This is a genomic window from Bacillus sp. G402 (genome assembly GCF_051172515.1).
Classification (GTDB): domain Bacteria; phylum Bacillota; class Bacilli; order Bacillales; family Bacillaceae; genus Bacillus; species Bacillus altitudinis.
On sequence record NZ_JBPIZC010000002.1, the window covers coordinates 631,275 to 746,617 of the forward strand.

Genomic DNA, 115,343 nt, shown 5'->3' on the forward strand with positions numbered 1-115,343 from the left:
ACACGTTCTAAGCGTTTTTTCATGTCTTTTTGAAATTCTTCTTTTTTGCCAAGACGAATATACGCCGCTCGTGTTCGAATGAGATAAATAAACAAATACACAGCGTAAGCGGTCACTGCCGCAAATGCAATCAAGTTAACAATTAAAAGGCTATTCATCTTGCTCCCCCTTTCATTCCCCAAGACCCACTTTGTTCCGTTTCCATGTTGTACCTCTATCATAAATAATGAATGAGTATTCAGTCAATATTTTTTGCCCATTTGGGTACACTATCGTCATATGTAAAAAAGGAGGAACCTTCATGATCGCATGGATCATTTTACTCGTCGTCTTCGTCATTGTTCTACTCGTCAGGCTAGATCTTTATATAGGGAGAAAATATTTTTCTACCCATGCTTTTGAACGGTCTTTTGACCAAACAAGCGGCGATGCAGCCTTTTATCATGATGGCGAACCACTGTTTGATCAGCTTCTTACGGATATACAGCAAGCCTCTTCTTCTATTCATATGATGTTCTTTATTGTAAAGAACGACAAGATTGGGCAAAGGATTCTGCAAGCACTTAAAGCGAAAGCAGAGCAAGGTGTTTCGGTTTTTTTGCTCACTGATCGGTTAGGCTCCTATTCATTTGATCAAACATCCATTCAGATGCTAGAAAAAAGCGGCATTCAATTTTACTTTTTAAATAAACCACGTTTTCCTTTTTTCATTTATCGTTTGAACATGAGAAATCACCGGAAGATCACGGTCATCGATGGGAAGATCGGCTACATTGGCGGGTTTAATATCGGCGATGAATATGTAGGGAAAAACGGTAGGTTTGGCATTTGGAAGGACTATCACCTGCGCATGACAGGACAGGTTGTCGCAGACCTCCAGCATGTGTTTCTGAATGATTTGTACCGCTCATCTGGTATTCAACAGCTGCAATACGAGGTTTTTCCTACACTGGAACCGGGAACATTACAGTGCACAACACGTGCGACGGCAGGTTTTTCTTTAGAAGCCTTATTTCTTCACGATATTCAACAGGCGAAAAAGCAAATCACCATCTGCACGCCCTATTTTATTCCATCTGCTCCTCTTCTAAGCGCCCTTCTTGACGCACGGAAGCGAGGCGTGACTGTCGACATCATCATCCCAATGAAGGCGGATCACCCGCTTGTGAAAGAAGCTGGATTTCATTATTTGAAGGATCTGATCGCTGCTGGATGTCTTGTGTATCGTTTTTATAAAGGGTTTTATCATGCGAAAGCCATTCTCATCGATCATAGCCGTTGTATGATCAGTACGGCGAACTTTGATAAACGAAGTTTGTTTTTCAACGAAGAAGTGGATGTGGCCATTGATGATCCCGCCTTCACCTCACATGTAGAGGAAAAGATTCGTGAACACATGGAAGTGTCAGAACTGATGACTGAAGAAAAATACAAACAGCGCCCACTTCTCACGCGTCCAATTGAGTGGATAGGCGCCCTGTTCTCGTATTTTTTATAAAGGAGTTGACCTATGCGTTATCGATTTGGTTATGTATCCAACGCCGTCACTTTATGGGAAGCTTCACCTGCCAAGTCGCTGACCTTTGCAAGATACAGTAAACTCTCAAAGAAAGAGAGGACAGAGGCTCTATTGCGAACGACGAAAGCCAACCTCGTCAATACATTAAGAACACTTTATTTTGCGATTGCCCATGATATTCCGCTTTACCGTTTTTCAAGCTCGATTGTCCCGCTCGCCACCCATCCTGAGGTGCGGTGGGACTTTGTGACACCCTTTCGCAAAGAATTTCTAGAGATTGGTCAACTCGTAAAGCGGCACGGATTACGAGTGAGCTTTCACCCCAATCAATTTACTTTGTTCACAAGTCCAAAGCCATCTATTACAGAAAACGCCGTCATTGATATGACCTATCATTATGAAATGCTTGAGGCCATGAAGCTTGAAAAGGAAGGCTATATGAACATTCATGTCGGAGGTGCATATGGCGACAAAGCATCCGCTTTACAGCGTTTTGATGACAATATAAAGCAGCTGCCTGCACATATCAAAGCGAGAATGACGCTTGAAAATGATGACAAAACCTATACGTCATTAGAAACGCTTAATGTTTGTGAAAAGCATGGCATCCCGTTTGTATTTGATTACCACCATCACATGGCAAACAAAGATGATGATGCGGCACTTGATGACATTCTGCCAAGAGTGTTTGACACGTGGGCAAACACTGGCATACCGCCTAAAATTCACTTATCCTCACCAAAATCAGAAAAGGCGATACGAAGCCATGCGGATGGAGTGGAGATGTCCTTTGTATTGCCACTTTTTCAAGCTTTAAAGCCGTATGGTCGTGATGTGGATTTTATGATTGAGGCAAAGAAAAAGGATCAGGCTTTGCTCCGTCTTGTTGAGGAGCTGTCAGCGATCAGAGGCAATCGGCGGACGGGCGGAGGCACCATTGAGTGGAAATCGTAGAGAAAGGTTTACCTCTATCACAACGGGGGTAACAAAGCTATTGTGAGAAAGTATTTAACAGGAGGATATGAAGATGTCACAAATCTATTCAATCCGAATTGCTGCGAAAGCATTGAATTTACATAAGCTTATTTCTCTATACGAAAAGTGCCAGCACGCTCAGCATCGTTTATATGTATATTCTAAAAAAACAATGTGCAACATTAAGAACATCGTAGAGCTAGAAACCTTTAGGCTCACTCATTTAGAATCAGACTATTTAATCGTGGTAGAAGGAAAAGAGGCACAAGACCTTCTACAGCCATTTGAAAAAGAACATGCTTCGTAAAGAAGAGCAGCATTAGGGCTGCTCTTTTTTCTATATCCACGCTTCTGTCAGCCAAACCTCTCCTGACGTTGCATTCATTTTTACTTGTGTACCGATTGGCATCGTGAGCATCGGATGCGTATGGGCACTGTCAAATTCTGCAATGAGCGGCCTCTTTGTATCTCCCAGTACTTCAAGTAAGAGATCGTGCGGCCTTTTGCCCGTCCCTTCATCATCAAACAGCTCATGTTTCCCTAAGAGGATACCAGATACCCGTTCAAACACACCATTTATCTTTAACAGAGAGAAGTTCTTTTCGACGGTGGAGGCGGTTTTCATACAATCTTCAATGAGAAGGATATCGCCTTTTTGGATTTGAGGCATGAATTCACTTCCCCATATGCCATACATGGCATTTAGGTTCCCGCCGATCAGTCTACCTTCTGCCTGCCCTTCAATGACGCACATCCACTCGTTTGGACGTTTTTCTTTGTCTCTTATTTTCTCTTCCCAGTTGATCCGTTCGTCCGTCCAGAAGGGCGGTTTTTTCACCTGATATGGGATGGGCTGCGGATGAATGAGAATATCCTCGAAAGATTGATATGTATGATCGACAAATGGTTCAAACTCTCCAAAAGACGGCACAAGTGCAGGCCCGTAAAAAACAGGCAGGCCCGTTTTTTCATAAGCCGCTAAAAGAATTGCCGTCGCATCTGAATAACCAATCATGATTTTCGGATGCTTTATCAGCAGCTCAAAATCAAGATAAGGCAGCAAACTATTCGAGTTCGTCCCCCCAATCATCGACATGATACAGGACAAATCTTCTCTCGCCATCAGCTCATTCAGCTCAGCTGCTCGTTCTTGAATCGTTCCCGAACGATAGTGATCCTCTTTCCCTGTTAATGATCCTGGTACCACAATGAATTCTTTTTTTTCAAGCCATTCCTTCGCCCGCTCATACCTAAGAGGCGAGGTGGAAGATGCTGGACTTGAGGGAGAATAAATACCTATTTTATCGCCCTTCTGTAAACGCCGAAGCCCCTTCATTCCATCAGATCCTTCCTACACGAGTTTTTACTATCCTAGCAAAAAAAGCCCTTTTTCAAAAGGGCTCAGATTTAATATAAGAGCTTAAACAGCCCAAACAATATGACAGCAAAACTGATGGCCAGCATCACAAATATCTTTTTTCTGCTCAGAGAACTATCTATGACGTTCACTCCAGTATTGATGCCAAACAAAATCATTCCCACATAAAAAAAGACTGGATTGAGTCCAGCGGGAATGATTAAGATAAATAAGCCAACGAGCGTCACGTAGTGAATGCTTTTGATCATGACTGTTTTTGCCGTTTCACTCAAGCCATCCTCTCCTTTTGAATCCAATTGCCTTATAGTATATCAACATTCCATTTAAATGGAAAAGAAGATTTTATCCTATCAAAAAGAGCCCAGCTTAATAACTGGACTCATTCAATCACTTCTCTTCAATGACCAAACTGCGCTTCGTGCAGTCTGCTGTATACACCGCCCATTTGAATTAAATCTTGGTGACGGCCTTGTTCTTGGGTGCCTTCCTCTGTCACGACGATGATTCGGTCTGCATGTTTAATTGTCGCAAGGCGGTGAGCAATGACGAGTGTCGTCCGGCCGACTGCCAGTTCGCTTAGTGCGTCTTGGATTGCTTTTTCTGTTTCTGTATCAAGTGCTGACGTCGCTTCATCCAAAATAAGAATAGATGGGTTTTTCAAAAACATCCGTGCAATTGACAGACGTTGCTTTTGACCGCCGGATAGCTTAACACCGCGTTCACCAATGACCGTATTCAACCCTTCTGGGAAACGCTGAACGAGCTCCTCTAAATGGGCACGTCGCACCGCCTCCCAAATGTCTGCATCACTCGCTTCTAGGTTACCGTACGCAATGTTTTCACGAATGGTGCCTGAGAATAAAAAGACATCCTGCTGCACAATGCCAATCTGCTGTCTTAAAGAGGACAAGGTCATCGATTTTGTGCTCACACCATCTATGGTGATGTCTCCTTCGTCCACATCATAAAAACGAGGCAGCAGACTACAAATGGTCGATTTCCCCGCTCCTGATGGCCCGACAAACGCAACAGTTTCCCCTTGTTTGATCTTCAAGTTGATATCCTTCAATACATGACTGTGCTCATCGTAGCCAAATGTCACGTTTCGATACTCAATTTCACCTTTCAAGCCGTAAATATCACGTGCTCCTTCTGTATCCTTCACATCTGGCTCTGTTTCAAGCAAATCGACATAGCTTTTAAAACCGGCAATGCCTTTTGGATACATTTCAATCACCGTGTTGATCTTATCAATTGGTCTGAATAACACATTTGTGATCAAGACAAAGGCGATAAATCCGCCTGCCGTTAATTGACCTTGAAGGACAAACCATGTACCTGCCAGAAGGACAAACAACGTCACAAGCCTTGTGAGAATATAGCTGATTGATCCGTTAACCGACATAATTTTATAGGAAAGAAGTTTCGCTTTTCGAAAGCGGTTGTTGTTTTCAGCAAAGCGCTTTTTCTCAAAATGTTCATTTGCAAAGGCTTGAACAAGACGAATACCGCCAATATTGTTCTCAACCCTTGCATGAAAATCTCCAATGTCATTGTTGAGTTGTGTAATTGCCTGTGTCATTTTTTTATTAAAATGAAGGGCTAACCAGATGATGACTGGCATAATCAAGAAGGTTAAAATGGCAAGCTGCCAGTTAATCATGAGCATGACGGCAAAGGCGCCAAGAATGGTCATAATCGCAATAAACAAATCCTCAGGTCCGTGATGCGCCACCTCACCAATATACATGAGGTCATTTGTCATCCGTGACATGAGTTTGCCTGTTTTGTTATTATCGAAAAATTTGAAGGACAGACGCTGAAAATGATCAAACAGCTTTTTTCTCATATCTGTCTCAATATTAATGCCAAGCATGTGCCCCCAATACGACACGATAAATTGCATCACTGAACTGAGCGCATAAATAAAAAACAACGCAAGTGCGGTCCAGGCAATGACCGCCCAGTTCCCTGTCGGCAGTAATGTATCAATGAAGTAATTCACGATGAGCGGGAAGCCCAGTTCCATGAGTCCAACGGCAACAGCGCAAAAGAAATCTAAAAAGAACAGACCGCGATAGGGCCTGTAATAGGCAAAAAAGCGTTTTAGCATATGTAAAAGAACCTCACTTCCTCTATAATTGATAATCATTTTCAATTATAGAGGAATCGTCATAGAAATACTAGATCAGGAAATGATTTCTTTCCCTGGAAACCCTCATAATACACCTGAAAACAATCGCGCAAACGATTCCTTTAAACGTTCCTTTAAGCCCCTTTTATAAAAATGAACCGGCCCCATTTGCTCACATTCTTTCATATCTTCCTCATAATGAGCCATCAATTGCTCGATCGGTTTCTTTGCCGCTGTAAAGACATTGACCTCAAAATTGAGTTGGAAGCTTCTCATATCAACATTGGCCGTTCCGACAGAGGCAAGCTCTCCGTCTGCAATCATGACCTTTTGATGCATGAACCCTTTTTGATAGTGATACACCTTGATGCCCTCTTTCAAAAGCTCAGAAAAATAAGATCGTGTGGCGTATTGCGTGAGAAATCCATCATTAATCTCAGGTACCATCACCCGCACATCCACCCCTCTTGTCGCCGCAATTTTTAACGCTGTGCGAATGGATTCATTTGGGACAAAATAAGGCGTCGCAATCCAAACAAATTGCTGTGCATTCGAAATGAGTGCGTCATATAAATCACTCATACTTTCCTTCATATCAGGTCCAGTCGGCACGACCTGAATGACATCTTCTCCTGTCACAGGATGCGGGGTGTGATACTTCGGATCATCAATTAACACTTCATCTGATACATACTCCCAGTCCAGCATAAAAATGGAGTGAAGTGTCTGAACGGCTTCACCCTTTAACATCGCATGTGTATCACGCCAAAAGCCGATGTTTTCATCGCGTCCTACATATTCCTTCCCGACATTGAGCCCGCCAACAAATCCTGTTTCACCATCAATAATCACGATTTTTCGGTGATTTCGGAAATTGAACTTTTGATTAAAGAATCCGTATTTTAATGGCAGAAAAGGAGCGACCTTTATCCCCGCCTGCTTCAATCGTTTAATATCTTTTCGTGAGAAGCGAATGCTGCCAGCCGCATCATAGATGAATCGAACCTCTACTCCTTCTTTCACTTTTTCAATCAAGATCTCCATCATCCGGTGACCGAGAAAATCAGATTTGAACATGTAATATTCTATATGGATGAACGTTTTTGCCTTTTTTAATTCTTCAAAAATACGTGGAAAGGTTTCCTCTCCATTCTTTAAAATCTCCATATCACTATTTGTATTTACATGCATCCCTGTCGCTTTTTCTGTGTAATGAAAAAAAGCACGCTGATTATCGGTTAAACGCGTCTCATCCGGCTTACTCTCAAGCTCTGATATTCTGCGTAATTTTTCTCGGTTATACATTCTCTTTGATTTAAACAAATGTCCTTTGACATAAAGCTGCCCCGAGAACAAATAAAACATATAGCCGATGATCGGGAAAAAGATCAGTACATACATCCATAACAGCGTGTGCTGTGATGTCCGGTTCTCTAGCATAAGCGAAATAATACTAAATAAAATGATGGCGATATAACTAGCTGCGTAAAGCTGAAAACCCCACGCCGGCACTGGCCACCAAAACACCACATATGCCCCGAATATCATGAAATATAAAAATAGAAATTCCAGTCTCCTCTTTTTCACATTCTCCGCCCTCATTCTGTCTTTTTCTCTTCCATACCCTTTGCACAGCTCGTCTGAAACGCACGGTTTGCTGCTTTCTTTTAGCTTTTACAGACTGCAGCGTTTTGATCCGATATAATGGAAAATATGTGAAGGAAGGGACGAATGACTTATGCGTACACCACCTGCTTTAACAAAGGGAAGCCACATTCGGGTAATTGCCCCAAGCCGAAGTGCCAGCATTTTATCAGAAGAAGGAATGGCTCAGGCCAAAAAACGTTTAGAGGCATTAGGATTTACTATTTCTTTCGGACAACACGTGTTTGAATGTGATCTGCATTCCTCTTCTTCTATTGAACACCGTTTAACTGATCTACATGAGGCATTCTCAGATGATGAAGTCGATGGCATTTTGACAGCAATCGGCGGCTTTAACTGCAATGAGCTTTTGCCTTATATAGATTATGATTTGATTCGTCAGCACCCAAAAGTTCTTTGCGGCTACAGTGATGTTACCGCACTTGCAAACGCCATTACCGCCAAATGTGACATGGTGACGTACTCAGGTCCTCATTTCTCCAGTTTTCAAATGGAACAGGGACAAGAAGAGCAGACAGCCATGTTTCAAGCGTGCGTGATGAGCAGCGAGCCATTTGATTTTACCCCTTCTACAAAGTGGAGTGATGATGCGTGGTACCTTGATCAAGCAAATAGGCAGTTTCATCCGACAACATGGGGAATTTATCAGGAAGGAACAGCTAAAGGCACCTTGTATGGCGGAAATCTTTGTACACTGAACCTATTGCAAGGGACATCCTTTATGCCTCACATCAAGGATGCCATCTTATTTGTGGAGGATGATGACTTGGTCTTTCCTGAAATGTTCGCCAGAGACCTTGCCTCGCTCTTGCAGCATGCCGACTCCATTAAAGGGTTAATCATCGGACGTTTTCAAAAGAAATCCAAGATGACAGAGGAACATTTGAGGTTCATTCTAGATAAACATCCAATGCTCAAACACATCCCGGTGATCTATGATGTAGACATAGGACATACACAGCCAGTCTTCACCTTACCGATTGGCGGGAGTGCCGAGCTATCCTGCTACGGCGGACAAATTCAATGGCGTGTTCATGCATAAATAAAACCTAAAAAGCACCCTCATATGTGGGTGCTTTTTCTATGCCATCGATTCTTTTTTTAAAATTTTTTAGAAAAAGTGATCCAACCCTTCATCCCCTTCGTTAAGTAGATGTAAAAAGAAAAGAGAGGAGGCAAAAACATGTTCTCTGATGTACTTAGCCAATTATTTGATTCTATTTCTAACATCATTAACACACTTGGGTAATTCCAATGACACGCACATACTACATGCTTTCTGAAAGGAGGATACGCTCATGTTCTCTGATGTACTTAGTCAATTATTCGATTCTATTTCTAACATTATTAATACGCTTGGTTAATTTTCAAAACCCGCTATCTCTCGAGAATAGCGGGTTTTTTTATATAAAGAAGCCCCGCTCATAAAATAGAGCGGGGCTTTTTGCATTACATTTTTTCCGGTGCAGATACGCCAATGAGTTTTAATGCGTTGGCTAGTGTAATTTGTGTCGCCTTCATCAGTGATAGGCGTGCTGTTGTTTTTGTTTCATTTTCAACATCAATGACCTTTTCGGCGTTGTAGAAGCTGTGAAGGGCTGATGCTAGATCATAGATATAGTTTGTGACGCGGTGCGGAATACGTTTTTCTGCTGCTTCTGCTACAACTTCTGGGAAGCTGCCGATGATTTTCAGAAGATCGTATTCTTTATCGGACTGAATGTGAGAGAAATCAGCTTTTTCAAGGTTTGGCTCGTAGCCTTTTTCTTCCCCTTGACGGAGCATGCTGCAAATTCTCGCATGTGCATATTGCGCATAGTACACAGGGTTTTCGTTAGACGTAGAAATCGCTAAGTCTAGGTCAAAGTCCATATGTGTCGCCGCACTTCTCATCGCAAAGAAATAACGAGTAGCATCTAAGCCTACTTCTTCAATCAAGTCACGCATTGTGACGGCTTTACCTGTACGTTTACTCATTTTCATCTTTTCACCGTTTTTGTAAAGGTGAACGAGCTGAATGATTTCGACTTCCAGTTTGTCCGCTGGATATCCGAGTGCTTGGATCGCCGCTTTCATTCGAGGAATGTAGCCGTGATGGTCCGCTCCCCAAATGTTGATGAGCTGGTCAAAACCTCTGTCCAATTTGTCCTTGTGATATGCGATATCTGGAAGCAAGTACGTGAAGCTGCCGTCTTTTTTAATCAGGACACGGTCCTTGTCATCACCAAAATCAGTTGAACGTAACCATGTTGCGCCGTCCTCTTCAAAGACATAGCCTTTAGCGCGAAGTGTTTCTAGCGCTGGTTCGATTTTTCCGTTTTCATATAAAGACGTTTCAGAATACCACACATCAAATGGGACACGGAAATTCTCTAGGTCGACACGTAGTTTTTCTAGTTCATATTTTAAACCGTACTCACGGAAGAATTTCATACGCTCTTCTTCTGATTCATGCACGAAACGGTCACCAAATTCATCCGCAAGTTTCTGCCCGATGCCTTTGATGTCTTCTCCTCTGTAACCGTCCTCTGGCATTTCTTTTTCAAGACCGAGCGCCTCAAAGTAACGTACTTCTACAGATAGAGCAAGGTTATTGATCTGATTGCCTGCATCGTTGATATAGTATTCACGGCTCACGTCGAAGCCTGCTTTATCAAGGATGTTGCAAAGAGAATCTCCTACAGCTGCGCCGCGGGCATGTCCAAGGTGTAAATCCCCTGTTGGGTTTGCCGATACGAACTCAACTTGAACCTTTTGGCCTTTGCCTGTATTTGTTTCTCCATATGCCTCTTTTGCTTCAAGGACTGCGGGAATCAGTTTTGTTAAGTATTGATTGTTCATATAAAAGTTGATGAATCCTGGACCTGCAATATCCAGTTTTTCAATTGAAGCTTTGCCTTTGTCAAAAGCTTTCACAATGTCCTCGGCGATTTGACGAGGTGCTTTTTTCGCAATGCGAGCAAGCTGCATCGCCATATTGGTGGAATAATCACCGTGAGTTTTGTCTTTTGGCACTTCCAAAAGAACATCCGGCACCTGGCTTTCATCAGCAAGTCCTGCTTTGACGACTGCCGCAATGATTTCTTCTTTTAACGCATCTTTGACCTGTTCTGCGATATTCATGAACGTAAATCCTCCTTATATGAAATCGATAATGTATGTAAATGCTTTTGATCTTCACCTGTCAGCATATCGTACGTAATGTGTAGAAGCCCATTGTCTACATCAAGATCAATACCATGTGTGTGCACATCGAGCTGAAGTGTGCCAAATGGCATCGTGTAATGTGTCACGGTCGTTTCTCCAATGAGAAAGCGCTGCTTCATTTGAATCGCACCTGATCTCATGACAAAAATTTCTTTTTCACTTATTTTGACAACAGTTTTTACTTGACCCATTTCATGTTCTTCATGGTAAGTGAGATACGTTTTGTCATTCTTCTCTTGATACGTTCCAGTTGTTCGGAATTCGATCGTTTCAGCCGGTTCCGTCTCTGGTTTCATCACTGACTTTACATGAATTGAAATTTGGTTTTGTGTCATTTTGCACTTCCTTTGCTAAGACCCGTTTAACTAAAATAGTATACCATAATCCCGATTGCCTATCATCCCATCATTTCTCTTCTTCGTGTGGATGAAACCCCATTTTTGATCTTCACATGTCTCTTTAGAAAAAAAGAAAAATGAAGCTCACCCCTATCACGAATCCAGTCTTGAGCCCTGCGCTTTTTCGATTGATGAGATAAAACAGTGCTTGGATACCTGAACTTGCCAAAAATGCCTGAAACAAATCAAATGGGAGAAGGTGCCCTTGCTTATAAACAAACTGCATCAACAGCGCGATGCCAGTGAGATAGAAAAAGCCTCGATCCTGAAACAGATGAACCATCTCATCCTTTGCCTCTTTTTTCGAGGTGAACGTCGGCGGACTCGCTGCAAGCTCTCTTTTCAGCGTAAGAAAGCCTGCCGCTAACACACATAAAGCGAGTAATACCATCAATACAGAAGAAAACATACCTGCCTCCTTTATCATGTCACCGATGTAAAAAAAAGAGCTTGTCCATATGAGATGACAAGCTCCTCTATCAAGATGTTATTTCACAAAACCAAGCAGCATTTCTCGTAAAAGTTTGCTTGCTGTGTTCGCTGTTTGATCGGAATGATCGTATACAGGCGCTACTTCCACAAGGTCTGCACCGACGACATGCACATCAGAACCAGCAATAGCATGAATAGATGCCAGCAGTTCTTTTGACGTAATACCGCCAGCATCCACCGTTCCAGTACCAGGCGCATGTGCCGGGTCAAGTACATCAATGTCAATTGTCACATAAACTGGGCGGCCTTTCAGCTTTGGTAATACTTGTTTCAATGGCTCCAGCACTTCAAATTTAGAAATGTGCATACCTGCTTCTTTTGCCCATTCAAATTCTTCTTTCATCCCTGAACGGATGCCGAAAGAGTATACATTTTCAGGTCCAATAAGTCCTGCCACTTTACGAATCGGTGTCGAATGTGAAAGCGGCTCACCCTCATATTCCTCACGAAGATCTGTATGTGCGTCCATATGGATGATGGCCAAATCAGGGTATTTCTTATACATCGCACGGAAAACCGGCCAAGACACAAGATGCTCGCCGCCCATTCCTAATGGAAACTTCCCTTTTTCTAAAATGCTGTCAACATACTCTTCAATTAAATCTAAGCTTTTCTGTGCATTACCAAATGGAAGCGGGATGTCGCCAGCATCAAAGAATGGCACCTCGTGCAGTTCACGATCTAAATAAGGGCTGTATTCCTCTAATCCAATGGATACTTCACGAATACGGTTCGGGCCAAAACGTGAGCCTGGACGGTAACTGACGGTCCAATCCATCGGCATCCCGTATAAAATGACTTTCGCATCTTCCCATGTTGGATGACTTCCAATAAACACTTTTCCTGAATAAGCCTCGTCGAATCTCATACAAGATTCCTCCTTTTACGCTTCAAAAAATGCGCAAACTTTCATTTGCGCATTTCCATTTCGCTTGATTTATTTGATTAAGTCGCTCACAAATTTCGGCAGAACGAATGCCGCTTTGTGCAATTCTTTTGTGTAATATTTCGTATCAATATCAAAGAAACGGCTGTCTTCTACAGCAAGTGGATCATACTTCTTAGAACCGATAGTAAATGTCCAAAGACCGCTTGGATATGTTGGGATATTCGCTGTGTAAAGCTTGGTAATCGGGAAAATTTCTTTCACATCACGCTGTACATTTGTAATTAACTCAGGTGTGAACCAAGGGTTGTCCGTCTGTGCAACGAAAATACCGTCTTCTTTGAGTGCTTTTGAGATTCCTGCATAGAAACCTTTAGAGAACAAGTTCACAGCTGGTCCAACTGGCTCAGTTGAGTCAACCATGATCACGTCATATTCGTTGTCGGCTTCCGCAATGTGCATAAAGCCGTCTCCCACTTTCACCTCTACACGAGGATCGTCTAGTTTCCCAGCAATTGAAGGAAGGAACTTCTTCGAGTATTCAATGACCTTGCCATCAATATCAACAAGTGTTGCTTTTTTCACACTTGGATGCTTCAGGATTTCACGAATGACACCACCGTCTCCTCCGCCTACAACAAGAACATTTTCCGGGTTTGGATGAGTGAAAAGAGGAACATGTGCCACCATTTCGTGGTATACAAACTCATCTTTCTCTGATGTCATCACCATACCGTCTAAAAACAGCATATTGCCAAACTCTTCTGTTTCCACCATTTCTAAATGCTGAAAATCTGTTTGTTCTGTGTGAAGGGTTTTGTTCACCTTCAATGTAATGCCAAAATTCTTCGTTTGCTTCTCTGTATACCAAAGTTCGCTCATCGTTCATCTTCCTCTCATCCAATAATAAACAAGCATCTATTGTTAGCGCCTTTTATCGGCTATGACTATATCGATTGTCCAAGAAAAAAGTATAGTGGATTCGTATCAAATTGTAAAGAACCGCATGAGATAACTTCATTTTTAAAGCGCACCCTTGCAGTCGCCTGTTTAAAACGGTTTTCTTTGTCCCATACTGATAAAAAACCGTCAAAATGGGGGCTTTGCATGGACACAATCATGAGTAATAAAAAAATCCGCATGACCGTGAAAACGATTCGGGCCTGTTTTTTTATCGGCTTGCTCGCTTTTCTATTTGCAGGCACAGTCTTTTTGACGATTCTTTTACTTGCTAAGTGGCAAGGCGCTCCCTCTGTTCAAGTTCCCCAATCTACGACCATTTATGCAGCCGATGGGTCTAAACTTGGCGAATCAAGCTTTGGAGAAAAGAGATACTGGGTTCCGTTAAAGGACATGTCCCCTCATATACAGCAGGCGGTGGTCGCAGTTGAGGATAAAACCTTTTATCAGCATCACGGCTTTGACGTGAAACGAATGGCAGGTGCTGCGGTGGCAGATATTCGTGCAATGGCAAAGGTACAAGGCGCCAGCACGATCACCCAGCAATACGCACGAAATTTATATTTAGATCATGATAAAACATGGAAGCGAAAGTGGAATGAAGCCTTTTACACCATCCGCTTAGAACAAAACTATACAAAAGATGAGATATTAGAAGGATACTTGAACACCATTTATTATGGCCACGGCGCATACGGCGTGGAAGCGGCATCCCGCCTTTACTTTGGGAAAAAAGCGAAGAACTTAACTTTAGCTGAGTCTGCCTTGCTTGCCGGTATTCCAAAGGGGCCTTCTCTCTACTCCCCTTATGTGAACGAAGAAAGAGCCGAAGCAAGAAAAAAGATGATCCTACAGCAAATGCAAGAGGATGGCATGATTACGAAAAAAGCGGCTGCTGATGCCAGCAAGGAAAAGCTGTCCTATCGCCCGCTCAAACAAAAGCAGCTACAAGCAAAGCAGGCCCCGTATTTTTATGATGATGTGATTCGCGAACTGAAACAAACGCTGGGTTTAACCGAGGAACAAATTGAAACGTATGGTCTTCATATCGAAACGACCTTACAACCTGAATTACAAAAAATCGCTGAAAAGACTTTAACCAACATCATGGATTCTGAATCAGATATCCAAATCGGCTTTGCTGCCATCCATCCCCAAACAGGGCATGTACTCGCCCTCATAGGCGGGAGAGATTACGAGAAAAGCCCATTCAATCGTGTCACACAAGCAAAAAGACAGCCGGGTTCAACAATGAAACCACTCCTCTATTACATGGCTTTGCAAAATGGGTTTACACCAGCAACCGTGATGCGCAGTGAAGAAACTGTTTTTGAACTGGATGATCAAGGAAGCGGCGCCGCTTATTCACCAAGCAACTATCACGGCTATTACGCCAATGACGGTATTACGATGCTTCAGGCTTTGGCTCTATCTGATAACATTTATGCGGTCAAAACCCATCTATTTTTAGGAATGGAACAGCTTGTACGTGCAGGTAAGACGTTCGGGATTCACGAAAAACTAGATCAAGTGCCTTCACTTGCGCTAGGTACTTCACCTGTCAAACCAATCGAAATGACCAATGCTTACGCGATGCTTGTCAATGGAGGAAAACGCGTCAAGCCAACCTTTATTACGAAAGTAACGGACGCAAAGGGCAACGTGCTCTTTGAGGAGAAACAAAAACGAGAGCAAGTACTAGATGAAAAAGCAGCATTTGTCACCACTGACATGATGTCAGGGATGTTCAATCATCAATTAAATGGCTATACAAGTGTCACAGGTCGTACCATTTCAAAAGATCTTACCAGAACGTATGGAGGGAAATCGGGGACGACAGGCGCTGACAGCTGGATGATCGGCTTCTCTCCCCAGCTCGTCACAGGTGTGTGGACCGGCTACGATAAAGGACGCACCATTGACTCGGTCAAAGAAACCGCCTATGCGAAAAAGATATGGGCTTCCTTTATGGAATCAGCTCTCTCAAACCAGCCAGCCTCCTCCTTCATGCCGCCAGACGGTGTAAAAGGCGTATATATCAATCCAAAAACCGGTGATCTCGCAGGCCCAGGATGCGAATCAAAGGTATTTACCTATTTTATAGAAGGAACGGAGCCGACCGGTGTCTGCTATGGTGCCGAGAACAAAGCTTCTGAGCAAGACAAAGCTCAAGATCAACAGCCTAAAAAATGGTGGGAAAAGTGGCTGAAACGTTAAAAATGGACATGAAAAACCCCGAGATCTGCATCTCGGGATTCTCCATGTCCTAGCTTTAACACCAGTTTACTGAAAAAACGCTTGGAATTGGTATCCATTCATCATTCTTCACAAAAATTTCACAATTACTCAGGAACAGCCAATCCTTCTTTTAATTCATCTGTAGATGCTTCCCATAACGCTTCATTGTGACTCTTCAAGAAATCAGCGAGCACCTTTTTCGAACCATCATCCATATGACTGACAACGATTTTACGCTTCATGGATTTATCCATTAAATTCACATGTTCAGGAAGTGACTTATATCCTCTGCGGATCGAGCGGTCAACTGTCATTTCACAAGCTGTGACTCCTGCATAATATGGCCCCTCTTCTCTGCGGTCAATCGTCACCCATACGAGCCAATACGGTTTTCCGTTAGGTACCTCTTCTTTGGTTTTTAAAAATTTAATTCCTTTTTCGACGGCACTTCTTGCATGCATCGCACCAATATCAATGACGGCTTCCTTTTCCTCCACATCAATGATCACCGGCGAGATATTATCAAGGCTGAGGGCACCTGCCCCAAAACCTCCATGCCCATCCGTTGCATCTGTTTTTTTAATGATATTAAAACCAATTGGTTTCTTCTTTTTACCTTCCATTCATTAGACCTCCTAAAGCAGCGGCTTAAAAATAAGATTGAACCAGTCAATAATTTGATTACGCATTCCGATCAACGGACCAAAAACAAACTGACCTAGCGGTGTGATGACGAAGATGAGGAAAATGATGATCCCATACTGTTCAAATTGCGTCATCTTTGCACGGATGCCGGGACTGACAACATCCTCAATAATACGATATCCGTCCAGCGGCGGAATCGGTAATAAGTTAAATAGGAACAAAATCACGTTCAAGTTAATAAAGATTTGGAAGAAATAATCGACCCCCGGCTCAAAGCGCATCAGCGACTCCCCGCCAAATTTCTGAAGAAGCACGTACACAAAAAAGCCCAGAAACGCCAACACCAAGTTACTTAATGGGCCAGCAATCGAGACGCAGATTCCTGCTAAGCGCGGGTTTTTAAAATGGTACCGATTCACAGGTACAGGCCTCGCCCAGCCAAACCCAGCCACAAAGATCAAGATCGTCCCGAAAATATCAAGGTGCTTCAATGGATTGAGCGTCAGTCTCCCTTGATTTTTAGCTGTCGGATCTCCAAAACGATACGCAACATATGCATGCGCCAGCTCGTGCATCGTAAAAGCCACAACAAGCGTAATGGCGACATATGGAATCAGTTCTAATGGATAAACAAGAAATTGGTCCAAAGGCATGAATCCCTCTTTCTTTCTATACAATGATTTACTTCATTCAGTATACTATAAGAAGTCCCTTAAACTAAAGGGAAGCGTAGCACTACAGGAAAAAGGAGGTTGCCATCATGCCGATTATCACCGTTCAAATGCTTGAAGGAAGAACAGATGAGCAGAAAAGAGCTCTTGTGGAGAAAGTCACAGATGCCGTTGTTGAAACAACAGGCGCAGGTGCAGAAAAAGTCTCTGTCATTATTGAAGAAATGAAAAAAGAACATTATGCTGTAGCAGGAAAGCGAATGAGCGACCTGTAAGCATATAAAAAGGACAAACACTTTTTCGGTGTTTGTCCTTTTGTCTCTTACCTTATCTGTACCAAGCTTTATTACGGTTCACTTGATTTTTATGAGCCGCATCGAAGTAATCGACAGTGTAAGAATAATCATAATTCATTAAGCAGACAATTCCGCTGCCTTGAGGGTCATGCGGCAAACCAAAGTTATGGCCGTATTCATGTGTAGCCGCTTTTGCTGTATTCGCTGTTCCTTGATCAAGGTTGACGCTGAATGCACTTCCGCTCGGTGCACTATTGTAAACATAAGCGATTCCGCCAGCATCAAAGTTTGGATTTGCTGTAAATCCTGTGACAAAATCGTATCCTCTGCCATCAAAGCTGCGCTGAAGGTTAGACAAAATTTGTGATGCATTTGATCCTGAAGACGTCCAAGACCCTACGGCTTGTACGACAAAGTCCACATCATGATCACGGTTAAATGTCACATCCGCTTGCTCAATGATGCTGACAATGCGCGTCTGCCAATCACTATATTTCGCACGATACTGCGCATCAGCTACTGCATAGACGGTCACTTTCTGACTGCCTGTACTAGCTTTTGTTGAAATCGAATCTCCTGTATTTGCTTTAAAGGTTCTAGACCCTACCTGTTTACCAGACTCATCTAAAATCTTTGTTGTCACATCTCTTTCAATAGGAGGTGCCTTTGTCAAATCTTTAAAATCGTTTGCCTTTGGCAACCCTTCACTAATATGTGTTTCAAACGGCGCATGACCATGATCATGCCCATGACCTGCACTTGCAACTGGTGCAGAAGCTGAACTTACCCCCGGTAACAAACTACCTACCAATAAAAATGACAAAAAGACTGAACGCTTTTTCATTCCTATCCCTCCTTTGTTTTTCACAAGGTTATATATTCACTGAAAATTCACCATTTTCCTTCTATTCAGTCAAAAACAGGAAATTGGATATACAGGAAGAAAGTCGAAACATGTCATTTTCACTAATTTTTCGGATATTTTGACACACATTTTATCAAAAAACAGAACTTTTGATCTGGGACATTCGCTTAGCAAACATCCATCTTTTTCTAAAGTGCTGTTATAGACCCAGCCACACCATATAAAGAAGCAAAAATTGATATTAGAAAAGATAAATTCAGACTTTACTGATACGAATTATACTTCTTTGCGATTCTCCCTTATGATGAAGAACATAAAAACAATGCTATTTCAAAACAGAAGGGACGATCCACATGTCTGAAAACAAGCACATACAATTTGGATTGATGTTACATGGTCCAGGAGGTCATATGAATGCATGGAAGGATGAATCCGTTCCAGCAGATGCAAGTGTGAACATTGATTATTATCAAGCAATGACAAAAAAGGCAGAAGCAGCGGGTTTCCGTTTTGTCTTTGTCGCAGATGGCTTATATATTCATGAACATTCAATTCCTCATTTCTTGAACCGATTTGAACCATTAACCATCTTATCCGCTCTTGCAGCGGTCACGAAACAGATTGGACTTGTGGGCACCGTATCCACTTCTTACAGTGAGCCCTTTACCATTGCACGGCAATTCGCATCCCTAGATAAATTAAGTAAAGGCCGGGCCGGATGGAATGTTGTGACTTCCCCACTTGAAGGCTCTGCTGAAAATCACATCATTCGTCCGCATCCAAGCCATTCACTTCGATATGAAATTGCAGAAGAATACTTAAAAGTAGTGAACGGCCTATGGAGCTCATGGGAAGAAGATGCTTTTATAAGAGATCGATCAACAGGGGTTTTCTTCGATCGGGATAAACTGCACACATTAAACCATCATGGCAAACACTTTTCTGTCAAAGGTCCTTTGAATATCGAACGATCTGAACAAGGTCAGCCCGTGATTTTTCAGGCAGGTGCGTCAGAGGCAGGAAAGGATCTAGCCGCAAAAGAAGCGGACGCAGTATTTACGAATGCAGACTCACTTGAGAAGGCGAAAGCATATTACCGCGACGTGAAAAATAGAGCCGCAGCGCTGGGCAGAAATCCAGCTGATATCAAAATTTTCCCTGGCATCCACCCGATTACAGGGAGAACAGTCGAAGAAGCAGAAGAAAAATATGAAGCCATTCAACATCTGGTTTCTATTGAAGAAGCCCTTCATTACCTGGGCAGGTTCTTTGATCACTTGGACTTCAGTCAATTTCCACTTGATGAGCCATTTCCTGATATCGGTGATGCCGGTTCAAACAGCTTTCAATCCACAACAGAATCGATTAAAAAAATGGCGAAAGAACAAAACTTGACCTTAAGAGAAGTCGCTCTACGAGTGACCACTCCCAAAAGTGCTTTTTTCGGAACTTATGAACAAGTGGCAGACCAGCTGATCCAATGGATCGAAGAAGATGCCGCAGATGGATTTATTTTTGGCGCGCCTATTCTAGCAAGCGGTTTATCTGAATGGACGGAACACGTCATTCCGATATTAGTAGAAAGAGGATATTACGACCCGAATTATCCAGCTCATACCCTTCGTGAAAATTTGGGTCTGCCTATTAAGAAAAATCAGTTTCTTAAACAAACCGTGAAATAAACATGAAAAGAGGGGTTAGCTCAAAGGCTACCCCTCTTTTCATGTTGGTTGATGAAGTCGATTTTCGATGAGATCAATGAATTGAAGTACGGCTCTTCCTGGCGAATCATTTGTTTTCCTCAATAGACCAACTGGCGGGGAAACATGAATGCCCTTTATTTCTAATACCTTGGTGCCTGGAAGGGTAAAGGAATGAGCAGTTCGTGTAAAAAGAGAGACACCTAATCCAGCCTGAACATAATGTTTATGGGACATGCTGCTCGTAATCTCTAACTTATTGTAATTGGTCCCAATGACATCGACGATTTGTTGTTCAATTTGAATACGGATGGGGCAATTGTGTGGCGTGAATAAAATGGTCTCATCCTTTAAATCTGTCACCTCCACTACCCCTTTTTCCGCTAATCGATGGGAAGACGGGACGAGCAGCACGATATCATCTTGAAAAAGAGGCTTATAGCTATTCTCCATCGAAGCTTCTGGTGCTCCGCAAATCGCAAAATCAATCTCATCATGAGAAAGTAAGGAACTCAACGTATTCGCATCCGCTACTTGCACAGAAAATTCTACATTAGGAAACCTTTCCTTGAATTCTGCAATAAGTGCAGGAAATTCTAAGCTGGCTGTAGGCTCAGAAACACCGATGCGAATGAACCCCGCAATGCCCACTTCTAAATCTTGGAGTGTTTTCGTCAATTTCTCATATTCATTGAGTAAAGAATTGGCTCTTTCATAAAAAAGCTGTCCTGATGCTGTTAACTTTAAGGTCTTCCCTCTTTCTAGAAGCTTCTCTCCAATTTCCTCTTCTAAATGTTTGATGTGCAAAGTGATGGTTGGCTGAGAATAATTCAGCGCTTCTGCTGCTTTTAAAAAATTTCCGTATTTCACGATCGTGGCAAAGGTGCGTATCGCTCGAATCTCCATGAAAACCCCTCTTCTCCCTATATTTTAAATATCTGAATCGTGTATTTATGATTACTAATTATACTTTTCTATTGGTTTGCCTTATTATAATTTATATTATCAACTATTCCAAGTTGTTTAGAAGGAATTATCAGAAATGGAGGAGACGAATTGGCAAAAGTAACGATTATAGCAGGCGGGCATTCCGTCCAATCTCGGTTAACCGGTGTCCTGCAACATATCCATCATCGTTTGGCGTTACATGGGATTGATGTTCATGTCATTCAAGTCCACCAGCTTCCTAGCGGCGCCTTAATAGGAGCAGATTTTTCAAACGAAGACATTGTGAAAGCCATTGAGCTTGTGAATGAGAGCGACGGTGTCATTGTGTTAACACCTGTCTACAAAGCGTCTTTTTCCGGTATTTTAAAAACTTTTTTAGATCTACTCCCCCAGAAAGCGTTACAAGGGAAACCCGTTCTTCCCTGTGTTTTAGGAGGAACATACGGACATTTACTCGTCATTGAATATGCACTTAAACCTATTATTCATCAACTCGGTGCAACCGTCGTTCAATCTGGCGTGTATGTTGTCGATCAACAGGTCTCAAAGCAGGATTCAGATAGCTATGTGCTTGATCCAGATGCCACAAACAGATTAAACCTCGCACTATCTCAATATCAAAGTCTAATAGGAGGAACAGCCAATGTCGCTCATCCTTAGTATTCTTGATCAAAGCCTCGTCAGTGAAAACGAGAAAGCAGAGACGGGTATTCAGCATACTGTCAGATTGGCTGAAGCAGCAGATCAGCTTGGTTATCACAGGTTTTGGGTGTCTGAACATCACAATAATTCTCAAGTGGCAGGATCATCCCCTGAAGCCCTCGCTGGTTATCTTTTAGCAAAAACGAACCATTTGCGAATTGGGTCTGGCGGTGTCATGCTTCAGCATTACAGCCCGTTTAAGGTGGCTGAAACATTTCATGTACTGGCATCACTAGCGCCTGGCAGAGTCGATTTAGGCGTTGGGAAAGCACCGGGAGGGTTGAACCTCTCGACACAAGCGCTTCAGGAAGATTATCAAGCGTCACGGAAAGACTTTTCTCAAAAATTAGTGGATCTCAAAACGTATCTTACTGAACAAGCAAATGAATTAAATGCTCAGCCGATTCCTAGCGTATCACCCGACATGTTCCTTCTAGGCGGCAGTATTGAGAGCGCGGAATTCGCAGCAAAACTTGGGATATCCTTTGTGTTTGCCTATTTTATTAACGGGGATGACGCATTATTAAAAGAAGCAAGAGAGACTTTTCAAAAATTCAAGACACAGAACACGCACCAGCAATTTCTTCTCGCCATCACCGTATCTGTAGCAGAAGACCACGAACAAGCCCTCTCGTACATCAAGCAAAAGGAAACAGTAAAGGTCTCCTTTTCCGATGGAAGAAAGCTTAATGTGACGTCACTAGAAGATGCTGAAAAGCTGGTGAAAGGAACAAACAAGGAACACTACAACATTCACGTTCAAAAAACCGGTTATACCGCTGGCACAAAAGAAACCGTTCATCACCGGCTGACTGAACTAGCCGAGACATATGAGATCAACGAGTTCATTGTGCTATCTCCGATTGTAGACATTGAGGCAAGAATAGCGTCTATCACATTATTAAAAGAAGCATTTGATCATGAACTAACAGCCAAAAACCAAATAAACCAAGAGGTGAGCGTCTAATGTCAAATAATCAAAAAATCATTTTATGGAGCAAAAATGGATGCAGCTATTGTCAGGACATTCAGTCCTATTTCAACGAACAGCACATTACTTATTCAACCATTGATGTAACAGAACATGATCATTACAGAAATATTTTAGAAGAAAAATACGGCGTCCGTTACGTGCCAGTAGTAGAAATCAGCCGTGATCCCCACGTGTATCAAGCATTGCTGAATCCAGATATCGATGCTTTACGAAAAGCGTTGAGCTGACATTACACACTACCCTTTTGATTGGAGGTTTGTCATGAGTCGAGATATTTTTCGCATCGCTACCGAAGAAGATGCACCGGCTTTTCTAGAATTGCTGTCCAGTGCATTTAAACCGCTTGGAGAAATGGGCATTGATTGGCCATCCACGAACGCCACACTTGAAATGGTCACAGAAAACATCAAACAATCTGTTGCTGTTGTGTTAGAACGAGACGGGCGTCTCATATCAACCATCACCATACGTTTTCCATGGGAGAGCACTCAACCGGTTTCAGGCTATCCATTTGTTTGGTGGTTTGCCACAGCTCCTGATTTAGCCGGTCAAGGGATTGGAAATAAGCTGCTCGATTATGTAGAAAACACCTTGCTCCGGCAGACATTTAAAGCACCAGCATACACACTGGGCACTTCTGGCCGAAAGCACCCCTGGCTTCTAGAGATGTACGAACGAAAAGGCTATACAGCATATATTGAACGTGAAGCCGATAATGGCGACTTAGGTGTATTAATGTATAAAGTCCTCATCCCTGAACGGTTCGATGCCGCCATATTAGGCGCACCGCCCTCAGAAGAAAAAGTCCAAACGACTTCAACATAGGAGGTGATTCAACATGGGGGAGTTTTTCAAATGGGAGTATGTCGTCACACTCTTCCCTAAAGTATTGTCAGCCCTTCCAACAACCTTACTGATCGTTTTATTTGCCACTTTGATTGGCAGTTTTCTTGGATTCATTCTTGCTTATTTTCGAATTGAGCGTATTCCCATCCTGCATCAGCTCAGTGCAATTTATGTCTCATTTATTCGCGGAACACCTATCCTTGTTCAAATGTTTATTGTGTTTTATGGCCTGCCTGGTGTGCTTGCAACAATTGGGCTTGATATCTCCATGTGGAACAAATTGATCTTTCTGTATATTACATATGGACTCAATACAGCTGGGTATTTTTCAGAAATATTCCGATCTGCCCTATCGAGTGTCCCAGCATCTCAATATGAAGCGGCCGCCTCGATTGGACTGACGAAATGGCAGATTTATAGAAGAACGCTTATTCCTCAAGCAGGGAGAATCGCCCTACCTAATATCGGCGTGGCCATTGTCAACTTATTACAAAATACCTCCCTCGCCTTTACATTAGGTGTGATGGACATGATCGGAAAGGTTCAAACATTAGGGGCTTTATACTATCGCGTATTAGAAGGATACTTTATTGCTGCCGTTATATTTATCATTTTAAGTATGGTGTTAGAAAAATCATTTGACCTATTGGAAAAACGGATCAATACACCGAAAACAAAAAAACAGCGTCAGACGGCATTGCTTCCCTTAAAAAGAGCCGAAGCGGCCTTTACTGTAGAAAAACGTGCAAAATAAACTGAGGAGGAATTTACATGAAAAATAACAGAATATTCAGTAATCATTACATCATCGGCCTGCTTCTACTTGGTTCATTGCTCCTTGCCGCCTGCGGAAATAATGAGCAATCGGATGAAATCAAAGCAGAAGCAAACAATAATGACCCGGATGCAAAAGAAATCGTCATTGGGACAGGGAACGCCTATCAACCCTTCGTTTACTTAGATGAAAACGGCAAATTAACAGGCTACGAGAAGGCTGTATTAGATGAAGTGGATCAGCTGCTACCACAATATAAATTTAAATATGAATCCTTTGAGTTTAAAAATATTCTGCCTGCTTTAGATGCCGGTAAAGTTGATCTCGCTGCACACCAATATGAAATCAATGACGAGCGTCAGAAGAAATATCTATTTGGAAAAGTTGGCTATACAGATTATACAAGTTATGTGGTGGTGAATAAAGCATCCGGTCATGACTTTCAAAGCCTGGACGATTTAGCTGGACACAAAGTGCACACCTCTACAGGAAGTAATTTCGCTTATCTGCTAGAGCAATATAACGCAAAGCATGATCGGAAAATTGACATTGTCTACGGGGATGGCGGGAACGAAATTTTAGTCAAAAACCTGCAGAATGGCACGGTCGATGCTGCCTTACTCACAAAGTATGACGTCAATAAGCTAAACAAACAGTTCAATGCTCATCTTGTGACATCCGGAAAGCCTGTAAACGTATCTAAAACGTATTATTTATACCAAAAAAACAATACAAAACTTCAAAAGGACATTGATCAAGCCCTGCAAAAACTGATTGATAACGGCAAGCTCGCTGAATTGTCTAAAAAAATATTGGGCGGAGACTTTACTACATCATAAGAAAGGAGCGATCTGAGTGGATTTTGACGTTGCTTTTATGTTTCAGGCCTTTGTAGCCGCACTTCATTATTTGCCAACGACGCTGCTATTAGGCTTTCTTCCGCTAGTATTCGGCTCCATCTTTGGCTTTGGTATTGCCCTTATCCGTTTTTATCAAGTGCCTGTATTGTCTCCATTGTTCAAATGGTTTGTGGCGATTTTTAAAGCCATTCCTGTTGTATTAATCTTGCTCGTATCTTATCTTATTTTTTCCGATTCGCTCGATCAATTGGCTGCATTTCTTTCGCTGCCCATCCGTTTTAGCGATTTAGATAGACGATGGGTTGCCATTTTCGCCCTTTCTTTATATGCCGTCAGCGGGTTATCAGAGATATTTCGAAGCTCTCTTGCGTCCATCCCAAAGGGTCAATTTGATGCCGCTCTATCCGTTGGTTTCACAGGCAGGCAGGTGTTGCGAAGAGTGATCATTCCACAAGTCTTTCCCATCTCTCTTCCTTTACTGAACAACATGCTCATCAGTTTAATCAAAGCCTCTTCTCTCGTCTCTATGGTGTCTGTGGTCGATATTTTAAACGGCGCTTTAATCAAAGCCAATGTGAATTACCGTTATCTTGAAGCATACATTGCTGTTGCCCTTATTTACTGGGCTTTGTGTGCCTCTATTGAAGCCATCACTGCTGGATATGAGAAATATGTACACAAAAGTAAAAGGGGGCGGTTCGCATGATTCACATCAAACAAGTGCATAAAGCATTCGGTCAAAACCAGATTCTAAAGGGAATTGATTTAACGGTGGAAAAAGGCGAAGTCGTTGTCATTTTAGGTCCGAGCGGCTCTGGGAAATCAACATTTCTCAGATGCTTAAATTTTCTTGAGCGTGCGGATCAAGGTGAAATCAGCATTGATCAGACCACTGTCACATTCAATCAAGCAAAACCGAAAGACATTCTAGCAATTCGCAGAAAAACAGCCATGGTCTTTCAGCAATACGACCTGTTTATTCATAAGACAGCACTTGAGAATGTCATGGAAGGCTTAGTCATTGCCCGTAAACAACCGAAAGACCAAGCCTATGACACAGCACTCCAATTGCTCAAAAAAGTAGGGTTACTAGAGAAAAAAGATGCCTATCCGCATCAATTATCTGGCGGACAGCAGCAGCGAGTAGGTATTGCAAGAGCACTTGCATTGAATCCGGAAGTCATTTTGTTTGATGAGCCGACCTCCGCTTTAGATCCCGAGCTTGTAGGTGAAACACTTGACGTCATTAAACAAGTGGCACAAACCGGGGTCACCATGATCATCGTCACGCATGAGATGAGCTTTGCCTATGATATTGCCGACAGGGTCATTTTCATGGAAGATGGTGTGATTGTCGAATCAGGCACACCAGAAGAAGTCTTTGAACAGACGAAAGAAGAACGGACGAAACAATTTTTAGCAAGATTTTCTTATCATCATTCCTAAAAAACAAGTCGATCCATGAGGTCGACTTGTTTCTGTTTCTATATGCGTGCAAAATAAAAACCAGCCTGTTCTAGCCATTGGCTATCACAAACTGGTTCTTGTCGTTAGTTCAATTCCTTCAACTGATCAATATAAGCAAGGGCTGCCTCAAATTCTTCGTCCGTATAGCGCTGCTTGCTTTTAATGGTGAAGACCTTTTCCTTTACCTCATCTTTTGGCAGATCATCAAAGTATAAAATCGTTGAGACAAGCTCTAGAAAACGAGACGATTGCTCATTCATCTGCTGCGTCAGCACTTTGAGGTCAGGCATGTCCACTTCACACTGATCGAGAAACTCTTTCCCATTGTCCGTCAGCGAATAACGATATTGATAGTATCCGCCCTTTTTTTCCTTCATTTCGTCCAAGAATCCAAGGTTGCACAGCTCTTCAATTCTGAGCGTCAACTCCTCTGAATAGGGGCCATAAAAATGAAAATCGTATTTCTCGTAAAAAGGCAAATCTAGCTTTTTTGCTATGTAAATCATTTTTTGCAGCTTCTTCCGTCCAACGATTTCCCCAGATTCAGAGAACACCTTCATCAACTTTGCATGCTCTTTCAACAAATTCCCGACATCTCCTTTTTCAGTACTTCCTTATCCCAATCCAAGCAGCTTCATGATCGCCTTCTTTTCTTCAGCTTTTTCCGACATATCTACAATTAAGTCCATCGGGAAATAAAGTTTATGATCGGTTCTTCGTTTACCGGAAATGGCGTCAACAATATCTGACTGTCTCGACAGTTCTTTAATATGACCACTTTGCGTCAAAAGGTGGATCGGCAGCCGCTCTTCTTCTTCGCCCGGTCTATAAAAGTCATAAGGCAAATCAGAGGAAGAATCGACCACTAAATAATAGTCAGGATCAATTCCTGCTTCTTTGAACAAAGCAGTCAGCTTGAAATATTTCGTCATTTCTTCGTTAGGATTAAACTCTGTATATTGGAATAAACGGCGGTTCATAAAACGGCGGCACAAATCAGCCAGCACGTGATCTTCTTCATCTTCCCACGCCTGAAAATAAAATAAGACAATGGATTCATCCAGCTTAATATAGTCCTCTGTGGTGACATTTCCTTCAAAAATTGAATAAAAATGAACCGGGGCATGTGTAAAAATGTAGCCAGTTTCATGCAGCTCTTTTGCACGATGGAGGATTTTTGTTAAAATGACCTCCGCGCTGCGGGTCACTGGGTGGAAATACACTTGCCAGTACATTTGATAGCGGCTCATAATATAATCCTCTACGGCATGCATCCCGCTCTGTTTCATCACAATCTGATCTTCTCTTGGACGCATCACGCGTAAAATACGTTCCATATCAAAGTGACCATAGCTGACGCCTGTATAGTAAGCATCACGCTGCAAGTAATCCATTCGGTCGGCATCAATTTGACTTGAAATCAAACTGACCACCTGTTTGTTTTGATACGTTTTGGCAATGACTTCTGCTACATGCTTTGGAAAATCGTCACTGACCCGGCGCAGCACTTCATTTACTTCCGTCTGCCCTAAAATGATATCTCTTGTAAACGATTCATGATCTAAATGAAAGACCTTTTCAAAGGAATGAGAAAACGGACCATGTCCAAGGTCATGAAGCAGGGCGGCACTCAGTACAAGCTCACGCTCCCCTTCATCCCATTCGGGTCTTCCTTTAAACACATCATCCACAATTCGTCTGACAATCTCGTATACACCGAGTGAATGATTAAATCGGCTGTGTTCTGCCCCATGAAACGTTAAATAAGTGGTGCCTAGCTGTTTAATTCGTCTAAGGCGCTGGAACTCTCTCGTTCCGATTAAATCCCATATCAATGCATCCCGTACGTGAACATAGCGGTGCACAGGATCTTTAAATACCTTTTCTTCGGATAATTTCCCTTTTGGATACGCCATCGTTTCGTCCCTCTTTTTTTAAGACGTGTTTCTATTATATCGGGTAACTTTTCCCGAAAACATCCTTGAATTTGCTGGCGAATGTGTTCTCATAGATTGAACGGACGTAAAAAGCCCGACCTGACAGGGACGGACCTCTTTTTAGGTCGACTGAACACATTCAGTGACATTTATTTGACTTTTTTTTGAACCTTTTCGAGTAACTCATCTTCTGTTGGTGCGGATAATGGGCGATTGTTCACAAACGCAAAAGCCTTTTTTCGTCCTGGACCGCAATACGATTGACAGCCAATCTCAATTTTTGCATCAGGGTCAACCGATTTAAGTCGAGGCAATAACGTTTTTAGGTTCGTCGCATCACAATCGTCACATACGCGAAACTCATTAGCCATGTTCTTACGCTTCCTTTCAATGATGAAACTTCATTCTATATGAAACAGTTGGACAACTAAGAGTGAATAATATACCACCCAACATTGTACATCGAAGCGACTGGAGTTGCAAGAAGCATTGTCAGCACAGAGACGTATTCACATAAAAGCTAGTATTTTCCACTATCCTTTTAGCAAACTTGTATAAACCTTCTTCAACTTGGCTAATCTAATACCATCAAATCTTATGGGGGTTTAAACACATGTCAAAACAAAGACAAGATGCTTGGTCAGAGGAAAATGATCTCCTTCTGGCAGAAACCGTCTTACGTCACGTCAGAGAGGGCAGTACACAGCTTAACGCATTTGAAGAAGTTGGAGACAAGCTAAACCGTACCTCAGCGGCATGCGGATTTAGATGGAATGCTGTCGTGAGGCATCAATATGAAAAAGCATTGGCACTTGCCAAAAAACAGCGTAAACAACGCATGCGTGCTCTCGGCAATGGACAGCCTGCGAAAAAACGTTTGCTCTATCAGCCGCAAGTTGAAGAAACGATCACACAGGAAGAGTTCTCTCAAGAACTGGAACCTGCGCAAGAAGAAACGTTTGCACCTGCAGCCGAAACAGCCGACCAGCTTCAGTTTGTGGATCAAAGCTACAATGAAGAGTTAGCTAGTTTATCACATTTATTGTCACAGGCTTCTCAAGTGACAGAGAAAAAGCCAGAAGCCAATCCATTTGGGCAGCGCCAAGAGTTAACCATTGAGGATATCATTGATTTCTTACGCCGCTATGAAGGCGATGGACAGCAATCATCTGCCTTACGGATGGAAAACAGCCGGTTAAAACGAGAAAACAACGAACTTTCACATAAAGTCACGCAGCTAGAAGCTGAAGTGAAAAAGCTTGAAAAGGATCAGCTCACCATTCAAGAAGATTATGAAACACTCGTCAAAATCATGAACCGTGCAAGAAAACTAGTTTTGTTTGAAGAGGACGACAGTGCCGCACCAACCTTTAAAATGGACCGGAACGGCAACCTTGAAAAAATGGCAGAATAAGCAAAAAGTGCTCCCCACCTGCGGGAAGCACTTTTTTAAATATCCAAAAATAGCATCACACTAAAAAGGACATTGATCAAGAAGACGAACATAAAAATATACCTAACTTGCCTCACCTGAAAATCACCAAAGATAAAAATATAAAGCCCTGCGATACCAAGCGTCAGTACAGGTTGAAGAAACGGCACGAAAAGCGAAATGCCGTAACCGGCTCCTATGATGACAGGAAGCCATAGTAAATAGAGGTAACCGCCATTTTTGGATTTCAAGAAACCACTCCCTCTCTTTCTTCTATCTGCTTGATTTCAGGCTGAACAAACTTGAGTCCGGCCATTGTACGTCTACGTTTTTGTGATGTCCAAATCGCAATCGCCGGCTGATCCGTTAGAGATTCTGTGTCAATGGTGAGCAGCACTTTCCCATTTAATTCAATTGAATCTTCAAACTCAATTTTGCACCCAGATAAACTGATATCATGTATGATCACCGGCATCTTCTCTTCTAGTCTGTCCTCATAGGCGATCGTGCCTGTCACACCTTGCAATGGCCTTCTCATCCATTTGCGACGCAGAGCCTTTGGTACCTTCTCCGTTTCTCTTAAAAAGCGGAGAAACGTCCGAACAGCATACGATTTTTTCTCACGATCCGTCATCGCTACATGCTCTCGTGTGAATAAGAAACGGATCAGTGATAAATACTCTGATTTTTGTGTGTCAGTAAAAGCAACACCAACCATCAGCTTGTCTCCCTCTGGATAGCTCCAAACCACATCACACGACACACTTTCATTCTCTGAAAAAAATAATTGCGTTTGTCCTTGATAAAGAGAAGACGCTTGGTCCAATGGAATGGATAGACGCGCACCTGAATCACTCATATCTAGTAGAAAACAAGCAATAGACTGATCTTGATGATCAGAACGAAGATGCCCCTCTTTTTCAATGACAAATCGCTCTGATTTCCGATAACGCGGTCGATCAAACGCCACAAGCAGTGCCATGAATAAGCCTGCACCGTTATAAAGCACCCAAAAAATATTAATCAACATGAGATCAGCGTTCATCGTCCCATTTACCTTCACATCGTAACCTATTTTCACAAGGGCAAGCAATGAGAGCAGCAAGAAGAGCAGATGGGGAATCATCGTTTTCAAATGAAAATGCCTTTTGTCCGTTTGAATTCCCTTCGGTGTCACCAGAAATTCAACACGTTTCTTCAAGAACAGTTCACTGAGTGCCACACCAGCTAAGTGGAATGCCATTGAACTTTCATAAATATGACTCCAAAACATACTTCTTTTTTGATTCGACACAAGTTTAAATGCTAAATACGAGCTAAAGAACGCCGGCAGCCAAAACATGAAAACGGACTGGAAATCTGCCCAGAAACTTTGAATACCAAACAATAAAAACAAAATCGGTGTGAGAATATAAATCATTTTAAACAAACCGTTAAACCAATACACAATGCCATCTAAATAAAGAACACGCTGCATAATCGTTAAGCCGCGCACCTTCAAAGGATTAAACTTACGGGCACACTGAATGTTCCCTCTCGACCAGCGATCTCTCTGCTTTAACAGATCAAGCCAGCTTTCAGGTGCCAGACCGACGGCTAATACTTCTCCGACAGACACAGATTTGAATTTCCCCTGGAGAAGCATTCCTGTTGCCATGTCTTCTGTAATCACTCCAGTAGCAAATCCGCCAATTTCATCTAATGCCGTTCTTCTAAATACCGTATTACTCCCAACATACATGACGGCATTAAACCGATCCTTACCAGCTTGGAGAGTTTGCATGAAGAAGTCCTGCTCATTTGGAATTCGATCTTTCGAGAACATATTATATTGGAAAGGATCTTCGTTATAAAACGCCTGTGGAACTTGAACAAACGCAGTTGCTCCATCATGAAAATAGGGCACTGTTTTTTCTAAAAAGGAAGGAAGAGGGACCATATCTGCATCAAGTGTCAGAATCAGCTCTCCATCCGTTTGAGACATCGCATGATTTAAATTACCTGCCTTAGCAAATCTGTTATCTGTTCTTGTCAGATAATGAACACCAAACTCAGAAGCAAGCTGCTCTACAGCTTCCCTATTGCCATCATCACATAAATAAATTTGAACGCTTTCCTTCGGATAAGAGAGATTCAAACAACCTGCAACAGTGCGTTTCAGCACCTCAATCGGTTCATTATATGTAGCTATGAAAATATCAACTGTTGGCAGCCTTTCAAGATCACTGATCATGACTTGTTTCCGATTTGAAGGCTTCCAAACAAGTGTATAAAACACAAGCAGCTGGATAAACCCAATGCATTCACAGGCAACAAGCAAAATGCCCATGACAATATTAAAAGTACCTTCATGCGGCAATGTAAAGAAGAGACGCCAGCAAATATAGGCAGCATTTGTTAACACACATAGCACAATGATGATTTTTTTCACAGTAGAAGCCATTGGCTGGATACGATATATCATATACAAAAGAGACAAAATACAAAGCATAAACAGCGGGTAATACGTGGTGATGAATGACAAAACATTTTCCTTCTTTCTTATGTCATAAAGGACTATCACATATAAAATGTCATAGCAAAGGAGGGGATTCTTTCATAACATTGCCCCTCCATGTCTATATAAATCATTTCCACAATCGATCTAACTGATTTGAATAAAAATCAATGGCCTTTCGATAACTCAAAATAGCAGGATCGTTTGTCGTCTCAGTTAAACAGTTCAGTAATATTTCCATTGCTTTGCTATGTTCATTTAAATTATACAAAGTCATGGCATAAAACGTTTGAATGGCTTTATTATGCGGATAAGCTTCCATCGCATGGAGGAATATCTGTTTTGACTTTTCATATTCCCCTAAGGTTCTGTATGTACTTCCTAATCCTAAGAAAGCATCTTCTCTTTCTTCTGAAGACAAACCTAGCTCAAGGGCCCTCTCATAAAAAAAGACAGCTTGTTTTTCCTTCCCTAACACATCATAGCTCCAAGCACATTGATAGTGAATGGAGGCATGATCTGGATACTCTTCTACAAGACGGATGAGCATGTCATTGGATTCTTGAAGATGGCCATTTTCTCGAAGTTCAATCGCTTTCAGAAGTTTCGTTTCCATTACATCACCTCTATTTTTAAGATGGCTGGAAAGATATGTTTACGAGAACACTTTCTCATTCCGCTCAATCATCCGTGTCATGTTCTTCTCAAACTCCAGCTGTTCCTCGGTGGTCAGCCCTGAAGCGGTCAGTTGCTCGCTCAGCTTTTGAAGTTCTTCTAGTAAAAGACGCATGAGAAGCGCACAATCAATGGGTTCTCCAGTTAATTCTGATAGGGATGCCATCGTATCAGGCTGTATATCAGGGAATACCGCTTTCACCTCATGCCTTCTATCCTTTAAGGCCGCCTCATAAAAACGGCGAATCAAATCAGCTCGTTCCCGGCCGCTTCCATCTGCACACAAATAGATTTGCACAGCGACTCCTCCGCGTAATCTACGCTGAGAAATGCCGGCAAATTTCTTTCCATTGATGCTCAAATCGTAGCTACCTGGACAGTAAGAGCCGACAATTTCATAGGCTTCAATGTCCACCTCATACATCGACAGCATCCGGCGGATCAATTCCACCATCGCATCATATCCTCGGTCAATATCAATGCCCTTCTTTTGTTCCGCAAAGATTAAAGACACATTCAGTACGCCTTCATCCAGCACAACAGCAAGACCGCCTGAATTGCGCACAATGACGCGATATCCCTCTTCCTCAAGAAGCTTTACACCATCTTGGAGAAATGGAAGTCTTGTATCCTGAATCCCAAGAACGATCGTATTGTGGTGCACCCAAGAACGTGCTGTCGCTGGTGAGAGTCCTTTCCCGACCGACGCACAAAGCGTATCATCCATCGCAAAAGATTGCTTTGGGTCTACATAGAGACCAAGGCTCGATTGATCTATGATTCGCCATGTCGGCTGTGTCAGTAACTCAATAGGTTCATTTTTCATGTCCTGCATATCCTCTCGTTCATAAACTGTGTTTATTATAACATGGGGGGAGAATGAGAGAGAAAAAAGCTCTATGACAAGGAACGTCACAGAGCTTTTCAACTGGATTTGGTTTTCTTGTTCTTCCTTTTCGAAATGAAATAAACAGCTGCAATCAAAACGACAGGACCCCCAACCACGAGGCATGCAGCGATCAATGTGTTCCACGGCAAATCGATCATCTCCTTAATAGACTAAACTTCTATGAAACAGCCGTGACTTACCCAGCTTAACAAGTCTTCAGCCACCAATTCCGCATGCTGAGGGTCCATCACACCAGCATCGACAATCCACACTTTTTTCTCCTCTTCTGCCTGCCGCATAAGAAATACTCGCCCGCCGCCATCATCACCAATGGCTACATAGCCGCTTGCATAATGATGGACTTCCCATGTTTTATTGCGTTCTACTATGTCCTCAGTTCCGTATAGAAGAACATCGCCTTCGACGGAACATCCATTTGTCTGTTTCAGCAATGTCTTATAAGCATGGGGTAGCACTATGTTTAGCTGGGATTCTGCCTTTTTGATATGTATATCACTTGCTGGTTTGTTTATGACCAGGTTGGGAATCTGAGAAAAATGAATCATTTTGAAAGCCTCCTAAAAGGATGTACAAGCGTTTATTCAGCTGATTTTGGCATAATTCTTTTATACACCCGCAGGAGCACTTTTAATAGAAAATAGAAAATGATGACATCGAGTATAAAACCAAAAAATAGAAATTCAACACCATAATTTGAATGCAGGACTAGCCAATCAATGGGAAAACCCCGATAAACCGAACCGGCATGTGGGACATAAACCCCTCTCATAAAAGCTGTCCCAATGACGAGAAGAACACTGATGCTTAATAGCCAATTGACTGTTTTTTTGTTGATGTGTTTTTTCTGATTCATACGAATTCCTTTCTGTGTTTTTGTATCGCTTTTTAATAAAAAGACTTCTACATATCACTATATAATCAATACAACAATTCTTTTAGTAGACTTTCCGCTTTATGTAATTCATCTAAAAATGGATTTAGATAATCATTATGACTATCCAAGTAAGCCCTAACTCCGCCAATGATAAAGACTTTTTGGAGATCATCATTGGCTTGCATGATTCTTTGGGCATTCTTGTATCTTCTATATATTAATTCAAGTACACCTTGATTGATCTCTTGCGAATATTCTTTTTCTAGGATGTTGATGACCGTTTGGATTTGTTTTGTTAGTTCTTGTTTTTTGTGCATTTAATGCTCCTTAAGACTTTGGCTCATACTAATAAATATCTAACCGTTGACAATTAAAACTTATAAAATCGCCTTCATTTATATCTCCCGGTATATTGTAATCTAATTCTAATAAAAGTCCGCCTACCTTCACTTTTTCATCACGCTTATCAATTAATTGTCCTAAAAAACTATAACTGAAATTATCATCTAATTTTTCAATTCTATACTCTGACAATTCAGCTTTCACTAAGTCTGACACGTCTAAACAATAAATAGGTTCTAATAGTTCATTTTCTTCAAGGTAATTTAATGGTTGAGCAAAACACATTATTTCCAGTTCGCCATCTGTTACAATCACTTCAGCTTCTGAGGCTTCTTGTGAAATCCAGTTTATTTTTTTTATTTTCAATACGGTCACCTTTTCTATCACTTATTCTCATTTTTTTCGAAAAGAACCTGGTCTTTCCCACTCCTATTAGAGGTTCAGTTAACGATACATTCAGGTGAAAATTTCACAAAAACAGAGTTTGTACCATCATCCATCATTCTTTTTAATTCCTTACCTAATGAATAATTAGAATCTGGTTCTGTTTGCAATACACAAACAATATTTCCACCCTCACCTTGAGTAAGACAGGTTAATTGTAAATATTCATTGTTATCATAAATAAAAGAAACGATGTAATCATAGAAATTACCTTCTAGGTTATCCTTATTTAATTCCTCCGTAAAAACTCTAACTACGGTTCCGGCCCATATTTGAGTATCATCTTCAACTTCCTGAACAGTTATCCAATCATTATTCATCATTCTATTACATCCCTACTTTAATCCTACTTTCACTTCACCATCATGAAATATTTCAATAACATAACCAGAAGATGGTGAAAAAATCCATGTATCAAAACTGACTGCAGTAACATCATCTATAGCTTCAAAAACTTTATCTAAAGTAGATTGAATAATTGGTAACGTCCCTTCATCCCAAATGATATAAACAACATCATTATACTCATCCATTTTTTGATTTAAAAAGGATTGTATCTCATCAAACGTATTCACTTCAGCATAAGAAGATAAATTTTTCCATTCAATTTGCCCCCAATCAGAAAATGGAAATGAACTTTCAAAATGGCTTAATATTTTCTCCCTACTATTATCATATAAAACGTGTACATTCTCACCAAGTGCCTCAATACATTCTTCAAATAAACTCATATAAAATCTCCTTATCTATTCAGATGTTTTAATAAAGATTTAAAAGTACCTTCGTTACCTTCAAATGGTATAGCGATTTTCTTTGCATTAGCTCCTTTGCCATTACGAAAATCTTCAATATTTATATGTGGTCCCTTATTAGGATCATAATCTAATCTCCATCTTACTTTTCCGTCAGCAGACTGCCTACCGACAACTTTACCATACCCAGCACTCGACTTAAGCGTACCTGTATATGGTTGTGCATTGGGTCCTAGGTCTCCAACTAAGTCTACTGTCTTATTTCTGGCTTGTTCATAGGTTTTAACTTTATCTAATATTTGTTCTCCTCTTCCAATACCCTTTGCACTCTTCTCAACCCTCTTAGCTACCTTCTCCCCTTTAATAATCTTAAAAACATATTTCCCCACTTTAACAATGTTAGCGCTTGGAACCATGTACACCCCTGATACCAAACGATCCATACCTGCGACTTTATCACCTGTTATTGGATCTCTTCCTGTAATAACCCGAATCGCGTCGTTTATTCCTGTAAATTCAACTGCTGCATTTAAAATATTTTGGAGTTGATCGCCTGTTTTCACATCAGAAATCGGTTTAACGCTCTCAATCGTTACTTTGTTTTTTTCTGATATCCGTAACCGATACAGCATTCCATCTCTCATGACTTCAACCGTCTTTGCATTTTCGAAGTTAATCTTTTTGTACTCATTTAACTTGTATACTTTTCCATTTAAGGTTACGGTGGTTTGATTAATTTTACTAGACGACATTTCTCGAACCACCGTATCCACATTCGCCTGTTCTTTCTCATTCAATTTCTTCAACATGATCATCATCGGGTTTTCTTTCATGTTGTCTATTTTGTCATTCAATCCGCTGATCGTGCTGCTTATTTTTTCTTCTTTTCCATTTTTGAAAATAGACCCTTTTTGATAGCTCGTGATGTCGATTTTTGGACCGGTGAACATGGTGCTTAACGTGTTGATGTATTGCTTCATTGTTTGCAATGCACTTGTTGTTTCATTCATAGCACTTGTTTGTTCTCTGTCAAAGGCATGGAGCAGTCCAATGGTTCTGGATGTCTCAAGCCACGCTTTTTGATAGCTCTGTTGAAAAGCAGACTCGTCTACATGAGGCAAGTGAACGATATGACTGACCCTGCCGATCGCCTGGCTCACATCTGAAACAATGTCAGAAATCGCTCGCTCTGCTTTTTTTAAACCTGAATCAAGTTCGTGTTCGATGAATGTTTGTGAAATAAAACCGTGTTGATTTGATTCAAGGGCATGAAGTGCCTGTTTTGTTTGTTTGAGCGCAGAACTGTATTCCTCAATGACAACCTGAAAGAATTGCAGGAAGGGAATATGGCATTCTGTATAAAAGGAGCGGATGGCTTGTCCTGCCTCTCCCTTTAGTGCGCCATCAAGTGAGATGATCTGTTGGATTTGTTTTTCTATGGAGCTAATCTGTTCTGATTGCTGCTTCAATGTATTCAGCGTTTGGTCAATTCCGTTTATTAGCGCAAAAGCATCAAGGGTTTTCATTGCGTTCTCCTTTATTTTCTTTTACTGCTGGAAGCAAGCGCCTTGTCCGTTTCGATCATGGTGTTCACCGCTTGTTCTGTTTGTACAAGTTGTTTCTGAAGAATGTCTATATAGGATGTACTTAATTCGTTCAGCTGCTGATTGATTTTTTCTAATGTGACTGCCGTCAGGAGCTGATTTCTTCCTTTGATGGTTGTTGGAAGTGTTGCATTCATTTGAGCGCCTGATTGTTTTGCATGCTGCAATACTCGTTTGACCTGACTGGCATCTATTTTAATTTCTCTGCTCATGTGACTACCCTCTTTTTTCTTCCAGTTGTTTCTGCTTTTCTTTCTCTATTTTTCTTTCAACCGAATGAATTTCATGTTCTAATGAATGGATCTCTGATTTTAAGTCGCTGATTTTCTCATCAATTCGGTTCACTAGATTGGTCAGCTGTATACTTTTTATCTCTTGACTGGCGGATGCCATCTCGTCTCGAATGTCATCAAACGTATCTGCGAGATGGCCAAACCATGTATGTGATGTCAGATCTGGATGAGTCATTTTCTTGGTAGCATCTGCCAGAGCAGACTTTGCTTCTTTTATTTCTTTTCGACTCATGCTCAGTTCTGTGATTTGTTCTTTTTTTATGGATATGTCTGCCTTTAACGAATACAAGGCTGTTGTATAACCGATGATAGCTCCAGACATCGTCAAACACCTCTATTCCTCAAATAGTCCTCCGTTATGTTACCATTTACTAGCACAAGAGGCATATGATTGAAAACGAATTCACTAAAAAATGAATCGTATGTATTGGGTTTTTATACCTAATTCACACGCACAAAAAAGCTGAATTCATCAACTGAATCCAGCTTTTCATGCTTATTTGAGCGAATCACCTGCTGATGCTGATGGATGATCGCTAAATGAGGTGTCTTTCTTCTCAGGGATATAATGGAGTGAAAACCCGACAAGGCTAAAAAAGGCACTTAACACCAGTGTTGGGTTTTTAAATAGGTTCGTACTTGCAATGATCATATCTCCCTTTTGCAAGAGAATTCCTAGTATTTGACCGAATACCAACAACGTTCCTGACGTTAGGAATAGGACAAGCAGCACTTTAAATAAGAATTCCATCAATACTCTCATCTGTTTCTCCTTTCTATACGGGAAGTATCTCCATTCCAATGAGCCAGCCAATGCCAACGATCGGAAGCATATAATAGAGGATCAGTGGGATAAAGGTTTTTTCTGGTCTGGCCCCTGCAAGACCAGAAGCGATAAATATGGATCCTGATGCAGGCGGGGAAGCGCCTTCAGTTGATGAAAAAGCAAGAATGGCAACTACAGCCACAACTGGGTCCACTCCAACTGAGATTAAAGCTGAAAATGAGACAAGCCCAACTGCTGTTAATGTCGCTGTTGAAGATAGAGGGCCAGCCACCAGTGTGACAAGAACACCCACAATGAGCACCATGAGCCATTTCGGAATGGCAAGTACTGATGTGATTTGCGTCAAATCATCTGCGAGCCCTAATTCTGCAAGTACTTGACTAGCAGCCACTGCAAACAGCATCAAGGCTCCGATCGTTGTAAACTTAGGAATAGCCGACTTGAAAAACTGAGACCAATCAAGTGCAGACGCCTTTTTTCTTCTAATTGTTAGACTAATTAATATCATGAGAATCGGAATCCACGTAATTAAAGAAATTTGATCCATTGCCTCCGGTCCGATGTTTGGATTACTTTTTAAGTAGCTTGCAAACGGACCAATGGTGATCATGATAGGAATCAAGGCACCGAAAAAAATAAAGATCGACTTCCACCCTTGTTTTACTGCTTCCCAGAAAGGAAGAATATCATCTGGCGGCATGGCCTGAATTTTATTCTTTTTCACCAGAAGATACACCAAAATAAATCGGTATACGACTTGATACAGTCCTCCTATTAGAAGAGCAATATATAAATCTCCCTCAGATACAAGGGCCGCAACCGGGGCAAACCCAAGCATGATAAACATGGAAGAGTTCGGAGGCAGTGCCGCTCCAAGTCCGCCATTCCCTGCTAGAATCGTGGCCGTATGGGTCCGGCTCCACCCGGATTTAATCATCCAAGAGGCGGTGATAGAGCCAGTCGCAGCTGTGTTTGCAGAATTTGAACCTGAAAGAGCGCCTAACACTGCTGAACCTAACGTACTCATATAAGCCGCTCCACCAGGAAGTTTGCCTACAACCGAATTTAGGATTCGTAAGAGTGCATGAATTAATTCCAACTTTTCGATTAAATAGGCCATGAATACAAATGCGACAGCTGCATAAAGCACCTCATATGTGGATGCAAAGATTAAACCATCCCAGAAAAGTCTTAACGCATCCAATCCGCCAAATAATGTGGTTGCAATAAAGCCTAGTAGCATGGCTTCTCCCATATTCCGTTTCACCATAACATTCCATATAATGATGACAGCTATGAACACAATCAACGCAATAAAACCCATATCGTTTCTTCGCCTCCCCTTTATTAAATAAAACGCTTACAATTTATTCCCCTTGCTGCATCACGTCAATGACTTCTTCCCAGCTAGCAGGTTTTACCCCGTCAAATCGTTCAGCAAAGTGAAAGTCTGCTAATCTCTCAAGCTTCTGTTGTGCTGCCCGAGACATGCTGGCATCAATCTCTGCTTCATCTAGCATTTCAATAGAGCCAAGCAGCTCAACCGCCCGTCTTTTTGCATGCAATGCACTCCCTGTCACAAGACGGTTCATGGTCTCTTCAAAACTTTTGCTATCGATTGTATCGCTTAGTGAAGAAATCACTTGATGTTCCACATTATATTTTTTGGAAATTTCCAAAAATTCAATCAAGAGACCGACAATCCCCTTCATATAAATGCTTCTGATTAGCTTTAGTGCCGAAGCATCTCCTGGCTGGTCACTAATTTTTTTGATATTCATGCCATAAGCATTCATCACTTTCATGAATTGGTCAACTCCACTGCCGCTTGCCGTGATCGGAACCTTGTGTTTGTTGATTGGAAGAGGCCCTAGCATGGCGGCATCTACAAATAGCGCTTCTTGCTTTTCAATTTCGTTTGCTACTTGTTTTTTGATGTCTGGTGTTGATGCCGATACATCTACATATAATTGATTCTTTTTCAAACTTCCCGATACGGATTGTGCCACTTCTAAGGTTTTATTCGCTGGCACAGCTGCAATCACAAGATCAGATTTCTCAATGACTTCGCTAATACTGCTCGTTAATTGAACGCCTGTTTGCGATGCTTTTTCTTTCAATGAGCCAGCTAATTTCTCACTTTGTAATAGGACATCATACGCATAAAATTGATTTAATCCTTCTGTTTTCAATCCCGTTGACAGCTCATATGCTGCTTCACCATATCCGATAAAGCCTATTTTCATCACCGATTCCCCTATCCTTGAAATTTTCTCATTCTGCCTTCCAGCCATGCCGGTGCTAAGAGACTGATGTCTTGCTTTCCTTCGTCCACATACTGTTGAATCGTTTTTAATCTCTGATGTTCATACGCTTGTTTCTCTTCCGCTAGTGTCAGCAGGTGTTCCGCCTTTTCCTTTGGAACGATGACGACTCCATCATCGTCAGCAATGACTAGATCACCTGGGGCTACTTTGACACCGCCGCACGAGATGGTTTGATTCAATTCCCCAGGACCATCTTTAAAAGGTCCGTTTGGCATAAATCCCTTACTGTAGATTGGAAAAGCCAGCTCCTCTAAAGAGAGTTTGTCGCGAACAAGCCCGTCAATCACGATTCCTTCTATTCCTACAGCCTTTGCTGAATGTGCCATCAATTCCCCTAAATAGGCATGACCCTTATGGTCTTTCCCATCCACAATCAGTACATCTCCTTCTTTAGCAGAGTAGATCGCTTGATGAAGAAATAAATTATCCCCTGGCCGTAAGCTAACAGTAAAAGCTGTGCCGACTACATTCATGCCTTTCGCAACTGGTTTGATCTGATGATCCATCGCGCCGGTGCATCCCATTACGTCTGACAGCAAGGTCGAGTTAAGCTTTTTTGCCCTAGCGATAAGATCATTTGACACGAAATGAACAGTACTCATTGTTTCCATCATCCCCTTTGAGTTATATTCATTACACTTATTTTTATTAAAGTAATATTTATTACTTTCGTGCTATGATCATACCACCTCATTTTCAATTAGTAAAGCGCTTTCAAAAAATAAAAAAATGAGTTCCACACGACTAATGTGTTGTGTGGTAACTCATTTTCGTTAACATATGATTGATTTGATCTAAACGTGGTTTTGTTCTTTCAGGATCATTCATCGCTAAGGCACTTAAAATGTAATCGACGATAAAGATAGCAGATACGACAGAGTTATGAGAGCCTACACTTGCTGAGGAACATGGTAATACATATTGTGCATATTTGGTTAATGGAGAGCTGTAGCTGTCTGTGATTAAAAGCACTTCCACCCCATAAGACTTCGCTACTTCGAGCAAGTCCTTCATGCGTTTTGCATACCGCGGATAGCTGACCGCTATAATGAAATCATCAGAATGAAAATGAACGAGATCATCCACCCAGTCGCTTTTGTCTGCATCAATGTATTGGCAATTCCCCAATAACCGATTGATTCCGAGTGACAGATACTCACCAACAGGTCTTCCACTTCGAACACTTGTACACAAAACGTGGCGTGCACTGGCTATTTTCCCAACAATCTGCTGAAAAGTTTCTTCCGTGATATTGTCTAGCGCATACTGGATATTTTGAAATTGCAGTTCTACATGGTCATGCAGGAGCTTATTCTTATTTGAATGCTTGAGATTCGCTTCAAGTCTCGTTTGAGGGTCGGCTTTATGCTTCATAGCTGACTGAAGCTCTTTTTGGAACTCAGAAAAACCGGAATACCCCATCGCAGCAGAGAATCGCATGATCGTTGCTGTACTCGTCCCGACTTTTGACGCCAATTTATCGACAGTTAAAAAAGCGACTTCCATTGGATTTTGTACGATATAATCTGCAATTCTCCTCTGCGCATCGGTTAAAAATGCGACCTTATGCTGAAGTTTATATATTAAATCCTCCATTATAGCACCTGCCTATCCTATCGGCTTTATCTACGATTCGTGTTTTCTTTTCACTCTTTATTGTACACATTTGGACAAAATAAAAAAACAGCCAGCACGAATCTATCGTACTGACTGCTCTAGTCGAGATGCTATTTTATAGTGCTTGAGCTGCTGTAATCAGCGCAAGATTGTAAACGTCTTCGGCATTACAGCCTCTTGAAAGATCGTTTACTGGCTGATTTAGACCTTGCAGGATTGGACCTACAGCTTCAAAGTTACCTAAGCGCTGGGCAATTTTGTAGCCAATGTTTCCAGCTTCAAGGCTAGGGAAAACAAATACGCTAGCATCGCCTTTGATGACGGAATCTGGTGCTTTTTTCGCTGCCACTGAAGGAACGAAAGCTGCATCGAATTGGAACTCTCCATCAAGAACAAGCTCAGGTGCTTTTTCTTTTGCAATGCGAACCGCTTCAGATACTTTGTCTGTTTCGTCTGATTTTGCTGAACCTTTTGTAGAGAAGCTAAGCATTGCTACACGTGGTTCGATGTCAAACATTTTTGCTGTGTTTGCACTTTCGATCGCAATTTCAGCAAGATCTTGGCTGTCTGGTGCAATGTTGATCGCACAATCAGCAAACACATATTGCTCTTCGCCGCGAGCCATAATGAAGACACCAGAAGTTTTCTTTACGCCTTCTTTTGTTTTAATGATTTGAAGTGCTGGGCGCACTGTGTCAGCAGTTGAGTGTGCTGCTCCGCTTACAAGGCCGTCTGCAAGACCTTTATAAACAAGCATTGTACCGAAGTAGTTTTCATCCAGTAATGCTTTTCTCGCTTGCTCTTCTGTCGCTTTGCCTTTACGTCTTTCGACGAAAGCTTGTACAAGATCGTCAAAACCTTCATATGTATGAGGATCATACACGTCAACACCATCAAGTGTAAGACCTAATTCTTTTGCTTTTGCTTCTACTTCTTCCTTCTTACCTACAACAATTGGCTGCAATACTTTGCCATCTGCTAGTTTTTGAACGGCTGTTAGAATGCGTTCGTCCATTCCCTCAGGAAAAACGATCTTAACTCCTTTACCTGCAACCTTTTCCTGAACTGTTGAAAAAATATCTGCCACTTCAATACCCTCCTTGATTTTACAAAAAAAGCGTTCTCTTTTAAGCATACTCTTCTTCTACATAAATTCAAACTACCAACTTACATTATAGCGCTTACAATTTAAATTCTTATTTTTCAAACTAATTAAATCAATTTCTAGAAAAGCGTTTTCGTCGTTCAAGTTTTGATCACATCTTCATTTGGACAAACTATGTTATAGTTGGAACAGATGGAAAACTGTAAATAGGAGTGAAAGAAATGAGCGAACAACATACAACAAATGAAGCAGCTCAAACACTAGATGGCTGGTATGCGCTGCATGATTTTAGAACGATCGACTGGACAGCTTGGAAGCTGCTGACAAGCGATGAGCGTCAAGCCATCATTCATGAGTTCACAGGTCTATTAGAAAAATGGAAAACAGCCGAGCACCATCAGGCTGGAAGCCAAACAATCTATAGTATTGTCGGCCAAAAAGCAGATATTATGCTCATGATTTTACGTCCGACCATGGAAGAACTAGGTGAAATTGAACTTGAATTCAACAAGACACGACTAGCCGAGTTTACGATTCCAGCTTATTCTTACGTGTCAGTTGTTGAACTCAGCAACTACTTAGCAGGAGGCGGAGATGGCGGAGACCCTTACGAGAACCCGCACGTACGTGCGCGCCTCTATCCTGAGCTTCCTTCTTCTCAATATGTCTGTTTCTATCCAATGGATAAAAGACGTTCTGGCAATGACAACTGGTACATGCTTTCAATGGATGAACGTAAATCCCTTATGAGAAGCCATGGCTTAATTGGCAGAAGCTATGCTGGGAAAGTAAAACAGATCATTACAGGTTCTGTTGGCTTTGATGATTATGAGTGGGGCGTCACTCTTTTCGCTGACGATGTGCTTCAATTTAAAAAATTGGTTTACGAAATGCGATTTGATGAAGTGAGTGCACGTTACGGCGAGTTTGGTTCCTTCTTTGTTGGAAACCGATTAGCAAACGAGCAGCTAGCGTCTTATTTCCATGTATGATAAACTCTTAAGGCTTCGGATCTCTCCGAAGCCTTTTTATGTATTTGTTTAGAAAGGTGATCTCATCATGAAAAACTTCCCCATCGCTATTTTTGCGTTAACGCTCGGTGCGTTTTCGATTGGCATGACTGAATTTGTGATCATGGGTCTTTTGCCAAATGTCGCAAATGATCTCCATGTATCTATTTCTGCTTCAGGTCAACTGATTACCGGATATGCACTCGGTGTCGCAGTTGGCGGCCCTATTTTAACGTTATCAACTGGAAAAATGTCGAGAAAACGTCTCCTCATCCTATTAATGATTCTTTTCGTGGCGGGAAATGCTGTCGCCGCTGTATCGACTTCTTATGGTCTGTTGATGGCTGCACGTATTTTAACGTCATTTGCTCATGGTACCTTCTTTGGTGTCGGCGCCATTATGGCTGCACGGCTTGTACCTAAGGAGCGAAGCGCAAGTGCGATCAGCTTCATGTTTACAGGACTGACAGTAGCCAATGTACTGGGTGTGCCATTTGGTACCTTTATAGGAAATCAATTCGGCTGGCGCATGTCATTTCTCGTCATTGCCGTCATTGGTCTCATTTCCTTAATCGGTATTATCAGTTTAGTACCAAATCAATCGAAAGAAGAAGTATTAGATATTCGAAATGAAATATCGGTGTTGAAAAAGCCGCAGGTCCTCGTCTCCTTTGCGATGACGATTTTTGGTTTTGCGGGTGTGTTTACCGCCTTTACGTATATCAGCCCGATCCTGCTGCAAGTGACTGGCTTTCAGGAAAACGGGGTCACCCTCATTCTTGTCCTCTTTGGGCTTGGGGTCACCATTGGGAATTTAGTCGGCGGAAAGCTTGCCGACTGGAAGCTGATGCCGAGTATTATCATCACATTGATCTTGCTGATGGCTGTTCTGTTGTTATTCACATATACATCTGCCTTTAAAGTGCCTGCCGTGCTGACGATTTTTGTGTGGGGAATTATTTCATTTATTCTCGTTCCTACCTTGCAATTCCGCACGATGAACATGGCACATGAAGCCCCGACACTCGCATCAACGCTCAGTCATTCTGCCTTTAATATTGGAAATGCCGGCGGTGCAGCGCTTGGCGGTCTTGCTATTGAAATCACACATTTACAGCTTGTCCCGCTCTTTGCGGCAGGTGTGACATTCATTGGATTGATCATTACGATCATGAGCTATCAGTCAGATAAACGAATCAAAAGGACCTGAGGGCAGGTCCTTTTTCTATTTCACCACGGTCATTTCTGGCTCTTCTATTTGTTTCACACGTTCCTGAATGGGATGGGTAAAGGAATGCTCTGATAAGACAATATGGGAGACCGTTTTTGTAAAGCCAGACACATCTTGAATAAACGCTTCAATTTCTTCAAGAGAAGAAACAGACAGCTTAATGAAAAAACAGGACTGTCCTGCCACTCGATAAGCAAAGAATGCACGTGGATGCTGGTTCATAAATGTCACAAAACGCTGATACTCCCCATTTAATACGGTGACTTCCAGTAAACAGTCTATCATCAGACCCAGCTTTTTATAATTGACTTGAACAGAATACCCTTCGATAATCCCTGCATCCTCTAGTTTTCGCACTCTTTCTGCTACCGCAGGCGCCGATAAATTCACTCGTTTGGACAATTCCCTCATTGATAAGCGGGCATCTTCTCTCAATTCGTTTAAAATATGCACATCCACATCGGTGATTTTCATTCGTTACGCTCCTATCCCAAAATCGTTCCATTTGAAAAGTATTTTATGATGATACTTATGATACGAAATGTAAAATAAAACTAAATAATGGTAGAATTTATTTTAACGGAATTGAATGAAAAAGCAAGTATGGAGGGATCACTTGATGAAAGAATCTTTAGACAGCCAGGCTTCTAAAACATTTCCCATCACACTTGCCATTGCACTCACACTTGGCGTTTTTGCGGCGGGATCGGAGGAACTGGTGATTTCACCACTGCTGCCTGATTTATCAAACTCCTTTCAGCACTCTCTTGATGTTCTCGCTCTTTCCATCAGCATTTATGGGTTAGCTGTGCTGGTTGGAGCTCCGCTACTCGTTCCTTTAGGGGACCGATATTCAAGAGAGCTGTGTTTGATAATTGGGCTGTCCTTCTTTTTAATTGGAACAGTGATGTGTGCTGCTGCCCCAAATTTGGCAGTGTTTTTTGCAGGCCGTGCTATTTCAGGGCTGGCGACAGGTGTATTTGTGCCAACAGCCTATGCTCTTGTGGGCGACCGGGTTCCATACGAATACCGCGGCAAAGTGATGGGACTCATTGTATCGAGCTGGTCTCTTTCTCTTGTCCTTGGTGTGCCCATTGGCGCCTTTATCGGCCAGAGTTTAAACTGGCGCTGGACGTTTTGGATCTTCGCTATGATGAGTCTCATTGTCCTGCTGCTCGTCATCCTTGAATCAAGAAAACAAGTCAGAGCAGCTGATCCGAAGGCACCTCAAGCTAGAGAGACAACAGGCTCTTTATGGGGAGCTTTGAAAATTGATCGTGTGCCTGCCTATTTGACTGTGACGTTTTGCAATATGCTTGGATTTTACGGCATGTACTCGTTTTTAGGTGCTTATTTGCAAAGTCTGTTTGATGGCGGACAATCAACAGCTGGACTTCTTATTATGGCTTATGGCGTCGGCTTTTCTATGAGTATGTTTACTGGAAAATTAGCAGACTGGTTCGGTAAAACCCGTTCCCTTGTCTTCGTGCTGGGTGGAATTGCGCTTGTTCTAGCCTTGCTTCCTTATGCGCCATTCTCGTGGATGTTGCTGATTTTCGCCCTATTTATTTGGGGTGCAATGCAAAGCTTATCTGTCACGCTTCTAAGCACCGTTCTAAGCGACTGCTCTCAAACCCATCGCGGGAAAGTGATGGCTTTTTACAGCCTGGCCTCCAACCTTGCTGTTATGCTCGGTTCCGCACTGATGGGACCCGTTTATGTCCATTTCGGATATCATACGGTAGGTCTTGTCTGTGCATTGATCACACTTGTTGGTTTTATCATCAGCTTCGGCAGCTATAAACGAGAACGTGCCTTACAGAAAAAACAGCCAACTACACTTGAAACGTAAGCACATTTCACTGCACATCTCGATATGTGCAGTTTTTTAGATCAATTTTTAATATCATTGTATATTACATTTTTTATAAAATTTGTTGACAATTGCCAATTTTAAATTTTATAATCTAGTAAAAATTTGAAAAAGATTGGATGGTAAACATGATCCTAAAGAATGATGTGTTTCATTTCAAAGAAGAGCCTAGCCCTTCACCCAAGATGTTTACAGTCAACACACTAGGTCCTAAGGGGACAAGCAGTGAATACGCAGCAAAACATTTCATCTCTCAATCCACCACTACACTCGGCACTCATACGAAACTATCCCTTTATGACACATTCGAAACTTGCATTGAACATACTCTCTCTCAACCACTTCAATTTACTCTCGTTCCACACGCATATGAAGGCATCAAACACTTCTACATGAGACCAGATCTACAGCTTTTACAAATTTTCAGATGTGACACGCCCATGTATGGTTTGGCTGTCAGACCTGATTTCCCATTCAATGAACAAATGCTCCACCATTTAAAAATTGTCTCACATCCTGCACCTGTCAATTTAATTCAATATTTCATTCACCAAAATGCTGAATTTGAACTTGTTAATTCTACAAGTACTGCCGCGCAGAAAGTAAGGGACGGCGAATTTGATTTTGCTTTAACGAATGAGGTGGCAAGAGCCACATATGGCCTCATCTTCATTCGAACGTTTAAAAGTATACCCATGAGTTGGTCCATATTCGGAAAAGGAGAGATATAAGATGCAAACTGAACAAAAGACGCAAGAACGATATTTTCCTCAAGCGAAAAAATTAGAATGGGATAATGGCGTTATCCAATATTCCACTGTAAGAGGCGGTACGGAAGTGTTAATTTCATACGTCCCTCCCCACACAATCATTGAACCTCACGAACATCCCGAAGCACAAATCGGCATTGTATTAAAAGGCGAGCTTCAAATGACTGTCGGCCAATCGACTCAACTGCTCACCCCATTAGAATCAGCCTATATCGCACCACCGTTTGTCCCTCACGGCGCTTCAAATCTGACAGATGAAGAAGTGATCGCCATTGATATTAAGAGATTAAAGGATGACGAAGAATATACAGCTCCCCCCACTTATTTCTTAGACATTTTCAAAACACGGGATTTACTCCCTGGCATGGAAGTGACTTTTTTTGTGGAGGATTGGATGGAGCTGATGATTGCCAATATCCCTGGAAACGGTGGAGAAATGCCTTTTCATAAACATAGAAATGAACAAATCGGTATTTGCATCAGCGGAGGGTATGATATGACAATCGAAGGCTTTACAGAAAAGATGGAATTTGGCACCACCTATTTCTGTGACCCACGGGAAGATCACGGGGCCATCAATCCAAAGCCAGAAGCTTCAAAGTCTATTAATCTCTTCTTCCCTCCCCGCTATAATCGCTTAAAACCAAAAGCATCTAAGGTGAAGAAATGAAGTTAGACGGAAAAGTTGTCCTTATTACAGGAGGTGCGTCGGGGATTGGGCTTGCTGCTGTCAAGCTCTTCCTCGAGCATGGAGCAAAAGTAGCTGTCGCTGACATCAATGAAAGCAGCGGCAACCAACTCATTGAATCATTGCCGCATGAGCACCTTGCATTTTTTAAAACAGATATTACGAAGGAGTCTGACTGTCACCAAACCGTTCAGAGCGTGCTGAGCCGATTCGGTGCCATTGATGTCCTCATTAACAATGCAGGCATCGAAATTGTCTCACCTATTCATGAGATGGCACTGGAGGATTGGCATCGTATTCTTCAGGTCAACCTGACCGGCGTCTTTCTCATGAGTAAGCATACATTGCCGCATATGCTTGAAAAGAAGAGTGGAAGTATTATCAATACCGGATCTGTCGGAGGTCTTGTGGGTTGGCCTGACATTCCTGCATACAACGCAACAAAAGGCGGTGTCATTCAGCTCACCAAATCAATGGCCATCGACTATGCCGCTCATCAAATCAGGGTGAATTGTATTGCCCCTGGCATCATTGATACACCATTAAACGAGAAGTCCTTTTTAGACAATCACACAGAAAGTCTCGAGATCGTCAAAAAGGAAAAAGCAAAGGTGAATCCTATGCTACGGCTTGGAAAACCTGAAGAAATTGCTGGCGTGATGCTGTTTCTCGCCTCTGACCTATCCAGCTATATGACTGGAAGTGTCGTCACTGCAGATGGTGGTTACACCGCTAGATAAAAAGGAGTGCTTTCATTGAGTAAAAAAACTGTACTTGTCATTGCTGACTTAGGAGGATGCCCGCCTCATATGTTTTATGAAAGCGTGGCGGCATCATACCATATCGTTTCTTATATCCCAAGACCCTTTGCGATTACAAAGGGACATGCCGAGCTAATCGAAAAATACTCCATTGCCGTCATCAAAGACCGTGATTATTTTGAGACACACCCTTCTTTTGAACACCCTGATTCTATTTACTGGGCACATGATGATTATCCAAAATCAGAAGAAGAAGTTGTGGAAGACTTCATTCGAGTAGCTTCCTTTTTCAAAGCAGATGCAATCACGACCAATAATGAATTATTCATTGCACCGATGGCAAAGGCCGCTGAACGTCTTGGGCTACGAGGTGCCGGTGTCAAGGCAGCCGAAATGGCGCGTGATAAAAGCCAAATGAGGGCTGCATTCAATGCCTCTGGCGTCAAAGCGGTGAAAACTCAGCCTGTCACGACTTTATCTGATTTCCAAAAAGCCATTGAGTCTATCGGAACACCGCTCATTTTAAAGCCTACATATTTAGCCAGTTCTATTGGCGTCACCTTGTTTCATGACAAGGCTGGAAGTGATGATCTGTTTTTACAAGTACAATCGTATTTGGAAACCATACCAGTCCCAGACGCTGTCACGTATGAAACACCGTTTGTCGCTGAAACGTATTTAGAGGGTGCTTACGAAGATTGGTATGAAGATGATGGATATGCTGATTATGTCAGTGTAGAAGGGCTGGTCGTAGAGGGCGAATATCTCCCTTTTGTCATACATGATAAAACCCCTCAAATCGGCTTTACAGAAACGGCTCATATCACTCCGACGATCTTAGACAATGAAGCCAAGCAAATCATCATTGAAGCAGCAAGGAAGGCAAATGAAGGGCTAGGTCTTGAACATTGTGCAACCCATACAGAAATCAAACTCATGAAAAATCGAGAAACTGGACTGATCGAATCAGCCGCTCGATTCGCTGGCTGGAATATGATTCCGAATATTAAAAAGGTCTTTGGCGTCGATATGGCCAAGCTATTGATTGATGTATTAGTTGATGGTAAAAAGGCTGTACTGCCAAAACAGCTGCTTTCTGGACATACATTTTATGTAGCGGACTGCCACCTGTACCCTCAGCATTTTAAAGAGAGTGGGCACATACCACCTGAATCCACACATATCACCATTGATCATGTGTCTATTCCGCAGGAAGCATTCGTTGGAGATACTGCGATTGTCAGTCAATCATTCCCTGCCAAAGGGACTATGGTGGATCTTGATTTATTTGAAGCTTTTAATGGAGTCGTATCTCTTGAATTAAAAGGATCATCCTCACAAGATGTTGCCGCGTCCATCCGCAACATTCAGAAACAGGCAACGATTCAGTTAATGGATGAATTAGTGAAGGGATAGAAAGAGAGGCTGCTGTGGTGAAAATGTTAGCATCTAAAATGATTGAACGGCTGCCTGAACAGAAATTCGGCACCGTCTTTGAAAAAATAGCTCAAAAGACAAAAAACGGAGCAAACATCATGAATCTAGGTCAGGGAAACCCTGATCTACCAACTCCTCCCCATATCGTGAGTGCCCTACAGGAGTCAGCGGGTGTTTTGCCATTTCAACAATATGCCCCTTTTAGAGGCTTTGACTTTTTCAAACAAGCCATTGCAGATTTTTATAGATCGGAATTCGGTGCTGAGATTGATCCGCAGAAGGAAATTGCTCTTTTCACTGGCGGAAAAACGGGGCTGTATGTCATGAGTCAGTGTCTGCTTGATCCAGGAGATATCGCACTCGTTCCCGATCCAGGATACCCTGAATATCATTCAGGCATTTTGATGGCGGACGCCAAGCCATACAGTATCAAACTTGAAGAGAAAAATGGCTATTTACCAGATCTCTCCTCAATTGATCCTGACATAGTCAAAAAAGCAAAAGTACTGTTCTTGAATTATCCGAATAACCCCACGGGTGCTGTTGCAAATGAGGCATTCTTTGAAGAGGCTGCTGCCTTTGCGGCCGCTCACGAGCTGTATGTTATTCATGATTTTGCCTATGGTTCATTTCATTATGAACAAACACCCGTGAGCTTCATGAATACTCCTCTCGGGAAAAGTGTAGGAGTCGAATTATATTCTCTATCAAAGACATTTAATATGGCAGGATGGAGAGTCGCTTTTGCTGTTGGAAATGAGGAGATCATCCAAGCCATCAACACCTTCCAAGACCACGTGTTTGTTAGTATGTATGGCGGATTTCAACACGCTGCGACTGCTGCCTTGCAAAGTGATGACTGCCATATTCAATCATTAAAGGCGATATACCTTGAACGAATCAATTTCTTCATCCGGCAAGCGGCGAAAAAGCTTGGCTGGACAATCGAACGTCCACCCGGCGCCTTTTATTTATGGGCTCCGATTCCTGATGACTTTGAACATTCTCATGCCTTTGCTGACTATTTACTCGAACATGCCGATGTTGTTGTCACGCCTGGAGGAGTATTTGGAGCCAATGGAAGCCGTCATGTACGCATTTCAATGGTTGCCCCGATTGAGGAGCTTGCTCTCTTTATCGATCGCCTGTCCATCCTCCCCATTCGATTTCATCAAAAAACCCGCCTATAGCGGGTTTTTTTCAGTTTATATACTTTTCATCGTTCCACCGTCTACGGAGATTTGTTGACCTGTGATATAAGAAGCTTCCTCTGATGCCATAAAAGCTGCCAATGACGCCATCTCACTCGCTGAGCCCACTCTTTGCATTGGGATACCTGATGCGACAGCTTGTACAGCCTGCTCTCGTGACACTCCCTGCTTCGTCATCATATTGCCGATAAATTGTTCATACCGATCGGTTGCAATAAAACCTGGATTTAAACAATTTACCGTAATTCTAGACGACGCAAGCTGTGTGGCTGCATTTTTACTGGCATTAATAATCGCTGCATTCATCATACTATTCGTAAACATTTGTTCACCAGGTTCCTTCCACAGGTTCCCGACAATTTGAATGATCCGTCCATATTCATGTCTTTTCATCAATGCGGCTGCACGCTTCATTGTATCGACGTAAGCGATGGCTTTTTGGGAGAAAGCAGCCAGCATCTGGTCAGTTTCACATGAATCAAATGTATCTGGCTTTCCTCCTGGAATGTTATTGATCAGCACATCGAGTCTGCCAAACTCCTTTTCTATTTGTTCAAAGGCTTCCGACCTCACTGCTTCAAGAGACATATCTCCACAGAATAGAGACAGCGGTTCCTTTGTTTCTGTCATATCTTGAATGTGCTGTTTCGTCTGTTCAAGTGAGGCCATATTTCTAGAGTTGATGATCACCTTCATATCGCTCTGAGCGGCAAGTTTTATTGCGATTGCCTTTCCAATGCCTGTACTTGCCCCTGTTACAAATGCAATTCTTTTCGACAAACTCATCCACATCCCTTTTCATCAATATACATAAAATGACACATATAGAATGTATTTCAACAAAAAAAGACCTTTCTCCTGCGAAAGGCCTCTCTTCTCTATTTAAATGTCGTTTCCCAGTTAAATCCGATCGCCTCATCATTCCACGCAATTCTCTTCTCATCTGGGTTTTTTGGGTCGTACGATTCTGTTGTAAAATAAACAATCTGCAGCGGCGTCTCCCCTAATACGCGGTAGCCATGTGCAACTCCCTTTGGGATGAGGAGCAGCATCGGATTATCTTCTCCCATATAATACACATCGGTTTGATCCTTTGTCGGAGAATCTTCTCTCAAATCGTATAAAACGACCTGTGCATGACCTGCTGGGAAAAACCAAACATCGTCTTGTTTTTCATGATAATGAAAGGCTTTGATCACGCCCGGAAAGCTTTTCGACCACGACGCCTGCCCAAAGCGCTTCAGCATCGGTTCGTCATCTCGAATAAGCTCTGCGAAAAAGCCGCGATCATCACAATGTTTCATGAGTTTTTTCGTTTGTACACCATCAATCATGCTGCTCGAATCTCCCTTCTTTCTGCAAGTATTCGTGAAGTGCATCCTTCCAATGTCTTGGCTTCCAGCCTGTCGCTTCAATCGCTTGCAGATCTAAAACAGAGTAGGCGGGCCGAGGTGTTTGGAAACCATACTCTTCAGTGGAAATGGGTTCAATTGTCGTAGACAGACCGCTTGCTGCCACAATTTCTGTCGCAAAGTCAAACCATGAACAGCTTGCTCGGTTACTGACATGATAAATACCTGCTTTCTGGTCAAACAAGTGAATCAAAGCTTCTGCGGCATCCTTTGTATAAGTAGGAGACCCTAACTGATCATTGACGATGCGCAAATGATCCTTCGTTTCAGCCAGTCGAAGAATGGTATTCACAAAATTATGTCCCTCATGTCCATAGAGCCACGATGTCCGAATGATCTTCACTTCATCTGACACAAGATGAATCAATTCTTCTCCAAGTTTTTTACTCTTTCCATAAATGGTTTGTGGATCTGCTTGTGCGTCGATTTGATAAGGGGTATCCGCTTGCCCATCAAATACATAATCTGTGCTGACATGTAACACATCAGCCCCTACGTTCTTAGCCTCAAGCGCTGTATAGTAGGCGCCAATCCCATTCACAAGATAGGCTTTTTCCGTTTCTATTTCGCATTGATCCACAGACGTATAAGCAGCCGCACTGACAACAATATCCGGTCGGAAATGTCTCATTGCATGTCTGACTGCCTGTTGATCTGCGATATTCAGCATACTCCTTGTTAAAGCAATGACGGTGATGTCTTTTTCTTTCAGCTGTTTCGTCAATTCTTTCCCTAATTGGCCGCCTGCACCGGTGATTAAAACTTTCATCGGTCACCCTTCTTCACTTTGATCATATTTGGCACGATACCAATCGATCGTTTTTTCGATACCTTTTTCGAATGAAGTTGCCTGCATCCAGCCGAGCTCTTCTTTTAGCTTACTGGCATCAATGGCATACCGCCTGTCATGCCCTTTCCGGTCTTGAATAAACTCGATTTGGTCATGAGAGATGCCTAGATGTGTGAGAATGGTTTTGGTTAAATCAAGATTTGTTTTCTCGTTGCCTCCGCCAATATTGTACACCTGACCGGCTGTTCCGTTTTCTACTACTTGTTTTACGGCTCTCGCATGATCCTCTACATAGAGCCAATCGCGAATCTGCTGGCCGTCTCCGTAAATCGGAATCTTTTCACCATTGACCGCTTTTCTAATAATGGTTGGGATTAATTTTTCTTCATGCTGATAAGGTCCGTAGTTGTTGCTGCATCTTGTGATCATGGCGGGTAATTGGTGGGTGTGGATATAAGATTTCACAAGCAGGTCTGAACTTGCCTTGCTTGCTGAATAAGGATTATTCGGTGAGAGTGGTGTTTGTTCTGTGAAAGCAGGATCATCCGGCTCCAAATCTCCATATACTTCATCTGTGGAAATATGAATGAGTTTATTCGCCTTTCCCTTTAAGACCGCTTCAAGCATACGATAGGTACCAAGGACATTTGTTTGGATAAAGGGTTCTGCTGACTCAATACTGCGATCGACATGTGATTCTGCTGCGAAATGAATGATGGCATCATAGGCTTCATCAAATACTTGATCTAGTTCGTCTTGTAGCGTGATATCTCCTTGGACAAAACGGACATGAGGCAGCTTTGATAAATATTCCATCTCCTCTGGATGACTGGCATATGTTAATTTATCAAATACGGTCAGCCGGACATCGGATTCTTGAAGCAGCAGCTTCACAAAATTCAGTCCAATAAACCCTGCTCCACCTGTAATTAAATAAGACTTCGTCATTCGTATCCCTCTTTTTCCTTCATCGTTTCAAACATTTTTGTTGATGCTTCGTGGAGAGATTCATGAGTTCCTGCATCAATCCACCACCCTTTTAACATATCATAGGTCAGCTGGCTATTTGAGATGTAGAGATTATTCACATCAGTAATCTCTAGTTCACCTCGATCTGACGGCGAGATTTCCTCGATATATTGAAAGACGTCTTGATCATAAAAATAGATGCCCGTGACGCAGTAAGATGACGTCGGATGCTCTGGCTTTTCTTCAATTGATAAAATTCGGTGATGAGCAGGATCAATTTCTGCAATGCCAAACCGTTTTGGATCTGCCACCTCTTTCAATAAAACCTTGGCTCCGCTTTCTTGTTGCCTAAAGGCGTCGACAAAAGGGCGTAATGAATCTTCAAATACATTATCACCAAGCATCAGCACAAATTTTTCCCCTTGAGCAAAGGACTTTGCATAGGATAAACCATCGGAAATACCAGACGCTTCTGGCTGTACTTGATACACAATGTTCATCCCAAGTTCACGATCATCTTCCAGTAACTTTTGAAACAGCGGAATTTGTTCTTCCTGTGAAATCAGCATCACATCTACAATTCCTGCTTCTTTCAGTTTGAATAATGACCAATAAATCATCGGGTATGGACCAACTGGCAGCAAGTGTTTGTTGAAAATCTTCGTTAATGGTGCCAGCCGTGATCCCTTTCCTCCTGCTAAAATAACTCCCTTCACATCTACACATCCTTATGTTCTTTTTGGTGTGAATTCATGAGGTGTATAAGAATGTTTTTCACTCGTTCGATTCCTTTTCCATCAATGAGTGAACGTCCATTAAGATGAATGCTTCTGCGGAGAAAATAGCTGTCAGACAGTTTTTGAACAGCTTGCAACAGGTCTTTTTCTTCCACAAGGTCACCTAATCCAAGGTGAAAACAAGCGCCCTTTTGCGCAAACATGCTCGCTGTCACTGCTTGGTGGTCTACTTGCGATAGGACAATGCTGGGCACCCCGATACAAATTACCTCATATAACGTCATACCGCCTGCTACGATAGCCACATCAGCTTCTGATAAAAGAACCGGTAGTTGATCTGTATGTTGAATGAATTGGATATGTTCCGCCTCTACTTGCTCTTTGATGTGAGAGGCTTTTCCTGCGACCGCTAAAATGTCTAGGTGATTTGTTTGAAGAAGCGCCGATACAGCCTTTGATAACAGGCCGCACGGATCACTGCCGCCAAGGCTGATAACCACCTTTTTACATTCTTTCCGAACCTCATATGTGTCTTTGAATCGTTTAAACTCGTGATCTAACAATAAATAGGGCGTTCCATGATAATAAGCCGTGCCATTAAGCTGCTCGTGCTTCCCGTCCAGACCGCCATAAATGCCGTTTATGACCGTGTCTGCAAGTTGACAGGCTTCCTCTCTTTTTTCCTCAAATAAGACCAGCCTCGCACTATCGCAGGAGTCTTTGATCATTTGAAGAAACTGAAGATCACAATCAAGGACATCTATGACTAAAAGGTCAGGCTTTAGCTTTTTGATGTCTTGTTGGACCTGGAGAAGCGCATTCGACTCATACACCATGTGAACGTGCCACACTGGGTGCGAAAGCATTTCTACACAAATCTGATCATTTGTATAGAAATATAAGTCGTTCCCTTCCTGAAGCAGTTCTTTTGCCAAACGTTTCATTCTGACGACATGACCCATTCCTCTTAAAAAACCACCATAAACAACAATCATGATTTTTTTGTTCATTCAGCATCCTTCTGTCTCACAGATTGATTCAAACGAACAATGTCTGGATGTTGTTCACAGATGGAAATGAGCTCAGCTGTCGGCACAGCAATAGAACCACCAGCTTTCTCTAATAAACGGGTAGCAAACACATAATCTTCTTCTGTATCAATCGTGAATCGATAAGCAGGATATGCAAGTTCTTTGGGCGGTGTGAATAATTGAAGGTGAAATTGCTCGGGATGCTTTCTAATATACAGCGTGACATGCTCACGTTCTGAATAAGTGAGGGGAAATTTGTCGATTTCACATAAAATAGATGCCTCAATCATTTCCCCGGAAATACCGAGTGGTGTTCCGTTCGTATATGTGTAATCAGCCTTTTCCTGTCTATGTTTTTCAAGCATTTTCGACAAAAGCGAAGGATCTATAAATGGATTGTCTCCCGTTAAACGCACAACCGTTTTAGGTTCAAATTGGCGAGCAATCTGCGCAAACCGCTCAAGCACATCTGCCTCACTACCTCGAAACACCTTATAACCCTTTGACATACAGTATTGAGCCAAATAGTCATCCTCTGGCTCGACCGTTGTGGCAATCATAAGGTTTTGCATGTTGTGATGGTAATCATCTGATTGCTTCACCCGCTCCACAATCAAATCAATCAGCGCCATGCCGCCGATCGGTTTCATCACTTTTTTGGGCAGTCTTGTTGACCCCATCCTAGCCTGAATGACAAAAAGCACATCATGCATCATCATGAGACTCCTGCGTGAGTACGTCTTTCCACGAAACGCCTGTATGAGCTGGGATGTCTCTCACAGCCTTTGTGCCAAGTAAAATTGGCATATATCGCGGATGCAATCCCTGATTTTTTTGTCCGGGGCGCAGCACGGCTACATTTTCTGACGTGAGGGTCTCACCCTTTGCAATGCCTTTTGTCGTAAAAATTCCTCGATACGCAAATTCTCGAATCTGTCCTTCAATGGCTGTTGTCGTTTTATAAGAACTGCCAAGAAGCTCCTCTGGTAATGAATGAACGTCTATTTCTGCTTGATTCCGCTGCTTTTCTGCCGCTCGAATGTGCTGAACCATTTCCTTTAATTCTTCAGGATCAAGAGCAAAGGAATGATCCGCTCCGGGTAATGTTTTATCTATTGTAAAATGTTTTTCAATCATTGCTGCCCCGAGCTTCACAGCGGCTACTGGCGCTTCCGTCGGGTGTTCACTATGATCTGAGAAGCCAATGACTGCTTCAGGGAAAGCGGATCTTAAGGTTTGAATCACCCGCAGGTTCGTATATGCTCTAGGCGCTGGATACTTTGCCACACAATGCATGATGGCGACTTGCTTATTTTGCTGGCTCGTAATCGTTTCGTATGCTTCATGAACATCTGCAATGGTGGCTCCAGCTGTTGAAAAAATGATCGGCTTTTGAAAAGAAGCCGTATGACGCAAAAGAGGCAAATGGTTGATTTCATAGGATGCCAGTTTAAAAGCAGGCGGATTCGTTTGATTCAATAAATCAGCCGATTCTTCGTCACACACGGTGCTTAAAAACATCAGTCCTTTTTCCTTACAACGTGTCAATAAGACAGGCAGCCATTCTGGCGGCAGCTCCATTTGTTCCACTAAAGAAAAAATAGACACTTCTTCTCCTTTGGCCGTTTCGTATAACCCCGGTTCCTTTTGATACATCCGATCCGCTTGAAACATTTGAAACTTCACCGCATCAGCCCCTGCTTCTTTTGCCACATCAATTAAAGCAAGTGCCTGATCCAGCTTGCCATCATGGTTAATGCCTGCCTCTGCAATGATAAAGACAGGCGCACCATCACCCACTTTGCGATCTCCGATATAGAAATGCGCCATCTTACCTCTCTCCTTTTTTCGGCCACACATGGTAATACAAAAAGGCATTTGTTGTCCTAAACCCCATCTTTTCGTACAGCTGGATGGCTGTCGTATTATGAAGCTGTGTCCCCGCAGAAATGAAGTGATGCCCTCTGTCATGAGACACTTTCATCATCTCAATAAACAGCTTTTTTCCGATCCCTTTTCCTTGAACATCCGGTCTAATCGCAAAAAGCTCAAGCCCCATCTCATGCCCCTTTGTCATACCTTGAATCAAACCAACCACTTCATCATTCACCTTGGCAACGAGGTTGATATCTGCGCGTCCAAGTAGGTTGTTTCTCATCCATTCTTGATAAAAATGCTGAACAACACGCTGGTCTAAATATGGGTCAAGGGCATAACGGCTTTTCACAAAAGCCTGATCACCTAGTAAGACCGCCTCATCGTAATCCTTCTTATCTGGCACACCCATCACCACATCTTGATCTGATAATGGCATCTCCATGAGGGCAGGCGGTGCCTCAAGCCTAGTCAGACCACCGACATAATACACATGTGATAGTTTTTGAACAATGCGGTTTTTTTCAAGATCAGCCGCCTCAAGCCGTAAAAAGAAAAAATCACATTTTTCTGTTCTCATCCAATTGATGAATCTCTCCATCAATTCTTTAAAGAGCAGCGCTGATTCAGCTTCCACAAACTTCACATGAAAAATATGCTTGTCAAAAATGCCGCTCTCCCATTTGGACCATTCGTATAACAGCACTGCTTTGAGCTTAGCGCCGCTGACAAGAGCAAACTGCTTGAATCCTGCCATGCGTTCCGATTCATGACCATATGTTTGCAGCCAAGATGCGAGCACCTGATCGTCTATTGCATGAACGACTTTCATGAAGAGGCCTTCTTGTCTTTTAAAATAGACACGACTGCCGTGATGACATCCTGCACATCTTCATCTGTCATACTTGGATAGAGCGGAAGCGAGAGCGTTCGTTTGTAATAAGTGAGTGCCTCAGGGAAATCCTCTGGTGAATAGTTGTAGGTCTTCTCATAATATGGATGCAAGTGAACGGGAATAAAATGAACACTCGTTCCGATTTTATATTCCTTTTGCAGCTGATCAATCATGTCATCGCGTGTGATCAATGCTTCTTTTGGATCAACTTGTAGCACATATAAATGCCACGCATGTCTTCCCTCATCATGTACAGGCGGCAAGATGAGACCAGCTTCATGTTGAAATGCCTGATTGTATGTCTTCGCAATCTGTTCTCTGCGTGTCTGCATCTCCTTCAATCGGCTTAGCTGAACGAGCCCTAACGATGCTTGCACGTCAAACATGTTCATTTTATAGCCCGGTTCCTCGACCTCGTAATACCATGTTCCCTTTTCTCCATAACGATTCCACGCTCCCTTACTCATGCCATGGAGCGCCAGCCTTCTGATTCTAGCTGCAAGTGCATCATCATTTGTCGTCAGCATGCCGCCTTCACCAGTCGCTATGTTTTTCGTTGCATAAAAGCTAAAAGCGGTCGCATCACCAATTGATCCAATCGGTTGATCGTGATAGGTCGTATAAAGGGCATGAGCGGCATCCTCCAGCACGAACAAATCATACTTTTTGGCAATCGCTAAAATTCGGTCCATATCACACGATTGACCAGCAAAATGTACAGGGACAACCGCTTTTGTATGTGGTGTGATGGCCGCTTCTAATTTCTCCGCATCTAGATTGAGTGTCGCCGGATCAATATCCACGAAAATAGGGGCTGCCCCCGTATGGATGATTGTATTGGCTGTTGCGCAGAACGTCAGAGGCGTTGTGATGACCTCATCACCAGCTCCAATACCTCTCGCCTTTAACGCTAAAAATAGAGCAGCTGTACATGAATTAACTGCTATCGCGTGCTTCACTCCAGTCAGCTGCCTAAACTCTTCTTCAAACTGTCTCACTTTTGGTCCGGTGGACAACCAGCCGGACTTTAATGTTCCAATGACTTCATCAATTTCTTCCTGTTCAATAAAAGGCAGTGCATAAGGAAGAAATTGTGCTCTCTTTTGTCCCATATCGCTTGCACACCCCTATCTTCATCTCTGAAAATCCACGCCTGTTTTTGTTTTGAGCAGAGAAAGCAGAACATCGGTCGATTGTGCATGCGGATAATGTTCTTGAATGAAACGAGCCCCTTGCTGTTTCGCCAGCTTCATTTCTTGTTCATCCGATAAAATACGGATCGCTTTCTCGGCCAGCTCAATAGGGTTTTCCATGTGGCAGCTGCCAAGCGACTCGTAATAAGGGTATCTTCTGCCTTCTGTCATTTTTCCAATCAGTACACTCTTTTTAAAGAGCATTGCTTCCAGACCAACTGTTGATGTGAGCGTAATGACCATATCCATATACGGCAGGAGGTCATACAAGTCGATCTCTTTTTTAATTAATCTCACATGGTTCCCCGCACGCTCAATCGCTGTATAGTCATTTAAACGATTTCGAGCGATTTCCCACGGATGCGGCTTCATAATCAGCTGAATATCTTTCCGTTTTGCAATTGTTTTAAGAACATCACCGTAAAAGGCTTCTGAAAACGGCTGTGTCGCCACGAGCACAGTCTTTTTGGCAGGATTGAAGTTCAATTTACGAAAGACCATTTCCTGTTGAAGCGGTGTTCGCTCCTGCACCAAATCAAATCTCGGGTGACCTGTGATCTCCACCTGCTCAGGCTGACAGCCTTTATCTACATACCAGTCCTTTTCATATTTTCCAAACACCCCGTGGCAGGTGGTGAAAATCGGCAAAAAGGCTTCGTCTCCCATGAGCGCACCGTGCTGAAGACAAATACTTGTGAGATGGCGTTTCACAGTTTGCAAGGCGAGCACACGGCTGTAGGCGTCCTCCGTCGTACCAACAACGACAGCTGTGATCGGCTGCATCTCAAATAGCGTTTCTATTTGGTCAATCACATCAATAAAGTGCACAATGTCCTTCCGAAGCTTTTCTCTAAAAAAGACATTGCCAAAGACAGGATGCTGGGCGTAAGGTTTCAATAGAGCATTTGCTTTTTCAATATATTCAACATGGGCTTCTTTATTAACCTCTCCGGCTAATTCCGGCTTGCTGATCACCGGTAACCCGAAATAATCAGCCTTCTTCCAGCGTGCAAGCACCACTGTTTGGTTCGGATGAAACCGCGTGTAATTTTGTTCAGTAAAACGCAGGTGTTCAAAGTGAAGCAGCACCTTTCCATGACTCGGACGATAAGGGGTACGCTTGATTTGCTGTTTATGCTGATCAAAAAAGGGCTGAATGTCTTGCGGCTTTGGACAAGTCGTTGTCAGCTCTTCACCAAACGCCTCATCTTCCATACGTTCCCTCACTTCAGGACTGATGTATTGATAAAAATTACTGATTAACCCAAGGGGTATGTGGCGATAGGATAAGTCTTTCATCAGATTCACATACTCAAAGTACACTTGCCAATAATGATGAATATAATGCGACACTTAAGGTCACCTCCCATGTCTTTGTTTTAATATATGGCGGAGCTCCCTGCAGGTAGACTGCGGAGGAAGTGCTTGAATAAAATCGCTTTTCTCTTCTTCTGCCAACTGATAATGAATAGACTGTTCTGTGATGTAGTTTGTATCCAATACCTCATCAAAAGGGTAGAACGGATAAAAGTGATTTAATCTAAAAAAGAACCGGGCATCTCCTATTCGATAAAAATGCGGACTCTCGTCCCAGTAGGATCCAAACTCAGCACGAATCTTTGTTAAAATGGATGCACGATGTACAACCGAGCAGTGATCAATGGCACAAGGTGCATTCCACTGCACCGTTTGCGCAGGTCGAATCGTTTCCTTTACTGGCTCTTTTTCGCTATTTAAATAGATAACTTTTGAACTAGAATAGACAATTTCTTCATTCGGACGAGCATCTAAATATTTCGTGAGCTTCTCTAAACGGTCTGGTGCATAGACATTGTCATCTGTGGCATAGGAAATATACTCGCCCTTTGCCTGTTCTAATGCTTGATTAATGAGGACGGCATAGCGGGTTTTCGCCGTTCTTTCCTCCAGCGTTTTCACCCCGCTTTGGATAAAATGGACGCGTGGATCTTTACGGAAAGGCTCAATAGCAGCAAGAGTTTGTTCGTTTGATCCATCATCCATGATAAAAAGTTCAAGGTCTGACAAGGTCTGCTGCAGCACCGCTTCAATTGATCTGCCAACGTAGGCCGCTTTGTTGTAGCTCGTCATAATGACCGTTACTTTCGTCAATGTTTTCACCTCGGTCTCTTTTAAACTATGGTTATCATATGTGTCTCCTCTTAAAGAGACTGTAGAGTGACCTATTTTTTATAAAATTGGATTTTTTTCATGATCTATCTTTGAAAAACGTAAAAATTTTGGTAATATAAGTAATCATTTATGTGTATTAAAGGAGTAAAGAACATTGGAGTATATGAAGAGTGATCTCTCCCAAGAAGAGGAAGCAAAAGGTTTTTTTCGATTCTTTAAAATTTTTGTCGCGACAAAAACGATTATTCGCTCATATGAACATACCTCTATTCCCATGTGGCTGATGATACTCCTTGCAAGTATCGCTGGTACAAGCTGGATGTACGAAGGGTATTTTAGTGAGTATATGGGCAATCATATTCCATATCCTTTTATTCTGTTACACGGAGCAGGTTTTGGTATTTTAGTAGGCAATTTTCTTCTATTTTTCGGTTCATTCATTTTACAGTGGTTAGGACGACTGTTTTTTGGCAGTAAAGCGCCGTATCGAGATGTGCTCAAAGCTTGCACACTGACGGTCATTTTTCCTTCCACCTTATTTGCTCTTACTTGGATTATTACTGTGGGGTTGCTTGGTCCGTATACATTTGTGAAAATCTCACCCTATTTAGACCAGCACTATGAAGTATGGTATTATCTCAGCGTTTTACCACTGGTTGATGCGTATACCAAGGCATGGATATTTGGGATGGCTGTTTTAGGCCTTGTTGCTGTGATGAAGCTGAGAATATGGCAGGCCTTTATCATTGCCATCGCACCGATCGCCTTATTTTTTCTCACGATGACCCTTCTCTATGACGTCCAGCGGGCTATGAATTGGTTGATGTAAACAGGCATTCCTTAGATTGTTGGAAACCTTTGCAGTCTAGGCAGTACGAATACGGGGTTTGTCTGAATACCGAGGAACTGCACAAAGCAGTTCCTTTTTTTCGTTCAATGTACATATTCTCTCTTCCTGTCTCATAGTGTGAAAGAGAAAAAGAATGCTATGGAAACAACAGGCGCTTTTCTGCCTTCTGTTTAGAACACCATGAGGAAAGAGGAGGAACGTTATGAAATTGAAAAATCAATTTGGGCAAGGTTCGGGTTTCGAAGGTCAAGATTTTCGCCAGCAACAATATGGAGCAAATCCGTATCCTGCGCAGCAGATGGGTTATTCAGTCCCTCCCCAAACGCAGGGTCAAATGCAAGGTCAAATGCAGCAGGGGTATTCGCCAATGCCGTCTACTGGTACTTCACAAGGAGGCCAAGGTGGGCAAAGTGGCGGGCAGCCCTATCAAATTCCTTCGGGACCGATTTATCAGCAGAACGTCACCGGTCAGCTGCCGCTTGAGCAGTCCTATATTGAAAATATTTTACGATTAAACCGCGGCAAAGTAGCCACGATCTATATGACGTTTGAGGCAAGTAAAGAATGGAACTCTAAGATTTTTAGAGGGGTCATTGAGGCCGCAGGACGTGATCACATTATCATCAGTGATAACAAAACAGGGACACGATACTTATTGTTAACAATCTACCTTGATTACATTACGTTTGATGGGGAAATTCAATATGACTATCCATACTCGATGTCTACGTATTCTCCGAGATAACCTCAAGTTCATATCAGCAGCAAGGTGCAGACGCCCTTGCTTTTTTCTTTTGTCTAGGTTTTTGACACACCTTCGGGGGAAGGCTCATAAGATGCCTAGTAGTTTTTATTAAACGCCTAGAGGTGACATCAATGACTGTTGAGCTGGATTATACATCGCCGAATGTCAAATATTCATTTGATTTGAATCAAAGCCCCCTTGTGAAATATGACCAACACAACCTGATTAATGTTTTAGGAAAAAAACAATTAAATTCGCTCGATCAAGTATCTCTGCTGGATATATATTTGAGTAAAAGCAAAGTAGTAGAGCCTCATTATCATCAAAATGCTGCCGAGCTTGTTTATTGTATCGCCGGCTCTGCTGCTGTATCCATGCTGAACCCTTTTACAAAAAAGCTGTCCACCTACACCATTACCCCCGGGCAGGTAGCCAATGTGCCACAAGGCTGGTGGCATTACGAAGTCGCCTTACAGGACAAAACCCATTTGTTAGCCATTTTTAACGCATCGACACCAGAAGTCATCTTAGGTTCAGACCTTCTAACCCTCACGCCTTCTCACATCATGGCACATACTTATTGCATGAACGAAACGCAGTGGAAACAGGCGACGCAGCCTGTGAAGCCTGGTGTGTTTATCGGACCTTTCTGCCACCGGGAGGAAGAGGCACAAACTCACCCTGTCCCCCCTTCCCACTATGTACCTTATTATCAAGCACCTCCGAACTATTCTCCTTATTGGAGTTAAGAAAAAAACCGATGCCCCTATGAGAGCATCGGTTTTCCTAGCTTATAAATTTTTTGCTGCTGCAATCACTAGCATGATCCAAGAAGCGATAAATGCCACTCCGCCAATTGGTGTAATGGCACCTAATATCTTCACCTGAGTCAAGGCAAGCACATAAAGGCTTCCTGAGAAGAAAAGAATGCCTGCCAGCATCACCCAGCCAGCGGTCGGCACTAGGGAAACACCTGACAGCTTATCTGCCAGAAAGGCGACAATAAACAGGCCAATGGCATGGAACATCTGATATTGAACCCCTTTATTCCATATCTCAATATACTTTTCAGGAATTTTCCCTTCCAGTCCATGTGCACCGAAGGCTCCAAGACCAACCGCAAGCATGGCGTTAATGGCACCTAATATGAAAAATAGTTTCATTCGTCATTCTCCTTATCTCGTCAATTATGTTTATCATAGCGCGGGTCTTATCCAACATTCAACTTTCCTATGATGCTGACACGAGATTGTCGGATTTCTTCTTCTTTCGCAGCAGCACTTGATCGACCACAATTGCAATCAGCGTGCCAAGCACAAGACCATTGCTCAATAAAGAAATCAGCACAGGATGCATGCCTTTCAATGCCCCCTGCGGCACAAACATTGCGCCCACGCCTGCTAAAACAGCGATGCCAAGCACAAATCGAATGCGCGGGATGTCTTCTTTTTCATACTGATCGAATTCAGACATAGCAATCCCAATCATAGAAGAGAACACCACAAAGTTCACAGCCAGCCCCACAGGTGAAGGCAATGCAGAGAAAAAGCTCATCAATAATGGAAATAAACTAATGAGGACAATGAGCAGACTGCCAAGGAAAAATGGCTTTCTCGATGGAATTTTGGTTGTTTGTATAAAACCCGCTGCCCCTGAAATAGGGACAGGCGCAATCGCACCAATCAGTCCGCTCAGCAAATGACCAAATGCGGCGACAAAACCAGCCGGTCTGGCTCGTTTCCGCTCACGCAGTTCACCAAATGCCTTGACGGAACTTTCCACAATTCGAATACTTGCCAACATATTCACAATGAGTAAGATCGTAATAAAAAAGGACGTGACAAGCAGTCCACTGTCAAAGACCGGCATGCCAAACGGAAACAGTTTTGGAAACTCAATGATCTGCTCAGGAATGCGAACAGGCTTCGCTAGTCCGAGTAAAGCAAATAACAGCCAGCCGCCTGCAAGTGCAAATAACACAGAAAACTGTCTTAAATAATGCCATTTTGAGCGGCTGATCATGAAGGTGATGACAATAATCAAGATCGATAGACAAAAGACAAGCCCATCTACCTGATTTCCCCGATAACCGATCCCCATCAGCCCTTTCATGATTGGCTGACTTAACTGCACAACAAGCAGCAGCAAATAAATACCTGTGACAACCGGCGTAAATAAAGACGCAAGCCAATTAATGATTTTAAAAAGACTAAAAATAAAAAAGAACGCAGCACTAAAAATTAAAGCCCCTTGTAATGCTTGCAAGGTTTCAGGATATGTGGCAAAAATTGTCCCTGTCATGCCTGCATAAAGGGTATATACCCCCCACCACAGTCCTGCTGGACTTTCATTGATTGGCAGCATATGACCGCATAAACACTGCACCATCGCCACAAGTCCAAGTGAAAAGAATGTACTCTGAATCAGTTCCGCCGACTGCACTTGATTTAATTCAAATGCTTGTGCAATCGCAATCGGCACAGCAATAGAAGCTGCGATAAAAAATGCCATCCACTGAATGGCGCCCAAAAATAGTTTCAACCCGATCACCTTCCCTTTGTCGTGACAAGACCATTAAAAATCAAAAATAGAGTCACCGTTGCCATCTTTCTCTTGTTGACCCTCTTCTTTATGCTGAAATTTCTTTGCACCGCTAGTGCCCATCAATTTCTCTAGCATGGCTTGATCCGTAGACACAGCCGGTGCAGATGGTGTCTGTATAGATGGAGGTGGTGAAATAACCGAAGACTGCGGCATTTGCACCTGTGATGATGTGTCGAGAATGACATCACATAGTGAAGAAATGACCGCCGCTTGACGTTTCACCTCTTCATCATTTCCACTTTGTTTTGCTTTTTGAATGGCTTCCTCCATTTTTTGAAGCAGACTTGATATATGAATATTCAAGGGTAGACCCTCCAATCTAAAAAATTCGTTTTCCAACATTATTTTACCAAATGAACAAACCGAATGGGCTCATTTTTTCAAAGCTGTGTGCTTCTGTTCATCTGATTTGACCCTTACCCAAGATTCACACATAATAAAAAAGAAACAATATCGTCTTTGAAAGGACTGAAAGATGAGCAAACTCACTGAACTCATTCACAAACAAAAAAACGTGCAAACACCAGCGGTTCAAGATCGAATCCGTCTTCTTAACGATTTAAAAAAAGCCATTAAACATCATGAAAAGGACATATTACAAGCCTTAGCCCATGATTTACATAAATCCGAACAGGAAGCCTATACAACAGAAATTGGCATGGTATATGAAGAGATCAATCATACCGTCAAACATCTTCACAAATGGGCCAAACCATCTCGCGCGAAAACACCTCTGACCCATATCGGATCAAAAAGTATGATCATTAAGGAACCGTACGGAAGCGTTCTAATTATTGCCCCTTGGAACTATCCTTTCCAATTGGCCCTTTCGCCATTAGTTGGAGCCATTTCTGCGGGAAATGCCGTTACTTTAAAACCGTCAGAATTAACGCCGCACGTCTCAAACGTGATTGGCACGATTGTGGAAAGCGTGTTTCAAGAAGATCTTGCAGCGGTCGTTGAAGGCGGTGTGGATGTCAGCACAGAGCTTCTGAAACTGCCTTTTGATTATATTTTCTTTACTGGGAGTGTAGCCGTCGGCAAAGTCGTCATGGAAGCGGCCGCAAAACATCTCACACCTGTCACACTTGAGCTCGGCGGAAAAAGTCCATGCATTGTCATGCCTGATGCAGACATCAAACTCGCTGCGAAACGAATCACCTTTGGTAAATTCACAAATGCTGGTCAAACATGTATTGCACCAGACTATTTACTTGTTCATGAATCGATCAAAGAGGACCTATTGCGTGAAATGACGACCTGTATCCGTGACTTTTACGGGGACCAACCTGAAACAAATCCGCATTTCGGAAAAAATGTCAGCCAGCGTCATTTTGATCGACTTTCACAATTTCTCTCAAATGGCACGATTGTGACAGGCGGACAGCGCAATGAACAAGAGCACAAAATCGCACCGACCATTCTAGATCATATTACATGGGAAGATCCTGTGATGCAGGAGGAAATTTTCGGACCTATTTTGCCTGTCATCACATTTGACTCTCTTCAAGAGGCAGCTGACATGATTAAGGCAAGACCGAAGCCCCTCGCTCTTTACTTATTTACAACAAATAATGAAACAGAAGCTTATATTCTAGACAACCTCTCATTTGGCGGGGGCTGCATTAATGATACGCTGATGCATGTCGCCACTCCATACTTACCATTTGGTGGCGTTGGCGAAAGCGGTATCGGACGATATCATGGAAAAGAAAGCTTTTTCACCTTTACGCATGAAAAAAGCGTCCTGCGCCAGACCAATCGCTTTGATTTTTCTTTCCGCTATCCAAATGCGAAAAACGGACTCGACATTGTCCGTAAATTTTTAAAATAAACAGGACGAAGGGATTTCCCCTCGTCCTATTTTGATTCGATGTCCTTGATACACCAGTTGATTTCATCGATCCCCATTTGCTTTAAATAGGCGTTTACTTTTGAGAACGGACGGCTGCCAAAAAAGCCGTTTCTTGCAGAAAAAGGACTTGGATGGGGTGATTCAATGATGTAATGCTTGCTTTGATCAATACGTTCTTTTTTATTTTGCGCATGTCTGCCCCAAAGCACAAAAACGACTGGCTGATCTCGGTCATTCAGGACGTCGATGACGCGGTCTGTCACACGTTCCCAGCCTTTGCCTTTATGCGAGTTCGCTTCTCCTTTTCTTACAGTGAGCACAGTGTTTAACAGCAAGACACCCTGCTCTGCCCAGCTGACAAGCGAGCCATGGTTAGGGACCGGACAGCCGAGGTCATCCTTTAGCTCCTGAAAAATATTTCTCAAAGATGGCGGATGTTTGACACCAGGCTGAACAGAAAAGCTTAATCCGTGTGCCTGTCCTGGGCCATGATAAGGGTCTTGTCCCAAAATCACGACCTTCACATCTTCATACGACGTCAAATGGAGGGCACGATAAATGTCATCTGGCTTTGGAAACACGATCTGCGTACGATATTCTTCCTTTACCCACTCACGTAATTCCTGATAATATGGCTGTTCAAATTCACTTTTCATCACAGCCCACCAGCTATCATTTAAAAATGGCTTCATTGCGGTTGTCCTCCTTCTGTCTGCTGTGCCAATCTTGAGATCATCGGTTTTCCATCCCATACAATCTCACTCTCTGATTCTCGATTTTTCATCGCTGGTTCTTCTAATAGGACAGCAAAATTCGCTGTTGGCAAATCACCGAGCCCATGCTTTTCACTCAGGTCATCTAAATAGTTCTTCCTTGTTTCACCAAGATCACTCGACTGATTGCCCCCACCATCAAAGAACGCATAGATCACACTGGCAGCTGGCACTCGTTTGGCTCGTGCATGCTGCGTAACACGCAGGAAAAAGTCCCAGTCCCAGTAGTGATGCATCGCTGGATCAAAATAGCCGATCTCATCATGTATGCGTCGTTTGTACATACTGCCAGAAGGAACATATGTAGAAAAAACACGCATGTCCTCAATGTCCGCTGTATAAGCAAACAAACGTCTTGATACTGGAAAACGAGTCGCACCTCGTTCTTCAAACGAAACAATTTCCGCATCCGAAAAGACAAAATCAGCGTCTTCCAGCGCCTTGCTCATACGTTCAATATGACAAGGTGTAAAATAATCATCGTCATCACTCAGCATAATGACGTCACCTGTCAGCTCACGCACGCCAACATTTCTTGCGTTCACATGCTGGACATTCTCATCTAAATGAATCAAGCGAATTGGCAGCTCTGGATAGAGTTCCTGAATCACGTCCACTCGCTCTCCTGCATCATTTACGACCACAATTTCAAAAGGCTGTACGCTTTGTCTCGAGATGGATTCAAGCAGTTCACACAATGCGCTCAGCCGGTTATGTGTCACAATTAGTAAAGAAATCTTCATATCGGCCTAACTCCTTTAATAGATTCGTCTTTTTCATTAAAACATAAATCGGCTTTCTTCTCATGATATAAAAGGCGGTTTGATTGATCGAGAAAATGGGAATTTTTGATGAAAAGGAGTGATGATGATGGAATTTTTCACAGTTGAGAATAGTAAAGAAGCCAAACAGACGATCGAACAGATACAATCCACAAAGGACGATGTGTTTGTGTTTGCGTATGACCCCGAACGCTCTGATACCGTTACTGAGTACACGGAAGCAAAGAGCATGACAGCTGTCGATCAAGGGATTTTAGATCAGATCGCCAATGTCATTCGCACCAGGGATGATGAACTGATGGCCAAAATCATGTCGACCGGCGCCGATCAAGAATTAGCCTTAACGCTTTTAGAGGAGCTGAAAAAAGGGAAATTGGTGATTTGTAAAAGATAAAGAATGAGGCGTTCCATGAAGAGTGGAACGCTTTTTTATGCCGTTTCATTGTGATAAATGGAAAAGCTGATTATAATAAGGGATAGAACAGTAACTGTTACACATCACATTGGAGGTTCAGCAACTATGTCTATGAATAAAGCACTCACCATCGCAGGTTCGGATTCAAGCGGCGGTGCAGGTATCCAAGCAGATTTAAAAACGTTTCAAGAAAAAAACGTCTACGGGATGACAGCTTTAACCGTTGTCGTTGCAATGGATCCTCATAACAACTGGGATCATCAAGTGTTTCCAATCGATACATCAACCATCCGCGCACAGCTCTCAACGATCGTGGAAGGCATCGGTGTAGATGCGTTAAAAACAGGTATGCTACCAACAGTTGACGTCATTGAACTCGCAGCTGAAACGATCAAAACATATGAGCTGAAAAATGTCGTCATTGATCCCGTTATGGTATGTAAAGGTGCGAACGAAGTCCTTTACCCAGAGCACGCTGAAGCATTGCGCGAAAAGCTCACACCACTAGCAACAGTTATCACACCTAACCTTTTCGAAGCAGGTCAATTAAGCGGCATTGGCGAAATCAAAACGATGGAACAAATGGAAGAAGCCGCAAAACGCATCCATGAACTTGGTGCAAAATATGTGGTCATCACTGGCGGCGGTAAGCTAAGCCCAGATAAAGCGATTGACTTGCTTTATGATGGACAAACCTTCGAACGCCTTGAAACAGATAAGATCGACACAGAGTACACACACGGCGCAGGCTGCACATTCTCAGCCGCAGTCACAGCTGAACTAGCCAACGGCTCAGACGTGAAAGAAGCCATTTATGCAGCAAAAGAATTCATCACAGCTGCCATTAAAGGCTCTTTCCAACTAAACGAATACATCGGACCAACGAAACATTCCGCACATCGTTTGGACAAATAAAACAATAAAAACCGATCCGCCGCTTGGGTGAATCGGTTTTTTGTTTATCGTAAGCTGAATCTCTGTGCGAATAACCAATCTGTTAAGCCTGGCGTCTCATAAGCAGGCGTCCATGATGCATGATCATACCCATACTTGCTTGCATACTCGGTATAAATCGGTCTTCCACCAGCTTTTTGAATCGCTTGAATTGTATTTCTCGCATAACTGATAGGAATAATGGAATCATCCTCTGCATGAAATGCCCATATTGGCTTGTTCGCTAAAATTCCTGCCTTACTTGGATCTGCACCCCCCGCAATAGGAATCATCGCTGCAAACAAACGAGGATATGTGATGTTCAACTGATACGAGCCAAATCCGCCTTGAGATAAACCAGTCGCATAAATCCTTTTCTGATCAATCTTATAAGAAGTTAACACATGCTGAAGCACTTCATACGCTTTGTGTAAATCTGGTGAAAATTGAAACACATTTGTCAGGTCGATCTCATTTTGCGCGTTTCTTGTTAAAGCAAAACCCCCATCCACAGCATTTCGAGCCTGAGGTGCTAGTACGTATGCAGGATGTTTCTTTTGAACTTCAGGAGAAGCCCATAAAACTGCACCATCATTTGCAAGTAACTGCTTTTGATTATCAGTCCCCCGCTCCCCTCCTCCATGTAAGAACAAGACGAGAGGATAAGCTTTACCCCTCTTATGATTTTTCGGAATGTATAACCGATAAGGCATTCCTTGATATTCAAAAGATAAAAATGATGAGGCAATGTCCTCTCGTGTGACAAAACGATAATTGTATGTAGACGTAGCTAAGCGATGTCTATTTTTGTAAACGCTTACTTTTAAAGTCGTATCGGTATCAATTTGAACAGGCTTTGTATATCGCTGACTTTGAGTTGTCGGCTGGCTGCCATCTGTTGTGTAATAAAGAGAAGCTTTTGGCACCTGGGAATGGAGTGCCACCTCTTGTGAGCGATAATATTGACCAGATGGTACGGAGGCAGTAGGTGTAAAAAATGATGTGTGTTGCGTTCGGGCAGATGAAACGGAAGGATGAAGAAAACTCATAGAAAATAGCACAATGATAAAGGTGATCAGACATTTCTTGGTTGCATGGTTCATATCGTTCCTCCTGTATATGCTCAGATGAATTTTTATTTATTTTGTATCATGACAAAAGAAATGTCAACGCTTTCATTTAAATTTCTGAATGATCTGACTAAAATAAAAAAATTCACAAGTAGATATAAAAAAGACCTGACTGAGTTTCAGCCAGATTCATGAAGGGGTCAATCTAATTCTATCAATACACAAAGTATAAAGTTACCCAACTATCTATCGTTGCTAAATCAAATAGTTTCACCGATTTTGTTAAGCGTAAGTCTTACATAATCTGTTGTAATAGCCTGCCCACTAGTATTCGTTAATCGAATTGTCTGTCCTGCAAAAATTGCACCTGTAAAACCGATAGCTGTTACTTCTTGACCAGCTGTGGTTCCCCTAACTCTACCACCAGCGATTGATGTAATACCATCGATTACTACATCAATTCCAAGAGGACCAGCTTGCCCAGCGACAGCAGAAACAATTGCATTTATATCATAATTACCACTTTGTTGTATGGTAAAAGTATCTGGTGCAGTAAAAGTTACATTATTCAAGAATTGATTCCCTACTAGTGAGAAATTACCATCATTAGCAACAGTTTGAGTATCAGTATTAACAGTAGAAGCAGCGGCAGTTACTAATAGTATTGTAACTCCTGTGGCTCCTGTGGCTCCCGTATCTCCTGTGGCGCCGGTCGCTCCGGTAGTACCTGTATCTCCTGTAGCACCGGTTGCTCCTGTAGCACCGGTCGCTCCTGTTCCTGTTGCTCCTGTGGCACCCGTATCTCCTGTGGCTCCTGTCGCTCCGGTTGCTCCTGTATCTCCTGTAGCACCGGTCGCTCCTGTTCCTGTTGCTCCTGTAGCACCCGTATCTCCTGTAGCACCGGCCGCTCCTGTTCCTGTTGCTCCAGTTGCGCCCGTATCTCCTGTGGCTCCTGTCGCTCCGGTTGCTCCTGTATCTCCTGTAGCACCGGTCGCTCCTGTTCCTGTTGCTCCAGTTGCGCCCGTATCTCCTGTGGCTCCTGTCGCTCCGGTTGCGCCTGTATCTCCTGTAGCACCGGTCGCTCCTGTTCCTGTTGCTCCTGTGGCACCCGTGGCGCCCGTATCTCCCGCAGCTGCTAACAATGTATAATCTGGAGACGTACCTGGCGTACCTGTTGGTGAAGCTGTATTCGCCGCATACGTACTTCCATCAAATGTCACCACTTGACCTACTGGATAGGATGGGGCATCTGCTGGATCAAATGCTACGATACCAGTTAAGCCTAAACCGGTCGCTCCTGTTGGACCTGTTGGACCTGCTGCACCCGCTGGACCTGCTGGACCTCTCCTACCTGTCCGACCTTGAATAACACACACACACGGATCCTTTCCACAACATGGGTTTTTCCTTACTCTCTTACAGGTATCACACTCCCAACCGTAATCTTCATGCGAGTCATACCAACTTCCTCTTTTATTAGATGGACATGATTTTCTACAATGTCTACATCTTTTCATAAGATCACCTCAAGATCATACTATTAAGTAATATGATTTTGGTTCTGATCAATTAACCGCAAATACGTGATGTCCGTGACTGTTTTTCAAGAGGGCAATCAGACTGAAAATTCCGATCCAGTATATTACCAGCCACTGCATAGGGCTGCCCATTCTTCTTACGGCTTTTCATTTTAACCCAGCATTGCCACTGGTTTTTCTGCATGATACGTTGAACAGTTTTATGGTTAATACGCATTCCCATTTTTAGTATGGCTGTGATTTTCCGATAACCATATCGATATTTGTGCTTTCGGCACAACGTGCCGACCTGTTTCTCTAGTTGTCTTTTAGAATGATTCTGAGTCAGATTCTTTTTCCATCTATCATACGAAGTGCGCGAGATGCCTAAATGGAAACAGATGTCCTGTACCGTCATCGTTTTGCACAATTCATCTACCAGTTTGATTGACGTTTCCTTATCAACTTCCTTTCCAATTCGTTGTACTTTTTTAAAACTTCATTCTGTTGACTCAAATAGCGATTTTCTGCCCGCAGTCTCTCTAATTCGGAAGAGTACTCGGGGCCCTTTACATACATAGGAATATTGTTTTCCAACAGGTTGTTCGAACCGGTGTGTATCCCCAGCTTTATGCCATCTCACCCATGTCTGAACCTGCGTCTTATTCTTGATATTCAATTCCTGCATGATCTCTTTCATAGGTACGCCTGCCAATCTCATTTCCACAGCCTTCTTTTTGACTTCAACCGGATAACTCACTCTTGTCCCCATAGAAAAAACACCTCCATGTTTTATTTCGGATCACAACGATCCGTTTTCAAACTTGAAGGTGTTTTTTATTTGTCTCATCTTATGGGGTCAGTCCCGCTCCCAGGTACACTCTTTCACCATAATTTTTCACCTACTTTTGCTGATCGGATTCCTTCGCCATTTTTCGAATAAAGGCTTCAATAGATTCAACAAATAAGGCATATTCTTTCATTTGTTTATACGTATCTGACAGCTTCTCTTTTAATTCTTCCTGCTCTAGAGAAGGTTCACCGAGAATAGATTGGACTTGAATCAGCAATTCTTTATATTCTTCACGTTTATCTTCAACATGATCTGCCATTGTCTCCAAGCGTTTTCTAGTCGTCGGCTGCTGTTTTGAATTCAAGTAAACAACCCCTTTTTGTCCTACCGCATTTGGATAAACGTCAGCCTCAGCTGTATATATTTTAAAATGATACCATAATTGAACCTGTTATCATATATGTAAAACGTCATTAAACCGCTTCAGGCCAACCTTGTATATACATGATATAGGCTTTAAGATACAGGCTGATCTCACTAGAAAAAGCAGATCATTGATCTGCTCAGATTGTAGAGAAAGCCATGTTTTTATACAATTTTTTGCGTAAGTATGATGAAGTGCTTTAATGAAAAAAAGTCTCCCATAAACCGAACATTTTTTCACAAGCAACATTTATTTTTTGCAAAAATGAACGACAGTTCTGATTGAGTTTATCCTCTTTCTATTGACAACTGTAAGACTAAGTATAATCATATGAAAATGGTTGATGTGATAAATGTGATCATTAGAACCACATAAACCTTCTTAAAAATTAAATAGCCAATAACTCCCCAAGCTAAATACAACAACGGCAATGTGAATAACACAAGACCCATGGGTTGAAGATCATGTAAGTAAATATACTCCACTCTCCTATACAGCTATCTTATAACTTCCATGCTTGTCATTTCCCAATCTTTATCAGATTTTAGTGATATCTCTTTAGATTCCTTGCTTTCAATATTATATTCAATAATTCTGCCAATAGTCCCATTTTTATCCCTGTCAGACATCTTTACCAATGCAAAAACCTTGTCATCTAAAATCTTAACATCTTCTAAATGCTCGTTATCTGATTTTAAATTAAGTGGAATCTTTTCAGAAGATATCTCTTTGAGGTCTTTGTTGAATGTCTTGACTTCTCCTTCATAGGAGGCTATCGTGACTCTATCCTTGTCTACATTAGTCTTGTAGATAGTGAAGCCTTCATCCATGACAATCTTTCTTTTCGTATCTAGAGTTCTATTGTCGAGTATAACCAACATAGAATTTTGCTTACTGTCAACGGCATCATTTACGGCAACCAACAATTCTTTATTGTTTAATGACTTCAAAGATTCATTGTTGTCAGGGAAGAAGACCGAGTCCATGTTTATCTCTTTTCGTTTTTCTTTATGATTTTTTGGGTCTATGGAAGACGCTATAACACTATCGTTATTATTATTAATAACGGCATATATTTTCCCATCTTCAAATACTGCCGAAGTCAACGACCCTTCAAGTTCAACCTGTTTCTTATCGTCACCATCTTCTTTCCAGTAGACTAATTCTCCTACTAAGCCATCCTCTGTAAAACCAACGTTAATGTCGTGTAAAACATACCCATTAGAGTAGTTAATAAAGAATGCGCCCTCGTCATCTGTAGATTTTGAAAGTGATTTTGTACTCAAAGCCTTTACCTTTCCAGTCTTCTTATTTAAAGACACATGATAGTTAGACCTGTTGGATGAAAAGTAGATATTATGATTGCTCTGAGTAGATGAGGTAAATCCCACGCAGTCTTTCATTATTATACTCGACAATTTCTTTCCTTCATCGTTGTAGTTAACCATCTCGCATCCTCTGTCCATTGCCTGCGAATATATGATAGCAAATTTACTATCTTTCATATGGCTCAATTCTTCCTTAGGAGAGTCCCCCGCAGCCTCCTCTTTTTTTGAACATGCTGAACAAACAAGTGCTATGGCGCAAGCAAATAAAAATAACTTAAAGTATTTCATTCAATCATCTCCTTTCGATTTTAAACAAGCAAAGCAATCGGGGAAAATCCCCGACTGCTTAATAACTTACTTTTTATGATAAAAAACCTTCGTGTTGTTAGAGTTTACTAATTCCATTGGCGACACGATTAAATCGTTTTTATAATGGTCAATATCGTGACCTTGATTTTTCCAGGCTCTCCAAGCTAATTGAGAGCAATAGAATTTTTTTGTAGTTTTCTTGTCAAACCAGTTCAGATTGTATGGCTTCTTTTGATTAGCTTGTTTTTCAGCATACTTAGCTGCATTTACATATTTGGTATTATTAGACTTCTTTACCCACAGCCCATATACCTTCTTTCTTTTTCCCCAAGTATTATTATAGAATCTAACTCCATGCTGTTTAATTGGACTCCAACTTTTGTGCCAAGACTCTACGGTATTTGTCTTAGTTCTCGACACAACAGCCGCATGTCCAAAGCCAAACGCCGAACTACCTGAATTCAAGTCGTAGCTAACCAATACATCGCCTTTAGTCCCTAATGCAGTAGCATTTGTATTCATCTTTTCTTTTTCTTCATTGTACTTAGGTAGATACTCATCAATCACACCATCTTTGATATATTGTTCGATATCTTTCTGCGACTCTTCGAATATCTCTTCTGCTTTTGCTTCCGTAGATACAGAATCATATTCCTTTTTGCTCATCTCTTGAAGTTCTTTAATCTGTTCAGAGGTCATTCCCTCTGCCTTCATTTCTTCTATTTCTTCTTTGACTCTTTCATCGTTCATAGAAGGAAATACATCTTTCGCTTGCGCATTTCCCTCCAATCCAAATCCAGTGAATAATACAGATGCCGACAACAAGGATGTGACAATAACATTATGTTTTTTCATATTACTACCTCCAATTACTTTTTAGTGTGGTCCACATTTACCATATTATTAGTTAATATGGATTATGTAAACATAAATAGAATTTTAAGGATATTTTAATATGTAATGAATTGACATGTTAATTTTGAGTGAATTTTTAAATTAAAAAAGAGACTATTCGTAATAGTCTCTTTTTCACTCAGGTACATTTTCTTATTGCCTACTCGATCCAACATCTTGATGACTCTCTCATAATGACAACCTGTTTCCTCTAATTCTCTCTTGAAACATCAATGTCTAGGAGTGGCTTCTTTTTTCTTTAGAATTAACCAAGGCGTAGCAGACGTAGACATTTTCTCTACTTGTTTAGCAGATCAATGATCTGCTTCTTTTTGCAAATGCCACGTCTTCAATTTAAGCTTCGTTTCATTTCTACCACTGATGGAGATTGATTTATTTCCCGGGGAAGGAAAGTAACGTGCAGTAAATACTTCCCGGCCTCCGTTGACAAAAATCTCAATCGATGATGCATCAATAAAGATATGCAAATCCTGTAATTCCTCAATTTCTACTTCACGAACTTCCTTTGTTCGATCTTCAAATCGATCTCGCTCTAACGTTAGTTTGCCTTCATCTTTATCATAAATGATACGAGCAGCAGCACGGATACAGCATTCAAACCCTTTTTGTGTTTCAATTTGATCAATGAATACCTCTGCGCTCGTCAAATCTTCAACAGGAATGGAATGAACAGATCGTTTAACGTGAAAAACATGCTCCTGCTCATTTGTCCGCATAGATCGAAGTTCACTTACCGGCTGTTGAATAAGACGTCCTTCATCATCTAAACGAAGCTCTCTCGGAATCGTCAAGCAATGGATCCATTGATAAGAGATGGTTGGATGATGCTCTTCCCCTTGATCTGGTACACCCATCCATCCCATTAAAATGCGTCTACCCGATTCATCTTGGAAAGTCTGCTGTGCATAAAAGTCAAAGCCACGATCTAGCTCCTCAAACGCTCCATGCGTATATTGGTAGGTACGATCATCCAATGTACCAACAAAATAACCAGATTGATGTGTATTGTTGTATTTGAATCCATCAGGCTTCAGCCCCTGTGGTGACACGATCAATACATCCTGACCGTCTAATTCAAACAGATCTGGACATTCCCACATGTATCCGAAATGATCTAAACCATTCTTTCCACTGCCTGCAATAATGCCTTGAAACGTCCAATTGTCTAATGTATCAGATGTGAATAAGACAAGATGTCCTTTGAGATCTTCACTTTGTGCTCCAAGGACCATGTACCACTTTCCATTCCGCTTCCACACCTTCGGGTCACGAAAATGTGCAGTGAATCCCGCTGGCAAAGTCGCCACGACACCTTTTTTCTCAAAATGAATCCCATCCTCTGACACAGCTAAACATTGATATGTCTCACGATTTCCTTGCTCATCACGGACATTTCCGGTATACATCACATACATACGACCATCATCAATGACTGCACTGCCAGAATAACATCCATTCTGATCAAACCAATCACTTGGCGTGAGGGCAGCCTCTTCATGCTGCCAATTCACTAGATCGGTTGATGTGTAGTGACCCCAGAATTTTGCCCCATGTCCTGTTTTAAATGGCTGCCATTGATAAAACACATGGTAGACTCCCTTCCACTGAATCAATCCATTCGGGTCATTTAAAAGACCGACTGGCGGCATTAAATGGAAGTTCTGACGGTACACATCTTTTTTCACCAAATGCTCATAGTTTCGAATACGATCTGTTACCTTTTGACGAAGTGCTGCGTCCGTTGTTGTCATCACTGTGACCACTCCTTGATTATTTTTCGACTTCTTTGACTTTAAAGATGATGGTAAGAATAAATGAAACAGCAACAGCTATTAACATACCAATAACATAATTTACCACATTTTGTAAACCAAATGGGGCTGCAATGGCAATCATCGGAATCCCTGTTAAACCATAAGCGTTGGCGGCTACCTTCGTGAAGACGACAAACGCCCCGCCTAATGCGCCTCCGATCATTGCAGCAATAAATGGCTTACGATAACGAAGATTCACACCGAATATGACCGGCTCTGTAATACCTAAGAAAGCAGAAAATGCTGCTGGTAATGCAATTTCTTTTGTTTTTGCACGCTTTGCTAAGAAAAAGACCGCTAGCCCAGCTCCGCCTTGAGCGACGTTAGACATGGCCCAGATCGGCAGCAAATAATTCCGTCCAATATCATTCAGAAGTCCTGCCTCAATCGCATGGAAGCTATGATGAACACCTGTCAGTACAATTAAAGAATAAGCGCCTCCGAAAATCAGTCCAGCTAAGAATCCTGCATGGTCATAAACATAAGTGAGTGCATTCGAGATCCCTGTACCAAGCATTCTCCCTAGCGGTCCTACAGCAATAAACGTCACAAATCCAGTCACAATCACCGTCACAAACGGCGTCACAAGTAAATCAATACTGTTCGGCACAACTTTTCTTAAATTCTTTTCAATCACGCACATGATATACACAGTTAATAACACGGGAATGACCGTTCCTTGGTAACCAAGAAGCGCAATATCAAAGTTGAATAGATGCATATATTCTGGTTTTGCGTCTGTCAGTCCCCATGGATTCAGCAAGCTCGGGTGAATCATAATGCCCCCAATGACGGCTCCTAAATATGGATTTCCACCAAACTCTTTGGCTGCACTAACCCCAATTAAAATCGGTAAAATGATAAAGGCAGCACTTGAGAACATATCTAGCATTTGGAAGATGGCAGAGCTTGGATCAGCCCATTTGAAGGCTTTCATCATGCCTAATAGGCCCATTAATAAACCGCTTGCTACAATCGCTGGAATAATTGGTACAAAAATATTCGATAGCGTCTTGGCAAAACGTGCAAGTGGATTCATTTTTTGCTTCACGGCTTCATCATGGCTGGCAGGTTTTTGATTCTCGTCGTTTGCCTCAAGACCCGTCTCACGCGCAAAAGGCTCATATACTTTGTTGACAGAACCTGTTCCAAATATGATCTGGAATTGACCCGAGCTTGAGAAGGCACCCTTCACACCCTCAAGTTCTTCAATGGCATCTTTGTCAATCAACGCCTCATCTTTCATCACCAATCGGAGTCGTGTGGCACAATGTGTTGCGCTAATGACATTTTCTTTGCCGCCTAATAATGTTGTTAATTCTTTGGCTGTTTTTTGATAATCCATGTTGTCTCCCCCTTTTTTAAAACAAAAAAGACCTAAAATTCACCAACGATGAAAGGACATACACGTCCCCTCGTTACGCAAATTTTAGGTCTTGCCTGCCTGACAGTCACAATCCCACAATATTAGTTTTTGATTACGCTTTCATCATAGTATAAGAGCGTGACCTGCGTCAACCTATTTTTTCGAATCAAATGACCCATATACACTAATTAGAGTAGTGTGCATAAAAAAAAGCCTGCGGACAGGCACAACCTTTACACCAATTCGGCATCCTGCAGACGCTGGACATGCAGCGTGATGTAGCCGATCTCCGATTCAGGGAGATGAAGTCCATATTCTTTTTTCAGCAAATCAGCCAGTCCAAGTGCACACCGGTAAGCCGAATCATACTTTGTTTGGATAAAAGTCAGCATGTCATCGTCCATGATTTGAAATGCTTCATTCGATTCCAACCTGCCTAATGCATACCTCAAATGTGTCACAAGCCGCTGATATGAAATACTATCCTCATCAATCGAGCGCTCAAAAACGCTTTCGATATGCTCGATCATTTCTTTGATCATCGTTGTGTATTTGACCGTCTTCTTCATGGACTCCGTATTCATTTTGGCCGTATGAATATGAAGTGCCACATACCCTGCCTCATCGTCCGGCAGGTCAACCCCAAGCCGCTCCTTTACATAACGAATGGCATACTTTCCAATATCATATTCCTGCTTATATAAGACTTTGATCTCACCAAGCAATTTATTATATAAGACAATGCCTTTTTGAACGCGTTCAATGGCAAAGGATAAATGATCTGTCAGTGAAATGTGGATATGATCACTGAGCGGCATCATGAGTTCACCCTCTGCATAACTAATAATATGCTCTGCCACCTCAATATGCGCTTCTGGCAATGTCGCAAGAATTTGTTTGAATTTCTCATTTTCTTCACGCACAACAAAAATCTTCTCTATTTTTTGAACGGGAACGACGTCATTTTTCCCCTTCTGAAAAGCAATTCCGGGCCCCATCACAATTTTCTCCTGATCACCCTCCTTTACAACCACTGCATTGTTATTCAATATTTTATATATCTTCAAGGGGCATCCTCTCCCACAGATAACGTGTCTTATGTGGGATTTTACCCTGTTTCAACTTTTCTGTAAAGATAAGAACGGACCGGCACGAGCCTCTCTCGTTGTCTTTTCATAAAGCATCATCAGACTTTCTTGAAACGGCTTTTCTATCCTGCGCTTCTTCTTCTTTTCATCTGCCAGTTTCTCTAGCTTTCTCTCATTCACCGCAAGAAAGAATCCTCCATCCACTGCTGCCACTTTCACCCCTTGCTTCTTCAGCAGCTCACCAGGATTCACAAGCACATTCATCACAAAACCAAACCATACACTCAACCAGTTCTTCCATTTCTTCACTGAACATCCCTCCGATTTACTTAGAATCTAGCAGTTCTAGCAAATTAACTGTTCCTATCATATCCCGAGAAAAAAGAGAGGTTTGTCACAATCTGGGTGAAAAAACGAACTAGTTTTCAGAAGTTTTGTTGAAAAGTGCAGAAGATGATCATGTTCCACAATGTTTCTATGAAAATTTTATACACACACTATCCCAAAGATAAGCACATCTTATCAACAGGGTTTATCCACATATCAACACCCTCTTACTAGATTTTGTGTATGAGATTTTTTTATTTTCCATATATATATCTGAATAATCGAGTTATCAACAGATTATTGTGCATAAGTGTGACTTTATAAACAAAATAGTTCTTTATGACTATGTAAAATAAGACCATTTTAGTAAAGGAATTGGTTTCATCGTATGGAATACTTAATAACGGGCAGTGAATCTTTCCTATTTATCCACAAAAAGAAAGGCTATCTCCCTAAATACACAGCTAGAAAGGGGAAAATTAATTGAAAAAAGTAATCTCTCGTTCTTCTGTTCTATTGTTCTCCACTATTTTTACCTTATCCACATTCTTTTCAGGTCAGGCTGCTGCCGCTCCATCGAACAAACAGGTGGAACTGGAAAAAGCAGAAATCTTCGGCGAAATCAATGTTAAGTCTAGAAAACACACCACTGTCATTGTTGAATTAAAGGAAAAATCCTTAGTTGAAGCCAAGCAAGAAGGCGAAGCACAAACAAAGGCCTCCCTCAAAAAATCTCGAACGAAAGTAAAGAATGCAGCACTCAAAAAGCTAGATAAAGCGAGTGTTCATCAAGAATATGAAAAAGTCTTCTCTGGTTTCTCTATGAAACTTCCTGCAAACGAAATCCCGAAACTACTCGCAGTTGACGGAGTAAAAGCCGTTTATCCGGATGTTACATATCAAACAGATGAAGTGAAAAAGAAAAGCGTCCAGCTTCCAAATGAGGATGTCTCTCCACTCATGGATAAAAGCGCCCCATTTATCGGTGCACCAAAAGCTTGGGATGCCGGCTACTCTGGAAAAGGAGTAAAAGTCGCTGTCATTGATACTGGAGTAGATTATACCCACCCTGATTTAAAAGGAAACTTCGGATTATACAAAGGCTATGACTTTGTTGATAATGACTATTCTCCACAAGAAACACCAAAAGGAGATCCTAGAGGCGAATCGACAGATCATGGTACACACGTCGCAGGAACAATTGCGGCAAATGGACAAATTAAAGGTGTCGCAAAAGATGCTACCCTTCTCGCCTACCGTGTCCTTGGACCAGGCGGATCAGGAACAACTGAAAATGTCCTAGCAGGCATCGACCGGGCTGTCACTGACGGAGCCGATGTCATGAACCTCTCTCTTGGAAACAGTGTGAATAACCCTGATTATGCAACAAGCATCGCACTTGATTGGGCTATGTCAGAAGGGGTTGTCGCTGTCACATCAAATGGAAACAGCGGGCCAAACAGCTGGACCGTTGGATCTCCTGGGACATCAAGAGATGCTATTTCTGTCGGAGCCACTCAGCTTCCGTACAGTCTATACAACGTGAAATTCCCGAACTATTCAACAGCAAAAGTGATGGGCTACTATCAAGAAAATGATTTAAAAGCACTTGACCAAAAACAAGTCACACTCGTCCAAGCAGGCATCGGTGACGAAAAAGCTTTTGAAAACATCGATGTCAAAGGAAAGGTGGCAGTGATTGAACGTGGAGCCATTGCCTTTGTTGATAAAGTGGACAATGCGAAAGCTGCTGGTGCGATTGGCGTTGTCATGTACAACAATACCGATGGAGAAATCCCTGTGGATGTACCAGGTCTGGCCCTTCCGACGATTAAGCTTTCAAAAGCGGAAGGAACAGCGCTTGTTAAAGCCATTGAGGCTGGTAACAATACAACGACTTTCTCGATTCAATTTGTGAAAGAGTTAAGTGAACAAGTCGCTGACTTCTCATCTCGCGGACCTGTTGTCGATACGTGGATGATCAAACCAGATCTTTCAGCACCTGGCGTGAGTATTGTCAGCACCATTCCGACACACGATCCTTCTCAGCCATACGGCTATGGATCGAAGCAAGGAACAAGCATGGCATCTCCTCATGTAGCCGGAGTAGCAGCGATTATTAAACAAGCAAAACCATCGTATTCTACAGAGCAAATTAAAGCGCTGATGATGAATACAGCAGAAACATTGTATGACCCAAATGGCAGCCCGTTCCCTCACAATACGCAGGGCACAGGCAGCGTTCGAATCATCGAATCACTTCAAGCGTCTTCTATTGTGTCTGATGCAAGCTATTCGTACGGCACTTTCTTAAAAGAAAAGGGCGTTCAAATCAAAACGAAGAAGTTCAAAGTAGAAAACCTGTCAAAAGCACCGAAAACCTATACCATTGATTACAAGTTCGATGGCAACGGCATTAGCACAAACGGCACGAAAAAAATCACAGTAAAAGGGAATTCCACAGGGTCCTTTACTTCCGCAGTACAAGTGAATTATGGAAAAACGAAAAAAGGAACGTACCAAGGCAGTATCACCATTCGCGAAAATGGCAGAAAGGTCACTGAAATCCCTACTTTATTGATTGTAAAAGAGCCTGATTACCCGCGCGTCACTTCGGTTTCCGTAGAGCCGGATAACCGTGCTGGAAGCTATGTCATTAGCAGCTATCTCCCAGGCGGTGCTGAAAATCTTGCATTCCTCGTCTACTCGACAGATGGAGAGTATTTAGGTGAAGCAGGAGTTTATCAACATGTTGATAAAGGAGAGCATCGTGTGAAATGGAATGGCACGATCAATAAAGGACAGAAGTTAGAAGCAGGTGAGTATACAATGCTTGCGTATGCGAGCCTGAAAGGCAAATCAGATACGGTTCAAACGAAAGAACCATTCGATATTTATCCTGAATAAACAAGAATCACATAAAAAGCCTTGTATGAGCCCATCAGCTCAACAAGGCTTTTCTATCATGTATGGAGGAAAGAGAAATTCATGTTGATATTGCTATGGATCGTTTCTTTTATGACGGCTTTTTTTCTCACGATCACCTTGGTTTATTTTTTTACCTTTTTACATGCAAAACAGCCTCGTCCTTTTCATCAAGCATGTGAACTGACTGTCTATACCACCTGCATTTATCCGCTTAGCTTGGCGGTGACAGCTGCCTTTATTCTCACCATGATGCTCCTCTATCCCTTTTATTGGCTGCGCAGACGGTAAATTTACATACGTTATGCGTCAAAAGCTTCTTTTAATAAACGATACGATGTGAGACGGTCTTGCATGTGATGTGTGATGGTCACAGCGATCACTTCATCTGTACGATACACCTTTGCGAGTGCTGTCAGCTGCTGCTTCACAGAAGATGGTGTGCCAACAACCATTCTCTGTCGATTGGCTGCTACTCGTTTTTGTTCATATGGACTGTAGGAATAGTCCTTTGCCTGTTCAAATGAAGGAAAGCCGCCAAGGTTCTGTCCTTGTTCGTTAGCTAATAATGATAAATCTAAGCTAACAGCCAATTTTTCTGCCTGTTCCTCTGTTTCTGCACATAAAACGAAGACCGCAAGACTGACACGCGGCTCAGCACCAAATTCTGAAGGTTCAAATCGGTTGATATACTGCGACACAGAGTCTTCTCCGCCTTCTCCATTAATGAAAAGAGCAAACGTATAGCCTGCACCTGCTTTTGCGGCAAGCCGTGCACTTCCTCCAGAGGAACCTAACATCCATACCTCTGGGGCAGTATCTACTTTCGGAGAAGCGGTCAGGTGAGGCAGCGGATAAAATTCATCGGCTAAATCATGTAAATACACCCTTAATTCTTCTACCTGCTCAGGGTATTGATCACCAAGTCGCTTCCGTTCTCCATGATGAAGGGCAATGGAGGAGATCGGCATACCTCCAGGAGCACGTCCAATGCCAAGATCAATTCTGCCCGGAGCCAAGGCTTCGAGCACTCTGAAGTTCTCTGCTACTTTATAGGCACTGTAGTGGGGCAGCATGACGCCACCTGAACCAATACGGATATGTGACGTCACAGCTGATAAATGACCGAGAAGCACCTCTGGACTCGATCCTGCGAGCCGGTTTGAAAAGTGATGCTCTGATACCCAAAATCGATGATAACCCCATTTCTCTGCCTGCTTCGCCAGCTCGACTGTTTGCTTCAGCGCCTCAGCAGGGGTCGCATCTCCAATCAAAGGAGATTGATCCAGTATACTTAATTTCATGATGTCGCACCTCTTACAGAAATCCCCCTCTCTCACTCGAAAGGGGGATTTCCTGATTTATTTTCGATTAAAGCCCTTCTCTTTCACAAAATCTCCGAGGAAGGCACGTTTTGGCTGGCTAAAGCCTCGAAGCATTTGCTCAGACCATGTATCTTTTCTCTCACCGTTTGTTCGTTCTTCATAATATGATGAAATACGATCATCGTATTCTTTTAAATAACGATCCACATGAGCTTCGTCTTGCTGATATGTGTTTTCATGGTAGATCAGCTCAACGGGCAGCCGTTTCTTTTGAGATGATGGATTGGCAGGATGTCCTATGGCCAGGCCGAATAGCGGCAGCACATAGGAAGGCGTTTCAAGTAATTCTGATACTTCCTTCAGCTGATTACGCAGTCCGCCGATATAGCAGATGCCAAGTCCCATAGATTCTGCTGCGACACTGACATTTTGCGCAGCGAGCGCCGCATCAATCACACTGATAAGAAAGGCTTCAGTATTCTCAAGCGCTTCTTGATGGTTTTTCCCTGCTTTTTTTGCGATATAGTCGTGGCGTTTCAAGTCTGCACAAAAAACAAAAAAATGCCCATTCTTCTCAACGTATGGCTGATTTCCAGCCAGTTCAGCAAGCTTCGCCTTCTTCTTCTGATCTGTTACACCAATGATACTATACGCCTGTACATAGCTTGATGTCGAAGCAGCCTGCGCACTTTTGATAAGTGTCAGCACTTCTTCGTCTGTCAGACGCTCATCTGTAAACGAACGGATGGACCGATGATTTAAGATGGTTTCTATCGTTTTATTCAATTCGAAGACCTCCTTCACTCCTACTATCATAAGTCAAATGAACATTGCTTTTCAAAAGTTAGAACTCACGACAAAAAGGCAGCCTACGCTTAGACTGCCCTTTACCCGTTTTATTTAAATAAATAACTTTGATATTTCGTTAACTGAACACTTGCATTATAGGCGATACCAAATCCAATCAGAACTGATAAAACAGAGCTTCCCCCGAAGCTGATGAATAAGAGTGGTATCCCCGTTACAGGCATGACGCCTATGTTCATGCCAATGTTCTGGAATGTATGGATGACAATCAATGCTGTATATCCTACACAGAAAAATGACGCAAACCGGCTATAAGGATGGATACGGTCAATCAACACAACAAGCCTGTAAATCAGGAAGAAGAACATGATCACCACAAATGCGCAGCCGACAAAACCAAAGGCTTCCCCTATGATAGAGAAAATCATATCTGTCTGTGCTTCTGGAACATAAACTTTTAAGTTTTTAACACCGTTCCCGAAAATTTGTCCTGCCCCAATTGCCATAATGGCTTGCTCGACTTGATATTTATCCGATCCAGACGCATCCTGTGTCTGGGCTTGGTTGGCTGTCGAAGAACTATCAGGCAGCCAAGCGGTAATCCGGTTGATCTGATACTGCTGAATCCCGATCTTTTGTGCGAAATCAGGGAATAGAATAATCACGGCTAACACAGCGGCAACTAAGAGCACAACCACTGAACCGATGAGAGAGATCAATTTCCAGTTGACCCCTGATAAAAAGACCATGACAACGACAATAAACATACATACCGCAGCCGTACCTGCATCTTGCAAAAAGATGAGTCCGACTGGTACAGCAGCCACGCCGGCAATTTTTAATAGTAGGAAAATATCATCTTCTAATGTTCGTTTTCCTCTTGGGGTTGCCTTCCCAATGACAGAGGCGAGCATCATAATCAAACCAATTTTCATGAACTCTGAAGGCTGAAATGTTCCAATTCCCGGTAACACAAACCAACTTTTTGCACCATTTTTAATTGGAGCAAAATCATGACCTGCAATTTGTGCAGGAGCAATTTTTAAAAGAATTAAGAGCATAATGCCGCCTATAAAAATATATAGGCTTAACTTTTCTAATTGTTCCAGATCGAAGTAATTAATAGCCACAATACAGATGACCCCGACCATGTAGTAAATGATCTGTCTGGTCCATGCATTAGATCCATATTGCCCAAACTGTCCCGCAGCATAAATAGCGATGACACTGATGGCAAAGAAGGCTAAAAATATAAAAATCAAATCTCCTTGATAGTAAGGAGATGTATTCTGCTTGTTCATGAACTAACCACCCTTATTACAAAACATAAAAGCCCTTATTTATATTAGATTGAAATTTTCACAAAAGCAACTCACCTTAAATATGACGGAAGTGACACCTGAAAGGTTCCATTCTAATTTCAAAAAATGAAATACTTTTCATCCTAACAATAGGAAAAAATTCCTTTCCACTCTATCATGACAACCGATCATAAGTCCTTTAAAAAGATTATTTTACAGATTTTAAGGGGAAAATTCAATGACTTATGTGGCGATATGAAAGGTGCACATCTTGCCAGCATAAGCTTAACTGAGGTATAAGAAAAAAAAACAATTTCTGCGGAATAAGGCCCATTTTCCAATTATTGAGTTTACTTCAAAGTCAATTGTGGTATAATATTTGTAACAAAATGTTCACAATATCTCCTAAAAACAGACACAATTACATCCTGACCTCTCATTTGAATTGAACATCAACTTACAAAGGAGTTGGATACGATGGATATGTTCTTTGCGTACCTATGTATTGCAACAGCTACACCCCTGTTTTTATGGTTGGAAAACAGAAAGATTGCATTAGCATCTATTCCACCCATCATGATTATGTGGATTTTCTTCGGTCTTTACATGACAAGTAGTTTATCTCCAGCAGGACATACCTTCATGATCGCATTCTTTGCCATTAACGTGATTCTGGCTCACATTGCAGCTTTCCTCATCTATGGACTTCCATTCATTCGCAAAAGATTCAGCAGCAGATAGATATCTCATCATCAATTGGAAGCGTTATCACAATCAGCATAAAAACCACTCACCTATGAAAGATGAGTGGTTTTTTATTATTTCTCTGAATGCTCAGACTGCTTTGGCGCAGATGGTGAATAACCGTCTTTGCTGTTCTCTCCGTGGCTGTAGTGAGCCGCGAAGATCCAAACAGACCCGATGACGAAAATGATCGCACAGAATAGACCAAACAAAGTATTTCCGACTTGAACAGTCCCGTTCTCACTCTCTGTCATGTGCATGAACATGAACAGCTGCAAGAATGCTTGAATGAAGGCAAAACCAAAGATAATCCATAGTTTTGCAGAACTGCCAATTTCAGCTCCGATGGCAATCCAGAATGCTAAGATGGTTAGCACAATGGAGAGAATGAAGCCGACTACGTGTTTCCAAGGGAAGTGTTCGTGCTCTGCTGAGGAATGTGTTTTTCCAGCCATATCACAAAAGCCCCCCTAATCCGATCAAGTACACAGCTGTGAAGATGAAAATCCATACAACATCAAGGAAATGCCAGTATAGACTTGAGATAAAGATCTTCGCTGCTGTTTGTGGTGTTAATCCACGTTTTTTAATTTGGAACAAGACGCCCGTAATCCAGAAGATACCGATGGATACGTGTAATCCGTGAGTTCCTAAAAGAACAAAGAATGCAGACCAGTATGCACTTGTATGGATGCTCGCACCCTCATGTACATAATGGAAGAATTCGAAAATCTCAAAACCAACGAAGCCTGCACCTAGAAGCAGTGTCAGAATCGTCCAAATGACAACCCCTTTTGTACTTCCACGGCGCATTTCATGAACGGCAATCCCACATGTAAATGAACTCACCAATAGCAGGAATGTCATGATCAATACAAGCTTCATATCAAATAGCTCAGCTGGCAAAACGCCGCCAGCTGTTCTGCCATGAAGAACAAAGTAGGTCGCAAAAAGTGTTGAGAATAACACGATTTCCGCGCCAAGGAATATCCAGAAACCAAGGATGTTTAAACGTCCTGTTTCAGACTGATATTCAAGCGGTGCATTTGCATAGCTGCTATCATTATGTCCCATTACTTCTGCGCCTCCTTATTCTTTTTCTCTGTTTCAATCACTTCTTCAACAGGAATATAGTAGCCATCGTCATATTCAAATGAACGTAAAATCATTGTTGCGAATACACCGATTAAGCCGATAACGCCAATCCAGTACCATTCAAATACAAGACCGAATGCACCAAGTCCGAAGAATGCAGACATGATCAGCGGTCTGCCTGAATTGTGCGGCATGTGAATTTTCTTGAATTCTTTTTCAGGATGAACGTCTACATTGTTTTGCTTCCAATGATGGAATGCATCTGGTGACGTCACTTCTGGAAGTGCTGCAAAGTTATAATGCGGCGGAATTGCAGAAGATGTCGCCCAGTCAAGCGTACGTCCTTCTCCCCAGCTGTCTCCAGACACTTCACGTTTCGCGTGTCTCCAGCTGTAGTAAATGTTATAGCAAAGGATGATGAATCCGATACCCATCATAAATGCACCAATTGTTGAAATAAAGTTTAGTGCAGTCCAGCCATCTTCTGGTCCATACGTATAAATACGTCTTGGCATTCCTTGCAGTCCTAAGAAGTACTGCGGGAAGAAACAGATGTTAAATCCGATCATGAATACCCAGAAGAACCATTTGCCGATTCGCTCGTTTAACTTGTAACCAAACATTTTCGGATACCAGAAAACAAGACCTGCAAAACAAGCAAATACAGTACCTGCGATTAATACATAGTGGAAGTGGGATACTAAGAAGTACGTGTTATGGTACTGGTAATCCGCAGCTGCCATCGCAAGCATAACCCCAGTCACACCACCGATTACGAAGTTCGGGATGAAACCAAGTGCCCAAAGCATTGGGGATGTAAAACTGATACGGCCTCGATACATTGTAAAGAGCCAGTTAAAGATTTTCACACCTGTTGGTACAGAAATGGCCATTGTTGTGATCGAGAAGAATGAGTTAACCGCTGCACTGTTCCCCATTGTAAAGAAGTGGTGAACCCACACAAGGAAACTAAGAACAGAGATTGCCACAATCGATACAACCATCGCTTTGTAACCAAACAACTGCTTTCTTGAGAACGTCGCAAAGATTTCTGAGAAAATACCGAAAGCCGGCAGGATAACGATATATACCTCAGGATGTCCCCAAATCCAGAAAAGGTTCGCCCAAAGCATTGGCATACCGCCCGCTTCGAGTGTAAAGAATGCTGAACCGAATAAACGATCGAATGTCATAAGTGCTAAAGCAACTGTTAAAACAGGGAATGCGAAAACGATAATGACAGACGTGATCAATGTTGTCCATGTAAACATCGGCATACGCATAAGCGTCATACCTTTTGTACGCATTTTTAAGATGGTCACCATGAAGTTAATACCTGTCATTAGTGTACCAATACCTGCAATTTGGAGCCCGAGCAAGTAGTAGTTCTGTCCAGGTCCTGGTGAGAAATCATTTCCGGCGAGCGGCATGTAACTCGTCCAGCCTGCACTTGGTGATCCTCCAATAACGAAGGAAATGTTGAACAGCATTGCTCCGACCATAAATGTCCAGAAGCTCAAGTTGTTCAAATACGGGAATGCAACGTCACGTGCACCAATTTGAAGAGGAACCACGACGTTGATTAAACCAATTAAGAATGGCATCGCCATGAATAAAATCATGATCGTACCATGCGTTGTGAAAATTTCATTATAGTGGTTTGAATCTAAAAACGTATTATTAGGAAGCGCCAGCTGCGCGCGCATCATCAGTCCGTCTACCCCACCGCGGAAGAACATAATCACAGCAGCAAGGATATACATGATTCCAAGCTTTTTATGATCAACTGATGTCAGCCATTCTTTCCAGAGCCATTTCCACTTTTTGAAGTAGGTTAAAACAAACACAATGGCAATGGAAGTAAGAGCGATAGAAATTTGCGCACCAAGAATTAATGGGTCTCCAGTTACAAAAAACTCATCCCATTTTAAATGCATAACGGCCTCCTCCTTTCCTTAGTCAGTTTATTCGTTTTCTAGTTTTCTTTTATAGTTCTTCACATTCTCGAAAGGATCTGTCTTGGAATGCGGAGAAACTGATTGGTAACCTAAACGTTTGCGTGCTTGGAGTGCATATTCAGAATCCTCTCCGTGCTTCGCAAAAGATAAATGTGTTGATGAGAATGTCTGCACATCTGCAGCATCAGGAAGCATCAAGTAGTCATACGTTTTCTTCGTTAACTTTGGTGCTTCTTTTTTCGTTTTATTTACCCATTTATCATAGTCAGACTGCGTCATCGCATTGACTTTGAATTTTTGCTGAGCAAAGCCTTCGCCTGTGAAGTTGGCGTTTCTTCCTTCATATGTGCCTACTTCATCAGCTTGAAGATATTGTTCCATTTCCATTCCAGCCATCGCATACTTCTCCCCGCCTAGCTGAGGAATCCATAGAGATGCCATTGTATCAGCGGAAGTGATTTTGAATAAAACCGGCTGATCTTTTGGAATGTTTAAGTAGTTCACTGTTTCAATATTTTCCTCTGGATAGCTGAAGATCCATTTCCAATCAACTGCTGTAGCATAAACGACAAGTGGATCTTTATGACTTGTTGCTTGAGGCGCCTCTTCCAAAGAGTAAATGGTTTTTACAGTTGGAACTGAAAGGGCAGCAACGATTAATATTGGGATCACTGTCCAGACAACTTCTAGAAGCGTATTCCCGTGTAGTTCTGGGTTATAAGAGGCGTTTCCAACGTCCTTACGCTCACGGTATTTAACCAATATGATGGTAAACAGTACAAATACCGCACCAACGATAAAGAGCATGAATCCAATAGATAAAAGGATTAAGTCTTTTTGTTGTGCTGCGACTGGTCCTTTAGGATCTAAAACAGCGATATTGCTGCAACCTCCTAATACAAAAACACTCACGAGCATCGCTAATAAAAGCATAGGTTTAATGGCTCTGAACAAGAAGATCACCATCCTTCCTTAAATAATGTATAAATTGCTGAATAATTGTGAAAAGCCATCTGCCTTCGAAAACTTTTCTTCCCTTTGTAATGCTATCAAAATCTGTTGGAGTTAGCTCCCCTTTTTTCAAAAGTTCATTTATTTTTCAACAGATTTCTATTGAAATGTCATAAATTCGCCATAAATTTATATTATTGCACACACAATAAATTTCTAGGAATTTGAAAAGTTGAGAGTTGAAGGCAAAGGACAAACAATCAAGAACTTTGTCAAATTTAGGTTTACCACAATAAAAAAGTTTGGTCAAATTTCAATTTAACTTTATGAAATTTTATCTAGGTAAACAATTCTAAAACAGGTATCCCCATATTTAACAAAAACCTTACTCATTTTAACGCAAGTCGACAAGAAAAGAAAGTATCGATCCTCCCCCTATGCGCTGTAATGATTGGTAATGGTGATAAATGAGTGGAAACTCACTAAAGACTTCCAGCAAAAAACCGGCTCATCGCCGGCTTCTCATTATTCGTCTCTCACCAAAATGTCTGGTCGTCTATAGATGCTTCCTTCATGTTCTATGTCTATATACGTCCACTTGCCTGTATAGGTTAAAAAGCGATTCCCCTCTTTCTCGACGACCATCGTATCTTCTGATTTCAATCCTGGTAAGGAAGGATTCCAAGTGAATACTTGATGAAGCTGGATCTCTTCCACCGATGTAGGAACTGCAATGATCTCTCTAGACACAAATCCAGTCTTGCCACCTTGGTGAAGCTTTTTCCAGCTATCAGGAAATCCTTCTTTTTCATATTGAGCAATGCCGGCCTTCATTACATCTCCAATGGTGTTCCCTGGACGAGTAGCCGCATTCATGACCGTGTCGATTCGCGCAAGCCTTTCCTTGTTTTCTTCAAGCTCCTTTGGTAGCTGTCCAAAGTAAACGGATCTTGTGACATTTGCCACGAGTCCATGCCGTTCAGCACAAAGGACAACCAGTGCATGCTTTTGAAGTGCTTTTTCTGTTGGGATCGGGTGGCGATATTGATGAATCCGGTCATCTGTTGCCACAAGCAGCACTTCTATCGTCATTCCCTGCCCGATCGCTCTTTGAGCAACAAGCGAAGCAATTTCATGCTCCGTCTGTCCTGGAACGATTTCTTGACAGACACTTTCTACAATAACCGCAGTGTCATGACAAAGGGTTTCGTATTGGCTGAGCTGTGGCGCTGAAAGGATCGATCGAACACGAGACAAATCGGGTTCGATCCATTCCACTCCTTCCATTTGAATGTCCGCACCAATTCGTTTGTCTTTTATGAGTGTTTGAATGTAAGGAGTCTCATCCTCAAACCAATCCATTGTGACGACTTGAAAGGGATGGTCAAAATACGCCATTTCTTCTTCAATGATTCGTTTTTCTTCCATTTGATTCACAACTAGGACAATATCGTCTTTCAACACAAGTAGCTGACAAACGCCCTCTGGCGTGTTTAACACAATGTGGTTTCTTCTTCCTCCTGTAAGCCAAGAAAAGTTATTACGCTTTTGAATCAGAACACCGTCGAGTTGCTTTTCTTCCATTAAAGTTCTTACCTGTTCAATCATCAACTCATCACCTGCCTGTATGGAGTGTTTGAATGAAACGTTTAAATGCTGTTTTCCCTTGCTCTGTTCTTTTAAACACACCCGCCTGCGCGAGTATACGAGAAAAAATGAGGCCGATTTCTTTTTGTAAAATGGCTTCTACGTTGTCCTTCGTAAAGGTATTCTCTTCGATCAGACGCTCTGCCCATGACTCGTGCTTCATGATAGACGGGCAGGCTTTGATTTCTTCAAGAGGGTGTTTGGATAGCAACGCCGCTTTTAGCAGGCTTAATTCCGCTGCTAATCTTCCAGGAAGCACGGCGAGACCCATAACCTCAATTAAACCGATATTCTCTTTTTTAATATGATGAACTTCTTTGTGCGGGTGGAAGATTCCGCCTGGGTGCTGCTTGTCTGTACGGTTATTTCGTAGCACGAGATCTAATTCGTACTCATCCCCATGACGGCGTGCAATTGGTGTAATGGTATTGTGCGGGGTCTCTCCTGTATGAGAGAACAGCCCCGCTTCTGGATCTGAATACATTTTCCACTCATGTAATATAAAATCCGCTGCCTCCGCAAGCGTCTGCTGGTCGCTACTTTGAAGCCTGATCACTGACATCGGCCATTTCACAATACCCGCCTTCACCCTCGGAAACTTTTCGAGAGAAAACACTTCTTCCATCTTTGCTTTCGCCATCGGAAATTCATGAGCACCACCTTGAAAGTGGTCATGACTTAATATGCTGCCTCCAACAATGGGAAGATCAGCATTTGATCCTATGAAATAGTGCGGATATATAGATATGAAGGAAAGCAGACGCTCGAAGGTCTTTTTAGATATCTGCATTGGTTCATGCTCGCCCTTGAACACAATACAATGTTCGTTGTAATACACATACGGCGAGAATTGCATAAACCACGACTCATTTGTAAGTGTCACCGGAATAATCCGGTGATTCTGTCTTGCTGGGTGATTGATGCGTCCCCCAAACCCAACGTTTTCTTTACAAAGGAGGCAAAGAGGATATTGCTTTTGACTAAGCTTTTTGGCTTCAGCGATCGCTTTTGGGTCCTTTTCCGGTTTCGATAGATTAATCGTGATCTCAAGCTCACCATCTTCTGTCGGTGTAAACCACTGCACATTTTTGGCGATTCTGCCTGTATGAATATAGTGGGCATGCTGCTGCATTTCATAAAACCAGCTTGTCGCTGCCTTTGGTCCGCAATGCTTGCGTTTCTCTTCAAACTTTGCATAGATGACACTCGGAGGCGCCACCAAGCAGCCCATGATTTTGGCATCTAATAAATCACGATACGTATCTGTCCCGTCAGGAATAAGACCTGTTTCAACTGCCCAATCGAGCATCGGCATTAAAATATCTTCAAGGTCGCTGTCTCCTGAGACTGTTCTTGCCTCAGCATCATCGAGACCAAGCACCTCTAGCAGCCGGTTCCTTGTATAATCCATATCTAGTGGTGATATCAGCTCTTTATTAACCCCATATTGAATCAGCTGTTCTAGCTTTTCAAAAATATCAATCGCCATTCCCTTTGTCTCCTCCCCTGCCTGCTACACGTTACTCACTTTGATAGCCATCTGGATGTTTCTGAAACCAATCCCATGCACTTTGAATGATGGTGTGGAGATCTGCATATTGCGGCTTCCATCCTAGTTCTTTCAGCGCTTTTTCTGATGAAGCAATCAGCTTAGCTGGATCACCCGCACGTCTTTCTGCCACCTGTGCAGGAATGGCATGACCTGTCACTTCTCTTGCAGCTTCTACGACCTGCTTCACAGAGAATCCTGTGCCGTTCCCTAAGTTGTACGTCGCACTTCCTTTTCCTTCACGCAGACGCTCAACCGCTAGAATGTGCGCCTCTACTAAATCCATGACATGAATGTAGTCTCTAATGCATGTGCCATCCTCTGTTTCATAATCATCACCGTAAATCATGATTTGATCACGCTTTCCTAAAGCCACTTGTAGAATAATCGGGATTAAATGCGTTTCTGGCTGATGATCTTCACCGACAATCCCTTCTGTATGAGCACCGGCTACATTAAAATAGCGAAGCACAACATATTCAATACCATATGCCTGCTCAGACCACTTCAGCATTTTCTCAATCGCGAGCTTTGTTTCCCCATAAGGATTTGTTGGGTTCGTCTCATCCGTTTCAACGATCGGTACACGCTTTGGTTCACCATATGTCGCAGCAGTTGAAGAGAATACAATGCGTTTCACATCAAATTCATTCATCACCTGAAGTAAAGCCGTTGCCCCTCCGACGTTGTTGTCATAGTACTTCAGTGGGTCTGTTACACTTTCTCCAACAAGTGAATCTGCCGCAAAGTGCATGACTGCTTCAATGTCATGTGTTTGAAAAACACGTCTTAAAAAAGCGTGATCCCTTAAATCCCCCTCTTCTAATACGGCACCCTTTACGACTGCCTCTTTATGACCTGTCTGCAAATTATCCACAATCACCACTTGTTCTCCTTTAGCCAAAAGAGCCGCTACCGCATGACTGCCAATAAAACCTGCTCCTCCACATACTAAAATTGCCATCAAAATTCCTCCTTCGTTAATTCTCTAGCGCCGCCTCCAATTCCAGCTGTGTAAAAAGAGGCTTGAATGCCTGTTTTTTCTTGATAAATCGCACCTGTTTCTTCTATAAATGAGTCCAGCAGCTCTTCTTTCACAATGCTGACGGTACAGCCCCCAAAGCCAGCACCTGTCATACGCGAACCAATCGTCCCTGGATGTTGCCATGCGGCTTCAGCCAGTGCATCTAGCTCAAGCCCAGTGACTTCATAATCATTCTTTAAAGAAAGGTGAGATGCCTTCATGAGTGCACCTAGTTCTTCCATTTTATCATCTTTCAGAAAATTTACTGCTTTCATGGTCCTCTCGTTTTCCGTGATGGCATGTCTTGCACGTTTTCTACACGTTTCATCTTGTATCAAATGTTCATGCTTAGCGAATTCATCCTCCGTGAGCTCACATAAATGACCGATATCTAATTCTTTTCTAAGATCGTTTAAAGCAGATTGACATTCTAAACGGCGTTCATTGTATTTGGAATCTGCAAGTGTTCGTTTTTTATTTGTATTGGCAATGACAAGTGCCAGACCCTCTTGCCGAAATGGGCTGTATTCAAAGGAAAGTGTGTCACAATTGAGCAAAATAGCGTGACCATCTTTTCCAAGACTAATTGAAAATTGATCCATAATGCCGCAGTTCACGCCAATAAACTCATTTTCAGCACGCTGCGCAAGAAGGGCTAGGTCGATTTGCGTTACGCCGAATGATGACCATTCATTGATCAAGACAGCCGTGACGAGCTCAATAGAGGCAGAGGATGACAGACCTGCGCCATTTGGAATATTGCCAGCATACACAATATCAAAACCTTCTTTCACATCCATGCCTGCTTCGATAAACTGTTGGAATACTCCCTTCGGATAGTTCGCCCAGCCGTCCGATTCTGAGAAAGCGATTTCAAAAAGGTCGAACTCTTTCACACCTTCTTCTTCAAAATTCAAGGAATACATTCTGACGCGTCCATCTGATCGTCTTGCTCCCGCAGCATATGTACCAAGGGTGAGTGCACATGGAAAGACATGGCCCCCATTATAATCTGTGTGTTCACCAATCAGATTGACTCTGCCTGGGGCGAAAAAATAGCGGAGTTCTTCCTGATCTCCAAATTGCTGGTGAAATGCTGCTCTTAATGTGTCGATCATATCCATTCCCCTTTTCTCTTCTGATAATCTTATTTTAGTTGCCCCGTCAGCTGAAGTTCAATGGTAAAAAAATCGTTAAAAAATACCCTTTTTTTGCTGTGAATGGTACGATGTGATATGAGGTGTAACATGATTCAAAATAGAAAAAGGTTGTTTTTTGCTGTGAAGGAGGGTTTCCAATTTGAAGAAGGAAGCATTTGCATTTCGTTTTCACCATTCTGATGTGACATTGCCGGCCCAAATCTGGTCTGTTGGCTGGGAAGTTCAATCATCCTCGTTATACAGCTGGAATGGCGTAGAGCGGAAGGATCAGGGCAAGTGCATCTTTCAGCTCACACTGTCTGGACACGGCATGATTGAAATCGGACAGAAACGATTCAAAGTATTGCCTGGACAGGCCTTTCTGGTGAAAAGCCCCAGTGCTTATCAATACTATTTTCCAGAAGACAGTGAACATTGGGAATTTCTCTATTTAACACTTTATGGGGAAGCCTGTAACCTTTGCTTTGATCAATTTATCGATCAAGGAAAGCAGGTCATGCGTTTTCATCCGAATTCCAAACCGATCCGCCTGCTAAAGAAGATTTATGATGAAGCCAGTGAAAGACGGATTACCAATCCATTTGAGGGGTCTAGCCTTGCTTATCAATTTGTCATGGAACTGTATTCATATTTGCCAAAGCTTGAGGGACAAATGGAGAAATGGCCTGAGCCCATCGTCCAAGCGGCCTTATTTGCAAGCCACCATTTTCACGAGGAGATTGGGCCTGACGATATGGCAGCTGCGGCACGTTTATCCAAAAGTCATTTTACGAGGGAATTCAAAAAGGCAACTGGCTTCACACCGATTCATTATTTAACCAATATTCGTTTAGAAAAGGCGGAAACGTTACTGAAAACAACGAAATACTCGATTGAAGAAATCGCCATACAGTGCGGCTACCGAAACGCGAATTACTTGAATAAAGTCTTTCGAAAGAAAATCGGCATGTCTCCAAAGCAACTCCGGGAAACAAGCGATGCATAATAAAAAGCAGCCGCTTTTCAATTGGCTGCTTCTTTTACGCTTTCGTCAGGTCAACACGAATTCTCCCTTGTCTTAAAACAATGGTCATTTGCGTATCAGGGGTCATTAAATTTTCTAAAATGTCCGATGCCGTTTGAAGCGCAATGTCCATTCGGTTGATCTTTTCCTTTTCTTGTTCAGAAAATGCTTCTGGATGTGCGGTCATTTCTTTGACTAGCCTCAACACTTGTTCATGCTGCTTTTCTGTTTGTTGATATATGGCATCATATAATTCGTCTGGCCTGCTGCTCATTTCACATCACCTATCTTTTTCATGTGTTAAATCGCATCTTCTTTTGTTTTCTTGAAGACGAACCATTTACTGGCGACATAATTGACCACGACAATCACAAAGTTAACAAGAATTTTTGCGACGGTTTCGTTGAGCGCCATTTGGCTCACAAATAAAATCATCAGCCCCAGATCTACACCTAGAGACATGAGACGGACACTAAAAAATGAAGAAAGCTCACGCATCAGGCTTTTTGTGTCACGAGCCTTTTGCTTGAAGACATACTTCTTATTGGTGATATAAGCAAAGAGCACAGCAAATACCCATGAAACAACCGTTGCTGTTTTGTAATCCATAAAAAACATCTCAACGAATAAATAGAAGCTGACTATGTTGACAATGGTTGTACACACACCCATGATCAGATACATGACAACTTCTTGATACTTTTGAAAAAGGCTATACATGTCTTTCTTCATTCCTTCTTGGTGAATTCTGTTTCTTTTAGAATACCATCTTAAGAAGAACTTCCCAAACGAACAATATGTGCGTCCTGTAAAGATGAAATTTGTTCTCGCTGATGGCATATGTCAACCTTATGGGTTTATATGAGTCAAATGATTTAGGTCTTTATCATTATTTTAATTTATAATCTTTTAACTGACTTTACAATTGTTTATTATGAGAAGTAAGAATTCAATATTTATGGGTTTTTTAGTCATTTTTTTAGGGACGTGGTAGGTGATAGATTTTACAAAATAGGTTAAATGTCATCATTTTTCGACAAAAATCTATTTTTGTACTCCATTCACATACACGTACAGTTACTAGACGGTTTGTTCAAGTCATTGGTTGCAGATGAATATGTCTTATTGAACTGGAGGATATTATGGATACGCAAGTGAAAAGAAGAGTTGACGAAGAGTGGGTTTATTTGATTCAAGAAGCGAAAAAAATTGGACTAGGCATCGAGGAAATACAAGCTTTTTTAACATCCAACGGTGATCAGAAGATGATAAACAAACCGTAATCAACGCCGTTATCCTTTGTCTTTCAGATTGCTTTGGCTAAAGTTCTAACCTGTCAATTGACCTTTTAAACATCCTTTCATGACGATACGCTACAATAATTGAACACCTCATCATACCAATCCCTTCCACTCAATGGGGTTCTGTCTTTCTATTTTTAGGAGGACAGTCCGTTCCCTGTTCTTTATATGACCCCTTTTTAGCTATCATTCATGAAAATTGCCCATTTCGTTATAAAACCAAGCTCCCCACCCATATATTAAGCATAAGACATAAGAAAGAAGAAAGGTGGGTGGCGCGTGAGTTCAGATTCCCTATCTTATTATCATCAAAAGAAGGATCAATATTATCACGGTGTGAACCCTGTGATTGTCCATCGTATTCGCAAGGAATGGACGTCTATCTTGGATATCGGATGCGGCACAGGCCAGCTTGGCAAAGTCTTAAAACAACAAGACCGTACTGTATATGGAATTGAATCTTTTGAAGATGCGGCAAAGCAGGCTGAGAAAGCGCTGGATCATGTTTTATGCGGCAATATTGAACAGATGGCGCTGCCTTATCAGCATGAACAATTTGACTGCATCATTTTCGGAGATGTTCTTGAACATTTATTGGACCCTTGGGCCGTTTTAAAAAAGGTCAAACCCTTTCTAAAAAGGGAAGGGGCCATCTTGTCTTCCATTCCGAATATTGGTCATATTTCAACGGTTTTAGAATTACTGGCTGGGAGATTTTCTTATACAGATGCAGGATTAATGGATCAAACACATTTACGCTTCTTTACCCTTCACGAAATTCATGCCCTCTTTCAGTCAGCCGGGTTTCATGTTCGTGAGCTTGAAACCATTCGTGTACAACACCCTTCCTATACGGGCGTCATGAATGATCTACATGAATTACTCGTAAAACATGGCATCCGTTTTGATTTTAACGAGGCAGCGACAGCCTATCAATACGTGGTTGAGGCGGTTCAACTCAATGAGTAGCCCCACCATCTTATTTGTTTTATGTGTAAATGATGAGTCGATGTTTCAAGCTTGCTTCCGGCAGCTCGCTTCACTTCCTGCTCCGCACGGGTATCATGTAGAGGTTTTGCCCATTAGACATGCATCAAGTATGGCCTCTGGATACAATGAAGCTCTCACTCATCCTGCACAGTTTAAAATTTATCTTCATCAAGATACACTCATCGTCAAACAGCATATGCTTCTCGAGCTGATTCCACTTTTCTTGCAAAATCCGTCACTTGGCATACTTGGGGTAATAGGTGCAGAAAGTGTGCCAGACAATGGGATCTGGTGGGAGAGCCATGATTGCAGAGGGAAAGTCATTGAATATCGGCACGACACCTATCAGCTGCTAACGTTTGAATCTGGTCATCCACAGACAGAAACCCAAGGTTATATCAAAGCTTCTGCTATTGACGGTCTTTTTATGGCAACACAATATGATATCAAGTGGCGTGAGGATCTTTTAGACGGCTTTCATTTTTATGATGTGTCACAGTCTTTTGAGTTTGCACAGCAGGGATATGAGGTTGGGATTGCAAGGCAAGTGGAGCCCTGGTGTATTCACAAATGCGGAGATCATTTTGATGCAGAAGCATATGAAAAAGCAAGACAAACATTTCTTGCGCATTATCGGTAGAAAGCACCCTTTTCGGGTGCCTTTTTTATGATATACTGTCATAAACAACCAGATCGTCTCATATGCATTGGAGTACCTTGTCCCTAATTCGTACAAAGGAGGAAACAATGGCAGACAAAAACGTTCATTATAAGAAGGTTGCCGCTTCAAAGGATTTTCGAAAACTTCTTGAGGAAAAACGCAGATTTATCGTACCGATGACGATTTTCTTTTTTCTCTTTTACTTTTCACTTCCGGTTGCTACATCCTACTTCACCTTTTTGAACACGCCAGCAATTGGAGCGATCACGTGGGCTTGGTTATTTGCCCTCACGCAATTTGTGATGACATGGGTTTTATGTGGGCTTTATGCAAAAAAAGCAGCTCAGTTCGACAAATATGTAAGCGCTTTAAAAACCGAATCTAGAGGTGATGACGAATGAGTATGACCGCTTTTATTTTATTCATAGCGATCGTAGGGCTCACATTGGTCATCACGTATTTTGCTGCGAAAAAAACAAGCAATGCGAGTGATTTTTACACCGCAGGCGGCGGTCTGACTGGGTTTCAGAACGGCCTTGCCATTGCCGGGGACTATATGTCTGCTGCTTCATTTTTAGGGATCGCCGGCATGATCGCCTTAAATGGATTTGACGGCTTTTTCTATAGTATTGGTTTTCTTGTAGCGTATCTTGTCGTCCTTTATGTCGTGGCTGAACCGCTTCGAAATCTAGGAAAATATACGATGGCTGATATGATTGCTGCACGATTCAAACGCCCTGCTATTCGAGGCGTGGCTGCTTTTAACACCATCACGGTTTCCACTTTTTATATGATTGCACAGCTTGTTGGGGCAGGTGCATTAATCAAACTGCTTCTTGGCATTGATTACTGGATTGCGGTGCTGATCGTAGGTGTCTTGATGACCATTTATGTCGTGTTTGGCGGCATGATCGCAACCAGCTGGGTACAGATCACGAAAGCTGTGCTTCTCATGCTGGGCACGCTGATTATTTCGCTGCTTGTGTTTGCCAAGTTTGATTTTAGCCTGCTGAAGATGTTTGAACAGATGAAAACAGCGACCCCGCTTGGTGAAGCTTTTCTTCACCCGGGAAATAAATATGATGTGCCTTTAGAGACCTTGTCTCTGAACCTTGCACTTGTGCTTGGAACAGCAGGTTTGCCGCACATTTTGATCCGTTTTTATACAGTAAAGGATGCCATTTCTGCGCGTAAATCTGTTCTATCTGCTACGTGGATCATCGGGATTTTTTATTTAATGACGGTTTTCCTCGGCTTCGGTGCCGCTGCTTTTGTCGGAACAGATGCAATTACGGCAGCCGATGCAGCAGGAAACATGGCAGCGCCACTGCTTGCACAGGCACTGGGGGGAGATTTATTATTTGCCTTTGTTTCCGCTATTGCCTTTGCGACTATACTGGCAGTGGTCACCGGTCTCGTTTTATCCGCCGCGTCTGCCTTTGCTCATGACTTTTATAGCCAGATTATCCGCAAAGGAAAAGCGAGTGAACGTGAACAGGTGAAGGCGGCACGCTTTGCTTCTATCGGCGTGGCCATTCTTTCTATTATTCTAGCATTATTCGCCCAATCGTTAAACGTCGCTTTCCTTGTGTCACTTGCCTTCGCAGTGGCAGCAAGTGCAAATTTACCATTGATTATCTTCACTGTCTTTTGGAAACGATTTAATTCTACGGGTGCCATTGCAGGGAGCTTAGTAGGTCTGCTGAGCGCACTGATCATCGTCTCGCTCAGCCCAAGCGTCTGGGACCCATCGGGAGCAGCCATCTTTACAGGAGATCCGCTCATCCCTCTGTCGAACCCTGGCATTATCTCGATTCCGCTCGGATTCCTTGCCGCCTACTTAGGCACGATCTTCTCTTCTGAAAAAGCAGATGAAGACACCTTTACGGAAATTCAAGTAAAGGCACATACAGGGATGCATATGGATACTGATTCATAAGAAAAAGCTGGCTTCAAATCGTTGACAAAGGGCTAAAAATGATCTTGATTTTAGCCCTTTGTCTACACGCTGGAGCCGGCTTTTTTGCGTTCTTCTTTTCCTTAGTAAGGTATAAATTGACCCTTCAACTTATCTTTATACTTTTCTAATCTGGCAAATTTTCTACACGTGATAAGAGAGCATAAGGTGACGATGATCAACAAAATTTCATGCGTTTCTCCTCTATTATCAATCACTTTCTTCATGCCTATCCCCCCGTTATAGATCTATTTCTCCTACACTACGTCATTCATATGATATCATTTTAGACACATACTGGAAATCATTTCACGTTTGTACAATGAAAAGCTGCACGAAAGAAGTGACCTTACTTATGCGTCAGATATATTCTGCCAAATTATTATTTGAATCCATCTCATCACCAAGTAGTATGCCCGATAAAATATTTGAAGAACGAATCATTTTGGTGCGAGCAAAAAACCATCGCAAAGTAAAGGATATCGTCAAAAAAAGCTTTCCAGAAGAAACCTTTGAGAATGCTGCAGGTGGACAAACGACCATAAAATTAGCAGCCATATTAGATGTCTTTGAGCTTGTAGATCACTTAGATCAAGAACCACTGCATTTAAGTGAGGTGTACAGCCGCCACCTTATTTTTGATAAAGAAACATCAGCGAAAGAAGCCATCGAGGCTTATTCTTTAGACAAATAAAAGAAGCCGGCTGATGAGCCGGCTTTTTAATAGATCTGTAATACCTCTGGTTTTTTCCGAACGTTTTCGAAATAAACGATCTTCCCTTGGTCGTCCAGCTCTGCAATATCAATTCCTTCTGCTGTATAGACACGGCCATCAGAAAGCTTTCCACAAACAGCCCAGTTTGTTTCATACTTTCCGTCTTCTTTTTTGATCCACCCATCCCACATATGCTTAATCTCTTCATGTACATGGAAAAATTTTTCTAAAATTTGTGTGAATCCTTGGATACCAGGCTTTTTGTCACCATTAATGACAACTATGACATCGTCAGAAAACAATGCCAGCAATTCTTCCAATTGCTCCTCTCCTCTTCCCACTTCATCATACCGGCGAAAATACGTATCGAGTACATTCATGTTCATTCTCCTTTATTTACCTGTCATTTCGAAAATAATCGAACTATTTGATTGTACACAATTAATTCTCCCGTGTCTATTTTCCACGACAACAGAAAAGACATGAATTGAGTCAATCCATGTCTCCTACAGATTAAAGAGATGCTTTTTCTGATGTAACAAGTGCTTTCAATTCTTCTGCTGCTTTTTTAGAATCAGCACTCTGGCTAATGGCGCTGATGATGCTGATACCATCTGCCCCTGCTTGTATGACTGGTGCAGCATTATCGTATGTGATACCCCCGATGCCAACAATCGGAATATGGGGACCATGATGACGCACTTCAGTGATCAATGATACTCCTTGGACACTGCGTGTATCCTTTTTCGTTTCTGTTGGATAAACTGGGCCCATGCCGACATAATCTGCGCCGTCCTTCATGGCTTGTTTTACTTCATCTAGGTTATGCGTAGACACACCTAATATTTTATTCCCAATTTTTTGTCTGACGTCTTCTGCATTTGTATCTTCCTGGCCAACATGTACGCCATCTGCATCAAGATCTATCGCTAGCTGCACATCATCATTTACAATAAAAGGAACATTCGCTTCTTGGCAAAGTACTTGAAGTTGACGAGCCAATTGTTTCTTCTCTTCTCCTTGCAAGGCTCCCTCGCCCTTTTCTCGAAATTGAAACATGGTGATTCCGCCTTGAATCGCCTCTTTCAAAACATCAAGCGGTTGCCTGCTTGTATTCGCTGTTCCCATAATAAAATAAACCGATAATTGCTGTTTGATTTGCTGTTGATCAGCCTTTGTCATGTGACATTCCCCCTATTTTCCCAAGCGTTAACACATCATCGCCAGTCGTGTGTGAGAGTGCATTGAGCAATTCCATTTGAAACGTACCTGGCCCTTTATTCTGGGTGTACTGAGCTGCCTTTTCAGCTGCGACACCATAAAACAATAGAGCAGCTGCCGACGCGTGAAGCGGGCTTTCACCTACTGCACAAAATGCCCCGATGACAGACGTCAGTAAACAGCCGGTTCCCGTCACCTTGGTGAGCCATTCATGTCCATTATGAATAGACAACACGTCCTCTGCATCTGACACTACATCGACTTTCCCTGTGATCACCACAACGGTTTGAAGTGTCCTTGCCGCTTGTTTGACTAGTGCCGATACATCTCCGTTCGCTGCTTTCGCATCCACGCCTTTTGACTCCCAGCCATCCACTTCAAGTAAATGAGCCATTTCAGCAGCATTCCCTCTAACAACAGTGATGTCCACTTGCTGTAACAGCTGTTTCGCCGCACTCGTCCGAAACGTTGTCGCACCAACACCAACAGGATCTAATAGAACCGGTACACCATTTTCATTGGCCGCTTGTCCAGCAATGACCATTGCCTCCACTGTATCCTTTGTTAGTGTGCCGATATTCAGCACAAGTGCATCCGCTAATTGCACCATTTCTGCCACTTCTTCTTTGGCGTTTGCCATGACTGGAGAAGCACCTAAAGCAAGCAGTCCATTCGCTGTAAAGTTCGTCACAACTTGGTTGGTGATATTATGGACAAGCGGATTTTCCGCTCGAACCTTTTCCAAAAGATGAGACACGCAGCTTAATTTCATCTGTATCGTCCTCCCTTTTACTCTGCATCCCACACATAGGATTTTGTATGCTTTAACCATTCTCTTGCAGCAAAAGACAAGTAGCGGTCCTTTCGCCAAATGACACCCAAATGCCACGGAATAGACGGATTTAAGGAAATGATCCTCACTTTATCAGGATCTAGATCACGGCAGATCCGTTCAGGCAGAAGCCCGATTCCAAGGTTCTCAGCAACCATTTCACTGATGAAATCCCATTGTGACGTTTCATAAATAACGTTCGGCCTGAATCCCGCATTCATACATTCATTTAAGATTCGGCTGTGCAGAACGAAATCTTCTCGAAAGAAAATAAAAGACTCTTCCTTTAAATCAGCCAAATGAACCTCATCACGTCCTGCCATCGGATGTGATGGATGGGTGACAAGCTTCATATTCTCTTTAATGATGGTGTATGTATGAAAAATTTTATCATTTGCAGGCAGAACAATGACACCAATATCTAATGATCCATCCTCTACCCCTTCCTCTACTTTAATGGAGCCGTGCTCCACCAATTGAAAGGTGACATCTGGATACTGCTGGCGGAATTCCCCCATCACATTTGGGAAAAAGCTTGATCCAATCATGGGAGGCAGTCCTATTCGGATATGTCCTTTTTTCACATTCATTAAATCATTTAATTCACTCGTTAAATTCTGAAAGGATTGTGTGATTTCACTCGCCTGTGTATACATGGTTTGTCCAGCATCTGTCATTTCAACCTGTCTGCCATTACGGTAAAACAACTGTACACCTAGCTCATCCTCCAGATTTTTGACCATCTTGGAAATGGTCGGCTGCGACACATAGAGCGATTGCGATGCTTTCGTAAAACTCTTTAACCGTGCCACTTCTAAGAAATATGTTAAATGTCTGATGTCCACATGGTTCACCCTTTCTATAGACAAAAGGAATACTAACTATTCGATATATGTATTTTACCTATAATAGAACGTGCTGTACACTTTAAAGTAAGCTCACCGATTAGAACGTTGTGTTGTTTTTGTGAAACAGTGAACAATTTATATAGAAAAAGGAGTGAACAGAAAGTGCAATTGCTCAAAACGTCGCTGATTGCTACCCTTCAGATTATGGCTTTATTTGCTTTTGCGAAATTGATGAATGTGCTAGCGGCCTTTTTGCATTTAAGAATTCCGGGCACGATCTTAGGCATTCTTGTCATTTTCTTATTACTTCATTTTAACATCATTAAATTAAAATGGATTGAACTTGGCGCCGTATGGCTGCTCGGAGAACTGCTGCTCTTCTTTATCCCTTCAGCAGTAGGTGTGATTGATTACGGAACATTACTTTCTCAATCTGGCACAAGTATTGTCCTTGTGGTTTTACTTAGTACCTTTGTGGTCATGCTCTCGACTGGCATGATGACACAGATGATTGCGAAAAGAAAGGAGCGAAAAAAGCTATGTTAGTTGGCGGACTATTCTTGATCCTAACCATTCTGATCTATCTCGGATCAAAAGCGGTTTATAAACGTCATCCGAAAGTCTATGTCTCCCCTTTACTTGTGACACCGGTTGTTCTTGTGGTCTTGCTGTTAATCGTGAACATTCCTTACGATGCTTACAATCAAGGCGGAAAATGGCTGACAAATATGCTTCAACCTGCGACTGTGGCATTTGCCATTCCTTTATATAAGTATTTTCACATTCTGAAGAAGCATGCAGTAGAAATTATTTTAAATGTGGCTTGCGGTTCTATCGTTGCGATTTTATCAACAGCGTTTATCGCCAAATTGTTTCATTTGGATACGAGTCTGATCGAGAGCCTCGTCCCAAGATCCGTCACAACACCCGTTGCGATGAGTGTGTCTGAAATGATTGGCGGGATGCCGTCCGTTACGGCTGTATTCGTCATTTTAACAGCATTATTTGGCTCAATCATTGGACCATTGGTTATCCGTTATTTCCGTATTGATAATGACATTGCAATGGGCGTTCTGCTTGGTACAGGAGCACATGGTGCAGGCACATCGAAGGCCTTTGAACTGAGCTCGGTCTCAGGCACGATCTCAAGTGTGTCCATGATCATTTCGGCCATTATTACATTATGTGCAGCGCCTATCCTGATGTCGTTTGCCCTATAGAAAAAGCCATTTCCCCTTATCGGAAAATGGCTTTTTCTTATGCTTGGATGAAGACAACCTTTAAATAGTTCCCCTCAGGATAATTTTTCATTGTACGGAAGTCCTCAGGAAGTGTATATTCCTCAAGAATACGATACGTTTTCCCAGATTCTTTAAAGGCCTGTGCAATAAATCCTTTAAACTTTTTCATCCCAAATGCACTGCTATTGGTTGACGCCACAATGACGCCGTTCTCAGCTGTGATCTGGATGGCTTCTTTTAATAGTTTCTTATAATCCTTCGCTGCACTGAATGTGTGTTTCTTCGTTCGTGCAAAGGATGGTGGGTCCAAGATCACAACATCATAGCTCCAGCCTTTTTTCGCCGCAAACGGGAAATATTTAAAGACATCCATGACTTTGATATCCTGCCCGTCTACATCAATGCCATTCACTTCAAACTGCTCAGATGTTTTTTTCAAACTGCGGTTTGCAACATCTACACTTGTCGTACGGCTTGCCCCGCCAAGCGCTGCTGCTACAGAGAAAGCGCCGGTATAAGAGAACGTATTAAGGACGGTCTTTCCTTTTGCATAGCGATCTCGAATTGCTTTTCGCACATGACGCTGATCAAGGAAAATACCTGTCATCGCACCATCATTTAGATAAACCGCCACGTTCATCCCATTTTCTTTGACGATAAGAGGAAATTCACCTTTCTCCCCTTTTACAAAATCGTCATCTTCGATATATTGTCCAGACGTATCAAACCGCTTCTTTTCATAAATGCCTTTATAGTCAGGATACACCTGCTCAATCGCAGCCAATACATCTTCTTTTAATGTATAAACACCTTCGCTATACCATTGGATGAGATAGAATCCATCATAATAATCAATCGTGATTCCACCAATTCCATCCCCTTCCCCATTGAACACACGGAAAGCCGTCGTCTGTGCATCACGAAATAGATGCGTTCTGCTTTTGGATGCCTGTTCAAGTTTAGAAACAAAAAAGGCCTGATCTATTTTTTCGTTAGCGTCAAAGGAAAGTACCCAACCGATGCCTTTATTTTGCACACCATAATATCCTTTCCCTAAAAAAGAGCCTCTTTCATCTACCCATTCAATAAGTTCGCCTTCCTGTACACCGTTCACACGCGACACAGCATCTTTTGAAATAAGCGGATATCCCTTTTTCACTTGTTCTGCAAATGTTTGTTTTAATGAGATTTTTTTCATTTGTGTCATCCTTATCCTAAATTGACTCTCTCTATCCTACCATATGAATGTATACGATACTTCTATTATGATAAGATGAGGAGAAAAATATCAACTCGACATAGAGGAGGCTCTTTTTTGACAACATTACGCTTAGATCATACAGGGATTATGGTGACAAATATTGATCAGTCCATTGATTTTTATGAAAAAGTGGTGGGCATGAAATTAAAGGATCGCATCACTCATACAAACGGAGTCATTGAACTTGCCTTTCTTGGCTTTAAAGACGAAGCGGAAACGGAAATTGAACTCATTCAAGGGTATAGCAGTGACCTTCCATCTGAAGGAAAGGTCCACCATCTCGCCTTCACAACAGATAATATCCACGCGGAATTCAACCGTATTCAAAAGCTGCAAATTGAGCTAATAGATGAAGAAATCACAACATTGCCCAATGGCTATTGCTACTTCTTTTTCCGAGGGCCAGACCAAGAGTGGATTGAGTTCTTCCAGCGATAATATTTCCTAGGAAATGCATGCGAATCGGTATATTCATTCTCGTCACAAAAGAAAAAGAGTAAGAGCATACCTGCTCTTACTCTTTTTTTATAGCACCTTACTAAGAAACAATTTGGTACGCTCATGCTGCGGGTTTCCAAAGAGTGCTTCTGGTTTGTCTTCTTCAACGATATATCCACCATCCATAAAGATCACGCGGTCTCCCACTTCTCTTGCAAAGCCCATTTCATGTGTGACGACAATCATCGTCATTCCTTCGACTGCTAATTGTTTCATAACAGCTAAAACATCCCCAACGACCTCAGGGTCAAGAGCAGATGTCGGCTCATCGAATAAGAGCACTTTCGGGTCCATCGCCAAGGCTCTTGCAATGGCAACACGCTGTTTTTGTCCACCAGATAATTGGTTAGGGTAACTTTTGGCCTTGTCTTTCAAGCCGACCTTTTCAAGCAAGTCTAATGCTTTATCGACTGCCGCTTTCTTCTCCATCCCTTTTACTTTCACCGGTGCGATCGTGATATTTTCTAACACAGTTTTATGAGGAAATAAATTAAAGTGCTGAAACACCATACCAACTTCTTGTCGTACTTTATTGATATTCACTTTTGGGTCTGTAATCGTATGTCCGTGGACAACAACTTCCCCAGCCGTAATATCCTCTAATTTATTGAGACATCTTAGAAATGTGCTTTTCCCTGACCCTGAAGGACCAATGACACATACAACCTCTTTTTCCTCGATGACTGCATTAATATCCTTTAAAACTTCGTTGTCACCAAAGGATTTCTTTAGGTTTTTCACCGTAATCATACTCATTTCACATCAAATCTCCTTTCTGCGTAGCTAGCCAGTAGAGAAAGTAAATAAATGATCACGAAATAAATGACACCGACAATGAGCCAGACATTCAAAGGATCAAATGTAGCCGATGCTTGAACTTGTCCCCGCTGCATAATATCAGCAATACCGATAATCGATAAGAGAGAGGTGTCCTTCAAACTGATGATGGCTTGGTTCGTAATGGCTGGAAGCATACGGCGGAATGCCTGTGGAAGGACGATAAAACGCATGTTTTGTCCACCTGTGAATCCTAAAGAACGTGCGGCTTCTGTTTGTCCTTTATCAATGGACTGAATCCCTGCACGAATAATTTCTGAGAAATAAGCTCCTGCGTTAATCGCTACTGTAATAATCCCTGCCGGTACTCGGTCAAGTGAAATGAATTCAAGTGTATTAAGCCCAAAATAAATGAAGAATAGCTGTACGATAAATGGCGTACCTCGAATGGCATTGACAAAAACGAGTGAAATAAAGTTCAAGATTTTAAATGGTGACAGGCGGAATAGCGCCACAATCAACCCGATGATAAAACCTAAAATGATAGCAACAACAAAGATATATAAAGTGGTTTGCAAACCATCCATTAAATACGGAAATGCATTAACAATCGTATCCATGTTTCTCCCTCCCTAATTCACATACGGTTGACACATAAAGAAAGCGCGCTCTGAGCGCGCCTCGCTTGTGTTATGACTTCAAATATTTCTCAATAATTTTGTCATATTCACCGTTTTTCTTTAGGTTTTCCAGCCCTTTATTGATTTTCTTCAATAAGTCCTGGTTTTTCCCCTTCATCACTGAGATCCCGTATTGGTCTCCATTCAAGCGATCTCCAACTGTTTTCAATTTCAAGTCTTGCTGTGCGATCGCATACGTAATGACAGGATAATCCTCAATTAAAGCATCTGCATTTCCGTTAGATACTTCTTGGAACATAGATGGACTGTCATTGAATTGAACTACTTCATACCCATATTTGTCTGCGTTATCTGTTGCAAATTTTGCACCTGTTGTCCCATTTTTAACAGCTAGCTTTTTCCCCTTTAAATCATCAATCGATTTGATGCTGCTGTCCTTTTTCACAACAACTGTCAGACCAGCGTCGAAGTATGGATCTGAGAAATCCACTTTCTTTTTACGCTCATCTGTAATACTCATACCACCCATTCCAACATCAAGCTGACCTGCTTGCATCGCTGGAATGATCCCTGAGAAATCCATTGCTTCAAGCTTCACTTTGAAGTCTTGGTCTTTTGCAATGGCGTTAATTAAATCAACGTCTATTCCCTCATATTTACCGCCCTTTTCAAATTCAAATGGCGGATATGTTGTATCTATCCCGATTTTATATGTGCCTTTGCCTTCTCCCGAACCGCTGTCCGATTTTGAA

General features: G+C 42.2%; 127 protein-coding genes and 1 pseudogene (2 of these 128 cut by a window edge). 43 read left to right on the top strand and 85 right to left on the bottom strand.

All coding sequences use genetic code 11. The features are described 5' to 3' along the window. Positions 1-158: the 5' portion of a (Fe-S)-binding protein gene (locus tag ACSBQP_RS11820; RefSeq protein WP_435028437.1), read on the bottom strand. It extends 1,954 nt beyond the left edge of the window; only the first 158 of its 2,112 coding nucleotides appear in the window; its start codon is at positions 156-158; its stop codon lies off the left edge, out of view. A 143-nt stretch (positions 159-301) separates the two neighbouring features. Here ACSBQP_RS11820 and cls (ACSBQP_RS11825) point away from each other — a divergent pair, with 143 nt between their 5' ends. The 3 genes from cls (ACSBQP_RS11825) to ACSBQP_RS11835 all read left to right on the top strand — a co-directional run bounded on the left by cls (ACSBQP_RS11825) (position 302) and on the right by ACSBQP_RS11835 (position 2,801). Further along, the gene (gene cls / locus ACSBQP_RS11825; protein ID WP_206114070.1) at positions 302-1,498 is read left to right on the top strand and encodes a cardiolipin synthase; all 1,197 of its coding nucleotides are present in this window, start codon (positions 302-304) and stop codon (positions 1,496-1,498) included. Positions 1,499-1,510: 12 nt separating this feature from the next. Then, a complete protein-coding gene (uvsE, locus tag ACSBQP_RS11830; protein ID WP_269379705.1) occupies positions 1,511-2,473 on the top strand; it encodes a UV DNA damage repair endonuclease UvsE in 963 nt (320 codons plus the stop codon). A gap of 73 nt (positions 2,474-2,546) precedes the next feature. Beyond that, a complete protein-coding gene (locus tag ACSBQP_RS11835) occupies positions 2,547-2,801 on the top strand; it encodes a hypothetical protein (RefSeq protein WP_017360064.1) in 255 nt (84 codons plus the stop codon). Between the two features lie 30 nt (positions 2,802-2,831). On the opposite strand, the gene ACSBQP_RS11840 is transcribed toward ACSBQP_RS11835, so the two are convergent. From ACSBQP_RS11840 to cls (ACSBQP_RS11855), 4 genes are all read right to left on the bottom strand, one after another. Beyond that, positions 2,832-3,830: a S66 family peptidase gene (locus ACSBQP_RS11840; protein WP_048002975.1), complete on the bottom strand. Its 999-nt coding sequence runs from the start codon at positions 3,828-3,830 to the stop codon at positions 2,832-2,834. 71 nt (positions 3,831-3,901) lie between these two features. After that, positions 3,902-4,144 carry a hypothetical protein gene (locus ACSBQP_RS11845; protein ID WP_017360066.1) on the bottom strand — a complete coding sequence of 81 codons (243 nt, stop codon included), beginning with the start codon at positions 4,142-4,144 and terminating at the stop codon, positions 3,902-3,904. 125 nt (positions 4,145-4,269) lie between these two features. Next, positions 4,270-5,985 carry an ABC transporter ATP-binding protein gene (locus tag ACSBQP_RS11850; RefSeq protein WP_081114226.1) on the bottom strand — a complete coding sequence of 572 codons (1,716 nt, stop codon included), beginning with the start codon at positions 5,983-5,985 and terminating at the stop codon, positions 4,270-4,272. 105 nt (positions 5,986-6,090) lie between these two features. After that, positions 6,091-7,593: a cardiolipin synthase gene (gene cls, locus ACSBQP_RS11855; RefSeq protein ID WP_065461600.1), complete on the bottom strand. Its 1,503-nt coding sequence runs from the start codon at positions 7,591-7,593 to the stop codon at positions 6,091-6,093. Positions 7,594-7,744: 151 nt separating this feature from the next. On the opposite strand from cls (ACSBQP_RS11855), the gene ACSBQP_RS11860 reads away from it, so the two are divergent. Then, positions 7,745-8,713 carry a S66 family peptidase gene (locus ACSBQP_RS11860; protein ID WP_435028438.1) on the top strand — a complete coding sequence of 323 codons (969 nt, stop codon included), beginning with the start codon at positions 7,745-7,747 and terminating at the stop codon, positions 8,711-8,713. A gap of 407 nt (positions 8,714-9,120) precedes the next feature. Here the strand turns inward: ACSBQP_RS11860 and argS are convergent, their stop codons facing one another. The 5 genes from argS to speE form a co-directional block, all read right to left on the bottom strand. Further along, positions 9,121-10,794, bottom strand: coding sequence for an arginine--tRNA ligase (gene argS / locus ACSBQP_RS11865; RefSeq protein ID WP_048001121.1), 1,674 nt, complete (start codon positions 10,792-10,794; stop codon positions 9,121-9,123). Continuing rightward, positions 10,791-11,213: a DUF1934 domain-containing protein gene (locus ACSBQP_RS11870; RefSeq protein WP_007497707.1), complete on the bottom strand. Its 423-nt coding sequence runs from the start codon at positions 11,211-11,213 to the stop codon at positions 10,791-10,793. Before ACSBQP_RS11870 ends, argS begins: the two co-directional genes overlap by 4 nt. Positions 11,214-11,337: 124 nt before the next feature. Further along, positions 11,338-11,685, bottom strand: a complete 348-nt coding sequence (locus ACSBQP_RS11875; protein WP_435028439.1) for a hypothetical protein — start codon at positions 11,683-11,685, stop codon at positions 11,338-11,340. 78 nt (positions 11,686-11,763) lie between these two features. After that, positions 11,764-12,636 (bottom strand): agmatinase, encoded by an 873-nt coding sequence (speB, locus tag ACSBQP_RS11880; RefSeq protein ID WP_017360073.1) that lies wholly within the window; start codon positions 12,634-12,636, stop codon positions 11,764-11,766. A gap of 69 nt (positions 12,637-12,705) precedes the next feature. Next, a complete protein-coding gene (gene speE / locus ACSBQP_RS11885; RefSeq protein ID WP_017360074.1) occupies positions 12,706-13,536 on the bottom strand; it encodes a spermidine synthase in 831 nt (276 codons plus the stop codon). 225 nt (positions 13,537-13,761) lie between these two features. On the opposite strand from speE, the gene ACSBQP_RS11890 reads away from it, so the two are divergent. Further along, positions 13,762-15,831: a transglycosylase domain-containing protein gene (locus ACSBQP_RS11890; protein WP_435028440.1), complete on the top strand. Its 2,070-nt coding sequence runs from the start codon at positions 13,762-13,764 to the stop codon at positions 15,829-15,831. A gap of 125 nt (positions 15,832-15,956) precedes the next feature. On the opposite strand, the gene ACSBQP_RS11895 is transcribed toward ACSBQP_RS11890, so the two are convergent. After that, entirely contained in the window at positions 15,957-16,475 is a 519-nt protein-coding gene (locus ACSBQP_RS11895) for a YwhD family protein (protein WP_007497712.1), read from the bottom strand. Positions 16,476-16,487: 12 nt separating this feature from the next. Continuing rightward, positions 16,488-17,144, bottom strand: coding sequence for a site-2 protease family protein (locus ACSBQP_RS11900; protein ID WP_231101399.1), 657 nt, complete (start codon positions 17,142-17,144; stop codon positions 16,488-16,490). A 113-nt stretch (positions 17,145-17,257) separates the two neighbouring features. Here ACSBQP_RS11900 and ACSBQP_RS11905 point away from each other — a divergent pair, with 113 nt between their 5' ends. Continuing rightward, a complete protein-coding gene (locus ACSBQP_RS11905; RefSeq protein ID WP_008343530.1) occupies positions 17,258-17,443 on the top strand; it encodes a 2-hydroxymuconate tautomerase in 186 nt (61 codons plus the stop codon). A 52-nt stretch (positions 17,444-17,495) separates the two neighbouring features. Here the strand turns inward: ACSBQP_RS11905 and ACSBQP_RS11910 are convergent, their stop codons facing one another. Beyond that, entirely contained in the window at positions 17,496-18,308 is an 813-nt protein-coding gene (locus tag ACSBQP_RS11910; protein WP_035389836.1) for a zinc-dependent metalloprotease, read from the bottom strand. 374 nt (positions 18,309-18,682) lie between these two features. Between ACSBQP_RS11910 and ACSBQP_RS11915 the strand changes: the two genes are divergently transcribed. Further along, positions 18,683-20,011, top strand: coding sequence for an LLM class flavin-dependent oxidoreductase (locus tag ACSBQP_RS11915; RefSeq protein WP_017368237.1), 1,329 nt, complete (start codon positions 18,683-18,685; stop codon positions 20,009-20,011). A 39-nt stretch (positions 20,012-20,050) separates the two neighbouring features. On the opposite strand, the gene ACSBQP_RS11920 is transcribed toward ACSBQP_RS11915, so the two are convergent. Beyond that, positions 20,051-20,935, bottom strand: coding sequence for a LysR family transcriptional regulator (locus tag ACSBQP_RS11920; RefSeq protein WP_008343536.1), 885 nt, complete (start codon positions 20,933-20,935; stop codon positions 20,051-20,053). A 150-nt stretch (positions 20,936-21,085) separates the two neighbouring features. Here ACSBQP_RS11920 and ssuE point away from each other — a divergent pair, with 150 nt between their 5' ends. Genes ssuE through ACSBQP_RS11960 form a run of 8 tightly spaced genes read left to right on the top strand, consistent with a single transcriptional unit; the run spans position 21,086 to position 26,600 of the window. Beyond that, positions 21,086-21,637, top strand: a complete 552-nt coding sequence (gene ssuE, locus ACSBQP_RS11925; RefSeq protein ID WP_317328211.1) for an NADPH-dependent FMN reductase — start codon at positions 21,086-21,088, stop codon at positions 21,635-21,637. Beyond that, positions 21,621-22,646, top strand: coding sequence for an LLM class flavin-dependent oxidoreductase (locus ACSBQP_RS11930; RefSeq protein WP_265154608.1), 1,026 nt, complete (start codon positions 21,621-21,623; stop codon positions 22,644-22,646). The genes ssuE and ACSBQP_RS11930 overlap by 17 nt, the downstream gene beginning before the upstream one ends. Next, complete coding sequence (locus ACSBQP_RS11935) at positions 22,646-22,900, top strand: glutaredoxin family protein (RefSeq protein WP_008343541.1); 255 nt, start codon at positions 22,646-22,648, stop codon at positions 22,898-22,900. Before ACSBQP_RS11930 ends, ACSBQP_RS11935 begins: the two co-directional genes overlap by 1 nt. A 34-nt stretch (positions 22,901-22,934) precedes the next feature. Next, the gene (locus ACSBQP_RS11940) at positions 22,935-23,498 is read left to right on the top strand and encodes a GNAT family N-acetyltransferase (protein ID WP_008343543.1); all 564 of its coding nucleotides are present in this window, start codon (positions 22,935-22,937) and stop codon (positions 23,496-23,498) included. A 13-nt stretch (positions 23,499-23,511) separates the two neighbouring features. After that, the gene (locus ACSBQP_RS11945; protein ID WP_008343545.1) at positions 23,512-24,273 is read left to right on the top strand and encodes an amino acid ABC transporter permease; all 762 of its coding nucleotides are present in this window, start codon (positions 23,512-23,514) and stop codon (positions 24,271-24,273) included. A 17-nt stretch (positions 24,274-24,290) separates the two neighbouring features. Further along, on the top strand, positions 24,291-25,133 hold the full coding sequence (locus ACSBQP_RS11950; RefSeq protein ID WP_008343547.1) for a transporter substrate-binding domain-containing protein: 843 nt from the start codon (positions 24,291-24,293) through the stop codon (positions 25,131-25,133). Positions 25,134-25,149: 16 nt separating this feature from the next. After that, positions 25,150-25,860 (top strand): amino acid ABC transporter permease, encoded by a 711-nt coding sequence (locus tag ACSBQP_RS11955; RefSeq protein WP_265154607.1) that lies wholly within the window; start codon positions 25,150-25,152, stop codon positions 25,858-25,860. After that, positions 25,857-26,600 carry an amino acid ABC transporter ATP-binding protein gene (locus ACSBQP_RS11960; protein WP_046526747.1) on the top strand — a complete coding sequence of 248 codons (744 nt, stop codon included), beginning with the start codon at positions 25,857-25,859 and terminating at the stop codon, positions 26,598-26,600. The genes ACSBQP_RS11955 and ACSBQP_RS11960 overlap by 4 nt, the downstream gene beginning before the upstream one ends. A 104-nt stretch (positions 26,601-26,704) precedes the next feature. On the opposite strand, the gene ACSBQP_RS11965 is transcribed toward ACSBQP_RS11960, so the two are convergent. The 3 genes from ACSBQP_RS11965 to ACSBQP_RS11975 all read right to left on the bottom strand — a co-directional run bounded on the left by ACSBQP_RS11965 (position 26,705) and on the right by ACSBQP_RS11975 (position 28,929). Further along, on the bottom strand, positions 26,705-27,205 hold the full coding sequence (locus ACSBQP_RS11965) for a YwgA family protein (protein WP_007497715.1): 501 nt from the start codon (positions 27,203-27,205) through the stop codon (positions 26,705-26,707). Positions 27,206-27,235: 30 nt separating this feature from the next. Then, positions 27,236-28,537 (bottom strand): HD domain-containing protein, encoded by a 1,302-nt coding sequence (locus tag ACSBQP_RS11970; RefSeq protein WP_007497716.1) that lies wholly within the window; start codon positions 28,535-28,537, stop codon positions 27,236-27,238. Between the two features lie 170 nt (positions 28,538-28,707). Further along, entirely contained in the window at positions 28,708-28,929 is a 222-nt protein-coding gene (locus tag ACSBQP_RS11975; RefSeq protein ID WP_003215259.1) for a DUF1450 domain-containing protein, read from the bottom strand. A 242-nt stretch (positions 28,930-29,171) separates the two neighbouring features. Between ACSBQP_RS11975 and ACSBQP_RS11980 the strand changes: the two genes are divergently transcribed. Next, positions 29,172-29,972, top strand: coding sequence for an RsfA family transcriptional regulator (locus ACSBQP_RS11980; protein WP_056704187.1), 801 nt, complete (start codon positions 29,172-29,174; stop codon positions 29,970-29,972). 35 nt (positions 29,973-30,007) lie between these two features. Here ACSBQP_RS11980 and ACSBQP_RS11985 read toward each other — a convergent pair whose 3' ends face one another. The 19 genes from ACSBQP_RS11985 to pta form a co-directional block, all read right to left on the bottom strand. Further along, positions 30,008-30,241 (bottom strand): DUF5970 family protein, encoded by a 234-nt coding sequence (locus tag ACSBQP_RS11985; RefSeq protein WP_008343557.1) that lies wholly within the window; start codon positions 30,239-30,241, stop codon positions 30,008-30,010. Next, positions 30,238-32,514, bottom strand: a complete 2,277-nt coding sequence (locus ACSBQP_RS11990; protein WP_144716431.1) for a glycosyltransferase — start codon at positions 32,512-32,514, stop codon at positions 30,238-30,240. The genes ACSBQP_RS11985 and ACSBQP_RS11990 overlap by 4 nt, the downstream gene beginning before the upstream one ends. A 103-nt stretch (positions 32,515-32,617) precedes the next feature. Next, a complete protein-coding gene (locus tag ACSBQP_RS11995; RefSeq protein ID WP_019743229.1) occupies positions 32,618-33,103 on the bottom strand; it encodes a tetratricopeptide repeat protein in 486 nt (161 codons plus the stop codon). A 39-nt stretch (positions 33,104-33,142) separates the two neighbouring features. Continuing rightward, entirely contained in the window at positions 33,143-33,988 is an 846-nt protein-coding gene (locus ACSBQP_RS12000; protein WP_212357085.1) for a lipoate--protein ligase family protein, read from the bottom strand. A gap of 233 nt (positions 33,989-34,221) precedes the next feature. After that, positions 34,222-34,617 (bottom strand): SMI1/KNR4 family protein, encoded by a 396-nt coding sequence (locus tag ACSBQP_RS12005; protein WP_435028441.1) that lies wholly within the window; start codon positions 34,615-34,617, stop codon positions 34,222-34,224. A gap of 32 nt (positions 34,618-34,649) precedes the next feature. Next, the gene (locus ACSBQP_RS12010; RefSeq protein ID WP_159145205.1) at positions 34,650-34,925 is read right to left on the bottom strand and encodes a hypothetical protein; all 276 of its coding nucleotides are present in this window, start codon (positions 34,923-34,925) and stop codon (positions 34,650-34,652) included. A gap of 65 nt (positions 34,926-34,990) precedes the next feature. Then, positions 34,991-35,263 (bottom strand): hypothetical protein, encoded by a 273-nt coding sequence (locus ACSBQP_RS12015; RefSeq protein ID WP_017368246.1) that lies wholly within the window; start codon positions 35,261-35,263, stop codon positions 34,991-34,993. A 28-nt stretch (positions 35,264-35,291) separates the two neighbouring features. Continuing rightward, positions 35,292-35,654: a hypothetical protein gene (locus tag ACSBQP_RS12020; protein ID WP_017360093.1), complete on the bottom strand. Its 363-nt coding sequence runs from the start codon at positions 35,652-35,654 to the stop codon at positions 35,292-35,294. A gap of 74 nt (positions 35,655-35,728) precedes the next feature. After that, entirely contained in the window at positions 35,729-36,055 is a 327-nt protein-coding gene (locus tag ACSBQP_RS12025; RefSeq protein ID WP_048002985.1) for a hypothetical protein, read from the bottom strand. A 12-nt stretch (positions 36,056-36,067) separates the two neighbouring features. After that, entirely contained in the window at positions 36,068-36,463 is a 396-nt protein-coding gene (locus ACSBQP_RS12030) for a CDI toxin immunity protein (protein WP_017360095.1), read from the bottom strand. Between the two features lie 11 nt (positions 36,464-36,474). Continuing rightward, entirely contained in the window at positions 36,475-38,010 is a 1,536-nt protein-coding gene (locus ACSBQP_RS12035) for a T7SS effector LXG polymorphic toxin (protein ID WP_375830703.1), read from the bottom strand. Between the two features lie 11 nt (positions 38,011-38,021). Continuing rightward, on the bottom strand, positions 38,022-38,300 hold the full coding sequence (locus ACSBQP_RS12040; RefSeq protein WP_375830701.1) for a YwqI/YxiC family protein: 279 nt from the start codon (positions 38,298-38,300) through the stop codon (positions 38,022-38,024). Between the two features lie 4 nt (positions 38,301-38,304). Further along, positions 38,305-38,703, bottom strand: coding sequence for a YwqH-like family protein (locus tag ACSBQP_RS12045; protein WP_375830699.1), 399 nt, complete (start codon positions 38,701-38,703; stop codon positions 38,305-38,307). 174 nt (positions 38,704-38,877) lie between these two features. Next, a complete protein-coding gene (locus ACSBQP_RS12050; protein WP_017360098.1) occupies positions 38,878-39,144 on the bottom strand; it encodes a hypothetical protein in 267 nt (88 codons plus the stop codon). 13 nt (positions 39,145-39,157) lie between these two features. Beyond that, positions 39,158-40,492 carry a TRAP transporter large permease subunit gene (locus tag ACSBQP_RS12055; protein ID WP_435028442.1) on the bottom strand — a complete coding sequence of 445 codons (1,335 nt, stop codon included), beginning with the start codon at positions 40,490-40,492 and terminating at the stop codon, positions 39,158-39,160. A 43-nt stretch (positions 40,493-40,535) separates the two neighbouring features. Beyond that, the gene (locus ACSBQP_RS12060) at positions 40,536-41,414 is read right to left on the bottom strand and encodes a prephenate dehydrogenase/arogenate dehydrogenase family protein (RefSeq protein WP_375830695.1); all 879 of its coding nucleotides are present in this window, start codon (positions 41,412-41,414) and stop codon (positions 40,536-40,538) included. 11 nt (positions 41,415-41,425) lie between these two features. Further along, entirely contained in the window at positions 41,426-42,097 is a 672-nt protein-coding gene (locus ACSBQP_RS12065) for an RraA family protein (protein ID WP_017360099.1), read from the bottom strand. 142 nt (positions 42,098-42,239) lie between these two features. Next, positions 42,240-43,091 carry a MurR/RpiR family transcriptional regulator gene (locus ACSBQP_RS12070; RefSeq protein WP_046344706.1) on the bottom strand — a complete coding sequence of 284 codons (852 nt, stop codon included), beginning with the start codon at positions 43,089-43,091 and terminating at the stop codon, positions 42,240-42,242. 136 nt (positions 43,092-43,227) lie between these two features. After that, positions 43,228-44,199: a phosphate acetyltransferase gene (gene pta / locus ACSBQP_RS12075; protein WP_017360101.1), complete on the bottom strand. Its 972-nt coding sequence runs from the start codon at positions 44,197-44,199 to the stop codon at positions 43,228-43,230. Between the two features lie 239 nt (positions 44,200-44,438). Between pta and hemQ the strand changes: the two genes are divergently transcribed. Then, entirely contained in the window at positions 44,439-45,209 is a 771-nt protein-coding gene (gene hemQ / locus ACSBQP_RS12080) for a hydrogen peroxide-dependent heme synthase (protein WP_017360102.1), read from the top strand. A 67-nt stretch (positions 45,210-45,276) separates the two neighbouring features. Continuing rightward, on the top strand, positions 45,277-46,437 hold the full coding sequence (locus ACSBQP_RS12085) for an MFS transporter (RefSeq protein ID WP_017360103.1): 1,161 nt from the start codon (positions 45,277-45,279) through the stop codon (positions 46,435-46,437). A 15-nt stretch (positions 46,438-46,452) separates the two neighbouring features. On the opposite strand, the gene ACSBQP_RS12090 is transcribed toward ACSBQP_RS12085, so the two are convergent. Next, positions 46,453-46,932: an Lrp/AsnC family transcriptional regulator gene (locus ACSBQP_RS12090; protein ID WP_008343601.1), complete on the bottom strand. Its 480-nt coding sequence runs from the start codon at positions 46,930-46,932 to the stop codon at positions 46,453-46,455. Between the two features lie 145 nt (positions 46,933-47,077). On the opposite strand from ACSBQP_RS12090, the gene ACSBQP_RS12095 reads away from it, so the two are divergent. From ACSBQP_RS12095 to ACSBQP_RS12120, 6 genes are all read left to right on the top strand, one after another. Beyond that, the gene (locus ACSBQP_RS12095) at positions 47,078-48,310 is read left to right on the top strand and encodes an MFS transporter (RefSeq protein ID WP_039963017.1); all 1,233 of its coding nucleotides are present in this window, start codon (positions 47,078-47,080) and stop codon (positions 48,308-48,310) included. Between the two features lie 149 nt (positions 48,311-48,459). Continuing rightward, complete coding sequence (locus ACSBQP_RS12100; protein ID WP_065461268.1) at positions 48,460-49,062, top strand: bacilysin biosynthesis protein BacA; 603 nt, start codon at positions 48,460-48,462, stop codon at positions 49,060-49,062. Position 49,063: 1 nt separating this feature from the next. Next, positions 49,064-49,771: a cupin domain-containing protein gene (locus ACSBQP_RS12105; protein ID WP_008343606.1), complete on the top strand. Its 708-nt coding sequence runs from the start codon at positions 49,064-49,066 to the stop codon at positions 49,769-49,771. Then, the gene (locus ACSBQP_RS12110; protein ID WP_008343608.1) at positions 49,768-50,529 is read left to right on the top strand and encodes an SDR family NAD(P)-dependent oxidoreductase; all 762 of its coding nucleotides are present in this window, start codon (positions 49,768-49,770) and stop codon (positions 50,527-50,529) included. The genes ACSBQP_RS12105 and ACSBQP_RS12110 overlap by 4 nt, the downstream gene beginning before the upstream one ends. A gap of 15 nt (positions 50,530-50,544) precedes the next feature. Next, a complete protein-coding gene (locus tag ACSBQP_RS12115; RefSeq protein WP_435028443.1) occupies positions 50,545-51,966 on the top strand; it encodes an ATP-grasp domain-containing protein in 1,422 nt (473 codons plus the stop codon). A gap of 17 nt (positions 51,967-51,983) precedes the next feature. Beyond that, entirely contained in the window at positions 51,984-53,177 is a 1,194-nt protein-coding gene (locus ACSBQP_RS12120; RefSeq protein ID WP_170916843.1) for an aminotransferase class I/II-fold pyridoxal phosphate-dependent enzyme, read from the top strand. Between the two features lie 15 nt (positions 53,178-53,192). On the opposite strand, the gene ACSBQP_RS12125 is transcribed toward ACSBQP_RS12120, so the two are convergent. The 12 genes from ACSBQP_RS12125 to ACSBQP_RS12180 all read right to left on the bottom strand — a co-directional run bounded on the left by ACSBQP_RS12125 (position 53,193) and on the right by ACSBQP_RS12180 (position 64,230). Further along, the gene (locus ACSBQP_RS12125; RefSeq protein ID WP_326849128.1) at positions 53,193-53,984 is read right to left on the bottom strand and encodes an SDR family oxidoreductase; all 792 of its coding nucleotides are present in this window, start codon (positions 53,982-53,984) and stop codon (positions 53,193-53,195) included. A 92-nt stretch (positions 53,985-54,076) separates the two neighbouring features. After that, the gene (locus tag ACSBQP_RS12130; protein WP_035702434.1) at positions 54,077-54,532 is read right to left on the bottom strand and encodes a dTDP-4-dehydrorhamnose 3,5-epimerase family protein; all 456 of its coding nucleotides are present in this window, start codon (positions 54,530-54,532) and stop codon (positions 54,077-54,079) included. Next, positions 54,525-55,379, bottom strand: coding sequence for a dTDP-4-dehydrorhamnose reductase (gene rfbD, locus ACSBQP_RS12135; RefSeq protein ID WP_057078905.1), 855 nt, complete (start codon positions 55,377-55,379; stop codon positions 54,525-54,527). The genes ACSBQP_RS12130 and rfbD overlap by 8 nt, the downstream gene beginning before the upstream one ends. Positions 55,380-55,382: 3 nt before the next feature. Further along, complete coding sequence (gene rfbB, locus ACSBQP_RS12140) at positions 55,383-56,348, bottom strand: dTDP-glucose 4,6-dehydratase (protein WP_081114238.1); 966 nt, start codon at positions 56,346-56,348, stop codon at positions 55,383-55,385. Continuing rightward, a complete protein-coding gene (locus ACSBQP_RS12145) occupies positions 56,345-57,085 on the bottom strand; it encodes a sugar phosphate nucleotidyltransferase (RefSeq protein WP_017360113.1) in 741 nt (246 codons plus the stop codon). Before ACSBQP_RS12145 ends, rfbB begins: the two co-directional genes overlap by 4 nt. A gap of 2 nt (positions 57,086-57,087) precedes the next feature. Beyond that, positions 57,088-58,116, bottom strand: coding sequence for a glycosyltransferase (locus tag ACSBQP_RS12150; RefSeq protein ID WP_311754350.1), 1,029 nt, complete (start codon positions 58,114-58,116; stop codon positions 57,088-57,090). Then, complete coding sequence (locus ACSBQP_RS12155; RefSeq protein ID WP_311754351.1) at positions 58,113-58,853, bottom strand: glycosyltransferase family protein; 741 nt, start codon at positions 58,851-58,853, stop codon at positions 58,113-58,115. Before ACSBQP_RS12155 ends, ACSBQP_RS12150 begins: the two co-directional genes overlap by 4 nt. After that, a complete protein-coding gene (locus tag ACSBQP_RS12160) occupies positions 58,843-59,967 on the bottom strand; it encodes an N-acetylneuraminate synthase family protein (protein ID WP_017360115.1) in 1,125 nt (374 codons plus the stop codon). The genes ACSBQP_RS12155 and ACSBQP_RS12160 overlap by 11 nt, the downstream gene beginning before the upstream one ends. 1 nt (position 59,968) lies before the next feature. Further along, positions 59,969-60,844, bottom strand: coding sequence for a GNAT family N-acetyltransferase (locus ACSBQP_RS12165; protein WP_017360116.1), 876 nt, complete (start codon positions 60,842-60,844; stop codon positions 59,969-59,971). Further along, positions 60,841-62,019: a DegT/DnrJ/EryC1/StrS family aminotransferase gene (locus tag ACSBQP_RS12170; protein WP_017360117.1), complete on the bottom strand. Its 1,179-nt coding sequence runs from the start codon at positions 62,017-62,019 to the stop codon at positions 60,841-60,843. The genes ACSBQP_RS12165 and ACSBQP_RS12170 overlap by 4 nt, the downstream gene beginning before the upstream one ends. Positions 62,020-62,040: 21 nt before the next feature. Next, a complete protein-coding gene (locus tag ACSBQP_RS12175) occupies positions 62,041-63,453 on the bottom strand; it encodes a capsular polysaccharide export protein, LipB/KpsS family (protein WP_435028444.1) in 1,413 nt (470 codons plus the stop codon). 6 nt (positions 63,454-63,459) lie between these two features. After that, the gene (locus tag ACSBQP_RS12180; RefSeq protein WP_017360119.1) at positions 63,460-64,230 is read right to left on the bottom strand and encodes a glycosyltransferase family 2 protein; all 771 of its coding nucleotides are present in this window, start codon (positions 64,228-64,230) and stop codon (positions 63,460-63,462) included. A 175-nt stretch (positions 64,231-64,405) separates the two neighbouring features. On the opposite strand from ACSBQP_RS12180, the gene ACSBQP_RS12185 reads away from it, so the two are divergent. The 3 genes from ACSBQP_RS12185 (at position 64,406) to ACSBQP_RS12195 (ending at position 66,595) form a co-directional block, all read left to right on the top strand. Then, a complete protein-coding gene (locus tag ACSBQP_RS12185) occupies positions 64,406-65,080 on the top strand; it encodes a YIP1 family protein (protein ID WP_008343625.1) in 675 nt (224 codons plus the stop codon). 223 nt (positions 65,081-65,303) lie between these two features. Continuing rightward, the gene (gene gerQ, locus ACSBQP_RS12190; protein ID WP_007497781.1) at positions 65,304-65,846 is read left to right on the top strand and encodes a spore coat protein GerQ; all 543 of its coding nucleotides are present in this window, start codon (positions 65,304-65,306) and stop codon (positions 65,844-65,846) included. 131 nt (positions 65,847-65,977) lie between these two features. Next, positions 65,978-66,595 carry a cupin domain-containing protein gene (locus ACSBQP_RS12195; protein WP_007497783.1) on the top strand — a complete coding sequence of 206 codons (618 nt, stop codon included), beginning with the start codon at positions 65,978-65,980 and terminating at the stop codon, positions 66,593-66,595. A 42-nt stretch (positions 66,596-66,637) separates the two neighbouring features. Here the strand turns inward: ACSBQP_RS12195 and ACSBQP_RS12200 are convergent, their stop codons facing one another. From ACSBQP_RS12200 to ACSBQP_RS12210, 3 genes are all read right to left on the bottom strand, one after another. Then, the gene (locus ACSBQP_RS12200; RefSeq protein ID WP_003215282.1) at positions 66,638-67,009 is read right to left on the bottom strand and encodes a DUF423 domain-containing protein; all 372 of its coding nucleotides are present in this window, start codon (positions 67,007-67,009) and stop codon (positions 66,638-66,640) included. Between the two features lie 67 nt (positions 67,010-67,076). After that, positions 67,077-68,387: a purine/pyrimidine permease gene (locus tag ACSBQP_RS12205; RefSeq protein ID WP_007497786.1), complete on the bottom strand. Its 1,311-nt coding sequence runs from the start codon at positions 68,385-68,387 to the stop codon at positions 67,077-67,079. A gap of 33 nt (positions 68,388-68,420) precedes the next feature. Beyond that, positions 68,421-68,753, bottom strand: coding sequence for a YwdI family protein (locus ACSBQP_RS12210; RefSeq protein WP_008343634.1), 333 nt, complete (start codon positions 68,751-68,753; stop codon positions 68,421-68,423). Between the two features lie 172 nt (positions 68,754-68,925). Here ACSBQP_RS12210 and ACSBQP_RS12215 point away from each other — a divergent pair, with 172 nt between their 5' ends. After that, entirely contained in the window at positions 68,926-70,284 is a 1,359-nt protein-coding gene (locus ACSBQP_RS12215; protein ID WP_074041781.1) for an aldehyde dehydrogenase, read from the top strand. Positions 70,285-70,310: 26 nt separating this feature from the next. On the opposite strand, the gene ACSBQP_RS12220 is transcribed toward ACSBQP_RS12215, so the two are convergent. Both ACSBQP_RS12220 and ACSBQP_RS12225 read right to left on the bottom strand, forming a co-directional pair. Further along, complete coding sequence (locus ACSBQP_RS12220; RefSeq protein ID WP_017360124.1) at positions 70,311-70,997, bottom strand: uracil-DNA glycosylase; 687 nt, start codon at positions 70,995-70,997, stop codon at positions 70,311-70,313. After that, positions 70,994-71,821, bottom strand: coding sequence for a glycosyltransferase family 2 protein (locus tag ACSBQP_RS12225; protein WP_035702458.1), 828 nt, complete (start codon positions 71,819-71,821; stop codon positions 70,994-70,996). Before ACSBQP_RS12225 ends, ACSBQP_RS12220 begins: the two co-directional genes overlap by 4 nt. Before the next feature lie 127 nt (positions 71,822-71,948). On the opposite strand from ACSBQP_RS12225, the gene ACSBQP_RS12230 reads away from it, so the two are divergent. Both ACSBQP_RS12230 and ACSBQP_RS12235 read left to right on the top strand, forming a co-directional pair. Further along, entirely contained in the window at positions 71,949-72,254 is a 306-nt protein-coding gene (locus tag ACSBQP_RS12230) for a general stress protein (protein WP_025208177.1), read from the top strand. 126 nt (positions 72,255-72,380) lie between these two features. After that, complete coding sequence (locus ACSBQP_RS12235; protein WP_008343648.1) at positions 72,381-73,190, top strand: bifunctional hydroxymethylpyrimidine kinase/phosphomethylpyrimidine kinase; 810 nt, start codon at positions 72,381-72,383, stop codon at positions 73,188-73,190. Positions 73,191-73,234: 44 nt separating this feature from the next. Here ACSBQP_RS12235 and ACSBQP_RS12240 read toward each other — a convergent pair whose 3' ends face one another. From ACSBQP_RS12240 to ACSBQP_RS12285, 10 genes and pseudogenes are all read right to left on the bottom strand, one after another. Further along, positions 73,235-74,311, bottom strand: coding sequence for a chitobiase/beta-hexosaminidase C-terminal domain-containing protein (locus ACSBQP_RS12240; RefSeq protein ID WP_435028446.1), 1,077 nt, complete (start codon positions 74,309-74,311; stop codon positions 73,235-73,237). A 227-nt stretch (positions 74,312-74,538) separates the two neighbouring features. After that, positions 74,539-75,654 carry a hypothetical protein gene (locus tag ACSBQP_RS12245; protein ID WP_435028447.1) on the bottom strand — a complete coding sequence of 372 codons (1,116 nt, stop codon included), beginning with the start codon at positions 75,652-75,654 and terminating at the stop codon, positions 74,539-74,541. Positions 75,655-75,854: 200 nt separating this feature from the next. Then, a pseudogene (locus ACSBQP_RS12250) lies at positions 75,855-76,567 on the bottom strand (IS3 family transposase); the annotation flags it as partial. A gap of 130 nt (positions 76,568-76,697) precedes the next feature. After that, the gene (locus ACSBQP_RS12255) at positions 76,698-76,952 is read right to left on the bottom strand and encodes a hypothetical protein (protein ID WP_008359596.1); all 255 of its coding nucleotides are present in this window, start codon (positions 76,950-76,952) and stop codon (positions 76,698-76,700) included. Between the two features lie 557 nt (positions 76,953-77,509). Continuing rightward, a complete protein-coding gene (locus tag ACSBQP_RS12260; protein WP_435028448.1) occupies positions 77,510-78,628 on the bottom strand; it encodes a hypothetical protein in 1,119 nt (372 codons plus the stop codon). A gap of 66 nt (positions 78,629-78,694) precedes the next feature. After that, positions 78,695-79,504: a septation ring formation regulator EzrA gene (locus tag ACSBQP_RS12265; RefSeq protein ID WP_268432330.1), complete on the bottom strand. Its 810-nt coding sequence runs from the start codon at positions 79,502-79,504 to the stop codon at positions 78,695-78,697. A 353-nt stretch (positions 79,505-79,857) separates the two neighbouring features. Continuing rightward, a complete protein-coding gene (locus ACSBQP_RS12270; RefSeq protein WP_098680506.1) occupies positions 79,858-81,315 on the bottom strand; it encodes a sucrose-6-phosphate hydrolase in 1,458 nt (485 codons plus the stop codon). Between the two features lie 19 nt (positions 81,316-81,334). Next, a complete protein-coding gene (locus tag ACSBQP_RS12275) occupies positions 81,335-82,723 on the bottom strand; it encodes a sucrose-specific PTS transporter subunit IIBC (protein WP_017360129.1) in 1,389 nt (462 codons plus the stop codon). 254 nt (positions 82,724-82,977) lie between these two features. Then, on the bottom strand, positions 82,978-83,811 hold the full coding sequence (locus tag ACSBQP_RS12280) for a PRD domain-containing protein (RefSeq protein ID WP_026050173.1): 834 nt from the start codon (positions 83,809-83,811) through the stop codon (positions 82,978-82,980). Positions 83,812-83,862: 51 nt separating this feature from the next. Next, positions 83,863-84,141: a hypothetical protein gene (locus ACSBQP_RS12285; protein WP_008345478.1), complete on the bottom strand. Its 279-nt coding sequence runs from the start codon at positions 84,139-84,141 to the stop codon at positions 83,863-83,865. Between the two features lie 501 nt (positions 84,142-84,642). Here ACSBQP_RS12285 and ACSBQP_RS12290 point away from each other — a divergent pair. Further along, positions 84,643-87,066 (top strand): S8 family peptidase, encoded by a 2,424-nt coding sequence (locus ACSBQP_RS12290; RefSeq protein ID WP_048001147.1) that lies wholly within the window; start codon positions 84,643-84,645, stop codon positions 87,064-87,066. Positions 87,067-87,147: 81 nt separating this feature from the next. Further along, on the top strand, positions 87,148-87,375 hold the full coding sequence (locus ACSBQP_RS12295) for a hypothetical protein (RefSeq protein ID WP_008345482.1): 228 nt from the start codon (positions 87,148-87,150) through the stop codon (positions 87,373-87,375). Positions 87,376-87,386: 11 nt separating this feature from the next. Here ACSBQP_RS12295 and ACSBQP_RS12300 read toward each other — a convergent pair whose 3' ends face one another. The 3 genes from ACSBQP_RS12300 to ACSBQP_RS12310 all read right to left on the bottom strand — a co-directional run bounded on the left by ACSBQP_RS12300 (position 87,387) and on the right by ACSBQP_RS12310 (position 90,517). After that, entirely contained in the window at positions 87,387-88,391 is a 1,005-nt protein-coding gene (locus ACSBQP_RS12300) for an LLM class flavin-dependent oxidoreductase (protein ID WP_048001221.1), read from the bottom strand. Positions 88,392-88,445: 54 nt separating this feature from the next. After that, positions 88,446-89,195 carry an oxygen-insensitive NADPH nitroreductase gene (gene nfsA, locus ACSBQP_RS12305; protein ID WP_048001148.1) on the bottom strand — a complete coding sequence of 250 codons (750 nt, stop codon included), beginning with the start codon at positions 89,193-89,195 and terminating at the stop codon, positions 88,446-88,448. A gap of 110 nt (positions 89,196-89,305) precedes the next feature. Beyond that, on the bottom strand, positions 89,306-90,517 hold the full coding sequence (locus tag ACSBQP_RS12310; protein ID WP_008345489.1) for an FtsW/RodA/SpoVE family cell cycle protein: 1,212 nt from the start codon (positions 90,515-90,517) through the stop codon (positions 89,306-89,308). Positions 90,518-90,994: 477 nt separating this feature from the next. Here ACSBQP_RS12310 and ACSBQP_RS12315 point away from each other — a divergent pair, with 477 nt between their 5' ends. After that, positions 90,995-91,258 (top strand): spore morphogenesis/germination protein YwcE, encoded by a 264-nt coding sequence (locus tag ACSBQP_RS12315; protein ID WP_008345491.1) that lies wholly within the window; start codon positions 90,995-90,997, stop codon positions 91,256-91,258. 77 nt (positions 91,259-91,335) lie between these two features. Here ACSBQP_RS12315 and qoxD read toward each other — a convergent pair whose 3' ends face one another. From qoxD to ACSBQP_RS12355, 8 genes are all read right to left on the bottom strand, one after another. Further along, entirely contained in the window at positions 91,336-91,716 is a 381-nt protein-coding gene (gene qoxD / locus ACSBQP_RS12320) for a cytochrome aa3 quinol oxidase subunit IV (RefSeq protein ID WP_007497818.1), read from the bottom strand. Position 91,717: 1 nt separating this feature from the next. Further along, positions 91,718-92,335 carry a cytochrome aa3 quinol oxidase subunit III gene (gene qoxC / locus ACSBQP_RS12325; protein WP_007497820.1) on the bottom strand — a complete coding sequence of 206 codons (618 nt, stop codon included), beginning with the start codon at positions 92,333-92,335 and terminating at the stop codon, positions 91,718-91,720. Further along, the gene (gene qoxB, locus ACSBQP_RS12330) at positions 92,335-94,293 is read right to left on the bottom strand and encodes a cytochrome aa3 quinol oxidase subunit I (RefSeq protein ID WP_008345496.1); all 1,959 of its coding nucleotides are present in this window, start codon (positions 94,291-94,293) and stop codon (positions 92,335-92,337) included. The genes qoxC and qoxB overlap by 1 nt, the downstream gene beginning before the upstream one ends. Before the next feature lie 27 nt (positions 94,294-94,320). Beyond that, on the bottom strand, positions 94,321-95,277 hold the full coding sequence (gene qoxA, locus ACSBQP_RS12335; RefSeq protein WP_089374137.1) for a cytochrome aa3 quinol oxidase subunit II: 957 nt from the start codon (positions 95,275-95,277) through the stop codon (positions 94,321-94,323). A gap of 513 nt (positions 95,278-95,790) precedes the next feature. Further along, positions 95,791-96,873, bottom strand: coding sequence for a M24 family metallopeptidase (locus ACSBQP_RS12340; protein ID WP_098680504.1), 1,083 nt, complete (start codon positions 96,871-96,873; stop codon positions 95,791-95,793). Between the two features lie 7 nt (positions 96,874-96,880). Continuing rightward, the gene (galT, locus tag ACSBQP_RS12345; RefSeq protein WP_435028449.1) at positions 96,881-98,401 is read right to left on the bottom strand and encodes a UDP-glucose--hexose-1-phosphate uridylyltransferase; all 1,521 of its coding nucleotides are present in this window, start codon (positions 98,399-98,401) and stop codon (positions 96,881-96,883) included. Positions 98,402-98,432: 31 nt separating this feature from the next. Beyond that, positions 98,433-99,425, bottom strand: coding sequence for a UDP-glucose 4-epimerase GalE (galE, locus tag ACSBQP_RS12350; RefSeq protein WP_024719494.1), 993 nt, complete (start codon positions 99,423-99,425; stop codon positions 98,433-98,435). Then, complete coding sequence (locus ACSBQP_RS12355; RefSeq protein ID WP_052320560.1) at positions 99,425-100,603, bottom strand: galactokinase; 1,179 nt, start codon at positions 100,601-100,603, stop codon at positions 99,425-99,427. The genes galE and ACSBQP_RS12355 overlap by 1 nt, the downstream gene beginning before the upstream one ends. 181 nt (positions 100,604-100,784) lie before the next feature. Here ACSBQP_RS12355 and ACSBQP_RS12360 point away from each other — a divergent pair, with 181 nt between their 5' ends. Next, positions 100,785-101,630 (top strand): AraC family transcriptional regulator, encoded by an 846-nt coding sequence (locus ACSBQP_RS12360; protein ID WP_035389881.1) that lies wholly within the window; start codon positions 100,785-100,787, stop codon positions 101,628-101,630. A 34-nt stretch (positions 101,631-101,664) separates the two neighbouring features. Here the strand turns inward: ACSBQP_RS12360 and ACSBQP_RS12365 are convergent, their stop codons facing one another. Next, a complete protein-coding gene (locus ACSBQP_RS12365; protein WP_035389883.1) occupies positions 101,665-101,922 on the bottom strand; it encodes a hypothetical protein in 258 nt (85 codons plus the stop codon). 26 nt (positions 101,923-101,948) lie between these two features. After that, entirely contained in the window at positions 101,949-102,380 is a 432-nt protein-coding gene (locus tag ACSBQP_RS12370) for a GtrA family protein (protein ID WP_435028450.1), read from the bottom strand. Between the two features lie 410 nt (positions 102,381-102,790). Here ACSBQP_RS12370 and ACSBQP_RS12375 point away from each other — a divergent pair, with 410 nt between their 5' ends. From ACSBQP_RS12375 to ACSBQP_RS12400, 6 genes are all read left to right on the top strand, one after another. Further along, entirely contained in the window at positions 102,791-102,931 is a 141-nt protein-coding gene (locus tag ACSBQP_RS12375) for an anti-repressor SinI family protein (RefSeq protein WP_008345506.1), read from the top strand. A gap of 297 nt (positions 102,932-103,228) precedes the next feature. Further along, positions 103,229-103,918 (top strand): class I SAM-dependent methyltransferase, encoded by a 690-nt coding sequence (locus ACSBQP_RS12380; RefSeq protein ID WP_025208188.1) that lies wholly within the window; start codon positions 103,229-103,231, stop codon positions 103,916-103,918. Continuing rightward, positions 103,911-104,579 carry a glycosyltransferase family protein gene (locus ACSBQP_RS12385; RefSeq protein WP_435028451.1) on the top strand — a complete coding sequence of 223 codons (669 nt, stop codon included), beginning with the start codon at positions 103,911-103,913 and terminating at the stop codon, positions 104,577-104,579. Before ACSBQP_RS12380 ends, ACSBQP_RS12385 begins: the two co-directional genes overlap by 8 nt. A 107-nt stretch (positions 104,580-104,686) precedes the next feature. After that, entirely contained in the window at positions 104,687-105,001 is a 315-nt protein-coding gene (locus tag ACSBQP_RS12390; RefSeq protein WP_025208191.1) for a DUF485 domain-containing protein, read from the top strand. After that, on the top strand, positions 104,998-106,539 hold the full coding sequence (locus tag ACSBQP_RS12395) for a solute symporter family protein (RefSeq protein ID WP_331832159.1): 1,542 nt from the start codon (positions 104,998-105,000) through the stop codon (positions 106,537-106,539). The genes ACSBQP_RS12390 and ACSBQP_RS12395 overlap by 4 nt, the downstream gene beginning before the upstream one ends. A gap of 373 nt (positions 106,540-106,912) precedes the next feature. Continuing rightward, positions 106,913-107,251 carry a DUF4288 domain-containing protein gene (locus ACSBQP_RS12400; RefSeq protein ID WP_331832160.1) on the top strand — a complete coding sequence of 113 codons (339 nt, stop codon included), beginning with the start codon at positions 106,913-106,915 and terminating at the stop codon, positions 107,249-107,251. A gap of 26 nt (positions 107,252-107,277) precedes the next feature. Here the strand turns inward: ACSBQP_RS12400 and ACSBQP_RS12405 are convergent, their stop codons facing one another. The 4 genes from ACSBQP_RS12405 to cidR all read right to left on the bottom strand — a co-directional run bounded on the left by ACSBQP_RS12405 (position 107,278) and on the right by cidR (position 110,170). Further along, positions 107,278-107,652, bottom strand: coding sequence for a nuclear transport factor 2 family protein (locus ACSBQP_RS12405; RefSeq protein ID WP_331832161.1), 375 nt, complete (start codon positions 107,650-107,652; stop codon positions 107,278-107,280). 133 nt (positions 107,653-107,785) lie between these two features. Next, the gene (gene thiE / locus ACSBQP_RS12410) at positions 107,786-108,454 is read right to left on the bottom strand and encodes a thiamine phosphate synthase (protein ID WP_435028452.1); all 669 of its coding nucleotides are present in this window, start codon (positions 108,452-108,454) and stop codon (positions 107,786-107,788) included. Next, positions 108,441-109,265 carry a hydroxyethylthiazole kinase gene (gene thiM, locus ACSBQP_RS12415; RefSeq protein ID WP_435028453.1) on the bottom strand — a complete coding sequence of 275 codons (825 nt, stop codon included), beginning with the start codon at positions 109,263-109,265 and terminating at the stop codon, positions 108,441-108,443. Before thiM ends, thiE begins: the two co-directional genes overlap by 14 nt. A gap of 17 nt (positions 109,266-109,282) precedes the next feature. Beyond that, positions 109,283-110,170 carry a cidABC operon transcriptional activator CidR gene (gene cidR / locus ACSBQP_RS12420; protein WP_008345526.1) on the bottom strand — a complete coding sequence of 296 codons (888 nt, stop codon included), beginning with the start codon at positions 110,168-110,170 and terminating at the stop codon, positions 109,283-109,285. A gap of 165 nt (positions 110,171-110,335) precedes the next feature. Between cidR and ACSBQP_RS12425 the strand changes: the two genes are divergently transcribed. Together ACSBQP_RS12425 and ACSBQP_RS12430 are read left to right on the top strand one after the other, a co-directional pair. Beyond that, positions 110,336-110,719 carry a CidA/LrgA family holin-like protein gene (locus ACSBQP_RS12425; RefSeq protein WP_008345527.1) on the top strand — a complete coding sequence of 128 codons (384 nt, stop codon included), beginning with the start codon at positions 110,336-110,338 and terminating at the stop codon, positions 110,717-110,719. Next, positions 110,713-111,393: a CidB/LrgB family autolysis modulator gene (locus tag ACSBQP_RS12430; RefSeq protein ID WP_007497850.1), complete on the top strand. Its 681-nt coding sequence runs from the start codon at positions 110,713-110,715 to the stop codon at positions 111,391-111,393. Before ACSBQP_RS12425 ends, ACSBQP_RS12430 begins: the two co-directional genes overlap by 7 nt. 37 nt (positions 111,394-111,430) lie before the next feature. Here the strand turns inward: ACSBQP_RS12430 and ACSBQP_RS12435 are convergent, their stop codons facing one another. Further along, positions 111,431-112,612, bottom strand: coding sequence for a class I SAM-dependent rRNA methyltransferase (locus tag ACSBQP_RS12435; protein WP_435028454.1), 1,182 nt, complete (start codon positions 112,610-112,612; stop codon positions 111,431-111,433). A 117-nt stretch (positions 112,613-112,729) separates the two neighbouring features. On the opposite strand from ACSBQP_RS12435, the gene ACSBQP_RS12440 reads away from it, so the two are divergent. Continuing rightward, positions 112,730-113,113 carry a VOC family protein gene (locus ACSBQP_RS12440; protein ID WP_008345541.1) on the top strand — a complete coding sequence of 128 codons (384 nt, stop codon included), beginning with the start codon at positions 112,730-112,732 and terminating at the stop codon, positions 113,111-113,113. Between the two features lie 87 nt (positions 113,114-113,200). On the opposite strand, the gene ACSBQP_RS12445 is transcribed toward ACSBQP_RS12440, so the two are convergent. From ACSBQP_RS12445 to ACSBQP_RS12455, 3 genes are all read right to left on the bottom strand, one after another. After that, positions 113,201-113,929, bottom strand: a complete 729-nt coding sequence (locus ACSBQP_RS12445; RefSeq protein WP_007497858.1) for an amino acid ABC transporter ATP-binding protein — start codon at positions 113,927-113,929, stop codon at positions 113,201-113,203. Further along, positions 113,926-114,570: an amino acid ABC transporter permease gene (locus tag ACSBQP_RS12450; RefSeq protein ID WP_007497860.1), complete on the bottom strand. Its 645-nt coding sequence runs from the start codon at positions 114,568-114,570 to the stop codon at positions 113,926-113,928. The genes ACSBQP_RS12445 and ACSBQP_RS12450 overlap by 4 nt, the downstream gene beginning before the upstream one ends. 70 nt (positions 114,571-114,640) lie before the next feature. After that, positions 114,641-115,343: the 3' portion of a transporter substrate-binding domain-containing protein gene (locus ACSBQP_RS12455; RefSeq protein WP_035389894.1), read on the bottom strand. The gene runs 62 nt beyond the window's last position; 703 of the gene's 765 nt are visible here — the last part of the coding sequence; its start codon lies beyond the right edge, outside the window; its stop codon occupies positions 114,641-114,643.

Coding starts and splice junctions, on each gene's coding strand:
- cls (WP_206114070.1), top strand. CDS start 302: ATGATCGCATGGATCATTTTACTCGTCGTCTTCGTCATTGTTCTACTC.
- uvsE (WP_269379705.1), top strand. CDS start 1,511: ATGCGTTATCGATTTGGTTATGTATCCAACGCCGTCACTTTATGGGAA.
- ACSBQP_RS11835 (WP_017360064.1), top strand. CDS start 2,547: ATGTCACAAATCTATTCAATCCGAATTGCTGCGAAAGCATTGAATTTA.
- ACSBQP_RS11840 (WP_048002975.1), bottom strand. CDS start 3,830: ATGAAGGGGCTTCGGCGTTTACAGAAGGGCGATAAAATAGGTATTTAT.
- ACSBQP_RS11850 (WP_081114226.1), bottom strand. CDS start 5,985: ATGCTAAAACGCTTTTTTGCCTATTACAGGCCCTATCGCGGTCTGTTC.
- ACSBQP_RS11860 (WP_435028438.1), top strand. CDS start 7,745: ATGCGTACACCACCTGCTTTAACAAAGGGAAGCCACATTCGGGTAATT.
- argS (WP_048001121.1), bottom strand. CDS start 10,794: ATGAATATCGCAGAACAGGTCAAAGATGCGTTAAAAGAAGAAATCATT.
- ACSBQP_RS11870 (WP_007497707.1), bottom strand. CDS start 11,213: ATGACACAAAACCAAATTTCAATTCATGTAAAGTCAGTGATGAAACCA.
- ACSBQP_RS11875 (WP_435028439.1), bottom strand. CDS start 11,685: ATGTTTTCTTCTGTATTGATGGTATTACTCGCTTTATGTGTGTTAGCG.
- speB (WP_017360073.1), bottom strand. CDS start 12,636: ATGAGATTCGACGAGGCTTATTCAGGAAAAGTGTTTATTGGAAGTCAT.
- speE (WP_017360074.1), bottom strand. CDS start 13,536: ATGAGCGAACTTTGGTATACAGAGAAGCAAACGAAGAATTTTGGCATT.
- ACSBQP_RS11890 (WP_435028440.1), top strand. CDS start 13,762: ATGGACACAATCATGAGTAATAAAAAAATCCGCATGACCGTGAAAACG.
- ACSBQP_RS11895 (WP_007497712.1), bottom strand. CDS start 16,475: ATGGAAGGTAAAAAGAAGAAACCAATTGGTTTTAATATCATTAAAAAA.
- ACSBQP_RS11905 (WP_008343530.1), top strand. CDS start 17,258: ATGCCGATTATCACCGTTCAAATGCTTGAAGGAAGAACAGATGAGCAG.
- ACSBQP_RS11910 (WP_035389836.1), bottom strand. CDS start 18,308: ATGAAAAAGCGTTCAGTCTTTTTGTCATTTTTATTGGTAGGTAGTTTG.
- ACSBQP_RS11915 (WP_017368237.1), top strand. CDS start 18,683: ATGTCTGAAAACAAGCACATACAATTTGGATTGATGTTACATGGTCCA.
- ACSBQP_RS11920 (WP_008343536.1), bottom strand. CDS start 20,935: ATGGAGATTCGAGCGATACGCACCTTTGCCACGATCGTGAAATACGGA.
- ACSBQP_RS11930 (WP_265154608.1), top strand. CDS start 21,621: ATGTCGCTCATCCTTAGTATTCTTGATCAAAGCCTCGTCAGTGAAAAC.
- ACSBQP_RS11935 (WP_008343541.1), top strand. CDS start 22,646: ATGTCAAATAATCAAAAAATCATTTTATGGAGCAAAAATGGATGCAGC.
- ACSBQP_RS11940 (WP_008343543.1), top strand. CDS start 22,935: ATGAGTCGAGATATTTTTCGCATCGCTACCGAAGAAGATGCACCGGCT.
- ACSBQP_RS11945 (WP_008343545.1), top strand. CDS start 23,512: ATGGGGGAGTTTTTCAAATGGGAGTATGTCGTCACACTCTTCCCTAAA.
- ACSBQP_RS11950 (WP_008343547.1), top strand. CDS start 24,291: ATGAAAAATAACAGAATATTCAGTAATCATTACATCATCGGCCTGCTT.
- ACSBQP_RS11960 (WP_046526747.1), top strand. CDS start 25,857: ATGATTCACATCAAACAAGTGCATAAAGCATTCGGTCAAAACCAGATT.
- ACSBQP_RS11970 (WP_007497716.1), bottom strand. CDS start 28,537: ATGGCGTATCCAAAAGGGAAATTATCCGAAGAAAAGGTATTTAAAGAT.
- ACSBQP_RS11975 (WP_003215259.1), bottom strand. CDS start 28,929: ATGGCTAATGAGTTTCGCGTATGTGACGATTGTGATGCGACGAACCTA.
- ACSBQP_RS11980 (WP_056704187.1), top strand. CDS start 29,172: ATGTCAAAACAAAGACAAGATGCTTGGTCAGAGGAAAATGATCTCCTT.
- ACSBQP_RS11995 (WP_019743229.1), bottom strand. CDS start 33,103: ATGGAAACGAAACTTCTGAAAGCGATTGAACTTCGAGAAAATGGCCAT.
- ACSBQP_RS12000 (WP_212357085.1), bottom strand. CDS start 33,988: ATGAAAAATGAACCTATTGAGTTACTGACACAGCCGACATGGCGAATC.
- ACSBQP_RS12005 (WP_435028441.1), bottom strand. CDS start 34,617: ATGATTCATTTTTCTCAGATTCCCAACCTGGTCATAAACAAACCAGCA.
- ACSBQP_RS12010 (WP_159145205.1), bottom strand. CDS start 34,925: ATGAATCAGAAAAAACACATCAACAAAAAAACAGTCAATTGGCTATTA.
- ACSBQP_RS12015 (WP_017368246.1), bottom strand. CDS start 35,263: ATGCACAAAAAACAAGAACTAACAAAACAAATCCAAACGGTCATCAAC.
- ACSBQP_RS12025 (WP_048002985.1), bottom strand. CDS start 36,055: ATGATGAATAATGATTGGATAACTGTTCAGGAAGTTGAAGATGATACT.
- ACSBQP_RS12030 (WP_017360095.1), bottom strand. CDS start 36,463: ATGAGTTTATTTGAAGAATGTATTGAGGCACTTGGTGAGAATGTACAC.
- ACSBQP_RS12035 (WP_375830703.1), bottom strand. CDS start 38,010: ATGAAAACCCTTGATGCTTTTGCGCTAATAAACGGAATTGACCAAACG.
- ACSBQP_RS12040 (WP_375830701.1), bottom strand. CDS start 38,300: ATGAGCAGAGAAATTAAAATAGATGCCAGTCAGGTCAAACGAGTATTG.
- ACSBQP_RS12045 (WP_375830699.1), bottom strand. CDS start 38,703: ATGTCTGGAGCTATCATCGGTTATACAACAGCCTTGTATTCGTTAAAG.
- ACSBQP_RS12050 (WP_017360098.1), bottom strand. CDS start 39,144: ATGAGAGTATTGATGGAATTCTTATTTAAAGTGCTGCTTGTCCTATTC.
- ACSBQP_RS12055 (WP_435028442.1), bottom strand. CDS start 40,492: ATGGGTTTTATTGCGTTGATTGTGTTCATAGCTGTCATCATTATATGG.
- ACSBQP_RS12060 (WP_375830695.1), bottom strand. CDS start 41,414: ATGAAAATAGGCTTTATCGGATATGGTGAAGCAGCATATGAGCTGTCA.
- ACSBQP_RS12065 (WP_017360099.1), bottom strand. CDS start 42,097: ATGAGTACTGTTCATTTCGTGTCAAATGATCTTATCGCTAGGGCAAAA.
- ACSBQP_RS12070 (WP_046344706.1), bottom strand. CDS start 43,091: ATGGAGGATTTAATATATAAACTTCAGCATAAGGTCGCATTTTTAACC.
- hemQ (WP_017360102.1), top strand. CDS start 44,439: ATGAGCGAACAACATACAACAAATGAAGCAGCTCAAACACTAGATGGC.
- ACSBQP_RS12085 (WP_017360103.1), top strand. CDS start 45,277: ATGAAAAACTTCCCCATCGCTATTTTTGCGTTAACGCTCGGTGCGTTT.
- ACSBQP_RS12090 (WP_008343601.1), bottom strand. CDS start 46,932: ATGAAAATCACCGATGTGGATGTGCATATTTTAAACGAATTGAGAGAA.
- ACSBQP_RS12095 (WP_039963017.1), top strand. CDS start 47,078: ATGAAAGAATCTTTAGACAGCCAGGCTTCTAAAACATTTCCCATCACA.
- ACSBQP_RS12100 (WP_065461268.1), top strand. CDS start 48,460: ATGATCCTAAAGAATGATGTGTTTCATTTCAAAGAAGAGCCTAGCCCT.
- ACSBQP_RS12105 (WP_008343606.1), top strand. CDS start 49,064: ATGCAAACTGAACAAAAGACGCAAGAACGATATTTTCCTCAAGCGAAA.
- ACSBQP_RS12110 (WP_008343608.1), top strand. CDS start 49,768: ATGAAGTTAGACGGAAAAGTTGTCCTTATTACAGGAGGTGCGTCGGGG.
- ACSBQP_RS12125 (WP_326849128.1), bottom strand. CDS start 53,984: ATGAGTTTGTCGAAAAGAATTGCATTTGTAACAGGGGCAAGTACAGGC.
- ACSBQP_RS12130 (WP_035702434.1), bottom strand. CDS start 54,532: ATGATTGATGGTGTACAAACGAAAAAACTCATGAAACATTGTGATGAT.
- rfbD (WP_057078905.1), bottom strand. CDS start 55,379: ATGAAAGTTTTAATCACCGGTGCAGGCGGCCAATTAGGGAAAGAATTG.
- rfbB (WP_081114238.1), bottom strand. CDS start 56,348: ATGACGAAGTCTTATTTAATTACAGGTGGAGCAGGGTTTATTGGACTG.
- ACSBQP_RS12150 (WP_311754350.1), bottom strand. CDS start 58,116: ATGAACAAAAAAATCATGATTGTTGTTTATGGTGGTTTTTTAAGAGGA.
- ACSBQP_RS12155 (WP_311754351.1), bottom strand. CDS start 58,853: ATGATGCATGATGTGCTTTTTGTCATTCAGGCTAGGATGGGGTCAACA.
- ACSBQP_RS12160 (WP_017360115.1), bottom strand. CDS start 59,967: ATGGCGCATTTCTATATCGGAGATCGCAAAGTGGGTGATGGTGCGCCT.
- ACSBQP_RS12165 (WP_017360116.1), bottom strand. CDS start 60,844: ATGAAAGTCGTTCATGCAATAGACGATCAGGTGCTCGCATCTTGGCTG.
- ACSBQP_RS12170 (WP_017360117.1), bottom strand. CDS start 62,019: ATGGGACAAAAGAGAGCACAATTTCTTCCTTATGCACTGCCTTTTATT.
- gerQ (WP_007497781.1), top strand. CDS start 65,304: ATGAAATTGAAAAATCAATTTGGGCAAGGTTCGGGTTTCGAAGGTCAA.
- ACSBQP_RS12195 (WP_007497783.1), top strand. CDS start 65,978: ATGACTGTTGAGCTGGATTATACATCGCCGAATGTCAAATATTCATTT.
- ACSBQP_RS12200 (WP_003215282.1), bottom strand. CDS start 67,009: ATGAAACTATTTTTCATATTAGGTGCCATTAACGCCATGCTTGCGGTT.
- ACSBQP_RS12215 (WP_074041781.1), top strand. CDS start 68,926: ATGAGCAAACTCACTGAACTCATTCACAAACAAAAAAACGTGCAAACA.
- ACSBQP_RS12220 (WP_017360124.1), bottom strand. CDS start 70,997: ATGAAGCCATTTTTAAATGATAGCTGGTGGGCTGTGATGAAAAGTGAA.
- ACSBQP_RS12225 (WP_035702458.1), bottom strand. CDS start 71,821: ATGAAGATTTCTTTACTAATTGTGACACATAACCGGCTGAGCGCATTG.
- ACSBQP_RS12230 (WP_025208177.1), top strand. CDS start 71,949: ATGGAATTTTTCACAGTTGAGAATAGTAAAGAAGCCAAACAGACGATC.
- ACSBQP_RS12235 (WP_008343648.1), top strand. CDS start 72,381: ATGTCTATGAATAAAGCACTCACCATCGCAGGTTCGGATTCAAGCGGC.
- ACSBQP_RS12240 (WP_435028446.1), bottom strand. CDS start 74,311: ATGAACCATGCAACCAAGAAATGTCTGATCACCTTTATCATTGTGCTA.
- ACSBQP_RS12260 (WP_435028448.1), bottom strand. CDS start 78,628: ATGAAATACTTTAAGTTATTTTTATTTGCTTGCGCCATAGCACTTGTT.
- ACSBQP_RS12265 (WP_268432330.1), bottom strand. CDS start 79,504: ATGAAAAAACATAATGTTATTGTCACATCCTTGTTGTCGGCATCTGTA.
- ACSBQP_RS12270 (WP_098680506.1), bottom strand. CDS start 81,315: ATGACAACAACGGACGCAGCACTTCGTCAAAAGGTAACAGATCGTATT.
- ACSBQP_RS12275 (WP_017360129.1), bottom strand. CDS start 82,723: ATGGATTATCAAAAAACAGCCAAAGAATTAACAACATTATTAGGCGGC.
- ACSBQP_RS12295 (WP_008345482.1), top strand. CDS start 87,148: ATGTTGATATTGCTATGGATCGTTTCTTTTATGACGGCTTTTTTTCTC.
- ACSBQP_RS12310 (WP_008345489.1), bottom strand. CDS start 90,517: ATGAACAAGCAGAATACATCTCCTTACTATCAAGGAGATTTGATTTTT.
- ACSBQP_RS12315 (WP_008345491.1), top strand. CDS start 90,995: ATGGATATGTTCTTTGCGTACCTATGTATTGCAACAGCTACACCCCTG.
- qoxD (WP_007497818.1), bottom strand. CDS start 91,716: ATGGCTGGAAAAACACATTCCTCAGCAGAGCACGAACACTTCCCTTGG.
- qoxC (WP_007497820.1), bottom strand. CDS start 92,335: ATGGGACATAATGATAGCAGCTATGCAAATGCACCGCTTGAATATCAG.
- qoxB (WP_008345496.1), bottom strand. CDS start 94,293: ATGCATTTAAAATGGGATGAGTTTTTTGTAACTGGAGACCCATTAATT.
- ACSBQP_RS12340 (WP_098680504.1), bottom strand. CDS start 96,873: ATGATTGAACAGGTAAGAACTTTAATGGAAGAAAAGCAACTCGACGGT.
- galT (WP_435028449.1), bottom strand. CDS start 98,401: ATGGCGATTGATATTTTTGAAAAGCTAGAACAGCTGATTCAATATGGG.
- galE (WP_024719494.1), bottom strand. CDS start 99,425: ATGGCAATTTTAGTATGTGGAGGAGCAGGTTTTATTGGCAGTCATGCG.
- ACSBQP_RS12355 (WP_052320560.1), bottom strand. CDS start 100,603: ATGATCGACACATTAAGAGCAGCATTTCACCAGCAATTTGGAGATCAG.
- ACSBQP_RS12365 (WP_035389883.1), bottom strand. CDS start 101,922: ATGAGCAGCAGGCCAGACGAATTATATGATGCCATATATCAACAAACA.
- ACSBQP_RS12370 (WP_435028450.1), bottom strand. CDS start 102,380: ATGAAGAAAGACATGTATAGCCTTTTTCAAAAGTATCAAGAAGTTGTC.
- ACSBQP_RS12375 (WP_008345506.1), top strand. CDS start 102,791: ATGGATACGCAAGTGAAAAGAAGAGTTGACGAAGAGTGGGTTTATTTG.
- ACSBQP_RS12385 (WP_435028451.1), top strand. CDS start 103,911: ATGAGTAGCCCCACCATCTTATTTGTTTTATGTGTAAATGATGAGTCG.
- ACSBQP_RS12390 (WP_025208191.1), top strand. CDS start 104,687: ATGGCAGACAAAAACGTTCATTATAAGAAGGTTGCCGCTTCAAAGGAT.
- ACSBQP_RS12395 (WP_331832159.1), top strand. CDS start 104,998: ATGAGTATGACCGCTTTTATTTTATTCATAGCGATCGTAGGGCTCACA.
- ACSBQP_RS12400 (WP_331832160.1), top strand. CDS start 106,913: ATGCGTCAGATATATTCTGCCAAATTATTATTTGAATCCATCTCATCA.
- ACSBQP_RS12405 (WP_331832161.1), bottom strand. CDS start 107,652: ATGAATGTACTCGATACGTATTTTCGCCGGTATGATGAAGTGGGAAGA.
- thiE (WP_435028452.1), bottom strand. CDS start 108,454: ATGACAAAGGCTGATCAACAGCAAATCAAACAGCAATTATCGGTTTAT.
- thiM (WP_435028453.1), bottom strand. CDS start 109,265: ATGAAATTAAGCTGCGTGTCTCATCTTTTGGAAAAGGTTCGAGCGGAA.
- ACSBQP_RS12430 (WP_007497850.1), top strand. CDS start 110,713: ATGTTAGTTGGCGGACTATTCTTGATCCTAACCATTCTGATCTATCTC.
- ACSBQP_RS12435 (WP_435028454.1), bottom strand. CDS start 112,612: ATGAAAAAAATCTCATTAAAACAAACATTTGCAGAACAAGTGAAAAAG.
- ACSBQP_RS12445 (WP_007497858.1), bottom strand. CDS start 113,929: ATGAGTATGATTACGGTGAAAAACCTAAAGAAATCCTTTGGTGACAAC.
- ACSBQP_RS12450 (WP_007497860.1), bottom strand. CDS start 114,570: ATGGATACGATTGTTAATGCATTTCCGTATTTAATGGATGGTTTGCAA.